This window comes from Pannonibacter sp. Q-1 (assembly GCF_054073275.1).
The window spans coordinates 1-115,343 of record NZ_JBSXNB010000007.1 but is presented as its reverse complement, the minus strand read 5'-3'; the positions used below and the strand labels follow the sequence as shown (position 1 = coordinate 115,343).

At 61.8% G+C, this 115,343-nt stretch carries 98 protein-coding genes and 1 pseudogene (1 of these 99 running past the window's edge); 61 read left to right on the top strand and 38 right to left on the bottom strand.

Going from position 1 to position 115,343, the window contains the following annotated elements; translation table 11 throughout:
- Both ACVNHC_RS19080 and ACVNHC_RS19075 read left to right on the top strand, forming a co-directional pair.
- Positions 1-666, top strand: partial view of a dipeptide ABC transporter ATP-binding protein gene (locus tag ACVNHC_RS19080; RefSeq protein ID WP_457168744.1) — the end only. The gene continues 1,035 nt to the left of window position 1, outside the view; 666 of the gene's 1,701 nt are visible here — the last part of the coding sequence; the start codon falls outside the window, past its left edge; it ends in the stop codon at positions 664-666.
- A 19-nt stretch (positions 667-685) separates the two neighbouring features.
- Complete coding sequence (locus ACVNHC_RS19075) at positions 686-2,200, top strand: ABC transporter substrate-binding protein (protein ID WP_457168742.1); 1,515 nt, start codon at positions 686-688, stop codon at positions 2,198-2,200.
- A gap of 147 nt (positions 2,201-2,347) precedes the next feature.
- Here ACVNHC_RS19075 and ACVNHC_RS19070 read toward each other — a convergent pair whose 3' ends face one another.
- The 4 genes from ACVNHC_RS19070 to fepB all read right to left on the bottom strand — a co-directional run bounded on the left by ACVNHC_RS19070 (position 2,348) and on the right by fepB (position 6,673).
- A complete protein-coding gene (locus ACVNHC_RS19070) occupies positions 2,348-3,523 on the bottom strand; it encodes a trans-sulfuration enzyme family protein (protein WP_457168740.1) in 1,176 nt (391 codons plus the stop codon).
- Positions 3,524-3,598: 75 nt separating this feature from the next.
- Positions 3,599-4,636, bottom strand: coding sequence for a FecCD family ABC transporter permease (locus ACVNHC_RS19065; RefSeq protein ID WP_457168738.1), 1,038 nt, complete (start codon positions 4,634-4,636; stop codon positions 3,599-3,601).
- A gap of 7 nt (positions 4,637-4,643) precedes the next feature.
- Complete coding sequence (locus ACVNHC_RS19060) at positions 4,644-5,603, bottom strand: FecCD family ABC transporter permease (protein ID WP_457168992.1); 960 nt, start codon at positions 5,601-5,603, stop codon at positions 4,644-4,646.
- An 89-nt stretch (positions 5,604-5,692) separates the two neighbouring features.
- The gene (gene fepB, locus ACVNHC_RS19055) at positions 5,693-6,673 is read right to left on the bottom strand and encodes a Fe2+-enterobactin ABC transporter substrate-binding protein (protein ID WP_457168736.1); all 981 of its coding nucleotides are present in this window, start codon (positions 6,671-6,673) and stop codon (positions 5,693-5,695) included.
- Between the two features lie 172 nt (positions 6,674-6,845).
- Between fepB and ACVNHC_RS19050 the strand changes: the two genes are divergently transcribed.
- From ACVNHC_RS19050 to ACVNHC_RS19040, 3 genes are all read left to right on the top strand, one after another.
- Positions 6,846-7,637: an ABC transporter ATP-binding protein gene (locus ACVNHC_RS19050; protein ID WP_186393033.1), complete on the top strand. Its 792-nt coding sequence runs from the start codon at positions 6,846-6,848 to the stop codon at positions 7,635-7,637.
- 26 nt (positions 7,638-7,663) lie between these two features.
- Positions 7,664-8,935, top strand: a complete 1,272-nt coding sequence (locus ACVNHC_RS19045) for an NtaA/DmoA family FMN-dependent monooxygenase (protein ID WP_457168734.1) — start codon at positions 7,664-7,666, stop codon at positions 8,933-8,935.
- Between the two features lie 446 nt (positions 8,936-9,381).
- Positions 9,382-10,509: a hypothetical protein gene (locus ACVNHC_RS19040; RefSeq protein ID WP_457168732.1), complete on the top strand. Its 1,128-nt coding sequence runs from the start codon at positions 9,382-9,384 to the stop codon at positions 10,507-10,509.
- 137 nt (positions 10,510-10,646) lie between these two features.
- Here the strand turns inward: ACVNHC_RS19040 and ACVNHC_RS19035 are convergent, their stop codons facing one another.
- Complete coding sequence (locus tag ACVNHC_RS19035; RefSeq protein WP_457168730.1) at positions 10,647-11,432, bottom strand: IclR family transcriptional regulator; 786 nt, start codon at positions 11,430-11,432, stop codon at positions 10,647-10,649.
- A gap of 341 nt (positions 11,433-11,773) precedes the next feature.
- On the opposite strand from ACVNHC_RS19035, the gene ACVNHC_RS19030 reads away from it, so the two are divergent.
- On the top strand, positions 11,774-13,876 hold the full coding sequence (locus ACVNHC_RS19030) for a TonB-dependent receptor (protein ID WP_457168728.1): 2,103 nt from the start codon (positions 11,774-11,776) through the stop codon (positions 13,874-13,876).
- A gap of 71 nt (positions 13,877-13,947) precedes the next feature.
- Here ACVNHC_RS19030 and ACVNHC_RS19025 read toward each other — a convergent pair whose 3' ends face one another.
- The 4 genes and pseudogenes from ACVNHC_RS19025 to ACVNHC_RS19010 form a co-directional block, all read right to left on the bottom strand.
- Positions 13,948-14,268: an RcnB family protein gene (locus tag ACVNHC_RS19025; protein WP_457168726.1), complete on the bottom strand. Its 321-nt coding sequence runs from the start codon at positions 14,266-14,268 to the stop codon at positions 13,948-13,950.
- A gap of 522 nt (positions 14,269-14,790) precedes the next feature.
- Positions 14,791-14,991: pseudogene (locus tag ACVNHC_RS19020) on the bottom strand (IS3 family transposase); the annotation flags it as partial.
- Positions 14,992-15,636 (bottom strand): TenA family protein, encoded by a 645-nt coding sequence (locus ACVNHC_RS19015; protein WP_457168724.1) that lies wholly within the window; start codon positions 15,634-15,636, stop codon positions 14,992-14,994.
- A 1-nt stretch (position 15,637) separates the two neighbouring features.
- Positions 15,638-16,480 carry a BtpA/SgcQ family protein gene (locus ACVNHC_RS19010; protein ID WP_058900984.1) on the bottom strand — a complete coding sequence of 281 codons (843 nt, stop codon included), beginning with the start codon at positions 16,478-16,480 and terminating at the stop codon, positions 15,638-15,640.
- A 25-nt stretch (positions 16,481-16,505) separates the two neighbouring features.
- On the opposite strand from ACVNHC_RS19010, the gene ACVNHC_RS19005 reads away from it, so the two are divergent.
- Positions 16,506-17,417, top strand: a complete 912-nt coding sequence (locus tag ACVNHC_RS19005) for a ribokinase (protein WP_122521729.1) — start codon at positions 16,506-16,508, stop codon at positions 17,415-17,417.
- 31 nt (positions 17,418-17,448) lie between these two features.
- Here ACVNHC_RS19005 and ACVNHC_RS19000 read toward each other — a convergent pair whose 3' ends face one another.
- The 7 genes from ACVNHC_RS19000 to ACVNHC_RS18970 all read right to left on the bottom strand — a co-directional run bounded on the left by ACVNHC_RS19000 (position 17,449) and on the right by ACVNHC_RS18970 (position 24,044).
- Complete coding sequence (locus tag ACVNHC_RS19000; protein ID WP_058901132.1) at positions 17,449-18,219, bottom strand: glutamine amidotransferase; 771 nt, start codon at positions 18,217-18,219, stop codon at positions 17,449-17,451.
- Positions 18,220-18,248: 29 nt separating this feature from the next.
- A complete protein-coding gene (locus ACVNHC_RS18995; RefSeq protein WP_058900986.1) occupies positions 18,249-19,313 on the bottom strand; it encodes a phosphotriesterase family protein in 1,065 nt (354 codons plus the stop codon).
- A 5-nt stretch (positions 19,314-19,318) separates the two neighbouring features.
- Complete coding sequence (locus tag ACVNHC_RS18990; protein WP_050473774.1) at positions 19,319-20,320, bottom strand: ABC transporter permease; 1,002 nt, start codon at positions 20,318-20,320, stop codon at positions 19,319-19,321.
- On the bottom strand, positions 20,317-21,135 hold the full coding sequence (locus ACVNHC_RS18985; protein WP_050473775.1) for an ATP-binding cassette domain-containing protein: 819 nt from the start codon (positions 21,133-21,135) through the stop codon (positions 20,317-20,319). The genes ACVNHC_RS18990 and ACVNHC_RS18985 overlap by 4 nt, the downstream gene beginning before the upstream one ends.
- Positions 21,132-22,082, bottom strand: a complete 951-nt coding sequence (locus tag ACVNHC_RS18980) for a substrate-binding domain-containing protein (protein WP_058900988.1) — start codon at positions 22,080-22,082, stop codon at positions 21,132-21,134. The genes ACVNHC_RS18985 and ACVNHC_RS18980 overlap by 4 nt, the downstream gene beginning before the upstream one ends.
- A gap of 36 nt (positions 22,083-22,118) precedes the next feature.
- Complete coding sequence (locus ACVNHC_RS18975; RefSeq protein ID WP_050473777.1) at positions 22,119-23,141, bottom strand: LacI family DNA-binding transcriptional regulator; 1,023 nt, start codon at positions 23,139-23,141, stop codon at positions 22,119-22,121.
- 252 nt (positions 23,142-23,393) lie between these two features.
- A complete protein-coding gene (locus ACVNHC_RS18970) occupies positions 23,394-24,044 on the bottom strand; it encodes a TetR/AcrR family transcriptional regulator (RefSeq protein ID WP_457168720.1) in 651 nt (216 codons plus the stop codon).
- Between the two features lie 148 nt (positions 24,045-24,192).
- Between ACVNHC_RS18970 and ACVNHC_RS18965 the strand changes: the two genes are divergently transcribed.
- The 12 genes from ACVNHC_RS18965 to ACVNHC_RS18910 all read left to right on the top strand — a co-directional run bounded on the left by ACVNHC_RS18965 (position 24,193) and on the right by ACVNHC_RS18910 (position 46,966).
- The gene (locus tag ACVNHC_RS18965; protein ID WP_457168718.1) at positions 24,193-25,392 is read left to right on the top strand and encodes an efflux RND transporter periplasmic adaptor subunit; all 1,200 of its coding nucleotides are present in this window, start codon (positions 24,193-24,195) and stop codon (positions 25,390-25,392) included.
- Between the two features lie 23 nt (positions 25,393-25,415).
- Entirely contained in the window at positions 25,416-28,511 is a 3,096-nt protein-coding gene (locus ACVNHC_RS18960; RefSeq protein WP_457168990.1) for an efflux RND transporter permease subunit, read from the top strand.
- 400 nt (positions 28,512-28,911) lie between these two features.
- On the top strand, positions 28,912-30,729 hold the full coding sequence (locus tag ACVNHC_RS18955; RefSeq protein WP_457168716.1) for a ShlB/FhaC/HecB family hemolysin secretion/activation protein: 1,818 nt from the start codon (positions 28,912-28,914) through the stop codon (positions 30,727-30,729).
- 14 nt (positions 30,730-30,743) lie between these two features.
- Positions 30,744-39,887: a two-partner secretion domain-containing protein gene (locus tag ACVNHC_RS18950; RefSeq protein ID WP_457168714.1), complete on the top strand. Its 9,144-nt coding sequence runs from the start codon at positions 30,744-30,746 to the stop codon at positions 39,885-39,887.
- Between the two features lie 7 nt (positions 39,888-39,894).
- Complete coding sequence (locus ACVNHC_RS18945; RefSeq protein WP_457168712.1) at positions 39,895-40,236, top strand: hypothetical protein; 342 nt, start codon at positions 39,895-39,897, stop codon at positions 40,234-40,236.
- Between the two features lie 253 nt (positions 40,237-40,489).
- A complete protein-coding gene (locus ACVNHC_RS18940) occupies positions 40,490-41,602 on the top strand; it encodes a hypothetical protein (RefSeq protein WP_457168710.1) in 1,113 nt (370 codons plus the stop codon).
- Between the two features lie 250 nt (positions 41,603-41,852).
- Positions 41,853-42,323: a DNA/RNA non-specific endonuclease gene (locus ACVNHC_RS18935; protein ID WP_457168708.1), complete on the top strand. Its 471-nt coding sequence runs from the start codon at positions 41,853-41,855 to the stop codon at positions 42,321-42,323.
- A 691-nt stretch (positions 42,324-43,014) separates the two neighbouring features.
- Positions 43,015-45,255 (top strand): polymorphic toxin-type HINT domain-containing protein, encoded by a 2,241-nt coding sequence (locus tag ACVNHC_RS18930; RefSeq protein WP_457168706.1) that lies wholly within the window; start codon positions 43,015-43,017, stop codon positions 45,253-45,255.
- Positions 45,256-45,269: 14 nt separating this feature from the next.
- Positions 45,270-45,656, top strand: coding sequence for a hypothetical protein (locus ACVNHC_RS18925; protein ID WP_457168704.1), 387 nt, complete (start codon positions 45,270-45,272; stop codon positions 45,654-45,656).
- 210 nt (positions 45,657-45,866) lie between these two features.
- A complete protein-coding gene (locus ACVNHC_RS18920; RefSeq protein ID WP_457168702.1) occupies positions 45,867-46,154 on the top strand; it encodes a hemagglutinin repeat-containing protein in 288 nt (95 codons plus the stop codon).
- A 118-nt stretch (positions 46,155-46,272) separates the two neighbouring features.
- Positions 46,273-46,518: a hypothetical protein gene (locus ACVNHC_RS18915; protein WP_457168700.1), complete on the top strand. Its 246-nt coding sequence runs from the start codon at positions 46,273-46,275 to the stop codon at positions 46,516-46,518.
- 130 nt (positions 46,519-46,648) lie between these two features.
- Positions 46,649-46,966, top strand: coding sequence for a contact-dependent growth inhibition system immunity protein (locus tag ACVNHC_RS18910; RefSeq protein ID WP_457168698.1), 318 nt, complete (start codon positions 46,649-46,651; stop codon positions 46,964-46,966).
- 112 nt (positions 46,967-47,078) lie between these two features.
- Here ACVNHC_RS18910 and ACVNHC_RS18905 read toward each other — a convergent pair whose 3' ends face one another.
- The gene (locus tag ACVNHC_RS18905) at positions 47,079-47,333 is read right to left on the bottom strand and encodes a hypothetical protein (protein WP_457168696.1); all 255 of its coding nucleotides are present in this window, start codon (positions 47,331-47,333) and stop codon (positions 47,079-47,081) included.
- 239 nt (positions 47,334-47,572) lie between these two features.
- Between ACVNHC_RS18905 and ACVNHC_RS18900 the strand changes: the two genes are divergently transcribed.
- The 7 genes from ACVNHC_RS18900 to ACVNHC_RS18870 all read left to right on the top strand — a co-directional run bounded on the left by ACVNHC_RS18900 (position 47,573) and on the right by ACVNHC_RS18870 (position 52,645).
- Complete coding sequence (locus ACVNHC_RS18900; protein ID WP_457168694.1) at positions 47,573-48,061, top strand: hypothetical protein; 489 nt, start codon at positions 47,573-47,575, stop codon at positions 48,059-48,061.
- A complete protein-coding gene (locus ACVNHC_RS18895) occupies positions 48,058-48,444 on the top strand; it encodes a hypothetical protein (RefSeq protein ID WP_457168692.1) in 387 nt (128 codons plus the stop codon). Before ACVNHC_RS18900 ends, ACVNHC_RS18895 begins: the two co-directional genes overlap by 4 nt.
- Before the next feature lie 179 nt (positions 48,445-48,623).
- The gene (locus tag ACVNHC_RS18890; RefSeq protein ID WP_457168690.1) at positions 48,624-49,622 is read left to right on the top strand and encodes a hypothetical protein; all 999 of its coding nucleotides are present in this window, start codon (positions 48,624-48,626) and stop codon (positions 49,620-49,622) included.
- A complete protein-coding gene (locus ACVNHC_RS18885; RefSeq protein WP_457168688.1) occupies positions 49,619-49,966 on the top strand; it encodes a hypothetical protein in 348 nt (115 codons plus the stop codon). Before ACVNHC_RS18890 ends, ACVNHC_RS18885 begins: the two co-directional genes overlap by 4 nt.
- 261 nt (positions 49,967-50,227) lie before the next feature.
- Positions 50,228-50,422, top strand: coding sequence for a hypothetical protein (locus ACVNHC_RS18880; RefSeq protein WP_457168686.1), 195 nt, complete (start codon positions 50,228-50,230; stop codon positions 50,420-50,422).
- A gap of 4 nt (positions 50,423-50,426) precedes the next feature.
- Positions 50,427-52,073, top strand: a complete 1,647-nt coding sequence (locus ACVNHC_RS18875; protein WP_457168684.1) for a hypothetical protein — start codon at positions 50,427-50,429, stop codon at positions 52,071-52,073.
- Positions 52,073-52,645: an Imm42 family immunity protein gene (locus ACVNHC_RS18870; RefSeq protein ID WP_457168682.1), complete on the top strand. Its 573-nt coding sequence runs from the start codon at positions 52,073-52,075 to the stop codon at positions 52,643-52,645. Before ACVNHC_RS18875 ends, ACVNHC_RS18870 begins: the two co-directional genes overlap by 1 nt.
- 412 nt (positions 52,646-53,057) lie before the next feature.
- Here the strand turns inward: ACVNHC_RS18870 and ACVNHC_RS18865 are convergent, their stop codons facing one another.
- Positions 53,058-53,195, bottom strand: a complete 138-nt coding sequence (locus ACVNHC_RS18865; RefSeq protein ID WP_457168680.1) for a hypothetical protein — start codon at positions 53,193-53,195, stop codon at positions 53,058-53,060.
- Positions 53,196-53,639: 444 nt separating this feature from the next.
- Here ACVNHC_RS18865 and ACVNHC_RS18860 point away from each other — a divergent pair, with 444 nt between their 5' ends.
- From ACVNHC_RS18860 to ggt, 4 genes are all read left to right on the top strand, one after another.
- On the top strand, positions 53,640-54,314 hold the full coding sequence (locus ACVNHC_RS18860) for a GntR family transcriptional regulator (RefSeq protein WP_457168678.1): 675 nt from the start codon (positions 53,640-53,642) through the stop codon (positions 54,312-54,314).
- A gap of 185 nt (positions 54,315-54,499) precedes the next feature.
- On the top strand, positions 54,500-55,213 hold the full coding sequence (locus ACVNHC_RS18855; protein WP_122521743.1) for an ABC transporter permease: 714 nt from the start codon (positions 54,500-54,502) through the stop codon (positions 55,211-55,213).
- Positions 55,210-55,902, top strand: coding sequence for an ABC transporter permease (locus tag ACVNHC_RS18850; RefSeq protein ID WP_457168676.1), 693 nt, complete (start codon positions 55,210-55,212; stop codon positions 55,900-55,902). Before ACVNHC_RS18855 ends, ACVNHC_RS18850 begins: the two co-directional genes overlap by 4 nt.
- Before the next feature lie 69 nt (positions 55,903-55,971).
- A complete protein-coding gene (ggt, locus tag ACVNHC_RS18845; protein ID WP_457168674.1) occupies positions 55,972-57,567 on the top strand; it encodes a gamma-glutamyltransferase in 1,596 nt (531 codons plus the stop codon).
- A gap of 65 nt (positions 57,568-57,632) precedes the next feature.
- Here the strand turns inward: ggt and ACVNHC_RS18840 are convergent, their stop codons facing one another.
- The 3 genes from ACVNHC_RS18840 to ACVNHC_RS18830 form a co-directional block, all read right to left on the bottom strand.
- On the bottom strand, positions 57,633-58,481 hold the full coding sequence (locus ACVNHC_RS18840; RefSeq protein WP_457168672.1) for a transporter substrate-binding domain-containing protein: 849 nt from the start codon (positions 58,479-58,481) through the stop codon (positions 57,633-57,635).
- 158 nt (positions 58,482-58,639) lie between these two features.
- Entirely contained in the window at positions 58,640-60,310 is a 1,671-nt protein-coding gene (locus tag ACVNHC_RS18835) for an amidohydrolase (RefSeq protein ID WP_457168670.1), read from the bottom strand.
- A gap of 701 nt (positions 60,311-61,011) precedes the next feature.
- Complete coding sequence (locus ACVNHC_RS18830) at positions 61,012-62,118, bottom strand: ABC transporter substrate-binding protein (protein WP_457168668.1); 1,107 nt, start codon at positions 62,116-62,118, stop codon at positions 61,012-61,014.
- Positions 62,119-62,338: 220 nt separating this feature from the next.
- On the opposite strand from ACVNHC_RS18830, the gene ACVNHC_RS18825 reads away from it, so the two are divergent.
- On the top strand, positions 62,339-64,756 hold the full coding sequence (locus ACVNHC_RS18825; protein ID WP_457168666.1) for an aminotransferase class III-fold pyridoxal phosphate-dependent enzyme: 2,418 nt from the start codon (positions 62,339-62,341) through the stop codon (positions 64,754-64,756).
- A gap of 89 nt (positions 64,757-64,845) precedes the next feature.
- On the opposite strand, the gene ACVNHC_RS18820 is transcribed toward ACVNHC_RS18825, so the two are convergent.
- Together ACVNHC_RS18820 and ACVNHC_RS18815 are read right to left on the bottom strand one after the other, a co-directional pair.
- Entirely contained in the window at positions 64,846-65,406 is a 561-nt protein-coding gene (locus ACVNHC_RS18820) for a carboxymuconolactone decarboxylase family protein (protein ID WP_457168664.1), read from the bottom strand.
- 15 nt (positions 65,407-65,421) lie between these two features.
- A complete protein-coding gene (locus ACVNHC_RS18815) occupies positions 65,422-66,630 on the bottom strand; it encodes a cytochrome P450 (RefSeq protein WP_457168662.1) in 1,209 nt (402 codons plus the stop codon).
- A 232-nt stretch (positions 66,631-66,862) separates the two neighbouring features.
- Here ACVNHC_RS18815 and ACVNHC_RS18810 point away from each other — a divergent pair, with 232 nt between their 5' ends.
- The 3 genes from ACVNHC_RS18810 to ACVNHC_RS18800 all read left to right on the top strand — a co-directional run bounded on the left by ACVNHC_RS18810 (position 66,863) and on the right by ACVNHC_RS18800 (position 70,227).
- The gene (locus tag ACVNHC_RS18810) at positions 66,863-67,186 is read left to right on the top strand and encodes a 2Fe-2S iron-sulfur cluster-binding protein (protein ID WP_058901135.1); all 324 of its coding nucleotides are present in this window, start codon (positions 66,863-66,865) and stop codon (positions 67,184-67,186) included.
- On the top strand, positions 67,183-68,421 hold the full coding sequence (locus tag ACVNHC_RS18805; RefSeq protein ID WP_457168659.1) for an NAD(P)/FAD-dependent oxidoreductase: 1,239 nt from the start codon (positions 67,183-67,185) through the stop codon (positions 68,419-68,421). Before ACVNHC_RS18810 ends, ACVNHC_RS18805 begins: the two co-directional genes overlap by 4 nt.
- 132 nt (positions 68,422-68,553) lie before the next feature.
- The gene (locus tag ACVNHC_RS18800) at positions 68,554-70,227 is read left to right on the top strand and encodes a bifunctional 3-(3-hydroxy-phenyl)propionate/3-hydroxycinnamic acid hydroxylase (RefSeq protein ID WP_457168658.1); all 1,674 of its coding nucleotides are present in this window, start codon (positions 68,554-68,556) and stop codon (positions 70,225-70,227) included.
- On the opposite strand, the gene ACVNHC_RS18795 is transcribed toward ACVNHC_RS18800, so the two are convergent.
- Positions 70,131-70,955, bottom strand: a complete 825-nt coding sequence (locus tag ACVNHC_RS18795; RefSeq protein WP_457168656.1) for a helix-turn-helix domain-containing protein — start codon at positions 70,953-70,955, stop codon at positions 70,131-70,133. The genes ACVNHC_RS18800 and ACVNHC_RS18795 overlap by 97 nt on opposite strands.
- A gap of 85 nt (positions 70,956-71,040) precedes the next feature.
- Between ACVNHC_RS18795 and ACVNHC_RS18790 the strand changes: the two genes are divergently transcribed.
- The 5 genes from ACVNHC_RS18790 to ACVNHC_RS18770 all read left to right on the top strand — a co-directional run bounded on the left by ACVNHC_RS18790 (position 71,041) and on the right by ACVNHC_RS18770 (position 76,059).
- Entirely contained in the window at positions 71,041-71,550 is a 510-nt protein-coding gene (locus ACVNHC_RS18790) for a TRAP transporter small permease (protein ID WP_457168654.1), read from the top strand.
- Between the two features lie 63 nt (positions 71,551-71,613).
- On the top strand, positions 71,614-72,915 hold the full coding sequence (locus ACVNHC_RS18785; RefSeq protein WP_457168652.1) for a TRAP transporter large permease: 1,302 nt from the start codon (positions 71,614-71,616) through the stop codon (positions 72,913-72,915).
- Between the two features lie 106 nt (positions 72,916-73,021).
- Entirely contained in the window at positions 73,022-74,026 is a 1,005-nt protein-coding gene (locus ACVNHC_RS18780) for a TRAP transporter substrate-binding protein (RefSeq protein WP_457168650.1), read from the top strand.
- Between the two features lie 58 nt (positions 74,027-74,084).
- A complete protein-coding gene (locus ACVNHC_RS18775) occupies positions 74,085-75,065 on the top strand; it encodes a VOC family protein (RefSeq protein ID WP_457168648.1) in 981 nt (326 codons plus the stop codon).
- Positions 75,066-75,207: 142 nt separating this feature from the next.
- Positions 75,208-76,059 carry a fumarylacetoacetate hydrolase family protein gene (locus tag ACVNHC_RS18770; protein WP_457168646.1) on the top strand — a complete coding sequence of 284 codons (852 nt, stop codon included), beginning with the start codon at positions 75,208-75,210 and terminating at the stop codon, positions 76,057-76,059.
- Between the two features lie 99 nt (positions 76,060-76,158).
- Here ACVNHC_RS18770 and ACVNHC_RS18765 read toward each other — a convergent pair whose 3' ends face one another.
- The 3 genes from ACVNHC_RS18765 to ACVNHC_RS18755 all read right to left on the bottom strand — a co-directional run bounded on the left by ACVNHC_RS18765 (position 76,159) and on the right by ACVNHC_RS18755 (position 78,004).
- On the bottom strand, positions 76,159-76,404 hold the full coding sequence (locus ACVNHC_RS18765) for a hypothetical protein (RefSeq protein WP_457168644.1): 246 nt from the start codon (positions 76,402-76,404) through the stop codon (positions 76,159-76,161).
- Positions 76,405-76,409: 5 nt separating this feature from the next.
- Positions 76,410-77,030, bottom strand: coding sequence for a TetR/AcrR family transcriptional regulator (locus ACVNHC_RS18760; protein ID WP_457168642.1), 621 nt, complete (start codon positions 77,028-77,030; stop codon positions 76,410-76,412).
- A gap of 296 nt (positions 77,031-77,326) precedes the next feature.
- Positions 77,327-78,004 carry a GntR family transcriptional regulator gene (locus ACVNHC_RS18755; protein ID WP_374631366.1) on the bottom strand — a complete coding sequence of 226 codons (678 nt, stop codon included), beginning with the start codon at positions 78,002-78,004 and terminating at the stop codon, positions 77,327-77,329.
- A gap of 188 nt (positions 78,005-78,192) precedes the next feature.
- Between ACVNHC_RS18755 and ACVNHC_RS18750 the strand changes: the two genes are divergently transcribed.
- The 7 genes from ACVNHC_RS18750 to ACVNHC_RS18720 all read left to right on the top strand — a co-directional run bounded on the left by ACVNHC_RS18750 (position 78,193) and on the right by ACVNHC_RS18720 (position 84,472).
- The gene (locus tag ACVNHC_RS18750) at positions 78,193-79,011 is read left to right on the top strand and encodes an ABC transporter substrate-binding protein (protein WP_050473807.1); all 819 of its coding nucleotides are present in this window, start codon (positions 78,193-78,195) and stop codon (positions 79,009-79,011) included.
- Positions 79,012-79,114: 103 nt separating this feature from the next.
- Positions 79,115-79,840 (top strand): amino acid ABC transporter permease, encoded by a 726-nt coding sequence (locus ACVNHC_RS18745; RefSeq protein WP_058901017.1) that lies wholly within the window; start codon positions 79,115-79,117, stop codon positions 79,838-79,840.
- 12 nt (positions 79,841-79,852) lie between these two features.
- Positions 79,853-80,509, top strand: a complete 657-nt coding sequence (locus ACVNHC_RS18740) for an amino acid ABC transporter permease (protein ID WP_457168639.1) — start codon at positions 79,853-79,855, stop codon at positions 80,507-80,509.
- Complete coding sequence (locus tag ACVNHC_RS18735) at positions 80,502-81,224, top strand: amino acid ABC transporter ATP-binding protein (RefSeq protein WP_050473810.1); 723 nt, start codon at positions 80,502-80,504, stop codon at positions 81,222-81,224. Before ACVNHC_RS18740 ends, ACVNHC_RS18735 begins: the two co-directional genes overlap by 8 nt.
- A gap of 23 nt (positions 81,225-81,247) precedes the next feature.
- Positions 81,248-82,159 (top strand): dihydrodipicolinate synthase family protein, encoded by a 912-nt coding sequence (locus ACVNHC_RS18730; RefSeq protein ID WP_457168637.1) that lies wholly within the window; start codon positions 81,248-81,250, stop codon positions 82,157-82,159.
- A gap of 56 nt (positions 82,160-82,215) precedes the next feature.
- On the top strand, positions 82,216-83,469 hold the full coding sequence (locus tag ACVNHC_RS18725; RefSeq protein ID WP_457168635.1) for an NAD(P)/FAD-dependent oxidoreductase: 1,254 nt from the start codon (positions 82,216-82,218) through the stop codon (positions 83,467-83,469).
- 1 nt (position 83,470) lies between these two features.
- Positions 83,471-84,472, top strand: coding sequence for a 4-hydroxyproline epimerase (locus ACVNHC_RS18720; RefSeq protein WP_457168633.1), 1,002 nt, complete (start codon positions 83,471-83,473; stop codon positions 84,470-84,472).
- Positions 84,473-84,513: 41 nt separating this feature from the next.
- On the opposite strand, the gene ACVNHC_RS18715 is transcribed toward ACVNHC_RS18720, so the two are convergent.
- From ACVNHC_RS18715 to ACVNHC_RS18695, 5 genes are all read right to left on the bottom strand, one after another.
- A complete protein-coding gene (locus ACVNHC_RS18715; protein WP_206110687.1) occupies positions 84,514-85,680 on the bottom strand; it encodes a DUF3500 domain-containing protein in 1,167 nt (388 codons plus the stop codon).
- Positions 85,677-86,390, bottom strand: coding sequence for a phosphatase PAP2 family protein (locus tag ACVNHC_RS18710; RefSeq protein ID WP_457168631.1), 714 nt, complete (start codon positions 86,388-86,390; stop codon positions 85,677-85,679). The genes ACVNHC_RS18715 and ACVNHC_RS18710 overlap by 4 nt, the downstream gene beginning before the upstream one ends.
- A 91-nt stretch (positions 86,391-86,481) precedes the next feature.
- On the bottom strand, positions 86,482-88,677 hold the full coding sequence (locus tag ACVNHC_RS18705; RefSeq protein WP_122521785.1) for a xanthine dehydrogenase family protein molybdopterin-binding subunit: 2,196 nt from the start codon (positions 88,675-88,677) through the stop codon (positions 86,482-86,484).
- Positions 88,677-89,693, bottom strand: coding sequence for an FAD binding domain-containing protein (locus ACVNHC_RS18700; protein ID WP_457168629.1), 1,017 nt, complete (start codon positions 89,691-89,693; stop codon positions 88,677-88,679). Before ACVNHC_RS18700 ends, ACVNHC_RS18705 begins: the two co-directional genes overlap by 1 nt.
- Positions 89,693-90,304: a (2Fe-2S)-binding protein gene (locus tag ACVNHC_RS18695; RefSeq protein ID WP_082676214.1), complete on the bottom strand. Its 612-nt coding sequence runs from the start codon at positions 90,302-90,304 to the stop codon at positions 89,693-89,695. Before ACVNHC_RS18695 ends, ACVNHC_RS18700 begins: the two co-directional genes overlap by 1 nt.
- Positions 90,305-90,621: 317 nt before the next feature.
- On the opposite strand from ACVNHC_RS18695, the gene ACVNHC_RS18690 reads away from it, so the two are divergent.
- The 6 genes from ACVNHC_RS18690 (at position 90,622) to ACVNHC_RS18665 (ending at position 97,956) form a co-directional block, all read left to right on the top strand.
- Positions 90,622-91,347, top strand: coding sequence for a response regulator (locus ACVNHC_RS18690; RefSeq protein WP_457168627.1), 726 nt, complete (start codon positions 90,622-90,624; stop codon positions 91,345-91,347).
- On the top strand, positions 91,344-92,705 hold the full coding sequence (locus ACVNHC_RS18685) for a HAMP domain-containing sensor histidine kinase (RefSeq protein WP_050473820.1): 1,362 nt from the start codon (positions 91,344-91,346) through the stop codon (positions 92,703-92,705). The genes ACVNHC_RS18690 and ACVNHC_RS18685 overlap by 4 nt, the downstream gene beginning before the upstream one ends.
- Positions 92,706-93,090: 385 nt before the next feature.
- The gene (locus ACVNHC_RS18680; protein WP_457168625.1) at positions 93,091-94,605 is read left to right on the top strand and encodes an FAD-dependent oxidoreductase; all 1,515 of its coding nucleotides are present in this window, start codon (positions 93,091-93,093) and stop codon (positions 94,603-94,605) included.
- Between the two features lie 69 nt (positions 94,606-94,674).
- Positions 94,675-95,904 carry an MFS transporter gene (locus tag ACVNHC_RS18675; protein WP_122521787.1) on the top strand — a complete coding sequence of 410 codons (1,230 nt, stop codon included), beginning with the start codon at positions 94,675-94,677 and terminating at the stop codon, positions 95,902-95,904.
- Between the two features lie 189 nt (positions 95,905-96,093).
- Positions 96,094-97,314 carry a patatin-like phospholipase family protein gene (locus tag ACVNHC_RS18670; RefSeq protein ID WP_457168622.1) on the top strand — a complete coding sequence of 407 codons (1,221 nt, stop codon included), beginning with the start codon at positions 96,094-96,096 and terminating at the stop codon, positions 97,312-97,314.
- 156 nt (positions 97,315-97,470) lie between these two features.
- A complete protein-coding gene (locus ACVNHC_RS18665) occupies positions 97,471-97,956 on the top strand; it encodes a MarR family winged helix-turn-helix transcriptional regulator (RefSeq protein ID WP_050475300.1) in 486 nt (161 codons plus the stop codon).
- 89 nt (positions 97,957-98,045) lie between these two features.
- Here ACVNHC_RS18665 and ACVNHC_RS18660 read toward each other — a convergent pair whose 3' ends face one another.
- From ACVNHC_RS18660 to ACVNHC_RS18645, 4 genes are all read right to left on the bottom strand, one after another.
- Complete coding sequence (locus ACVNHC_RS18660) at positions 98,046-98,738, bottom strand: glycosyltransferase family 2 protein (RefSeq protein ID WP_050475301.1); 693 nt, start codon at positions 98,736-98,738, stop codon at positions 98,046-98,048.
- Positions 98,735-99,880: a ceramide glucosyltransferase gene (locus tag ACVNHC_RS18655; protein ID WP_457168619.1), complete on the bottom strand. Its 1,146-nt coding sequence runs from the start codon at positions 99,878-99,880 to the stop codon at positions 98,735-98,737. Before ACVNHC_RS18655 ends, ACVNHC_RS18660 begins: the two co-directional genes overlap by 4 nt.
- On the bottom strand, positions 99,877-100,776 hold the full coding sequence (locus ACVNHC_RS18650; RefSeq protein ID WP_152967625.1) for a UDP-2,3-diacylglucosamine diphosphatase: 900 nt from the start codon (positions 100,774-100,776) through the stop codon (positions 99,877-99,879). The genes ACVNHC_RS18655 and ACVNHC_RS18650 overlap by 4 nt, the downstream gene beginning before the upstream one ends.
- 149 nt (positions 100,777-100,925) lie before the next feature.
- The gene (locus tag ACVNHC_RS18645) at positions 100,926-101,822 is read right to left on the bottom strand and encodes an aldose 1-epimerase (RefSeq protein WP_457168617.1); all 897 of its coding nucleotides are present in this window, start codon (positions 101,820-101,822) and stop codon (positions 100,926-100,928) included.
- A gap of 96 nt (positions 101,823-101,918) precedes the next feature.
- Here ACVNHC_RS18645 and ACVNHC_RS18640 point away from each other — a divergent pair, with 96 nt between their 5' ends.
- The 4 genes from ACVNHC_RS18640 to ACVNHC_RS18625 all read left to right on the top strand — a co-directional run bounded on the left by ACVNHC_RS18640 (position 101,919) and on the right by ACVNHC_RS18625 (position 105,890).
- Positions 101,919-102,881, top strand: coding sequence for a mannonate dehydratase (locus ACVNHC_RS18640; protein WP_457168615.1), 963 nt, complete (start codon positions 101,919-101,921; stop codon positions 102,879-102,881).
- A 388-nt stretch (positions 102,882-103,269) separates the two neighbouring features.
- On the top strand, positions 103,270-104,607 hold the full coding sequence (pglB, locus tag ACVNHC_RS18635) for a polygalacturonase PglB (protein ID WP_457168613.1): 1,338 nt from the start codon (positions 103,270-103,272) through the stop codon (positions 104,605-104,607).
- A gap of 218 nt (positions 104,608-104,825) precedes the next feature.
- The gene (locus tag ACVNHC_RS18630) at positions 104,826-105,188 is read left to right on the top strand and encodes a hypothetical protein (protein ID WP_457168611.1); all 363 of its coding nucleotides are present in this window, start codon (positions 104,826-104,828) and stop codon (positions 105,186-105,188) included.
- A 429-nt stretch (positions 105,189-105,617) separates the two neighbouring features.
- A complete protein-coding gene (locus ACVNHC_RS18625) occupies positions 105,618-105,890 on the top strand; it encodes a hypothetical protein (protein WP_457168609.1) in 273 nt (90 codons plus the stop codon).
- Positions 105,891-105,937: 47 nt separating this feature from the next.
- Here ACVNHC_RS18625 and ACVNHC_RS18620 read toward each other — a convergent pair whose 3' ends face one another.
- Complete coding sequence (locus tag ACVNHC_RS18620) at positions 105,938-107,035, bottom strand: helix-turn-helix transcriptional regulator (RefSeq protein WP_457168607.1); 1,098 nt, start codon at positions 107,033-107,035, stop codon at positions 105,938-105,940.
- A gap of 266 nt (positions 107,036-107,301) precedes the next feature.
- Between ACVNHC_RS18620 and ACVNHC_RS18615 the strand changes: the two genes are divergently transcribed.
- On the top strand, positions 107,302-109,938 hold the full coding sequence (locus tag ACVNHC_RS18615; protein WP_457168605.1) for an OmpA family protein: 2,637 nt from the start codon (positions 107,302-107,304) through the stop codon (positions 109,936-109,938).
- Positions 109,925-111,079: a CFI-box-CTERM domain-containing protein gene (locus ACVNHC_RS18610; protein ID WP_457168603.1), complete on the top strand. Its 1,155-nt coding sequence runs from the start codon at positions 109,925-109,927 to the stop codon at positions 111,077-111,079. Before ACVNHC_RS18615 ends, ACVNHC_RS18610 begins: the two co-directional genes overlap by 14 nt.
- 21 nt (positions 111,080-111,100) lie before the next feature.
- Here ACVNHC_RS18610 and ACVNHC_RS18605 read toward each other — a convergent pair whose 3' ends face one another.
- A complete protein-coding gene (locus ACVNHC_RS18605) occupies positions 111,101-111,892 on the bottom strand; it encodes an NAD-dependent epimerase/dehydratase family protein (protein WP_050475313.1) in 792 nt (263 codons plus the stop codon).
- 332 nt (positions 111,893-112,224) lie between these two features.
- Between ACVNHC_RS18605 and ACVNHC_RS18600 the strand changes: the two genes are divergently transcribed.
- From ACVNHC_RS18600 to ACVNHC_RS18590, 3 genes are all read left to right on the top strand, one after another.
- Complete coding sequence (locus tag ACVNHC_RS18600; RefSeq protein ID WP_050475314.1) at positions 112,225-112,971, top strand: FadR/GntR family transcriptional regulator; 747 nt, start codon at positions 112,225-112,227, stop codon at positions 112,969-112,971.
- A 71-nt stretch (positions 112,972-113,042) separates the two neighbouring features.
- Positions 113,043-113,960, top strand: a complete 918-nt coding sequence (kdgD, locus tag ACVNHC_RS18595; RefSeq protein ID WP_457168600.1) for a 5-dehydro-4-deoxyglucarate dehydratase — start codon at positions 113,043-113,045, stop codon at positions 113,958-113,960.
- A 163-nt stretch (positions 113,961-114,123) separates the two neighbouring features.
- The coding region (locus ACVNHC_RS18590; protein ID WP_457168598.1) for an ABC transporter substrate-binding protein at positions 114,124-115,343 on the top strand (1,220 nt) is incomplete at its 3' end.

Below are 115,343 nucleotides of genomic sequence, written 5' to 3'. Positions count from 1 at the left end.
TCCATCCTCGGCCTGGCTCCGGTGTCTTCCGGGCACGTCAGCTTTGATGGCACAGACCTTACCCAGCAGAGAGTTGCCGCGCTTGCAAAGCTGCGGCGCGAGGCGGCGATGGTCTTCCAGGATCCGTTCAATGCCCTCAATCCCCGGCTGACGATCGGTCAGACCCTGGCCGAGGTGCTGTCCGTGCAGGGCAAGGTTCCGAAAGCCGGGATCCCCACGCGGGTGGATGAGTTGCTCGGCCTTGCGGGACTTGACCGGGAATTTGCCAACCGCAAGCCGCGCTCGATGAGCGGCGGCCAATGCCAGCGGGCAGGGATTGCGCGGGCGCTTGCCGTGGATCCGCGCCTGATCATCGCCGATGAATGCGTGGCCGCCCTCGACGTGACCATTCAGGCGCAGATCATCGAGCTCTTCCGCGAGCTGACGGCCCGGATGAACCTGACGCTGCTGTTCATTGCCCATGATCTGGCGATTGTCCGCAACCTCTGCGCCCGCACGGTCGTCATGCACCGGGGACAGGTGGTCGAAGACGGGCCGTCGGAGCAGGTGTTCTCGCGGCCGCAGCACCCTTACACGGCCGCGCTGGTCGCCGCCATCCCGGACATTGATCCGGCCAGACCGCTCTTTGCCAATGCCACGGCTCCCATGGCCAGGTGCATGCCATAACCACGAAGGGAACGATGCCATGATCAGGAATTGGAAATCCATCGGACTGGCGGCCTTTGCCGCTGCCCTCAGCCTCAGCACCAGCCTGGCAGATGCGGCCGGCGTTCTGACGATTGGCCGCCGGGAGGACTCCACCACATTCGATCCGATCAAGTCGGCGCAGAATGTCGACAACTGGGTGTTCTCGAACGTTTTCGACGTGCTCATCCGGGTGGACAGGACCGGCACCAAGCTTGAGCCGGGGCTGGCGGAAAGCTGGACTGTGTCCGGCGATGGCCTGACCTATACGTTCAAGATCCGTGATGCGAAATTCTCGGACGGCTCGCCGGTCACGGCGGAAGACGCGGCATTCAGCCTGCTGCGCATCCGCGACAACGAAGGCTCGCTGTGGAGTGACAGCTACCAGGTCGTTGATACGGCCGAGGCGGCGGACCCGAAGACGCTCATCGTCAAGCTGAAGACGCCGTCAGCGCCTTTCCTCTCGACGCTTGCATTGCCGAATGTCTCGGTCCTGTCGAAGAAAGCGGTCGAGGCCGGCGAGGATGCGTTCGGTGAAATGCCGACGGCGGCCTCCGGTGCCTTCATTGTCAAGGAGTGGCGCCGCGGTGACCGGGTGATCCTTGAAAAGAACCCGTATTTCTGGGAGGCAGACCGGGTGAAGCTCGATGGGGTCGAATGGATTTCCGTTCCGGATGACAATACCCGGATGCTGAATGTGCAGGCCGGTCAGCTCGATACCGCGATCTTCGTGCCCTTTTCGCGGGTCGAGGAGCTGCAGAAGGATCCCAATCTCGATGTTCTGATTGAGACTTCAACCCGGGAAGACCATCTGCTGATCAACCATGAGCATGGGGCTCTCGGCCAGAAGGAAGTGCGTCAGGCGCTCGACATGGCCATCGACAAGCAGGCGATTGTCGATACGGTGACCTTCGGCATCGGCAGTGTGGCCAACTCCTACATCCCCAGGGGGTCACTCTATCACTACGAGGACAATTACCGCTATCCGTATGACCCGGAAAAAGCCCGTGCGATGCTGGCGGAGGCGGGGGCTTCCGGCCTGACGCTGGACTACATCGTCAATGCGGGCAGCGAAGTGGACGAGCAGATCGCCGTTCTGCTGCAACAGCAGCTGGCCAAGGCCGGAGTGACCGTCAACCTGCAGAAAGTCGATCCCAGCCAAAGCTGGGACATGCTGGTTGCCGGTGACTACGACATTTCCGTCATGTACTGGACCAACGATATCCTTGATCCGGACCAGAAGACGACCTTCGTTCTGGGGCATGATGCCAACATGAACTACATGACCCGTTACACCAGCGATCCGGTCAAGGCGCTTGTGGCTGCCGCACGTCTTGAGCTTGACCCGAAGAAGCGCGAAGAGATGTACATCGAGATCCAGAAGATGGCGAAGGACGATGTCCACTGGATCGATCTTTACTATAGCCCCTACATCAATGTTGCGCGGAAGAATATCGAGAACTTCTATCAGAACCCGCTCGGACGGTTCTTCCTCGAGGACACGGTCAAGAACTGACACACGCCATTGACGGGCTTGAGCATCGGGATTTGCTCAAGCCCGTGCGGCGTCCGAGCCGTTCCCCCTCGTGGGGGAAGAGGAGTTGGTGCCTGACTGGCAGCCGGAGAGAAACACCGCCCCACCCCACTTGCGGCAGGGGCGGGTTCACCCACCCGTCTTCTCCCTGATCCTCTCCAGCAGCGCGTCCACGTCGGCCATGAGGTCACGCGGGTCTTCGAGGCCGGTGCTGATGCGCAGGGCGGAGCGGGTGTGCTGCCAGCGGGGACTGGTCCGGTCCTCGCGGATGGGCTGCGGGGCCATCAGACTGCGGCTGCCGCCCCAGGAGGCGCCGATGGCGAAGGTGATGAGGCCGTTGAGAGCAGGGGCCACATGCGCCGCGGCCTCAGGGCGGAACAGCACCGAGAACAGGCCGCTGACCCCGGCAAAGTCCCGCTGCCAGACGTCATGGCCGGGGCACTCCGGCCGCGAGGGCAGCAGCACGGCTTCCACCAGATCGTCGGCGGCAAAGCGGGCGGCCAACTCCTGCGCCACCCGTCCGGCATGGGCAAGGCGCAGGGGCATGGATTCCATGCTGCGCAGGATGTGGCTGGCATCATCGGGCGATACGCCGACGCCATAACGGCCGAACTGGCTGCGCAGCTCCTGCGCCAGCGCCGGTTCGCGCACGCTGATGGAGCCCATGAGAATGTCCGACGTGCCGGAGAAATATTTGGTCAGCGCCTCGGTGACGATATCGGCGCCATGCGCCAGCGGCTTGAACAGAAGCGGCGTTGCCCAGGTGTTGTCACACCCCACCAGCGCGCCGGAGCGGTGGGCGAGCGCGGCAATCGCGGAAATATCCTGCACCTCCATGGTGGTGGAGCCGGGGGATTCGCACCAGACGAGCCCCGTTTCCGGCGTCAGCCGCGCTTCCAGATCCTGCAGGGAAAGCGGATCGAAGAATTCCACGGTGATGGACTGGCGGGCAAGATCCTGCAGGGCGAAGACCCGCACCGGCGGATAGCAGGATTCGGTGATGAGCACCTTCTGCCCCGGCTTCAGCACCGCCAGCATGGCAAAGGCATTGGCCGCCTGTCCGGAGGGGGCGAGGAAGGTGTGGAAGCCGCCCTCCAGCGCGTTGATCCGTGCTTCCAGCGCCCGCGTCGTCGGCGTGCCATGGAGGCCGTAGCTGTAGCCATCCAGCCCCCGCTCGCCGCGGCTTGCAAAGGCTTCCGCGGTGTCAAAGACGATGGTGGCCGCCCGGTGCACCGGCGTGGTGAGGCTTGCAAAGCCCTCCTCGCGCACATCCGGCTTCACCACGCAGCGGGTCATGTCATGCATTGCCAGGTCTCCTGTTCCGGCGGGCAGAAAACCACGGCGCGGTGGCGGCCGTCCAGCTTCCGGTGCGGCGCTGCTTCAAACGGTCCGGCTGCGTGAGAGCAGCCAGAGCAGATAGAAGCCGCCGAGAAGGCCTGCCGTCAGGCCGATGGGCATGTTGATCTGGAAGGGCAGGCGCTGGCTCAGCAGGTCGGCGGCCATCAGCAGAACCATCCCCATGAGTGCGGCAGAGAATACCGGCACTTCCGGTGCACGGGTCAGCCGGCGCACCAGTTGCGGGGCGGCGAGGGCGATAAAGGCGATGGGGCCTGCCGCTGCCGTTGCAATGGCGGTCAGTCCCACGGCAGCCAGAATCATGGTCAGGCGCAGCCGCTCCGTTGAAAGGCCAAGCTGGCTGGCGGTGTCGTCGCCCATTTCAAGCAGGGAGAGCCTCCGGGCATGGATCAGCGCCACCGGGGCGGCGAGGGCAACCCCGGCGGCGGCTGGCAGCACATGCGCCCAGGTGCGGGCGCTGAGGGAGCCGGCGAGCCATAGCTGCGCAGAGGCAGCCTGATCCAGATCCCCCATGACCAGCAGCACGGTGTTGACGCCGGAGAGCATGGCACCGCAGCCGATGCCGGTGAGCACGAGGCGGTAGCTGCCGGTGCTGCGCCCGCGCATCGACAGGACGAAGACCAGCGCCGCCGTTGCCATGCCCGACAGCACGGCGGCAAGGGCTGTTTCAGCCGGCCCGGCGTTGAACAGGATGATCTGGACGATGGCTCCGGTGGCAGCCCCCGTGGTGAAGCCGATGACATCCGGCGAGCCAAGCGCATTGCGCGAGACGGACTGAAAGATGGCGCCCGCCATGCCGAGCGCGGCGCCCACAAGCATGGCGGTGAGCACGCGCGGCAGGCGCAGGCGCAGGATGATCCTGTCCACGGCAGGATCACTGCCGGGTGACAGCAGGCTGGCGGCGATGTCTGCCGTGCTGATCTTCAGCGAGCCGGTGGCCAGCAGTGCCAGCATCAGGACGAGGACGGCGGCTGCCAGCAGGGCGCAGATGGCGGCGGTGCGGGGGCGCAGGCGCAGCGAAAGCGGGCCGGTGCGGAAGGTGATCTGCGTGGATGGTTTCATCAGCGCTTCACATCTGCCGCAGCCGCAGGCGCCGCACGATGGCAACGAAGAATGGCCCGCCGGCCAGGGAGGCGATGATGCCGGCGGCGACTTCGGCAGGCATGGCAATCAGGCGGCCTGCCACATCGGCAGCGAGGAGAAGGATGGCCGCAATCAGCCCCGAGAACGGCAGGATCCAGCGGTAATCCGGCCCGGTGATGCTGCGGGCAATGTGCGGCGCGACGAGCCCGATGAAGCCGATGGGCCCGGCAGCGGCGGTGGCCGCGCCTGTCAGCAGCATGATGGCAAGGCAGGAGGCGGTGAACAGCGCCCTTGTGTTGACCCCGAGCGCCTCGCCCGTGTCGCGGCCAAGCGCCAGCGCATTGAGGCCGGGTGCCAGAACCTGCGCGATCAGCAAACCGCAAAGCGTGGCCAGTGCAAGCACGGTGGCAACGGAGAGGCTGCGGCCTTCAAAGGAGCCTGCGGCCCAGTTGCGGAAGCCGTCCAGCACTTCGGGCGGCGAGTTGATGATGAGGAGCGAGGAGGCAGAGCCAAGCATGACCGAAAGACCCGCACCGGCCAGAACCAGCCGCACGGGATTGGTGCCCGTTTCATGGGCCTGCCCCAGCGCGAACACGGCCAGGCCCGCGAGCCCCGCACCGGCAAAGCCGAACCAGACATATTCCCAGATGCTGACAAACCCGAAGAGGGAGATGCCGGCCATGACGGCAAGGGCAGCGCCCGCATTGATGCCCAGAAGCCCCGGCTCGGCCAGAGGATTGCGCGTCAGCGCCTGCATCAGCGCGCCGGCGGTGCCAAGGGCAAGGCCGGTGAGGAGCGCAACGCACATGCGCGGCAGGCGCAGGGACCAGATGATCAGGTGCGGGTCATTCTGCGCATTGTAGCGCAGCAGGGCTTCCAGAACGGCAGCGGGCGGCATCGGGCGCGAACCGGCAAACAGGCTGGCCACGGCCCCCGGCAGAAGCACGGCAAACAAGGCCGCAAGCCACATCCTGCGCCTTCGCCTGCCTGCGTCCGGCCTTGCTGCGGCTGGCGCTGTCCCCTCTGCCACGAGACTCATGGGGTGGTGAATCTGGGACGGGCGAATCTGGCCGCGATCAGGCTCATGATCTCCTGCCCGGAATAATAGTCGATGCGGTGCGAGGAGGGACCAAGGGGATAGACCTGGCGGCTGCGCACCGCAGGCAGGTTGGCCAGAATGGGATCGGCGAGGAAAGCCTCTACATCCTTGTCCGTTGCGCGCAGCAGGAAGACGGTTTCGCCCTGAATGGCGGCGGGCAGGTTTTCCAGCGAGATCAGGTCAAAGTCGGACGAGCGCGTCACCTGTCCGCGCATGCTGTCCGGCAGGCCCGAAACAGTCATGCCGAGGGAGGAAAGCAGCCGTGCATGGGGACTGTCCGGCTTGCCGATGGAGTAGCTGCCGCCGATGTTGTAGCCCACAATGCTGAGGCTGCCTTCGGGCGGCACGATGGCCTGTGCCGTTTGCGCCGCCATGGCATCGAAGCGCCGGATGGCTGCTTCCGCTTCCCCCTCCAGCCCGGTGGCTTCACCCAGCTGGCGCGCAACCGCCTGCCAGCTCTGATTGGAATAGTTGAGGACGATGATCGGCAGGTCCTGCGCCTGCAGTTCGGCCAGATGGGCCTTCACGCTGTCGGCACCCGTTGCCGAAACCACCACAAGATCCGGCGCGCTGCCAATCACGGCCTCCAGATCGAAGGCCAGATTGCTGTAAAGCACCTCCACCCCGCGTGTGTCTGCTTCCGCTGCCCACTGCGAGAAGAAGCCCTTGCTGTCCGTGAGGGGACCGGGCGAGGTGGCGGCGCTGGCGGCAACCGGGGCATTCATCGCCAGCAGGATGCCGGTGAGGCTGGGCGTGGTGGACACGATCCGCTGCGGGGCCGAAGCCAGCACCAGGTCCCCGCCTTCATGAGCAATGGTGCGCGGCCAGTCACCGGCGCTGCGGGCGGGCTGAAGCGGCAGGGCGAGGGAAATGGCCAGAGCCGCGAGAGCGGCAAACCGGGTGGTAAGACTGGTCATATGGCATCCGGTGTCTGCTGGGTTATACAGCCACCATACAGCCTGCTGGCGCAGGTGGCCCTAATAAAATATGAGGCATATACTCCGTATTTGTATTTGTCCATATTGAAGAACGCATTCCACAATGCAATACGTTCGGCACCCATCCGCGGGGCCGCCAGAAAGGAAAGCCATGACGTCCCGGCTGCATGCCAACTCCCTGACCCTTGCCTATGAAGAGCGCTCCGTATCGAAAGACCTGACGGTTTCGGTGCCGGACGGGTCCTTCACCGTCATTGCCGGCCCGAATGCCTGCGGCAAGTCCACGTTGCTGCGGGCTCTGGCGCGGCTGATGAAGCCGCTGGCCGGGGATGTGGTGCTGGACGGGCGCAGCATCGCCTCGCTGCCGGCAAAGGAAGTGGCCCGCCGCCTTGGCCTGCTGCCGCAGAGCCCGGTGGCTCCGGCGGGGATTACGGTTGCCGATCTTGTGGCGCGGGGCCGCTATCCGCATCAGAGCTTCCTGCGGCAATGGTCGCGGGAGGATGAGGCAGCCGTTGGTGCGGCCATGGAGGCGACACGGGTTTCACCGCTTGCGGACACGCTCGTCGATGAACTCTCCGGCGGCCAGCGCCAGCGCGTCTGGATTGCCATGGTGCTGGCGCAGGAGACACCCATTCTCCTGCTCGATGAGCCGACAACCTTCCTCGACATCGCCCACCAGATCGAATTGATGGACCTTCTGGCCGATCTCAACCACAAGGGCCGGACGGTTCTGGCGGTGCTGCATGACCTCAACCATGCCTGCCGTTATGCCACCCACCTGATCGCCATGCGCGGCGGCAGCATCCGCGCCGAAGGCAGGCCTGCCGATATCATGACGCCCGAGCTGGTCGAGGATGTCTTCGGCCTGCCCTGCGTCATCATTCCCGACCCCATATCAGCCACGCCGCTGATCGTGCCGAAGGGCCGCCACCACGGCGCCTGAAAGCCCTGATTTCCCAAGGAACCTCCATGACCCGCAAGCAGATGCATATCGGACTTTGCCTGACAGGCACCTGGATGAACGGGCAGGAGCCGGAATCCGGTGCCCTTGAACGCCATGTGGCCAATCCGCTGGCGCAGAGCATCGAGCTTGCGCAGGCCGCGGAACGGGCGAAGCTCGATTTCATCTTCAAGCCGGATACGCTGGGGGTGATGCCGCGCAAGGGGCGCAGCCGCCCCATGCCGGGTCTGGACGTGACGCTGGTGATGGCGGCACTGGCGCGGGAGACGAGCCGTGTCGGCCTTGTCACCACCGCCTCCACCACCTTCAACCCGCCCTATGTCATTGCCCGCCAGATGCAGACCCTGCACTGGCTGAGCAATGGCCGGGCGGGGTGGAACATCGTCACCTCCATCGAGGGGGCGGAAAACTTCGGCTCGGACCCGATGCCCTCCCCGGAAGAGCGCTACCGCAAGGCCGCCGAGTGCACGCAGGCGGTGCGGGCGCTGTGGGACAGTTTCCCCTATGAGGCGCTGACCGGGGAAAAACCGATGACACCGGCAGCGCACGAGGGGGAGTTCTTCTCCGTCGCCGGGCCGCTCAATGTGCCCGGCCATCCCGCCGGAAGCCCGCCGCTGTTTCAGGCCGGCGCGTCGGACGCAGGCCGGGCCTTCTCGGCCTCGGTCGCCGATGCCACCTTTGCCGCCGCCCCCGACATGGCCGCCGCGCTGGATCTGCGGGCTGATCTGAGGGCCCGGGCCGAGGCCTGCGGGCGCAGCCCCGATGCCATCAAGGTGCTGCCGGGGCTTTACTTTTTCCTCGCCCCAACGCGGGAGGAGGCCTGGGCCATGCACCGGCGTGCCCATGCGCATCTGACGCATGAGCACAGGATCGAGTCGGTGCGGATGATTCTCGGCGCGGATCTCTCCGGCCATCATCTGCAAACCGTCATCACGCCGGATCTGCTGCCCGAACCGGATCAGCCGGTGCGCAGCCGCACCCATGCGGATCTGCTGCGCCGCTACATCGAGCGCGAGCGACCCACACTGGGCCAGCTGCTCGACCGTCCCGAAGTGGTGGGCTCGGCCCATTGGGTTTCCGCCGGCACGGTGGAGGATGTGATGGCCGACATCATCAGCTGGCACGAGGCCGGGGCGATCGACGGCGTCATCGCGCTTCCCGGCGGCTCACTGGACTCCTGCCGCCTGTTCCTTGAGGAACTGGTCCCGGCCCTCGCGGCAAAGGGCCTGTTCCGCACGGATTATGCCGGCAAGACTCTGCGGGAGCATCTGGCGGCCTGATTGGTGGGGGCTTGCAATCTGGTCATTCCGGCACGGCGTCTCAGCTCCCTGTCCGCCAGGGGTTTACTGGCTGCACATATCGTGCAGGAAGACGCCACAGACGTTGCTTTGAGGCCGGAAAAGATAAGAAGTTTCAGAGTTTTGCTTCTCTGGCTGAGGCCTCTCATTTCCCCTCCCCCTTGAGGTAGGGCTATCGCATATGGAATTTTTGGGTTCGGATCTGTCGCCGCAACGCATTTCCGGTTTCCAAAATTCCCCTTCGCAAGGACTGAGCGTTCGATACTTGCGCAGGCGGAATAGATTTCCGCCATATGCGATAGCTCTGCCCTCAAGGGGAGAGAGACGACACGCTCTATTAACTTCAGGTTGTTTTGTAGTGGCCGAGCGGTTGCAAATATACGGCGACCCAGCATGATGAGTGAGTGCCCAATGCCGAAAGAGAGAATATGACCGTACACATTTTCAAGTCCTCTTCCAGCTCTCCCGAAATCATCAGGATTAACGAAGCTGTAATCCGGGAGAACCACCGGCACCGACGGCTGACAAATGTTCTGGTCGACACCAACATCCTGCTCACGATTGAAATCGCTTATAATGGATCGCAGCGGCACAAGGACTTGAAAGACGCGGGTATTGTAGATCTGGCGAGATTAATCGTGAGGACGTCAAAATATGGCGTTTCCATATCACCTGCTGTTGCCTACCAGGAGCTCCCACCCGGGCGAAGGGCTCCGGTCGAGGCCGCATTCGAAAGATTTTGCAAAGACTACCTTCCCAAGTTCCGGGATGACCCCAACTCAGTCAAGTTACCTTTCGCCAGCGAAAACTTTGAACCAGAAACCTTCAATGCGCTATTACCGGAGCGTCAGAAAATTATCGCCTGCTCTTATGCATCGCTGATGGCTTTGAATATTATTCATCGGCTCGATGGTTTGGACAGTTTTGAAAAATTCACGCTCTACATCGACTACTGCGAGGAAGTACTAAACCTCATCAGTCTGAAGGAGCTGACGATCGCGCGGTACGTGTTCGCTCCTGAAAAGGGTATGACTGACGAAGTCAGGACACGGAAATCTGCCATCGTGAATAACTTCACGAAACTGAAGAAGGGAGGAGCTAAAGGCTTGACCCATGTCCAAGAGCTGCAGCGTATCGCACTGAACGGGGCTAACGATCTAAAACTGATTTCAGTTGCTGATATCGTGAATAACTCTCGCGAGCAGTTCTGGTTTGGAATCGTCGAGCATGATGTATGGATCGCGACCCGTGACGAGAAACTCTACGAGTTTTGCTGCGCATGTCCAGGCTTCGTTGAATCGGAGGTTGGGGGACCACTTGCCCGCTTCGTTGAGACACATGAAGACCTACAAGGAACCCATTATTGGAAGAACACTATCGACTTGCAACGGCAAAGACTTGAAGCGCGTTACGCAACAGTCTATCAAGCTAGGGAAATGGACGACATCGTGTTGGCGGCTTTTAATATTGAAGCCTGCCTGTTCGATGATAAGGCAATTGCGTACTTCTCGAAGAGATCATGGAGATCTCAAGAAGGAAAAGCCCGGGCAGATTAAATGCATGACAGTGCTGTGCTCGATCCAAATTATGATAACTCGGTCAGCGTCTTGGGAAAAATTATGCGTTGCCGATAAATAAATAATCTACCCCTGTACAGAAACACCGTCTCCAGCTGCCGCACCCGGCCCTTCACTCACATCCGGCCCGAGTCCCGCGTGGCGTCCCGGGCGGCGGTGAACAGGGCGTCGCGGTGGTGTTCGGCTTCTGCCCGCTCGACGAAGGAAACGGTGGTGGCAACGCAGGCGATTTCGCCATGCACGTTGAACACGGGCGCGGCCTTGCCGGTGAGGGCGGAGAACAGATGCTCGTCCAGATCGGCGCCGCCTTCCCGGCGGATCTGCTCCAGAATGCCGGGGCGGGGCGGCTTGCCCCGGAAGGAAGCGGGCTGCACCTTGCGCACGGCTTCAATCCGCTCCGGATCCATATAGGCCTGAAACACCAGCCCGCAGGCCGAATTGTCCAGCGGCAGCACATCGCCCAGGGACACGGTGCTGATGGAAAAGGCGGCGCTGCGGTACCACTGGACGATGGTCGGCCCCCTGTCTGTCCAGATGGCGACGCCGCAACTGGCGGCGATGCGCGATGACAGGCTCCGCATGTGGCGGGCGGTAACATCCACCGGGCTGATCCGCCGCAGGGCACTGACGCCGATGTTCAGCGCGGCGGGGCCCAGGTCATAGCAGCCGGTTTCCGCGTCCTGTGACACCAGCCCTTCCAGCACGAGGCTCTGCATGTAGCGGTGGGCCGTCGAGCGGCCCGTGTTGGCGCGGCGTGCCAGCTCGCCAAGGGGCAGGGCGCCATCGGACTGCGCAAGGATCTGCAGAAAACGGGAGGCGATGGATACGGACTGGATCGTGCCCGAACGCTTCGCGCCCGCGCTGCCACCATCCTCATCCAGCAGTTCCATCTCGTCTGTCATGCGGTCCTCCTCCCTCACCGGTCCTTCATGGCTGCGTTCGTGCCGCGCCGCAACCTCTGAAATCTTATACCAGGGCTTTCGATGCTGACGCATCACGCCTTGAAAATGCTCAAGTGCCGCACGGGCTTGGCCAACTCTTGATGAGGCGGGCTCAACGAAAGCTGGTCTTACGCCGGGACAGGGTCCCCGATGCATCCTGCCATGCCTGTTGCAGAAGTGTGACTCTGTTTCAAGAGTCTTTGATATGCCGCACTGTGGAACATATTCCCTATTGCGGAACATTGTCCTTCTGCGCTAATCCAACCTGAGTATCAAACTCAAGAATTGGGCGGGGCCGTTCGATGTCTGGAAGCCGTTTTTATCTCAATGGCGTGAGCCTGCTTGCGCTGACGCTTTTAGTGGCCGCACCGGCTGTTGCGCAGAATGCCGCGCAAGATGCTGCTCAGGATGCTGTTCAGGCCGATGGCGCGGTGACGGAGCTGAAGAAGATCACCATCACCGGCGAGAAGGTCGAGCGTGACCTGAAGAACACGGCCAGCTCTGTGTCGGTCGAGGACAGCGAGAAAATCAACAAGGAGAAGGTGGGCGACGCGACCGTGCCGGAAGTGATCGCCGATGTTCCGAATGTCGTCTTCCCCGACAGCGTCAGCGCGCCGGTGATTCGCGGCCAGGACACGCAGGGGCCGAACACGGGTGCCACGGCCTTCTTCGCCGGCACGGTCCCCCGGGCGACGATCAATGTGGACGGCCACTATCTGACCTACAACGAATTCTATTTCGGCAGCTCTTCGGTCTGGGATGTGAACACGATCGAGGTGTTCCGCGGGCCCCAGACCACGTCGCAGGGCGCCAATGCGATTGCCGGTGCCATTGTCGTCAATACGAAGGACCCGACCTTCACCCCGGAAGGCGCCTATCAGGCCGAGATTGGCAGCTACAACACCCGCCGTGCCTCTGCCGTCCTGTCCGGGCCGCTGATCGCCAATCAGCTCGCCGCGCGCCTTGCCGTGGACTATTCGGGGCGGGATACCTTCATCGACTATGTGAACTCCGGCTTCCAGGGCAACGGCACAAACCAGAACTTCGAGGCCTTCAACACGCGCTTCAAGCTGTTGTGGGAGCCTGAGGAACTGCCGGGGCTGACAGCCAAGTTCACCTATGCCTATACCTTCAGCAACCGGCCGAGCCAGGAAGCCGCGTCAGCGCCTTACAAGGACCTGAACCACGTCACCACGACGATGCCGACCTGGGATCAGTACACCCATTACGGCGTGCTCGACCTTGGCTATGACTTCGGCAACGGCTGGCAGGTGTTCAACAAGGCCCATGTCTCCGACACCTATGCCAACCGCACGACGGGCGTGGTGAACAACGGCGATGCCGGCGTCTGGCAGACCAACGTGTCCGACGAGATGCGCGTGACATATGGCGATCAGGAAGACGTGATCAGCGGCATGGCCGGGATCTACTATTCCCACAGCGATCAGGACGAAATCCTCTATCTGAGCGGCATTTCGACCTTCGATGATACCAAGCAGAACCTCGGCATTTTCGGTGAGACCAGCTACCGCATGACGGACCGGCTGACGCTGACGGGCGGCCTGCGCTTCCAGAACGATATCATCCAGCGTCAGGGCCTTTCCGTCTATGCCCCCACGCGGGTCGATTTCGACAAGACCTTTACGGCCGTTTTGCCCAAGGCGACCCTTGCCTATGCGGTCACGCCGGACTGGACCGTGGGCGGCATGGTCAGCCGGGGCTACAATCCCGGCGGCGTTTCGCTCAACATCAGCGCCCGGAAGTGGATGACCTTCGAGGAGGAAACCTCCTGGAACTACGAGCTGTTCACCCGCGCCAGCCTGCTGGACAACCGGCTGATGCTGAACGGCAACGTGTTCTACTCCGACCTGAAGAACGCCCAGTACAACATCCCGGTTGTGATTTCGTCCGGCGTTACCCAGTCCTACACGATCAACGCCGAAAAGGCCCATTCCTATGGTCTGGAAGTGGGGGCGGATTACAAGGTTCTCGACAACCTGATGCTGCGCGCCAGTGCGGGCCTGCTGAAGACGCGGATCGACGAGATTTCCAGCAACGCATCCTATGAGGGCAACGAGTTTGCCAAGTCACCCGGCTACATGCTGACCTTCGGCCTGAGCTGGGACGTGACGGACAAGCTGAACCTCTCCGGTCAGGTGCGTCATCTCGATGGCTATTTCTCCGACACCGCCAACACGGCGGCCTATGCCATCGACCCCTATACGGTGGCCGACGTGCGGGCAACCTATCAGCTGCGCGAGGCCTTCCAGCTTTATGGCTACGTCAAGAACGTCTTCGACGAGCGCTCACCCACCTACATGCAGCAGAACCGCGGCATCGGCGGCACCGAAGCCAGCATGACCGAGCCGCGTATGTTCGGCATCGGCATCAAGGGAACCTTCTGAGGGGTTTGCACCACCCGGCCTGCTGCCTGCCGCCGCAGGCCGGGTGACATGTTCCTTGCGCGGGCCTGATATTACCTGCGGGCGGGCACGATGGACAGGATCAACCCGGTTTTGGGCGCGATCAGCAGGTACTGGCCGTCATAAAGCACCCAGCGCTGGTCCTTTCTGGGCGCCTTCAGACCCCGCTTCCGGTAGTCCCGCAGCTCGGCATGACGCTCCGGCGAGGCCAGCCTGCCCCCCTTTCTGACTTCAAATTTCGGGGCCTTCTGCTTTTGTCCCTGCACGGACTGGCCCTGCTTCGCTGCGGGCTTTTCCGGCATCTTCCCCTCTTGCAGCAGTGGTTTCTTCTGCTGGGTCGTGTTCTGGGCATGGACGGCCGGAATGCCGGTCACGAGGCTGAGAGCCAGAATAAAGGGGGTAAGTTTTCTCATGCGTGGCAATCCCTTTCAGTTTGTCGATTGCAGAATCTGTCCGGCAAATCTGGCAATGCTGTGAGCATTGAGCAAGAATTGCGATGATCGGTCAGGATGGCATGGAACAGCCCGCCGGATTTTATTTATATAATTGATTTATATATGTTTTTTGAAATTTTCCGCGGCAAAAGCCTTGAGCTTTCTGCCGTGACTCATCTGATTGTCCAGAAGAAATTCGTCCTCAGGCAGGGCGTTTGGCGGCTATAGATACATTCAGAAAACGTGCGGTTCTGCAAAAAAGACCTGCTTCAACACCAGCGTGGGCGGTATTGCGTCGAGCCGGACACTTGATTGCAGGTACTTGCCAACGACGGTTGCGTGCTCAGATTATTTGCCAATGAGGGAGTGCTCAAACCGGAATCCCTGCCTGATGCAGTTGCCCGGTCAACTAACGGCTGTGTTTGGGATCAATGGTCTTCTGCCGGTTTTCCGGACAGGGGGTTAAGCTAACATAGCTTTCTCCTCGAACTCGACGGGGCTCATATAGCCCAGTGTCGAGTGCCGTCGCCGGGGATTGTAGAAGCGCTCGATGTAATCGAACACATCGGCCCCGGCGTCATCCCTCGTCCTGTAGACCTTGCGGGCTGTCCGCTCGGTTTTCAGCGGCGAGAAGAAGCTCTCCATCGAAGCATTATCCCAGACTCATAGATAAGGCGCGTCGTGGAAAGCAATCTCAAGCGACAGGGCCCGGCCGAAGATGGCACTCAGCCGTGTTCGCTCGGCGTCACTCATGTCCCCTCCTGCTCTATCCAACTCAGCTTTCAGCCAGAGTGCCTGAGCCGCAAAATCCGGATGGGCATGCAGGTCCACCCACTCTTTCAGCAAGGCATCGCTGATATGCCGCTCTGCCGCTGCCTTCGACCATGTCCAGTACATCCACTCGGCTGCAAACATCGCCGCCACCGTGTCGAGGTAACCGCCATCTCTCGCGATCGCCAGCATGCCATCCTGAAACGCGGCCACTTCCGGGATCGCATGGTTGAAGTCTCGAAGAACGATGCCACGCGCTTCGAAAGTCTTCTCGAAATAGGCAATCTGCTGGTTGGCGAGCGCATCGAGAACGCTGATTAACCAACGCTTTTGCACCATCGTGTCCGCTTTCGCAGCGGCAAAGGCGAAGATCGAGATTGCGGTGTCGACAAAAGCGCCTTCGAAGACGAGATAGCGATCGAAGACATCGGCCGGAAGCCGGTCAGCCTTGATGTCCTCAACGAAGCGATGGCCAAGCATCGCATCCAGGACTTCAGCGTTTTCACGCAGGATCTGCTCAGAAAGCGTCTCATCCATGTCAGGCTTCCAGACCAGGACGTGCCGCCGCGACAAAAGCCTTGACCCGCGCAGGGTCAACCGGGTTCCACCAGACGCCCCCTTCCTTCAGTGAGGAGGCGACGATCACCCCATTGGTCCGCTTCAGGATCTCCAGGATGTTGTCCTTGGTGACACCGGAACCGACCAACAGAGGCAGATGCGTTGCCGCACCGATGGTCTCGATCTCCTCGACAGTCGCAGAATTTCCTGTCCGCTGACCTGTAGCGATAATGACGTCGGCATCGAAGAAGGCGAGGTCACGGGTCAGTTCCTCAATACTGCGATCGGCGGTAATGGCGTGGGCGCCGTGCTTGACGTGGCTGTCGGCAAAGACTTTCACGTGCTCGGCACGCAAAGCCGAACGATACCGCATCGCTTCGGCCGCACGGCCTTCCATGAACCCTTCATTGGCGACATAGGCATTGGCCCATTGATTAACGCGGATGAAGCGTGCGCCACCGGCCATGGCAATGGCGAAAGCCGGGATCGGGGCGTTGGCAAGCACATTGATGCCCATGGGAACACCTGTCGCGCGCCCGATGCGATCGGCGACGACCGACATGAAGGCGGATGTTTCAGGTCCGATATCCTCAGGCTTCGAGAAGGGAATATCGCCGTGATTTTCGATGATCAGGCCGTGGAAGCCGCCTTCGATCAGCGCTTTGGCATCGCGCATCGCCACATCGTAGATTGCGTCGACTGACGTTCCCCGGTAACGGGGCGCCCCCGGAAAAGGCGCGCAATGGATCATCCCGATCAGCGCCTTGTCAGTGCCGAATATTTCCCTTATGGCGCTTGAATTGTTATCCGAAATCGTCTGCATTTTCATTTCCTTCCGAAGGCCAGTAATGACTGCCAATGTTCGTGCTCATGTGATCGGTAACGTCGCTGTCGACGAGACCATATCCGTTTCGGCCATGCCGGAAGCCGGGGCTTCTATCCTCGGCCGCGAGGAAACGCGTGACCTTGGCGGCAAAGGTGCAAACCAGGCAGTGGTCATGGGCCGCACGGGCTTGCCAACCACCCTGGTCTCAGCCGTGGGCGAGGATTTCCGCGCCCAGACCATTCGCAATCAACTGGCACTGGAGCCAGTCGAGACCAAGCTCATCAGCTTGGCCGGCCGCTCCAGCGATTTTTCCATCATCTTCACGACCCCCGACGGCGAAAACGCCATCGTGACCACCACCGATTCAGCAGGCTCATTGGCTCCAGAAGAAGCCATCGCTGCCCTCAAAGGTGCCAAGGCCGGAGACCTTGTGGTCCTGCAGGGGAACCTCAGCGAGGTGACCACCCTTGGCCTGCTGCAGGAAGCCCGCCGTCGAAAGCTGGTCACCGCCTTCAACCCCTCGCCGCTCAGACCGTATTTCGCGGCATTCTGGCCCTTGATCGACATCGTGTTCTTGAACCGGGGAGAAGCAGAGAACCTCACCGGTTCTTCGAATGGTGCTGCCACCGAATGGCTGCTCCGATCGGGCGTCCGCCACGTTGTATTGACGCTCGGCGGCGATGGCGCGCTCCTTGCGCGCCAGAATGAACCGATTGCGGCCATACCGGCTGTTCCTGCCAAGGCCATCGACACCACCGGTGCTGGCGACACCTTTATGGCGGTAGCCCTCGCATCGGCAGCCCTGCGCGGCGTCGAACTCGACAATCGCGCCATCAGCCATGCTGCAGCGGCTTCGGCGTTAACCGTCAGCCGCCGCGGGACGCGTTCGGCCTTCCCGACCAGTGAAGAAATGCGGGCCATCCTGGCGCACTGAAACCCGCCCGCCTTCACGAGCTGCAGCCTTCTCAACCCTTTTCGGTAAGCCAGCCCAGGATGTTCTTCCACAGCCGGCCATAGCCCTCCCATTCGCAAAATTCGGGTGACAGCCAGTGGGGACCGATATCGGACGTCCAGGCAGCGCTTCTTCCCTTGCCGAACTTGCCCGTGACAAGTAGAGGATGGCTGCCTTGCTCGTCAGGCAGACAAGCGATCACCTCGACATCGGCGCGGTCCCGCACCTCGACCTCGTTGACGCCGAGAAGGAGGGGCCAATCCCCCTCCATCCCGGCAACCGCCGGATGGTCTTTCTTGACGATGATGGCCCCCGTTCCCTCCGGGATCTCGACACGGTCGTCATAGGGCAGGCACGTGACAGGAAGCACGTCTTCGACCGGCGTGCGGCGCCAGCGAGCCTTGCCGTCGATACCCTGGAAGGAAAAATAGCCGCCGGCCATCAACAGGCCTCCGCCTTTTTCAACCCATGCTTTGATCAGCTTCAGCCTGTTCGGCACGGTCTTGGAATGCAGCCATACTGCTGGCGGCAGCAACAAGGAGTTGGCGCCGATGTCCGACAGGATGATCACGTCATAGGCGTCAAGTCCCTCCATCTCGAAGGGAAATTTCTCCACTGCATCATGGGCAGTCATGTAGGTCAGATCGAACTCACTGCCCTCAAGCGCCTTGACCAGCGGCTCTGCGCCGAGATGAAACGTCACGCTGCCAAATTGGTCAAACCCCTTGTAATGGGTGGCCGAACTGACCCAGCTCTCGCCGACGAGTAGAACTTTCTTTGTCATATTTTCTTCCATGGTTTGTCGTCTGTGGATCAGGCCGCCGCCTCGAAGACCGATCGCGGATTGTCACGCATGAGGATATGGAGCTGGTGATCGCTCAGGCCGTGACGTTTGAGCCGCGGCAGGAAATGCTTGAGGATGTATGCGTATCCATTGCCGCCATAGCGGGTGAGCATCATCTTCACGAAGACATCGTGGGAGAGCAGAATACGATCGATGAGCCCCTTCTCGATGAGCTTGACGATCGCGCGAGCAGCTTCCTCGTCGCTCGGGCACTGGACCTGCTGGTCGGCATAAAAGAAATCCATGCCGATCATGTCGTATTCCAGGAAGGCTCCACGGATCGCGAGCTCCTGCTGGTAGGTCAGATCGTCATGCGAGGGGTTCATGTGGCAGAGCACGGTATGACGGAGCTCTGCCCCCTCCTCTTCGACGATATCGAGCACCTTGTGCCCAAGGCGGAACCAGCCAGGAAGATGCACCATCAACGGCAGTCCCGCGCGCCTTTGCGCGCGCGCTGCTGCCCGCAGTGACTTCTCTTCCTGCGCGGTAAAATCCGAGGAAACGCCGATCTCACCGATCAGTCCGATCTTGATATCGGTGCCATAGACGCCGGCAGTTGCCTCATGGACGATCTCATCGGCGATCTGGTCGATCGACATGCCGGCCACCTTGGCCGGATGTGACGAGTCAAGATAGTAGCCAGCACCCATGACGATGTTGAGACCCGACGCCTTGGATATGCGCCGCAGCGCTTGGGGATCCCGCCCAATGCCCTGACATGTCGGCTCGACGACGGTCCGGCCGCCATGTGCGGCAAAGTCCTTCAGTTCAACGATCGCCAGAGGCTCGTCATCAAGTGTGATATTGTGCTTGTTGACGAAGGGGTCCTGCCGCAGTTCGGAAAGGATCTCGATGCAGACAAAGCTGTCGGCCAGATATTGGCGTTCTGGCGTCTTGGGAGCGTGCCACCAGCATCGGCAATCATTGAGGATATGCTCGTGCATCAGGGTGACACCGAGCGTTGAGGCCGGAATGGCGCCAGTCACCGTCATGACCTTCGCCGAGCGGGTATGCGCTTCAGATAATTCGCTCATTGCCGTCACCTCGCTTTTGCACCGAACCGAAAGTTGGTTGTGAAGATCTTGGTGTTGAGCCAGATGGCCACGAGAATGATGGCACCAGTAACAATCTGCGTGAAGAACGGCGAGATATGCATCAGGATCAGGCCGTTCCCGATGACGGCAATGGTCAACGTGCCGAGAACCGTGCCCAGAATGCTCCCGCGTCCACCCATCAAGGATGTGCCACCGAGAACCACGGCTGCGATAACCTGCAATTCGAACCCAACGGCAGCATTGGATGACCCTGAGCCAAGCCGTGCGGCGATCAAAAGCCCCGCCAGAGCGCAAGCGATGCCGGAGACCATGTAGACGGAGGCAACGATCCATTTTGCCGGCATGCCGACACGCCGCGCCGCTTCAAGATTGGAGCCGACAGCGACCACCTGCCGGCCATACTTGGTATAAGCGATGATGATATAGCCGATCACGGCCACAAGCACCGCGATCAGTGCGGGAACCGGGATGCTGAAAAGTTCGCCACGACCAAGCCAGAAGAAGCCTGGCGCGTCCTTGATCGGGATTGAATACCCTTGGGTGAGCCAGAGTGCAAAACCTCGCAGTATAGAGAGACCGGCCAGTGTCACGATGAAGGCCGGGATGCCCTGATAGGCGATGAACCAGCCCTGCGCGATGCCGAGCAGGGCTCCGAAGGCGACCATCCCCGCCAGAACCAACGGCCACGGATAGCCCATGGCAAGCAAGATTGCGGCAACGGCGTTGACCAGGGCCACCTGCGAGCCCACCGACAGATCAATGCCGCCGGTGATGATCACCAGCGTCATGGCAATCGCTACGATCAGAATGGGCGCAGCTTGTCGAACAACATTCAAGATGTTGCCGAATGTCATGAATGTCTCTGACATGGCTGAAAAGAATACGAAGCACGCAACAAAGAATACGGTGATCGACATCACCTGCGCGTGTTCAGATATAAAGTCGGCGATCGGCGATCCTGACGCGCGTTCAGTGTAAGCAGTCAATGTTTCTGCCCTCCGACGATCAGTTGTACGAGGTCCTGGAGGTCCGTGTTGGCGATGTTGCGTTCAGCAACCTTGGTGCCTTCGTACATGACGGCGATCCGGTCACAGACACGGAAGAGATCCTGCAAACGGTGCGTGATCAAAATGACGGAAACACCCTTTGCCTTGACCCGGTTTATGAGATTGAGCACGGCCTCGACCTCAGCCACGGCCAGAGCCGATGTCGGCTCATCCATGATCAAGACCTTGGGGTTGAAAGACGCCGCCCGCGCGATTGCAATTGCCTGGCGCTGGCCGCCCGACAGCTTCTCTACCTTAGCGTTGAGCCTTGGGATCCGAATTTCCAGCGCATCAAGCATCTCTCGAGCCTGGCTCATCATTCTGGCCCGATCGAGGAACAGACCCTTCGTCAGTTCTCGTCCGAGAAACAGGTTGCCGGCGACATCGATATGATCGCAAAGGCTCAGGTCCTGAAACACCATCTCGATGTTCCGATCACGCGCATCGGCAGGTCCACTGAATTGAACCTTTGTGCCGTCGACGGTGATCGTCCCGTCATCCGGGATATAGGTCCCAGAAATCACCTTGGTCAGGGTCGATTTTCCGGCTGCATTGTCACCGACCAGGCCTAAGCACTCGCCGGGATAGATATCGAGATCGACGCCGCGCAAGGCCTGATGCGATCCGAAATTTTTGCGGATGCCCTGCAATGAGATACGGGGCTGGCGAACAGCGCTTTCGCCGGACCGATGGGGGAGGATTTCTCCTCCCCCCGACCCTGCGACAGCGGTTGGGTGCTGTCTGTCAGAGATCATTTGAAGATGGCCCGGTAGGGTTCGACGTTTTCCTTGGTGACGATGGCAATGGGGACGGAGATCGTCTTCTCCACGGTGCCGCCATCCGAGATCGTCTTGAGCGCATCGACCGCTGCGGCCCCCATGGCTGCCGGATCTTGCTGGATGACGGCTGCGACATAACCTGCATCGATGCCGGCGATTGCCTGTGCGGTCAGATCCCAGCCAAAGACCTTCACATCAGCCTGCTTGCCCTGGCTCTCCACAGCAGCGATGGCACCCATCAATGCAGGCTCACCGGTCGCATAGACGGCCGTCATGTCAGGATTTGCGGTGATGAGGTTCTCGGCTGCGGCGAGTGCAGTATCCTGAACGTTCTGGCCGTCGACGACACCAGCAGTCGTAACACCTTCGGCGGCTTTCACCGTGGTCTCGAACCCTTCCTGACGGACATTCTGGATCGCGGAGTTCAAGGCGCCGACGACGCCATACTTCACAGAGCCGCCCATGCTGCTCTTGACGTAATCGAGGAAGAAGTTGCCCATATCGGCACCGGCTTTGGCGTTGTCGACACCGATCTGCGCCATCTGCGGCCCTTCAGGCAGGATAGCATCGATCGCAACCACAGGAATTCCGGCGGCTGCCGCCTGCTGGACGGCCGGCATGATCCCGTTGACATCGATGGCGACGACCGCGAGACCGTCGACCTTCTGCTGGATGTAGGTCTCAATGGCACTGTTTTGTGCCGCAGGGTCATTGTTGGCGTTGAAGATCACGAGCTTCGCGCCGGCGGCTTCGGCAGCCTTTTGCGCACCCTCGTTCATCTGGTTGAAGAACAACGCCTGCTGGTTGATTTGAACGAGCGCGAAGGTCTTTTCGGCCGAATAGGCAGTGGAGCCGAATGAAATGCCGGCAAACGCCGTCGCTGCAAGCGCAGCAGTCACTGCTCTGCGTGTAAGATGTGTCATGTTCCTGTCCTCTGGTTAGGTTCAGCTTCGTTGCTTTTATGGTTTCGCCGGCGGTGCAACGGAATGCCGCACGACGATTTCGACAGGCAGCAATTCTTCGGAAGCCAGGCTTTCTGAAGTCTGCCAATTCGTTTCAAGAAGAAGCGCCAGCGCACGCTCGCCAAGTGCCCTTACGGGCTGGCGTATTGCAGTGAGCGGCGGTGAAAAAAGATGGAGAGGCCCGACATCGTCGAAGCCGATCACCGAGATCTCATCCGGGATAGAGACCCCCTGGGCTCGCAAGACCTCAACAAGCCCGATCGCGATCTCGTCGGAGCTGGCAAAGATCGCGGTCGCCGGCATTCCTTCTTCGATGAAGCGCCAGGCTGCCTCGCGGCCGAATTCGACAGAGAAACTCCCTTCGTGGCGGGTCACGTCGAAAGGCATACCTGTCTCAACGAGCGCCCTCTGAAGCCCACGGTAGCGGCGGCGGGTGCTGATCATGTCCTGCGGGCCACCGATATAGTGAATTCGCCGATGACCATGTTCGGCAAGGTGACGCCCCGCCAGATATCCGCCTTCCTCGTTGTCACAGAAGAGCTTTGGGACCACAGCGTCGGGCACATCTTCGTCGACGATCACGACTTTTCCAGTCTGATTGATCAGACCGGCCAGAACGCCATCGTCGGGGTGATTGGTCACAAAGATCAGTCCGTCAACATGATTGCGGGCGAGTGCCGTCACATAGGAGATCTCGCGCCCGGGACGATTGAGCGTGACATGCAGCGACAGCGACAGCCCGCGCTTGTCGGCTTCCTGCTCCACTGCAGCAACAAGGGTTGCGAAGAATGGGTTGGCGATATCCGGAACGACGAGACCAATTGTATCAGAGCGGCCGCGGCTGAGGCGCCGCGCATGGGGATTGGGTTCGTAGCGCAGTTCGCGGATCGCAGTTTCAATCCGCTCCCTGGTCTCGGGGGGCAGTTGGAGCGTGCCGTTGAGCAGGCGGGAGACTGTTGCCACCGAAACGCCGGCGGCTTCCGCCACATCCTTCAGGCTTGCCGCTCCCGTCTTCGCCATTCCGTTCATCACCCCTTTTGCCGATCAGATAAAGCGGTTTAGTAAAGCGTTTTACTAAACCGCTTTACAGTGCCACCGGCTTTGCGCTTGTCAAGAATAAATTTGAAGGATGCGCTGAGGCGGCGGCTTCTTTTTTGGGCGAATTTTCCCGTTTGCGAGCATGAGCCGTTGTGTTGGCAAGCGCCTGCACTTGAGACAAGCTCCCGGTGAGCTTGAGTACTCGGGAGCTGGTCAAACCCGTGCGGCGGCTGGTTACTTTTCCCCCTCCCGCGGGGCCAAACCGCGGGCGAGCATCCTGAAGCAGCGGCGCAGGTACAGGGCCCGGTCCTGTCTTCCGGGCCAGTGCGGTGCGTCCGGGGCCTTGTGTGCGACTGCGCCGAAGGCCGTGTCCATGATCATCATGGCAGCGGTCCCGGCATCATCGACCTTGGCGAACCCGAGATCGTGCTGGCGCTGCAGCCAGCCGGCCAGAAGCTGGTGCGATTGCTCCGGGCCGTGCGTATGCAGGATGGGCATCAACTCGGGAAACTGGCGGGTGGCATTCAAAAACATGGTCATCAGGGCCTCCCGCTTCCGGTCTGCCCCGGCATCGAGGTTCACATGAAAGATCCGGGCCAGTGCCTCATCCAGAGGCAGGCCGTCATAGTCACCGGGCAGGGCAAGCATGGTTTCCCGGTGGCTGGCCACCACGGCTGCAAAGAGGTCCGCCTTTCCGGGGAAAAAACGATAGATCGTGCTGAGCGACATGCGGGCTTCGGATGCGATGCCCGTCATGGAGGTCTTGCCATATCCCTTGGCGAGAAACAGGGCCGTGGCCGCCTCCACGATGAGGCGCTGCTGTTCCTGATCGTCCGCGACCTTGGGGCGGCCGCGGCGGGGGCGGGGAGAGGCAGGTCCAGTCATGATGTCCTTCCAGATCGGTTCCCGGAGTGTGTGATGGCAGGCGCGCTCCTTGACGCTTACCACGCCGCATATTAATAGTAATAGCAATTACTGTAAATCGGCGTCCAACGGGCCTGACGCTGCACCCTGTTTGAAAGGCAGACTTTTGATGAGATCTTTTCACGCTTTGGGCTGGCTTTGCCTGCTGCTTCCTGCTGCATTGTTATCAGGGTGCAATCCTGGGGAGACCGGACAGCAGCCGCCCGTTCAGGGGGCGGTTGAAGCAGGTTACATCACGCTGCATTCGCAATCCGTTCCCTACAACGTCGAACTGCGCGGCCGCGTTGTGGCGCTGGCAACGGCCGAGGTGAGGCCGCAGGTCGATGGAATTGTCCGCAAGGTGGTGTTTTCCGAAGGCCGGGAAGTCAAGGCTGGCGATGTTCTTTATGAGATCGATGACCGCAAGTTCAAGGCGGCGCTGATGTCGGCCAATGCTGCCGTCAGCAAGGCAGCGGCGGTGACGGCCAGCGCGCAGATGACCTATGACCGGAACAAGACGCTGTTCGACAAGGCAGCAGTCAGTTCCCAGACGCTTGAAGATGCCCAGTCCACCCTGCTGCAGGCCAAGGCCTCCCAGGAGGCCGCTCTGGCAGATGCGGAAGTGGCCAGGATCAATTTCGACAATGCGACGATACGCGCGCCCATCGGCGGACAGACCGGCGTGTCGGCTGTCAGCGCCGGAGCGCTGGTGACCGAGAACCAGACTAGTGCGCTGACCGTGATCCGGCAGGTTGATTCCGTCTATGTGGATCTGGCCGACACCAGCGCAAACCTGCTGCGGATCCGGGGCGAGACGGAAGCTGGCCGGCTGGCACGCCCCACCGGGCAGCCGCTGCCTGTCCGCCTCAGGCTGGAAACGGGCCGCGACTATGACCAGGAGGGCACCGTGTCACTGGCGGACATGGTGGTGGGCGAAACGACCGGGACATTCACCGTCCGGGCTGTTTTCCAGAATCCGCAGCGCGTGCTGGTGCCGGGCATGTTTGTGACGGCTTTCGTCGAAATCGGATCGCTGCCGCAGGCCTTTCTGATCCCGCAGCTTGCGCTGACCCGCAATGCCGACGGCTCGGCGGCCGTCTACATCGTGTCCGAAGGAAAGGCCAAACTGCAACAGGTCACCGCCAGCACCACGTCCGGGCATAGCTGGATCGTCATGGACGGCGTCAAGGATGGTGACATGCTGATCGTTGACGGGTTTCAGAAGATATCCGACGGCACGCAGGTGACGCCTGTCGAGGCTGTGATCGATGAAGACGGGGTCGTCAGGCAGAGCCTCTCCGCCGCTCCTGCCGGGAGCGAGAGCAAATGACACTCCATCCGGCCCGCAACGCACTGGCGAGTTTTTTCATCGGCCGCCCCGTCTTCGCCATCGTGCTGGCAATTGCCACGATGATGGCGGGCGTCATGGGGATCTATTCCCTTTCGATCTCGCAATATCCCAGCATTTCACCCGTTACGATCCGGGTGAACGCAACCTACACCGGCGCAACGGCCGAAGCGGTCGAGAACTCCGTGACGCGGAAGATCGAAAGCGCAATGACGGGTCTGGACGGCCTGCTTTACATGGAATCCACCTCCAGCACCGGCTCCGCCTCGGTTTCGCTGACCTTTGAAAACGGTACAGATCCTGAGATCGCGCAGGTCGAAGTCCAGAACAAGCTGTCGCAGGTCGAGTCACAGCTTCCCGATGACGTGCGGGACAAGGGGGTGCGTGTCAGCCGGGCGCCTTCGGGCATTCTCATGATCGGCAACATCGTGTCACGCGACGGACGCTACACCTCCGACCAGCTGTCCGACATCATGTCGAGCCAGATTGAGGAACGGATAGAGCGTCTGAGCGGCGTTGGGTCCGTTCAGTCCTTTGGCTCGGGCTTTGCCATGCGGATCTGGCTGGATCCGGCAAAGCTGGAAAAATACCAGCTTGTTCCAAGCGACGTCACGTCGGCGATCAGCAGCCAGAACATCCAGGTTGCCGCAGGGTCAATCGGTGCGTCACCGGCCGTCAAGGGGCAGCAGCTCAAGGCAAGTATCGTTGCCCGCACCCAGATGACGTCCGTTGCCGAATTCGAGCGGATCATCCTCAAGACAGACACGCAAGGGGGCGTGGTGCGCCTTGCGGATGTGGCGCGTGTCGAGCTTGGGCTTGAGACCTATGGCCAGAGCTCGACATTCAATGGCATGCCGGCTGCGGGCTTCGGCGTGCAACTGGCTTCGGGAGCCAATGCGATCGACACGGCCAAACTTGTTCACGCGGAACTGGAGAGCCTTGCGCCCTCGCTGCCTGCCGGTGTCGAGATTGCCTATTCCTACGAGACGACGCCCTTTGTGGAGCTTTCGATCGAGAAAGTGGTCCATACGCTGATCGAGGCCATCATTCTGGTCTTCGCGGTGCTGCTGCTGTTCCTGCAGAACTTCAGGGCAACCTTGATTCCGATGATCGCGGTTCCCGTCGTGCTGCTGGGCACATTCGGTGTTCTGGCTGCGCTTGGCTACTCGATCAACATGCTGACCATGTTTGCCATGGTCCTGGCCATCGGCCTGCTGGTTGATGACGCGATCGTGGTGGTCGAAAACGTCGAGCGCATCATGCGGGAGGAAAAACTCACCGCCCGCGAGGCGACGGAAAAGTCCATGGGCGAGATCACCGGCGCGCTGATCGGCATTGCTCTGGTTCTGACGGCGGTCTTCATTCCGATGGCGTTCTTCTCGGGCTCTGTTGGTGTCATCTACCGGCAGTTTTCCGTCACCATCGCCAGCGCCATGCTGTTGTCGGTTCTCGTTGCCATCATCCTCACACCTGCCTTGTGCGCCATGCTGCTGAAACCTTCGCATGGCGGTTTCATAAGCCGCTGGCTGGGCTGGTTTGACAGGGGCTTCGAGCGGTTCACGGGGCGCTACGCCGGGCTCGTGCGCCTGGCGGTTGTCCGTCCCGCCCGGATGATGATGCTTTTTGCGGTTCTGCTTGCATGCGCCTACGGGATTTACCGGGAGCTGCCATCCTCCTTCCTGCCGGAAGAGGATCAGGGGGTTCTGATGACGCAGATCAGCCTGCCGGCAGGTGCGAATGCGGCCAGAACGCAGGCGGTCATCGATATTGTCGAGAAGTACTTCCTCGAAGAGGAAAAGGACGCGGTTCAGAGTGTCTTCATGACGCTTGGCTTCGGCTTCAGCGGCAGCGGTGAGAATGCCGCAATGGCTTTCGTCAGGTTGAAGGATTTTGACCTGCGTTCGGACAGCAGGCTATCAGCCTCTGCGGTCCAGCAGCGGGCATCCGCCGCCTTTCGCAAGATCCGGGATGCGAATGTCTTCGTGCTGCAGCCTCCGGCCATCCAGGGCCTTGGCCAGACGAGCGGCTTTTCCATGTATCTGGAGGATGTGGGCAACAGGGGGCGGGATGCGCTGACGGCTGCAGGCAATGAATTTGCCGGCCTGTCTCAGGGCAATGCCTACCTCATGAATGTGCGCGGGAATGAGCGGACATACGAGGCGCAGCTCAAGATCAACATTGATCAGGAAGAGGCTGCCGCCCTCGGGATCAGCCTTTCCGGCATCAACAGCCTGATCAACACGGTTTTCTCCGGAACGAACGTGAATGATTTCGTCTACAGGGGCGAGATCAAGCCGGTCTATGTTCAGGCCGATGCGCCATTCCGCATGCTGCCTGAGGATGTGGAACGATGGTCCATCCGGAACGAGAGTGGTGCAATGGTGCCTTTTTCCGCCTTTGCCACCACCGGCTGGTCACAGGGAGCGCCAACGCTGGCACGGTTCAATGGCATGGCCGCCATTGCGATCAGTGGTTCGGCTGCGGCCGGGGTAAGTTCCGGTGCGGCGATGAGCGAGGCGGAAAGGCTGGTTGCCTCGCTCGATGACGGGTTCGCGGCCTCCTGGTCCGGACTTTCCTATCAGGAACGGCTGGCCGGTTCGCAGGAGATGCTGCTTTATGCCGTGTCGCTGGTGGTCGTCTTCCTGTGTCTGGCGGCGCTTTATGAAAGCTGGTCCATCCCCTTCGCGGTGATCCTGGCAGTCCCGGTCGGCGTGCTGGGGGCGCTCAGCTTTGCCTGGCTGTTCGATCAGGCCAACGATGTGTATTTCAAGGTCGGGCTGCTGACGACCATCGGCCTGACTGCGAAGAATGCCATCCTGATCGTCGAGTTTGCCAAGAGCCTGCAGGAGCAGGGCAGGAGCGCCGTTGCTGCCGTTACCGAGGCGGCACAATTGCGCCTGCGCCCGATTGTGATGACGTCCCTGGCCTTTGTTCTGGGCGTGCTGCCGCTGGCTTATGCCTCGGGTGCGGGATCTGCTGCGCAGAACTCCATCGGCATCGGAGTCATGGGGGGCATGATCTTTGCGACGGTTCTGGGTGTCTTCTTTGTGCCGGTCCTGTTCGTTCTGATTGCCCGGCTGGTCAGACGAGCTGCGCCCTGAGGCAGCCGCTGCCGAAATGGGTATTGCCGGGGGGAGGGGAGCCGCGGCGGTGCCGGGCCGCCCTTCCCCCTCCCGGCCCCCTCCCGGCCTTGGCCGGTTCAGCAACACCGGCGCGGGCATCCTCCGGGCGGCAGGAAAACTGTCCGGGGGTCTGGTTTTTCCCGGTGGTGGACAGGTTTGAGGACGCTGCGTGAGCTGCGCTGAAACTTGTGTGAAGCTTGCCGCGCCGTCAGATACAACCGGAAAACAATCGATAAGTTGCTTTACAGGCGTGCTTGGCAAAAGTACGAGGGCGTCCAAGTTCCGGTTGTAAGAGACTGACGGCCGGTACACTCAAGACGTGCAGCGGAAGCCTGGGCAGGTGTCTTCCGCTGAGTGGAAATCACAAGGAAGAGACGCCTTGTTTCAGAAGTACCTGCCCGAAGTGCGCGTGGCCACACGTGCGCGGCGAACGCCCTCTTTTTGCTCTGTGAGTGCCTTTCGTGGCCTCTCCCGCCGGCTGGCCGGCGCGGGTCTTGCCCTGATGCTGGCTGCGGTTGCGGTTGCGGGCGGCAGCGTGGCATCTGCGCAGGGCGTGCCCGAGGAGGCCTTGCGGCAGAGCGAGGATCTGCAGCGGCGGCAGCAGGATTTTCTCGATCAGCAGGAGCGTCTGTTCCGGCAGGTGGCCCCGCCGCAGGGTGGGCCCGTGGCTCCGCGCGAGGATGCGGGCATTGTGCCCGAAGGCGGCACCTGCATTCCGGTGAAGCGGGTCATCTTCAGCAAGGCCAGCGTCTTTTCGCACGAGCGGCTGCAGACGCTCGTGCCGGACCGTGATTGTCTCGGCATCGCGCAGATTTCCGCCATCGTCCGCGACGCCACCAATCTTTATGTCGATGCGGGCTACGTGACCTCACGCGCGTATCTGCCGGAGCAGGATCTTTCCACCGGCGAGCTGCGCATCGAGGTGCTGGAAGGGCGGGTCGAGACGGTGGAGATCCGCCAGAACGGCGAGTTGCGCCAGCGCGGTCATGGCGTGCTGCCCGGCGTCACCGGCCAGATCCTCAACATCCGCACCATCGAGCAGGGGCTGGACCAGATCAACGGCCTGTCCTCGAAAGACGCGAAGATCAGCCTCAAGCCCGGCGCGGAGGCAGGCTTCAGCATCGTCGTGGTGGAGATCACCGCCAAGCGCCCCTGGCGGGCGAGCGTTGCCGTGGATAACTCCGGCTCGGAAAGCACGGGCGATGTGCAGTTCGAAGGCACCTTCACCGTCGAGGATCTGTTCGGCCAGTTCGAAACCCTGTCGCTGGTGCACAAGCGCAGCGATCCTTCCCTCGGCGAGCCGAAGGCCAGCGAAAGCACCTCGCTGCAGATTGCCGTGCCGCGCGGCTTCTGGACCTGGCGCTGGTCGTCCTCCTTCTTCCAGTATTCCTCGCAAGTGGAGGGCCAGCTGCAGAGCTTCCGCACCTCCGGCACCAACTGGACGCACAAGGGCGAGATCGAGCGGCTGTTGTGGCGCGATCAGGTGAGCAAGACCCATGCCCGTGTCAGCGTCTCGGTGAAGGATGCGCGCAACTATCTGGAAGATACGAAGCTCGACACCTCCAGCCGCATTCTCAGCGTGCTGCGCGGCGAGGTTTCGCACACCCGCCAGATGCTGGGCGGCAGCCTGACGCTGCAGGCCGGGCTCGATCAGGGCACCACATGGTTCGGCGCAGCGAAGGACAGGCTGGCGGAGACGGGCGCGCCAAGGGCGCAGTTCCTCAAGAGCGACGGTGAAATCAGCTTCCTGCGCGGCTGGCAGATTGGCGGTGTGCAGGTCGTGGCCAGCAGCCGTCTTGCCGCGCAATACAGCCCGGATCTGCTGTGGAGTTCCGAACAGCTGAGCCTTGGCGGCAGCTCCACCGTGCGCGGGTTTGACGGGCAGTCCCTTTCGGCGGTCAACGGGCTTTACAGCCGCAACGAACTGTCGGTGACGCCGCCGCTGATCCCTGAGGATCTCACGAAATATGCCGGTCAGCTCAGCCTCTTTGCCGGGCTCGACAGCGGCTGGCAACTGCCGGGGCCCGGCGCCTTCGAGGGGCAGGAGCATCTGCTGGGCGCCGCCGTTGGCGCGCGTCTGCAGGGCGGCATCGTCTTCGGCGAAATCTCCTACGAGCGGGCGCTTCAGGCCCCGCGTTCCTTCACCAGAGAGCCCGTGCTGCGCCTGCGCGCCGGGCTGACACTCAGCAATTTCTAAGAGGGGCCCAAAGCATGTCTTCTTCCCTGCACAGCCTTTTGAACCGCCGCCTGCGCAAGGCCGCTTCCGCCTCTGTCTCCCTGCTGACGGCCACCAGCCTGCTGCTGCAGACGTCCTATGCGGTCTATGCCCAGGCGGTCGTGGCCGACCCTTCTGCACCCGCAGCCAACCTGCCGCAGGTGACCACGGCGGGCAACGGCGTGCCGCTGGTGAATATCGCCACGCCGAACGGCTCCGGCCTGTCGCACAACAAGTTCAGCGACTTCAATGTCGGCACACAGGGCCTGATCCTGAACAATTCGCGCACCATCGGCCAGTCGCAGCTCGGCGGCATGGTGGTGGCAAACCCCAATCTGGCCGCGAGCCCCGAAGCACGGCTGATCCTCAACGAGGTGACCAGCACCAATCCGTCCCTGCTGCAGGGGGCGACGGAGGTGCATGGCGCGCGCGCGGATTACATCCTCGCCAATCCGAACGGCATCACCTGCAACGGCTGCGGCTTCATCGGCACGCCGCGGGCAACGCTGACGACGGGTGCGCCCGTGCTTGATCCGGCCACCGGCGCCCTCGCGGGCCTTTCCGTGGACCGGGGCATGGTGACCATCGGCGCGATGGGGCTGGATGCGCGGCAGACGGATTACTTCGACATCATCAGCCGCGGCCTTGCCATCAACGGCGTGCTGCACGGGCAGGATGTCAGTGTCATCACCGGGCGCAACGAGGTGGATTACGCCACCCGCGCGGTGAAGGCCGTAAAGGCGGATGACGGCAGCGAAAAGCCGGAGTTCAGCATCGATTCCTCGGCGCTTGGCGGCATGTATGCCGGGCGCATTGCGCTGGAAGGCACGGAGGCGGGCGTCGGCGTGCGCACGCCGGAAAACATGTCGGCCGGTGGCGGCGGCATGGTGCTGACCGCCGATGGCAAGCTGGTGATGCAGAAGACCGTGTCCCAGGGCGCGATCAAGGCCCGCTCCCGCTCGGCGGACGTGACCGTGAAGGGCAATCTCCACGCGGGCACTTCGCTGGAATTGCAGGGCGCAACCGCCATCCGCGTGCTGGAGCATGTGGTGGCAGGGGCGCAGCGCGACGTAACGCTGAAATCCGGCGGAGATGTCAGCCTGAAAGGCGATGTTCTCGCCGCCGGGCTGGCGGGTGATGGCAGCGTCAGCCAGAGCACGGGCAAGCTCGGCATCGAGGCGGGCGGCAATGTGGATGTGGCCGCCTCGCAGACGCTGTCGGCAGGCGAAGCCCTCACGCTCACCGGCGGCGGCAGCCTTGCTTCAGGCGGCACGATCACCGGCGGCAGCCTTTCGATCGGGCTTGGCGGCGGCCAGCCCGGCGCGGGCCGCAATGCTCTCGTCACCACCACGGACAGCCTGCTGCTGGCGCGCAGCGGCCCGCTGGTCCTCTCTGCCGGAGACTGGACCCATGCAGGCACGGCAGGCGCGGTTGGCGATGCCACGATCACTCTCTCCGGTGCGCTGGCCTCTTCCGCCGGAAGCCTGATCCTCGCGCAGGGCGGGGCGCTCGGCCTCAGTGCCGCTGCCATGGACCACGCGGGCAAGCTGGAGGCAGACGGCAGCCTGACGCTGACCCTCGCCGGAGACCTTGCCGCCCGCAGCGGCAGCCTGATGGCCGCCCACTCCGGCGCCATGGGGGTGAATGCCGCAAACTGGACTCATGGCGGCGAAGCGACCGCCGGCAGTGCCCTCAGCGTTGATCTTTCCGGCGCGTTCAACACGCAGGCAGACAGCCTCATCCTTGCGCAGGGCGGCAACCTGACGCTGAATGCCGCCAGCTGGTCCCACGCGGGACAGGCAGCGGCCACGGGGGCCGTCAGCGCCCTGCTTTCGGGTGCCCTTGAGACCCATGCCGCCAGCCTGCTGCAGGCGCAGACCGGCGCGCTCGATCTGCGGGCGGCGAGCTGGGACCATGCGGGCGAGGCAAGCGCCCATACCGCGCTGACGGCTGACATCGGCGGCGCGGTTGAGACCACTTCGGAAAGCCTTCTGTTTGCCGGTGCCGGCGGCCTGATCCTGACTGCAGGCAGCCTGATCCATGGCGGGCAGGCCGGAGCTGACGGTTCCATCGCCGTGATGCTGTCCGGAGACGGAACCGTGCTGTCCGGCGGCCGCCTGACCGCAAATTCCGGTTCTCTGACGTTTGAGGCAGCCAATCTCGCCCATGCCGGCGAACTCGCGGCAGGGGATGCGCTGTCCTTGCGTCTGCGCGGCGCGCTGGACAGTGCTGCGGGCAGCACGGTTCTGGCCGAGGGCGGCAGCCTGCGGCTTGAGGCGGCGCGCTGGACCCATGCCGGGCATGTGGGCGCTGCAGGCGGCGTGACGGCTGTTGTCAGTGGCGCGGTGGAGACGCTTGCGGGTAGCCTTCTGCTTGCCGAGGGCGGCGATCTTGATCTGACGGCAGACGGCTGGACCCATGCCGGGCAGGCCGGTGCGGCAGGGCAGGTGACGGCTGCTGTCAGCGGCGCGGTTGAGACGCTTGCAGGCAGCCTGCTGCTTGCGGAAGGCGGCAACCTCCATCTGACGGCGGGGGCCTGGACCCATGCGGGCCAGGCCAGCGCCCGGGACGCGGTGACCGTGGATCTTGCCGGTGCCCTTGCCACGCAGCAGGACAGCGTGATCCTTGCCTCCGGCGGCCGCCTTGACCTGGCAGCCCGGAGCTGGAGCCATGCGGGGCAGGCTGGCGCTGCAACCGGGCTGAAAGCCACGCTTTCCGGGGATCTGGACACGGACGCAGGCAGCCTCATTCAGATCCGTAGCGGCAGCTTCGATCTTGCAGCCGCAGACTGGCGCCATGCAGCCGAGGTGAGTGCAAGCGGCGGTATTTCGGCGAAACTGTCGGGAAGCCTCGCAACGGCTTCCGGCAGCGTGCTGTCTGCTGCAGGCGGCAATCTGGATGTGGCCGCCACAGGCTGGACCCATCGCGGCGCTGCCGGTGCAGGCGGAAACATTGTTGCGGTTCTGACCGCAGGCCTTGTCACGCTCGCCGGAAGCCTTGTCTCGGCACAGGCAGGCGATCTGTCCCTGACGGCCGCCAGCTGGACCCATGCCGGTGAAGCCGGGGCCTCCGGCAGCATCACGGCCAGCCTGTCCGGCGCGCTGGAAACGTCGGCGGCCAGCCTGATCTCGGCCCAGTCCGGGGCGCTGAACCTGTCCGCAGGCAGCCTGACCCATGCGGGCCGGGCGGCGGGCGGCACGGATCTGCGGCTGGCGCTGACGGGAGCCCTTGATGCGGCGGGCGGCAGCCTGCTGCTGGCCCGGGATGGAACGTTGGATGTTTCGGCCGCAAGCTGGGCGCATTCCGGCCAGGCCGGAGCCGGCGGCAGCCTTGCCGCCCGGCTGACGGGGGATCTTTCCACGGACGCGGGCAGCCTGCTGGTGGCGCAGGGCGGCGGCCTGACGCTCACAGCCCGCAACTGGGCCCATGCCGGTGAGGCGGCGGCCTCCGGCAGCCTGAGTGCCGGCCTCTCCGGCACGCTCTCCACCCTGACTGGCAGCACGGTGACGGCCCATGCCGGTGACCTGCTGCTGTCATCGGGCAACTGGTCCCACGCGGGCACGGTCAGCGCCGGGCGCAACGCCAGCCTTTCGGCCGGTGGCCCGCTTGCAACGCTTGCAGGCAGCCTCGTCACCGTCCGTTCTGGTCTTCTGACGCTGAATGCCGGCACCTGGACCCACACGGGCGAGCTGAAGCTGACGGCGGGCCTTGATGCAACGGTTGCCGGTGCCTTCACCACCGCAGCCGGAAGCCTCCTGGCGTCGCAATCCGGCACCCTCGGGGTGAAGGCGGCCGTCATCCATCATGACGGGCGCATCAGCTCGGGCGAACACATCAGCCTGCAGTCGCAGCAGGAACTGCGGACCACGCAGGCCAGCATGCTGACCACCAGCAGCGGCGACATCAGCCTTGCAGCCGGGGGGACCCTTGTTCATCTGGGCGGACTGGGTGCCGGGCGTGATGCCCTGCTGCGCGCCTCGGGAGATGCCTACAACGAGGGTGTTCTGGCTGCACAGCGGGACATCGAATTTTCGCTGGGCGGGGATTTCACCAACACCGGCACGGTTCTGGCCGCAGAAAACCTGACCATCGGCGGCCTTGCCGCAGGTCAGGCGGCGGGCGCCGTCGTCAATGAGCTTGGCCATATCGAGGCGATTTCCGGCGGGATTTCGATCCGGGCAGGCTCTGTCATCAACCGGGGTACGGAACCCAGCGTCACCACCACGGAGACGGTCAGCTCCGAAGAGATCGACAAGGGCCCGTACAACAGCTTCCACCTCTTCCATGTCATCACGACAAGGCGGATCACCGAAGCTTTTGCCAGTGCCGGATCGCCCGCACAGATGCTTGCCGGTGGCAACCTCTTCATCAGCGCAGACAGCATCCTCAACGAATATTCCACGATCTCGGCCAGCGGCAACATCCGTCTGGAAGGCAACTCGCTGATCAACAGGGGGCGGGAGCTTGTCGAGCAGACAATCGTTACGACGATCCAGGACGTGTACAAGCGCAAGCCCTGGAAATACCGGTATTCGGACGACCTCGGCACTACCGTCTCCTCCACGACCATAGGCTCTGTCCCGGCGATCATCGCCGCTGGTGGAAGCTTCAGCGGCAGCTTCACCGGACAGGTGGACAATGTGGCCATCCGCGAAAACGCCGGGCAGGTGGGCTTGTCCTCCGGCGCCGGGATTCCCTCGGGTTCCGCCACCGACTTCCTGATGCCGGGTCAGCTGCCGGGCTCCAGCCTTGGCAGCGCGGGCACTGTTTCCGGCGTGACGGGTGCCGGCGGCGAGGTAAATGCGTCCGGTACGCTGGCGGGCTCGCCCGCAGGAACCGGCGGCGTTTCGGGCTCCGGCGCGGGTGTCCGCCCGGCAACCTCCGCCAGCACCGGCCTGCCGCTGCCGGTTCTGACCTTGCCGGTGTCGGCGCTGACCGTCGTCAACCAGGACCCGCAGGCGAAGTTCCTCTTTGAGACGCGGCCGGAATTCGTCGATCTCAGCCGCTTCTATGGCTCGGATGCGTTCCTCTCCAGCCTTCCGGCCTTCAATCCGGACATCACCCAGAAGCGCCTGGGCGATGCCTATGTGGAAACCAATTTCATCCGCGAGCAGCTGCTGCGCCAGACGGGCAAGCGCTCGCTGGAAGACACCCATACCGACTACGATACGGTGAAGCAGCTGTATGACAACGCGCTCACCATGCAGGGCGCGCTGCAGCTGACGCCGGGCGTGGCCCTGACGCCGGAACAGATCGCGGCCCTGACCGTGGATGTGGTGTGGCTGGAGGAAGCCGTCGTCAACGGCCAGAAGGTGCTGGTGCCCCGGCTTTACCTTGCCCCCGGCAACCGCCCGGATGTGCAATTGGCCGGCGCGCGCATCACCGGCAACGGCGTGTCGCTGGAGGCCGGATCGCTGACCAACAGCGGCAGCATGATCGCCTCCACCGGGATGAATCTGCGCACCGATGGTGACCTCGTCAACTTCGGCGGCACCCTGTCCGCCGCCACCATGGACCTGACCGCAGGCGCCATGCTGGCCAATCTCTCCGGCCAGATCAGCGGCGGCAGCATCCGGCTGACGGGTCAGGACATCCGCAACGAAACGCTGGCGCGCACCGTGGACGTGCACAGCGGCACCATGCAGACCAACCAGCAGCGCGCCGCCATCACCGCCTCAGGGCCGCTGAGCCTCAACGCCTTGCGGGACCTGACCAGCATGGGCGGCACCCTGTCCTCCGGCGGCGACATGAACCTGTCCGCCGGGCGCGATGTGAAGCTGGAGACGCTGAAAACGGAAACCAGCTTCCAGATCGGCAGGGGCGGCAGCAGCACCCTCGTGGACAGCACCGGCCATCAGGGCTCGTCCGTGGATGCGGGCGGCAACCTGACGGTGACTGCCGGCCGCGATCTCTCGGTCCTTGGCTCCAGCGTGGCCGCGACAGGGGACACGAGCCTTGCCGCAGGCGGCGATGTGACCATTGCCGCGGTCGAGAACAGGCACCGCACGGAGCTGACGACTGGGCGCTACCACTCCGTGCAGGACCGCGGCGAGACCGTTGGCTCCATGGTCGATACGGGCGGCAGCCTGAAGATCACCTCCGGCGGGGACACCGCCATCACCGCCAGCAGCCTGCTGGCCGGGGAGGATCTTGCCGTCGCCGCTGCCGGAAATCTCACCATCGAAGGGGCAAACTCCACACAAGTTGCGCAAGAGAGCAACAAGTCCAGCGGTTTCCTGCGCAGCAAGGAAAGCCGGAGCAATTCCAGCGAGGATGTCTACACCGGCTCCATGCTGCTTTCGGGCGGGGATATCAGCCTCACGTCCGGGCAGGACCTGACGGTCACCGGCTCCTCCATCATCGGCGCCGGCGATGTGGCGCTCTCCGGGGACAGCGTCACGCTCGACACCGGTCAGGCGGCCTTCGACAGCTACACCTTCGAGAAGAAGTCCGGGCTCTTTGCCGGGCGTAGCCCAAGCGGCTCCGGCTTCTCCGTCGGCTACCGCCGCACCAAGGAGGAAAGCTCCGCCTCCGGCGTCACCAACATTATGTCCGCCATCAGCGCCGGGGAAAACCTGACGGTCACCGCCACCAGGGACATCAACGCCACCGGTGCCGCCCTGATGGCGCAGGGCGACCTGACGCTGGCCGCAGGCGGCGACGTCAACCTGATGGCCGCCACCGACAGCTTCGCCAGCAGCCACCACAAGAGCGATCTCTTCATCGGCGCCACCGTCTCCGCCGCCTCCCCCCTCATCGACGCGGGCAACAAGATTGTCTCGGGGGTGCAGACAATTGGCAGCGGCAAGGGCAATCTTGGCTACAAGGCCATCTCCGCCGCTTCCGGTGGCCTGAAAATCCTGGATGCGGTCAACTCTTTTGACGGGATGTTCGGCAAGGAAGTTGTCTCCAAAAAGGACGGCAATGGCGACAACCGCGGTGACAACGGGGAGGAGCCCAAGAAGGACTGGAAGGGCGGCACGATCGCCAGTGTGACGCTTGGCGTTGGTATGTCCAGCTCGAAGAGCGGCAGCAGCCAGTCCGGAGAGGCGGCGCGCGTCACGACCCTTTCGGCGGGGAATGATCTGATCATCAGCGCCGGGCGGGACATCGTCTCGCAAGGCGCGCAGATCAATGCGGGCAATGATGCGGTGATCGCCGCCGGGCGGGACATCGAGCTGAAGTCCGCGGTCAATAGCACCAGCATGGATACGTCCAGTTCGTCGCGCTCGGCCGGTGTCAGCGTGACGGTGGGCGTTGGCATGAAGGGGGAAAGCGTCAGCATCGGTGCCAGCGTTTCGGCGCAGAACAGCACCTCCGCCAATGCGCAGACGGCTCACACCAACACCAACATCACGGTTGGCGGCCATGCGGAGATCTCGGCGGGGCGGGACATTGCGCTGAAGGGCGCGCTTGTTGATGCCGGGTCGGCCGAAGTTGAGGCGGGCCGCAACCTGACGGTGGAAAGCCAGCTGGACACGGGCGCAGGCTCCAGCGCGTCAAAGGGCATGACTGCCGGTGTCAGCTACAACTTCACCACCGGCCAGTTTGGCGCCAATGCAGGGGTCAATGCGGCGCAAGGCTCGCAGAGCCGGGCCTGGGTGGAGACGCCGTCCGGCATTCTCACAGACAGGGACCTGACGGTCACGGCTGGCGGCCACACACAGCTGACGGGCGGCGTCATCGGCTCGCGCTCGGGCGAACTGGCGCTGGAGACGGAGACGCTCGGAACGCAGGATCTCGCGCTGCACGAGAGGAACCGGCATGTCTCCGGCGGGGTGAATGTCTCTGTGGGGGTTTCGCCAGAGGGCAAGGTCTCGCCAGGCGGCTCGCTCGAAGGGGCCTATGCCAACGCAGAAAAGGAAGGCATTGCCCGGGCCACGATCGGCCAGGGCACCATCGTGGTGCGGGACGGGGATGGCAACGGCGTGACGGCCGCAAGGCTGCGTGCCGAGGCCGATGCAGCAGAAGCCTCCGGCGACCCGGCCACCGCCGCCGCCCTGCGCGCGCAGGCCGAGGCAGAGGAAGCCTCCGACAAATCCGCCACGGACACCCAGCTCGCCAGCATCAACCGCGACCTCGACACGGTCATCGAAGTCACCCGCGAGACCGAAGAGGGCTTTGACCTCTATGTCTCGGACACGAGTGTGAGAGCGGCTGTCGATGCCATCGAAGTTGTTGGAAATGCGCTTGGCGAGGCATTCGCGCAGGTTGGAGAGGCTCTGAGCCGCTCTGGAGAACTGACGCCGGAGGAACTGGAGACGGCGAAAAAAGTCGCCGCTGCGATAAAGGACGGACGCTTCGATCTTCAGGCGCTTGTGAATTGTTCCGGCAAACAAGGGTTCAACTTCTGGGACCTGATTGTTTCGCCTGCACATGCTTCATCCGGTTGCGCTCTGGTGGACAAGGATGGCGTCAAGATTGCCGACCTTACTGCAAGGGAAAGGGAAGCCTGCGTCCAGATACTTGCAGCTATTATCGAGAAATATGCTGACAAACATCTGGGCGAACCTGACGGGACAGCTGAACTTCCCGCGTCCATCAGGACGATTGCAGCCTCCCTGCGGGCCCTTCTGCCTGATGAGGACGCCATTCAGTTCCTGAACGCCATGGGCATGGCTTCGGGGCACATGCGGGACCTAGCGTTGCGCCACATAGTGGAGAGCTACGACCCGCAGGCCTACAAGGATATTCAGCAGGCTTTCCAGGAACTTGGTCAACTGGGCGAGTTGAGCGACGAGGCCGTCGCCCTGGCGATCGACGCGATTGCCAGCAAGCACGGTTTTAACGAAGCCGACCGGAAGGACCTCAAGCTCGTCGCAGGCTCTGCCGCCGCTGTCTTGATCGGTCTCGGTGGCCGGCGGTATACGGGAACGGTTGCTGGACGCCCAATTCAATTCGATGGTAAGTTCTATTCCGCTGACGGCTTTAAATTCAGCGCGTCATACTATGATCGGCTATGGTCGAGCGGCGGGCGCCCTGCGCCATTTTTGCAGGCAAGGGCGATTATGGATAGCAACCCGACGATTACGCCTGATCCAAGGGGCGCTGCTGGTTACTTCAGATATCAAGGAGCTGGCATGGAGATGATCTATAATCCGACGACCGGCCAGGTCGGCCACATCCAGCCGTTACGGTAGTTTTTCGATGGATTTATTAGTTATCGATGAGGTTCTTTCGGAGAATATTGAACTCCTTGATCGGGCATTGATGGGTATCCGACAATGCCTGCCAGTCTATGAGAAAAGGTGCTCAGAGCTTATCTTTGAAATTAGTAAGTGCGTCTCGATGTCGGATGCAGAGCAAAATTTTGAATCTTTGCTTGAGATTCAGGGCAGGCTCGCCACTCTGCTTTTTAAGTACCGGTTTGATATTGGGCCGAAGTTGGAAGTACTAACGAGAGAGTTCGACCGGCTTCATGACCCGTACATCAGGGAGTACTGGTTTGGTAAATTCAAGGAAGGAGCAAGTTGGCCCGGGCCAATCTGATCGTTCCGACACCCTTTCCTCCTCGATCCGATACCTTGGCATGCTGACGGCACAGAAAGGATTTCTGCCTGCGTCATGGGCGATGCTTGGCTGAGCGCGGTTGCACCAGAAGGCGCGCGGATGAGCTGAAATCTCCGCTGAAATCGGCCTGAAGGACGGCGACCCCGCCAAGGCCGCCCTGCACGCCGCCGTCGGCGCGGCCGTCGCCGCCGTTGCAGGCACGGACATCGGCGCGGGCGCTGCGGCGGGGCTGGTGAGCGAGCTTGCCAACGGCGTCGTGTCGCAGATGCTGAAGGACCATCCGGAGCTCACCACGGCCCAGACCGACGCCATCCGCCAATGGACCGCCACCGCCCTCGGCGCCGCCATCGGCGGCCAGGCCGGAGCCGCCGCTGCACTGGATAATATCAAGCATAACTTCCTCAATCATCAGCAGATTGACGATCTGATTGCCGAGCTGATCAGCTGCAATGGCTCTGCCAATGTTGAGGATTGTAAGCGTGAGGTTTCAGAGAAATACACCAAGCTTGATTTTGAACAGGAAAAGGCACTCGATAATTGCCGAAGCATACAATGCATAGCAGATGTTCTCGGAGATATCAGTGACGCCCAAGATTTTGATTACCTGAAGCTTCTTTCCGTGCAGACTGCTGGTGCAGATGAAAATCTGGTCCAGCGGCTTCTCGGATATCAAGGGACTGACGTATTCGGGCAGCGTCTTCTGACTGTGATTTCTGGTGCCGCCTACTGTGACCAGACAGGTGGCGCAGAGGGGTGCTTTGGCACGGGAATTCGAAACCAGTTCATAAAGGAAGCCGCAGTTGATCTTCTTGTGGAACTGGGATCTTCCGCATCATTTGGCGCTGTATCCAGAATAATCCGCTTTCTGAAAGAGTCAAAAAAGGGCGGAAATATTGCCCTTCCGGGAAGTTCGGTTGGAGAAGGAATTCCGAATAATGTAATCCCTGACGGGTGGCGGCCTGTCAGCGGCGTTGGCGCGCAGATGAACACACCAAGAGGGTTCACAACGTATCGGACACTGGATGGTGATTTGGTTCATGTTTCGCTGGGCGGTCTACAGTACGGAGCCGATCCGAAGTTTGGAAATCGCGTCGATCACGTCCTTGACCACACGGCTCCCAACCCGAATAAGCCGGTCCATACCGTGTTCAACGTGAAGGGGGATGATGCTCTGAACCTTGTTGATGAAGCATGGGCAAGGCGTGGAGTCCCCGATCCGACTGATCCATATGCGTTTGTTGTCGATATGGGGAGGCCTATCGGAACGAATGGCGAAACAAGTATCAGGATTGTGACGATGACCCCGGGTGGATCAACAGTTAGGACAGCGTACCCATGGCCCTGAGAAAGCACTGGTGCCCAAACTGCAATCAGGGCTGGGTGGTTCCTGTTCGGATACGGAAAACAGGGACAATAATCTTTGTTTGTGATGAATCCGAAGAAACCTGGCTGTCTGAAGAAGACATAGCACCGAACACTTGGTCCGCTGTTCCGGCACGCGGGCACTACTCATACCTCAATCAAGTTATGAAGGAGGCAGGACTAGGCGAAACCGAGTATGAGGGTCTCGAATGGCTGGAGGTTGATCAACAACAGTGACCTTCCGGCTTCACACCTTCCTGATGGGCCTCTTGGCCCTGATCGCGGCGGCGCTTCTGGCGCTCGCGCCCGTGAGCGCAAACCCCACGTCGGAGGGATATGTCGATGAGATCACCTATAAGCCGGTCGATAGCATTGGCGTGCGCGACGCCCGTCAGACCGCTGTAGGGAAGGAGGGGATTGCAGGTGATGTTGGTGGACACATTCAGGCTTGCCGCCATGGTGGTACCTGTGACCGGTTCAACCTGTTTCCGCAGAACTCTAACTTCAACAACAGCGCCTATAAGCGATGGGAGAACGAAATCACCCGCGCTTTGCAAAATGGTGATGACGTTGGAAATGTGACGGTGCGCTTGAATCGGGCCGATCCGTATAATCCAAGGCCGGATAGCATTGAGATCGAGTATCAGATCAATGGGCGAACCTTCACGCGTGATTTTGAAAACCAAGCTGGGGGTGGGCAATAAACCCGATAGAAGAGCAACGGCAAGTCATTGATCAACTGTGCCGTATCGTAAAAGGAAGCTGTCCAGATGGTGCCGAATTAGTAAAATGCAGGTTTGATTACGATCATGGCTATTCTGATGGCAGCATAAGCGTCGGATCAGAGTTCAGTTTTTTCTACAACGGTAAAGCGCATTATCCCGCTCTAGATCGTGATCTTCGGCGTCAAGTAAAGGATTTAGTCAAAGAGCTCCACGCTAAGATGAAAGCGCATACAGGCGGCGACTGGCATGCATTCACATTGTTCATCAATGAAGATGGAACGGTGACCACGAAATTCGAGTATCCGGATCAAGCGCCGTTGGGTTAGGAGATCGTCCACACGGCCACACCCTTAATCTACGGTACAAGGTCGGTATTTCCCTGCCACTCTGAGCCCTGGCGCCATTGGCGGCGGCGGCATCGGGGCGTCCGGGTCTGCGAGCCAGAGCCGCGTCACCGGTGATTTTGCCAGTGTGGGCGAGCAGAGCGGCATTGTTGCCGGGCGGGGCGGCTATGATGTCACCGCTGGCGGCAAGGTGGATCTGACCGGCGGGGTGATCTCTTTTGCCAAGGCTTTCGATGTTGACGCATCACGCCTTGAAGATGCTCAAGCGCCGCACGGGCTTGACCAGCTCCCGATGAGCCGGGCTCATCGGGAGCTGGTATAGGGGCATGACCGCCGGTGTCAGCTACAACTTCACCACCGGCCAGTTTGGCGCCAATGCAGGGGTCAATGCGGCGCAAGGCTCGCAGAGCCGGGCCTGGGTGGAGACGCCGTCCGGCATTCTGACAGACAGGGACCTGACGGTTACGGCTGGCGGTCACACACAGCTGACGGGCGGCGTCATCGGCTCGCGCTCGGGCGGGCTGACGCTGGAGACGGAGACGCTCGGGACGCAGGATCTCGCGCTGCACGAGAGGAACCGGCATGTCTCCGGCGGGGTGAATGTCTCTGTGGGGGTTTCTGCGGAGGGCAAGGTCTCGCCCGGCGGCTCGCTCGAAGGGTCTTATGCCAACGCGGAAAAGGAAGGCATTGCCCGGGCCACGATCGGCCAGGGCACCATCGTGGTGCGGGACGGGGATGGCAACGGCGTGACGGCCGCCAAGCTGCGTGCCGAGGCCGATGCAGCGGAAGCCTCTGGCGACCCGGCCACCGCCGCCGCCCTGCGCGCGCAGGCCGAGGCAGAAGAAGCCTCCGACAAATCCGCCACGGACACCCAGCTCGCCAGCATCAACCGCGACCTTGACACGGTGATCGAAGTCACCCGCGAGACCGAAGAGGGCTTTGACCTCTATGTCTCGGACACGAGTGTGAGAACCCTTGGGAAGGTTCTGTCCGCCCTTGGCGACGCTATCAAGGAGCTGGAAGTTTCTCCCGAACAGAAAAAGGTGCTGGAACGCCTGGCGGCGTGCACCAGCCGGCAAGGCTACAACAGCTTTAATCCGCTCAATTGGCTGATCACACCCGCCTATGCCTCCGATTGCTCGGACACGACCATTCAGGAGCTGATGATTGGTATTGACAGGGAAACACTGGAAAAGCTGGTCGAAGCTTGTGAGGATCTTGATCCATCCGTTGCTGCCTATGCAAAAGCCACTTTGGCCTCACGTATTTATGCAGAACTGCCGTCCTCGGAACTCGCGAAACTGCGGTCGATGTCCAAATGGGACATAGAGGGGGTCAAGAAGCTCGACTATGATACGATAAGAATGCTTGAGCTGGCGAATGACGCAATGCATTGCCAGGATCCTGCCTGTTCACAGAGCCGCCATCCAACATTTATCCAGCTCTACGGCAGTATTGATCATCAGGCGTTACATATAGCTACATTCCTGCGCATGACGCCGCCAAGTGAAAGTTCACTTGGCATCAACACCACAGGGATGTCCTGGTCAACCTACATTGCGATCTTGCAGGCTGAAGAGATTGTATCTCAGGGAGTCGGCACAGCGGTTGGCGCAGGGGCTGGCGTAGCAATCAGCAAGGCAGCCTCCTATTTGTCTGCGCGCGTCGGCCCCAAAATTGCCTCGGTATTTGAGAGTTTTGTGGGTTCACAGAACAAGGGGTCAAAAGGGCTCTGCTCCTTCCATGGTGACACACTGGTTTTGACTGATGGTGGGCTTTTGCCAATCAGTGATGTGAACACAAGCATGACGGTCTGGTCACGCAACCCAGTTAATGGCGACATGACATGGCAACGGGTTCAAGCGCAGTATTCAAATCCATATGATGAGACCGTTTCGGTCACCATACGAGACGTTGAAACTGGCGTCGAACAGACCATCGTTTCGAACCGCATTCATCCGTATTTTGTGCAAACAGAACGTGTTGTGGCGAGTTCGTCGGATGGTCATGTTTATGATGGAGAGCTGGAAAACGGTCATTGGGTGGACGCCGCTGACCTGCAAGCTGGTGATCGTTTGCTAAATGACGACGGCACTTGGGCAGCAGTTGTTGGTGTGGAAATCAAAGCGGAGCCGCTGACAGCATTCAATCTTACTGTTGCTGGGTTCCATACATACTTCGTTGCGGCCAATGCAAATGCTGCGCCGGTGTGGGTGCACAACGACTGTTTTGACCAAGTGTTCTCTTCTAGAAATGGAGCGTTCAGAGGGGCTAAAGAGCAAGCGGGTATACCAAGGTCGGCGCAGCCAACTACTACCTATACGGAGCCGTTGCTTGAAAATGGGATTCCTGTTCGTAACGCTGATGGCTCTCCTGTGATGACTAGAAATTATGTTTACGACCATCCAGTACATGGTCAGGTCGTTATTAAAGAGCATAGTTTGGGTCATCCGCAGTTTACGGGCCAAGCCGCTGCGAACCCTCACTTTAACGTTGGAATTTTCCGTGGGCAAGGTGAGCGGGCGGGCAACATTCCGGGCGTTTCCGGTCACTATGTTTTTGATTAAGAGGAGGCTGAAAAATGCTGATTGAGCATCCTGAGTTACAGGCGAGGCTAAACCAGGTTCTGGGGGGCCCCGGCGTGGGGCGTGTATGTGTTCTAAGCTTGAAACTATACGCGCAATCGGCAGCCGTTGAAGTGAAAATTAGCTTCGAGGAAGGGAATGTTCCGGCCAACTTCCGCAAAAAATCAAAGAATTGTCTTGTGCTTTTTTTGGACATTCCTGACTTCACGCTGGGCATAAGGCTATCAGATGAAGCCGTGTTGGGTGGGGAAGTGCAGTTCATAAGATCAAATGGATTGATGTTTTATATGGGGCGCTACCAATATCAAATCTCCGCCAAGGCAGTTTATATAGGTAGCTTGCAAAGTGTTAACGAAATGGATCTCATTGATCAAGTGTTGTGATATTTATTTTTCCTAATAAATCCATAAAATGCCAAATTTAAGATTTGATTATGAGAAGGATATATATGATCATTGGTGAAGGAGCTTGCGAATTTAGATTCAGGTCTTTTTTGATCTTGCCTGTACCATTGGCCGCGTCATCAGTGCATCCGGCCCTGTGAGCCAAAGCCCCACACCTTTGATCCTGCCAGCCTGACGCTTGGCGTTGGTATGTCCAGCTCGAAGAGCGGCAGCAGCCAGTCCGGAGAGGCGGCGCGCGTTACGGCCCTTTCGGCGGGGAATGATCTGATCATCAGCGCCGGGCGGGACATCGTTTCGCAAGGGACGCAGATCAATGCCGGCAATGATGCGGTGATCGCCGCCGGGCGGGACATCGAGCTGAAGTCCGCGGTCAATACCACCAGCATGGATACGTCCAGCTCGTCGCGCTCGGCCGGTGTCAGCGTGACGGTGGGCGTTGGCATGAAGGGGGAAAGATATTTGACACTACCCTGCTGAGAATAACTGTTCCTAGAGATGATATGAAAATAATATCTGTCGGGCCGATCCGCCAAAATCAGTTGGATGCCCGCATCAAAAATGATCACTTTGAGAAACTGTCGTCGGGATAGCAGATATGGCCTCTATTCACATAAAGGAAATACAAAAGTTATTATTTGACAGGGGTATGAAAGACGCTGTTCCTTATGCTGGGGATGGAGATGGATATTTTTTGGAGATAAGATTTGATGGTGACGCAGGCTTGGTTAAATTTGTTGATGAGGAGCATGCAAATAAAGTAATCACATTAAATTCTTCATATGGTAACGTTGTAATAGTTTGTGACGAGAATGGTCAATTGTTATCTATAGACCTTAGTTGAATTTTATTTGGTTTAGTTCTCGATGTTTATGTGCTCAGACATCGGCGCAATCGTCTAACGTCCGCGTTGTTCTTCAACGCGATCCAGCAATGCCGACCGGCTATCGAATCATCCCAGGGTTTCCAGTTCCATGACAGAGAGGTTCGCTACATTAGAGCAATTACTTGGTGGGTATTTTCATCAAGATTGGGATATTGCGGGAGAGACCGATGTTGAGGTCATTTTAGCTTTTCGTCAGGAGGAGCCTGCGGGTTTAGTGAATGATTTGATATCCGAGATTGATCGAGTATTGCAGTTAAATGCTTCTGATCCATCAAGAATCGATGATATTTTGGCGAGTCTTGGTTGTGAATATTATTATCAATCTGCTGGATTGACCGGATTTTCATGGTTAGATCGAGTTCGATCTTTGCTCGCGGCCCCCGAATCTCAGCCTCCTTCCAGCTGATATTATTCCATTCCGACAGGGCAGAAGTGTCTGCCTGTCGCATCCTGGATTGGTATGACTTCCCCTGCGCACTGAACCTTGATCGGATTCCGCTCTAAGCCCAGGGATGCTTTCATGCCATTGGCGGCGGGGTCATCGGGGCGTCCGGGTCTGCGTGCCAAAGCCCCACGCCGGTGATCCTGCCAGTGTGGGCGAGCAGAGCGGCATTGTTGCCGGGCGGGGTGGCTATGATGTCACCGCCGGCGGCAAGGTGGATCTGACCGGCGGGGTAAATTCTTCTGCCAAGGCTTTCGATGCTGACGTATCCCGCCTTGCCATTGCTCAGGCGCCGCACGGGCTTGACCCGCTCCCGATGAGCCGGGCTCATCAAAAGCGGTTCTTCCACGGCAGATGCCGGGGACAATTACCTCTCCGCCCGTGAACTGGCGTGGCGCGATGTTCAGAACAGCTCCGCCTCCTCCAGCTCCGGCTTTGGCGTGGGCTTCGGCGTCAACTCGGCAGCGCAGAGACAGAGGCCGGGAAGGACGTTGCTGCCCGCTATCCCGGCACGCTGACGCCCATCGTCAACATGCCTGCGCGGGAACGGTTGGCCGTGCGGCTAGCGAGTTGAGCGACGAGGCCGTCGCCCTGGCGATCGATGCGATTGCCAGCAAGCATGGTTTTAACGAAGCCGACCGGAAGGACCTCAAGCTCGTCGCAGGCTCTGCCGCCGCTGTCTTGATCGGTCTCGGTGGCCGGCGGTATACGGGGAGGGGTTCGGCGAATGGAGCGTTAACGCGACGTGCGGACGGTACTTTTAGTGTTTCGGATTGGAGCGGCTATCCGTCGGCTGTGCCGCGGCCGCCTCAAGGCACCACATATAGGTTGTTGTCAGGTTCCGAGTATGCCGACGCCCGGCGACTTGCGGATAACGCAAATGCGCAGTTGCGCCGCCAGGGAGTCGTGCCGACGGGGTATGAGATTCATGAGATTGTTCCTGTAAAATTCGGTGGTAGTCCAACTGATCCGGCTAATAAGATCTATCTTCCTATGGGCACTCACAGGAAGGATGTGACACCGTGGTGGAACCGTTTGCAAAGGGATCTTGAGCGATGAATCTTTTTGAACTTATCCCGAACAAACAACCTTTGGAGGCTCTCAGTACGCAAAAAGACTTGTGGCCAGAACTGGGTCAGAATTTTGAGCTGAATGAATTCTATAGATACTTCTCTAGCGCTGAGGGGGGGATAGGTGATACCTACCTGATAATTTGGAAAATATCTGAGATATTAGAGTTCCGAGAAGCGAGTGTTGATTTTTACCCCGAGAAGTATACTTTTTTCGCATCAAATGGCGGTGGGACTCAGTTTGGTTTTTTTGTGAACGACGGGAAAGTTGACTTTATCTCTGCTCCAGATATTGGCGATGAGAGTGATATTCGAATCCTTGGAGGGTGGTGCAGTTTCCTGAAATCGCTCCAGCTTGGGGATTATATCTGAGCGGAATCCGTGATTTTTTTCGCATTTGAACTCTCACCAGCTCCGTTGGTAACAGAACCACTTGAGCTGCAGCGGTGGCGGCACCAGATCTCTTCCGGCAGGGCATAGCCGGGCTATCTGGTGTTGCCGGGGGGCAGGGCCGGGCGGTTCTGGATAGGCTGAGACTTGCGTCTTCCGGCATGGACAGCTTTGAGAAGGCGCTGTTTGCGCGGGAACTGAATGCCTACGCGAATGCGCATGCGGATCAGGTTGCCGATGCCGTCACGAATGCCCGCCTGATCACCGCTATTTTTCTGGGCGCCGGTGTTGCCGTTCACGCGGCCCCTGCTGCGCTTGCCTGCATGCAAAACCCCCTCTGCCTGACGGAAGCGTCCATTGCCCTAGGTGAGGCTGCGGCTGGGGATGCGCTTGGGGGAGCAAGCCTTGTCCCGGCCATTTCGGTTGCTTCAGGCATGCTGGTGCTGCGCAAGGGCGATGAGGTTCTTGCGGTCATCAATCAGACCACCGGTAAGCCGATCTATCGCTTCACTGGAGAGGCTGGCGATCTCAGCGCAGCCGAACGGGCTGCGCTGGAGGCGCTGGATCTGCCCAAGACGGGGTCAAATGGGGGCGTAAGCCTTGCTACCAGGCAATGGGACAACTGGCAGCCGCCAGCGGGCTACACGCGCAATGCAGATGGCACGGTAACGCACAACGGCAGCGGTCAGATCTACACGCCTGTGCGCGATGCTTCGGGCAATGTGCGCTTTGACAGCCGCGGCAACCCGGTCTTCAACACCCAGAGTGCAGGTTCCACCGCCCAGACAACCCTCACCCAGCCGTCCACCTCCGGGCCGGTGATCAATCTGCCTGGGCCGAGTAGGATATTCGACTTCACCTCAAACGGTGCAGGGAATGATCTAAGGCGCTTCACGAAGTTGGATGGAACAGACATTCGGATTAACAGTGGTCATGCGTATAACCGAACACACGCTGGGGGTGACGTCTCTCGCATCGGAACAATGGACGAGATTGAAAACGCCATCCTTCGAGATATTGCCGAAAATTCTAGACTCGGAAGCCTACAGCCGCGTACGACGCAAACTCATACGGTACAAGTGAATGGTCAAGCTGTGGGCTATTCGCTAGCTGACACACCTGTAGGAGCAAATATCAATTATTACCCGGTGATTGAATGAAAATGAGCAACCTTATTGAGGCAATTGATCAGTTTAGAAGCACGGATGCGTTTGGGAACATTCGCAGAAGTGAGGACATCGATTGGGAGGCTTCTCGGCGACGATTCATCATTGCGCTAGAAAGCGAGAAAAGTTCAGAGCGATTGGAAGAGGCAGTGATTTACAAATGGAGTTGGGACCTGCCAGTTGACCTCACCCTAAAGCTTCTTGAGCGAGCGAAAGACTCGGGGTGTGATTCATTTGAATTTTGGCAGGCTTACTACAAGTACCAGGCTGCATATCTTTCACCAAGTGATCCTGATTTTTCGTTTGCGTTAGAAATGGCGAATGGGAAATATCTTTGATTATTTGATGTGTATACTGATAATATTTGCAGGGTTTCTGCTCGGAATAATTTATAAATAGTGTATTATCTTGGCGGTCTGGTGCCGAATACATCTACAGAGATGATATTCGCCTGACACCCTGACACCCTGACACCCTGACACCCTGACACCCTGACACCCTGACACCCTGACACCCTGAACCTCAGCACCATCTGCGGCGGCGTCATCGGGGCGTTCGGGTCTGCGAGTCAGGGCCGTGTCACCGGTGACTTTGCCAGTGTGGGCGAGCAGAGCGGCATTGTTGCCGGGCGGGGCGGCTATGACGTTACCGCTGGCGGCAAGGTGGATCTGACCGGCGGGGTGATCTCTTTTGCCAAGGCTTTCGATGTTGACGCATCACGCCTTGAAGATGCTCAAGCGCCGCACGGGCTTGACCAGCTCCCGATGAGCCGGGCCCATCGGGAGCTGGTATAGGGGCATGACTGCCGGTGTCAGCTACAACTTCACCACCGGCCAGTTTGGCGCCAATGCAGGGGTCAATGCGGCGCAAGGCTCGCAAAGCCGGGCCTGGGTGGAGACGCCGTCCGGCATTCTGGCAGACAGGGACCTGACGGTCACGGCTGGCGGTCACACACAGCTGACAGGCGGCGTCATCGGCTCGCGCTCGGGCGGGCTGACGCTGGAGACGGAGACGCTCGGGACGCAGGATCTCGCGCTGCACGAGAGGAACCGGCATGTCTCCGGCGGGGTGAATGTCTCTGTGGGGGTTTCTGAAGACGGCAAGGTCTCGCCAGGCGGCTCGCTCGAAGGGTCTTATGCCAACGCAGAAAAGGAAGGCATTGCCCGGGCCACGATCGGCCAGGGCACCATCGTGGTGCGGGACGGGGACGGCAACGGCGTAACGGCCGCCAAGCTGCGTGCCGAGGCCGACGCAGCGGAAGCCTCCGGCGACCCCGCCACCGCCGCCGCCCTGCGCACGCAGGCCGAGGCAGAAGAAGCCAGCGACAAGGCCGCCACGGACACCCAGCTCGCCAACATCAACCGCGACCTCGGCGCGGTGATCGAAGTCACCCGCGAGACCGAAGAGGGCTTTGACCTCTATGTCTCGGACACGAGTGTGAGGGTGGCGCTGGAAGCGGGCAAGACTGTCAAGGAACTCATCGGCGATGTTCTGGACCAGCTGGTTGCCGATAACCGGCTTTCGATCGAAGACGCAAGAGCGGCGAAGCTGATTGCGGCCCATGCCGATGATCCTGAAGTTCTGGCCCAGCTTGCCGCCTGCGGCCAGCGGCGGGGCGATGCCCGGCCCAGCCTGTTCGACTGGCTGATCCCGCCTGCCTACGCGGCGATGAGCTGTGAGATCTCCGTCGGCGGGGATGTGGTGATCATCTCCCCGGATGTGGCGCTGACCTGTCTTCAGATCGTGCAGCGTGTCAGGGATGCGGTCACAGTTGCTGTTGCCGCACCGGCTCTGCTTGCTGCTGGCTTCTGGCTTGCATCGACGAGGGAAACCGGCGGTGCGATTGATGAAACGCAGACGCTTGCGGACGGCACGGTGGTCCGGCTGACGGGCCATGGCTCTGACCGGATCCGCAAGATTACGGCAACCTCCCCGGATGGTGTGGTATCCGTGCTTGAGGTTGAAGCCACGGGCTACGGCTATACGTTGATCGGCGGCGCGGTTGATGGCAAGCCGATGACGCCGGACCAGCTGCGCTCCGCCGCCCGGCAGGCGAGCGGCGGTGAGGTGCAGGTTGTCTACAACGGCACGCCGGGCAAGGGGCAGGGGTCACAGACCGGCGCCGCAGGAAACAGTTCCGCTGGCGCTGCCGCTGGCGGCGCGCCGGGTGGGCCGGAGGATGATGAGAAGCCAAGGCGCATATCGAATCCTAAACATCACAGAAACTCAAATAGCCCGGAGCCGCAGAATGTCGATGAGTTATATGAAAAGTCTATAGTTGATAAGAATGGTGTAAGGTGGTCGAAGGATTCGAACGGTATAATACATAGGTTCTCAAAGCCAAGTAATGGCGAGACGCATTGGAACGGATCGACAGGAGGTGCCGATCCAATCAGGGCGCAAAATATTCCAATAGAGATCCGAAGAATTCTTGGAGTTAAATAATGTATATTATAGTTTCAGGAAATCAAAAAAAATTTGCTATTGAATCTGGTGTAGAAAATTTCCTATCGCGCCCAAGTCAGCGAGCGCTGGGATATTTCATTATATATGTTAAAGATAAAATCTATGGCGTTCGCAAGAGTGACGCAACATTACTTGCTTGCTCTTTCGATGCTATACAGCGTCGGCTTGAACGCCGCGGAACTCACGTCAGTTCATTCGGGTTTGATTTGTCGGCAGGCGAACTTGTCCATCATGTGTATTCTTCTATTTATGAGGATCCGCAGAACTTCGAGAGTGTTAAAAGATTCACTTTGGATCAGATCCGTGATGATTTGATTAGGCGTGAACTAATAATGGCTCCCGACGGAGACGCGGCATTTGATGATGGAAGTCATATCGTTCAATTTGACTGCGATAACCAAGTGCGTTTGGTCGCTTTCAGGAATCCTAATTTAGATTCTAGTGAGGTTCATTCGATTGATGAGTTGTATATAGATTCAGACGAATTTTATAAAATATTAGAGAATTGGAAAGATAGTTTTATTTATTTCTGGGAAAAAGAATTCAAATAATACGCTGGTTCGCGGAATATTTTATCACAAATTTTACAGAGTGTACAGAGACGGTATTCGCCTGACACCCTGCCACTCTGAACCCCGGCGCCATTGGCGGCGTCATCGAGGAGTCCGGGTCTGCGAGCCAGAGCCGCGTTACCGGTGATTTTGCCAGTGTGGGCGAGCAGAGCGGCATTGTTGCCGGGCGGGGCGGCTATGATGTCACCGCCGGCGGCAAGGTGGATCTGACCGGCGGGGATCTCCTCTTCCTTCCAACTGTTGCTGAGCTTGCCTCATCGGGAGTTGGTCAAACCCGTTCGTCGTCTGAGCATCCCAAGGCGTGATGCGTCAGCATCTTAAAGCCTTGGCATTTCATCACAGAGGCTGAGGGCAATTATCTCTCCGCGCGCGAACTGGTGTGGCACGATGTTCAGAACAGCTCCGCTTTTTCCAGCTCCAGCTCCAGCTCCGGCTCCGGCTTTGGCGTGGGCTTCGGCGTCAGCTTTGACAAGGGCAAGGCGGCGTCCGGTGATCCTCTGTCCGGCACGCTGACGCCCATCGTCAACATGCCCGCGCGGGCTGGTGCGGTGGGATCTTCAGAACAGATCCGTCTTTTCCAACTGAAAGCCTGCCCCCCTCAGACGGTGTTGACTGTAGAACTGCGGGGCTGAGGCATGTTGTTCTGCCTCCGACCTTTTTCCGCCGCTGTCCTCCCCGTCTCTGCGCCTCTGCCTCTGCCTTTCTCTTCCCTTCGCTGACCCGGCTGTCCGCCTCTTCTCGGGCGCAACTCCCTTTAGGGGAGGCGGCGGAAGGGGGCAGTAGCACGTTTGGGCTGGCTTGCGTTCTGGCTGCTGGGCTGGATCGGCGAGGGGCTTTGGGACGGCTTTTCTGGCGGGCTGGGTCGCAGGGCCCGGCTCGTGGGAGCCTCATCCGGTTCCCGGCACAAAACCGCTTGACGGACCCGGAAGTGGATGTTTGGATAAGTGGATACAAAAATCCAGAGATCCAGAAAATGCCGGCTTCCTCCGTTTCCCATGCGCCGCTTGCCTCCACGGCAGAGCAGGAGGCTTATCTGCATTTGCAGCAGGCGCTGCGCCTTGGCCGCTACAAGCCGGGCGAGCGGCTGATCCCGGAGGACATCGCGGCCGAAATCGGCATGAGCCGCATGCCGGTGCGGGAGGCGTTCCGCCGTCTTGCGGCGGATGGGCTGGTGAAGCTCCGCCCCAACCGCGGCTGTGTCGTCGCCGGTCTCACCCTCGATGAAATTCACGAGATCTTCGAAATCCGGTCGGTGCTGGAGGGGCTCGCCGTGCGCCTCGCCATGCCGCGCATGGAGGCCGAGACCTTCGAGGAACTGGACCGGATGCTGGAGCGCATGGAGCGGGCCGGGCAGTCCGGCAGCAGTGACTGGGTCCTGCGCCATCAGGAATTTCACGGCTTCATCTACGGCCTGAGCGGCCGCCCGAAGCTGATCCGCCAGATCACCGGGCTGCATGTGATGATCGAGCCCTACATGCGCATCTGGTTCGACTATGCGGTCAAACCCCTTTCGGCGCGCGAGGAGCATCAGCAGCTGATCGAGGCCCTGCGCTCCGGCGATGCACGGCACGCGGAAGCCGTGATGCAGGAACACATCATCGAAACGGCCTCCCTGATTGCCGGATTTGCCAGCCCCGGACAGGGCTGAGGGCTGGCAACCGGGGCGGCCTGACGGCTGTCCGGACGGCAAGCGGCGGTGCTGCAACGGACTGTCTGTTCATACGTAGGGTTCTGCCGGACTGAGGCGCTGCACCCCCCCTCTGTCAGCTTGCGCTGACATCTCCCCCTCAAGGGGGGAGAGGGGGGCTGCGGCAAAAGGGAGGGGGCTTGCGCATGTTTGAAAAGCTGCATCTGCTCGGTTTCGGCGAAGGCGGCTGGGGGCTGGCCCTGCTCGGGGCGGCTGTCATCACGCTGGTGCTGTCGGTGCTGGGCTTTGCGCTTGGCACGGTCTTCGGCGCGCTGAGCGCCAGCGGCGGCCTGTCGTCGCGGCGCCTGCCACGGGTGCTGGCCTCCGCCTATGGCACCGTCTTCCGGGGCGTGCCGGATCTTCTCACCATCTATCTGTTCTATTATGGCGGCAGCGTCGCACTCACCGCGATGGCCCGCAGTTTCGGCTCGGACAGTTTCATCGGCCTGCCCTCGCTGGCCACCGGCGTGATCGCGCTGGGGATCATTTCCGGGGCCTATCAGGGGGAGGTCTTCCGCGGTGCATATCTGGCCATCGAGCGGGGGCAGTTCGATGCGGCAAAGGCGCTGGCGCTGACGCGGCTGCAGATGCTGCGGCTCGTCATCATCCCCCAGCTGCTCAGGCATGCCATTCCGGGCCTGAGCAATGTCTGGCAGCTGGTCCTCAAGGATTCCGCGCTGATTTCCGTCATCGGCCTTGTCGAACTGATGCGTCAGGCGCAGGTCGCGGCGGGCTCCACCCGCGAGCCGTTCCTGTTCTACCTCGCCGCAGCGGGCCTTTATTTCGTGATCGCAGGCATGACCGGACAGCTGTTCCGGGGCGCGGAGACACGCGCGGCACGGGGGATCCTGCACAGATGATCGACTTCGGCTTCTTTCTGGACATCATCCCGCAGCTTCTGTCCGGCGTGCCGCTGACGCTGCAGCTGGCGGGCACGGCCATCCTGCTCGGCTTCGTGCTCGCCCTTGCCCTTGCGCTGGTGCTGCAGGGCTCAAACCCGCTGATCGTCTGGCCTGTCCGCAGCTTTGTGGCGCTCTTCCGGGGCACGCCCCTGCTGGTGCAGATCTTCCTGATCTATTACGGGCTCGGCCAGTTCCGCCCCTCCCTGCAGGCGATGGGGCTGTGGTGGCTGTTCCGCGAGCCCTACTGGTGCGCAATCCTGGCATTGACGCTGAACACGGCCGCCTATGGCAGCGAGATCCTGCGCGGCGCGATCCGCAATGTGCCGCGTGCGCTCAATGAGGCGGCCCAGGCCCTCGGCATGTCCCGTCTGCTGACCCTTCGCCTCGTCATCCTGCCGATCGCGTTCCGCCAGGCGCTGCCCGCCTATGGCAACGAGATCATCCTGATGGTGAAGGGCACTTCGCTCGCCTCGGTCATCACCTTGATGGAGGTGACGGGCATCGCCCAGGGGCTGATCTCGCAAAGCTACCGCGCGATCGAGGTCTTTGCCGCCGCCGGGACCATCTACCTGTCCATGAATTTCCTGATCGTCCGGGCCCTCACGGCTCTGGAAGTCAGGCTGACACCCTATCGGTCCCGCAGCTGAGGACCGGCCGCCGCACGAATTTGTCCGGCCAGAAAACATGTCCGGAAACCAATGAGGAGACCTGAAGGAATGCGCAATTTCGAGAAGCCGTCGCGATCGGCTGCGGTGTCGGCCAAGGCCATGGCGGCAACGTCCCACCCTTATGCCACGCTCGCGGCGCTCGACATCCTGCGGGCCGGCGGCAATGCCATGGATGCGGCCATTGCCGCCTGTGCCGTGCAATGCGTGGTGGAGCCGGGCTCCACCGGCATCGGCGGCGACTGTTTCGTGCTCTATGCCCCGAAGGGCGGCGATGAAGTCATCGCCTATAACGGCTCCGGCCGCACGCCCAAGGCGCTGACGGTGGACTGGTTCGAGGAACGCGGCCTCACCGAAGTGCCGCGCCAGTCCGCCTCTGCCGTCACCATTCCCGGTGCCATCGATGCCTGGACCCGGCTGAACGCCGATCACGGCCGCCTGCCCCTGCCGGACGTGCTGGCCCCGGCCATCCGCTATGCGTCGGAAGGCTATGCGGTGAGCCCCCGTGTTCACCGCGACTGGAAGAAGGAGGAGAAGCTGCTTGCCGCAGACAAGGCGGCTGCGGAGATTTTCCTGCCCGGCGGCCGCGCGCCGCGCATTGGCGAGATGCACCGCCAGCCGCAGCTTGCCGCAACCCTTGCCCGCATCGCCGCCGAAGGGCGCGACGGCTTCTACAAGGGGCCGGTGGCCGAAGACATGGTGGCCCATCTCAATGCCCACGGCGGCCTGCACACGCTGGAGGATTTCGCTGAGGCGGGGGGCGAGTATGTGACCCCGGTGACCACCACCTTCCGGGGCTACACCATCCACGAGTGCCCGCCCAACGGCCAGGGCATCATCGCCCTGCTGATCCTCAACATCCTGTCGTGCTTCGATGCCAGCCTGCCGCCGCAGTCTGCGGACCGGCTGCATCTGGAGATCGAGGCCACGCGCCTTGCCTATGCCGCCCGTGATGCGTGGATCGCCGATCCGGCCAAGGCGGATGTGCCGGTCAGCGAACTGCTTTCGCCGGAGTTCGCACGCGGGCTGGCGGACAGGATCGACCTGACGCGTGCGCTCACCGAATTGCCGGACTTCGAAATGCCGCTGCACCGGGACACGGTCTATATCTCGATCATCGATGAGGACCGCAATGCGGTGAGCTTCATCAACTCGATCTTCGACTGTTTCGGCACCGGCCTTGTGGCGCCCCGGTCGGGCGTCATCCTGCACAACCGCGGCCAGAGCTTCTCGCTGAAGCGGGGCCACCCGAACATGATCGCGCCGCAAAAGCGCCCGCTGCATACGATCATTCCGGGCATGGTGACGCGGGACGGCCGCACCGAAATGTCCTTCGGCGTGATGGGCGGCTATTATCAGGCCATGGGTCACGCCCATCTGATTTCCAAGGTGATCGACTACGGCATGGACATGCAGGAGGCGATGGACCTGCCGCGCCTCATCCCCGTGGGCGGCGCGGAGCCCCGTGTCGAGGCGGAGCATACGGTGGCGCCGGAGACGCTGGCGGAGCTGGCCCGCCGGGGCTTCGAGATCGTTCCTGCCGAAGATCCGATCGGCGGCGCCCAGGCCGTGCGCATCGGCTGGGAGACCGGCACGCTGACGGGGGCGTCGGAGCCGCGCAAGGATGGCATTGCGCTGGGGTATTGATCCGGCGCCAAAATAAAGCGGCCGGGGCAGCGTCTGCCCCGGCCGCACGCGGTCTGGCCCTGCGATTACTTGACGGGCGTCACGTCGGTTCCGACCCACTGTTCGGAGATCCGCTTGATGGTGCCGTCTGCAATGGCCGCGTCAAGCGCGGCATTCATCATTTCCTTGAGCTTGGTGTCCGTCTTGCGCAGGCCGGCGCCCGTGCCCATGCCGAAGATCCCGCCGACGAAGCCCGGTCCCGCCAGGGTGAAGTCGGAGAATTCCGGGCGGTTCAAGGTGGTGGCAAGGGCCGTCTGCTGCGCGAAGATCCCGTCAATGCGGCCGGCGGCCAGATCGAGGTCATGCTGCTCGGTCGTCTTGTACTCGCGGATCTCGACCGTATCGGCGAAATAGGTCTTGAGGAAATCCTGCATGGTCGTTGCCGCCTGCACGCCGATGACCTTGCCTTTCAGCATGGGCTTGAGCCCGTCGATGGCGGCCTGGGACGCGGCCTCGTCCTCAAGCCGGAACTTGTCGTCCGAAAGCCCGAGCTTGCCAAGCTCGCTGTCCTTCGCAACGGCAAAGCTGGCCGGATCCACCGCATAGGGCTGGGTGAAGTCGATGGTTTCCAGGCGCTTGGGCGTGATGAACATGCCCGCCATGATGACGTCGAACTTGCCGACCTGCAGCGAGGGAATGAGGCCATCCCAGTTCTGCATCACGATCGTGCATTTGACCTGCATGCGGGCGCAAAGGTCGTTGGCTAGATCGATCTCGAGGCCCGCTGGCTTGCCGTCCGGAGTGGTGAAGTTCCAGGGTGCGTAAGCGCCTTCCGTTGCGATCGTGATTTCCTTCGGCGGGTCTTGCGCCAGAGCGGCCGAGCCAAGGGTAACCGTGGAGATAAGTGCGAATGCGCTCATACGGATGATGTTCATGGCTTTCCTCTTCAAGTGTGCCGTCCAGGACGGCGTTCCCCTGTTCCGGCCGGATGTTCCCCCCGGCTCGGGACCCTGTGACTGACCGGTGCACAGAACCGGCCAGAACCCGAAAGAAACTCGACTCATAAGGAGGAGCGGCCTTTCAGCCGCCGGCCTTATGCGGCATAGGTGATCCGGCCTCCGCAGATGGTGTAACGCGGTGTCACATCCGCCATCTCTTCGGCCTCGATGGCCACGAGATCGCGGTCCCAGATGACGAGATCGGCCACGAAGCCCGGCTTCAGCATGCCTTTCCAGCCTTCGGCGAACTCGGCATAGGCCGCGCGCACGGTGTAGGCATCCAGAACCTCCATCAGCGTCTGCCGGTTGTCCGGAAGATCATCGCTCCAGGGCTTGCGCGTCATGGCCGAATGCATGGACAGCATGGGAGACACGGGCGAAACCGGCCAGTCCGTGGAGAGGATCAGGTCGATGCCCGCATCGCGCACCGCCCGCCAGGCAAAGGACCGGGCCCAGTTGTCGCGGCCGATGCGAGACAGGGTCGGCTCCAGCGGCAGGCCCATCTGTCCGGGCGGCACGGTCGGCTGCATGGAGGCAATCAGCTTCATGTCGGCCATCCGCTTCAGATCGGAGGCGCGGATGACTTCCAGATGCTCGATCCGGTGGCGGCTGTCGCGGCGGCCGTTGCTGGACACGGCGGCGGCATAGCCATCGATGGTCCTGGCGACGGCGCCGTCGCCGATGGCGTGAACGGCGATCTGAAGCCCCCGCTTGTCCGCTTCCACGCAGACGCGGTCGAAGGTCTCCTGATCGAAGCGGGGTTCGCCCTTCCAGCCCGGACGGTCGGCATAGTCGTCCCACATCAGCGCCGTGTGGGAATCCAGCACGCCGTCCATGAACATCTTGACGGTGCCCGAGTTCAGCCACTCGCCCTGGAAATCCGCATTCATCTGCGCGGCCTTGTCCATCTGCGCGGCAATGTCCCCGCCGGTGTAGTGCAGCGGGATGCGCCCGCGGCAGATGAGGCCGCCCTCGGCCTCGATCTCTGCGAGAAGCTCCAGCTGATAGCGGTTGCCATCCATGTTCTGGAAGCTGGTGATGCCATGGGCGGCCAGATGCTGCAGCCCGCGCTTGAGAAGCTCGCGGTCATAGGCCCGTTCGGCAGGGCCCGGCGCCGGATGGGGTTCGTCCCCGGTGCTGAGGCCCAGCATGTCGCGCCCGCCGATGGCGCCAAGGGCAATCACGTCATCAAAGGCATAATGCTCGCGCAGCTCGCCGGTCGCCAGACCATCGCTGCCCATCACGATCTCGTTGCCGGGGGGCAGTGCCCGCCCTTGCAGAAGCCCGGCCCTGGTGAGGGCGAGGGTGTTGGCCCAGACCGTGTGGTGATCGGGAGAGATCACGGCCAGCGGCCGGTCAGCAATCATCGCGTCCAGCGCATGCCGGTCAACGTTCCGGTCTTCCCTCAGAATGGTGTAGTCGCAGCCATTGGCTAGCAGCAGCGGATCGTCCGGCCGTGCGGCGGCATAGGCCTGAATGGCCTCCTTCACCGCGTCAAAGCCCTTGATGCCGAACAGCGAGAGCTGGTCCAGCTCGCCCGATCCGCCGAAAATGTGGATGTGGCTTTCGTTCATTCCGGGCGTCACGGAAGCGCCGCCCGCGTCGATTACCTGCGTGGCCGGGGTTCTGTAGGCGGCGATCTCGCTGGCGCTGCCGATGGCCAGCACGCGCCCGCCGGCAATGGCAACCGCCTCAGCCTCGGGCTGGTCCGGGTTCATCGACAGGATACGCCCGTTGGTGACGATCATTTCTGCAGAAGCGGTCATGCTGGTCCTCTGAAAGGATGATGAAAAGTGCCCGTCGAGTGACTGGTACAGAGAGTGGGGCCAGAGATGGGGCCAGAGAATGGGCCTGACACCGTTCCGGGGCAGTGTTTGCATTGGACGCAGGCGGGAGGACCAGCCCTTCGGTTGGCCGCAGCGCCCCTCTCCCCCCTTGAGGGGGAGATGTCTGCGTGAGCAGACAGAGGGGGGTGGCAGCGCCTCAAGATGGCAGGATCTCCCGCATAGGCGGACAGGCTGCATACCCCCCTCAAGGGGCTACAGCATGCACACATCGTGTTTGAAGCCAAAGACGGCTTGGGTACAGCCAGCAGTCTGGTTACTCTGGCGCGGCGTTTCAGCTCCCCTCCCCCTCGTGGGGAGGGGTTAGGGGTGGGGGGGTAAGCCTTTCCGGCTGGCAGGGTGTCCATTGATTTCAGACAACAGCTCCTCGTGAGGCCCTTTCAGGTATCTATCTGTCTTTCATATATTTTTCGGCTCAGAGCCCCCCACCCCTCACCCCTCCCCACCAGGGGGAGGGGAGCGGCAGGCGTTCCCCCGAAAAGCAAACGTCTCATTGCGGGCAGTTTCCAGACCTGATGTGTGAATCTGGTAGCTCAAGGGGGGAGAGGAGTTGGAGCCTCACCGGCAGTCCGTTGTAAACACTCCCCCCTCCGGCTGGTGCTTCGCCTTGCCCGTCAGGGCCTTCAGCTCTGCTGCATCTCGGTCCAGATCTGGTTGATGAAGTCGGTCTTGAGAGCCTGCATCTCGTAATGCGGCCGCACCGGATCGATGGTCGAGGAGACGGAGTCGAATTCCTCGCCGGTGAGATCCGTCACGTCCCGTTCCACGACCGGCGCGCTGCCGAGTTTGCGGGCGAGCTTGGACTGGATCGAGGGCTGGGACATGTAATCCATGTAGACATAGGCAAGGTCGAGCGACGAGGCCGCCGCCTTGGTCACGGCCCAGCTGCCGTAGTCATAGATGCCGCCTTCGACCGGCATGGTCGAGCGCACGGGGAAACCGTCCTGCACGGCAAGGCGTGTGACGTCATGGAAATACTGGCCCATCGGGATTTCGCCCGACTTCAGCGCCTGCTCGAACTGGGCTTCGTCGCGGTACCACAGCCGCACGTTGGGCTTCAGCTCGGCCACCTTGGCGCAGGCCTCGCGGATGCCTTCGTCCGTGTCCAGATGGCTGATGCCGCCGAAATAGACCTTGGCCGCCACTTCCAGCAGATAGGAGTTGCCGACATTGGCAAGGAGGCCGAGGCTGTCCTTGTATTTCGGGTCCCACATGTCCGCCCAGGACTTGGGCTCTTCCGGATAGACATCCGTGTTGGTGACCAGCGTGATGTACCAGCCCACGGCGCCGATGGCGGCGATCTGCTCCTTCGCGTCGCGCTGCACCAGCTCCGGCTTGATGTGTTTGAGGTTGGGCATCCTGGCCGGGTCGAGCGGCGCCCACAGGCCGCTGTTGGCGCCGCGGATGACGGGCACGCCCGCCATCATCGAGATGTCCACCGGCGAGCGCCCGGCCCGTGCGGCCTGCTCAAGCTGGATGAGCCACACTTCTCCGGTCGGCTCGCCGACGCTTTCGACCGCGATGCCCGTGTCTGCCGTAAAGTCCGGGAAAATCTCGGCGTCGAACGTGTCCTTGAAATAGCCCCCATAAACGCCGATGCGCAGCTTCTTTTCCTGGGCGCGCAAGATGTTGGGGAAGCCGGTGATCATGGGTGCCAGAGCAAGGCCCGAAAGGCCTTTCAGCAGGGTGCGCCGGCGGAAGGAAAGGCCAGAATTGCTGTCGTTTGTCATGAAGTTCCCCTCTTTTTTAGGCTTGATTGAAGGGGATGCTGGCGGATCGGGCCGGGTCATTACACAAGAATATGGGGAGGGTCACTTCGGCAATTCCCGAACTTCCACCGCCGGGGGGCTCAGTTAAGGTCTTGCCCATCCCCGTCCTCGTCCTTAGGGCGGGGTGTCCGGCCGTGGCGCCCGGGCAAGTCCGCGCAAATCTCGAGGTAGTCCGGTGCATATGCAGACACAGCCCACGCAGACCTCCCTTGATGCTCTGCTCGCCAGCATCGGCGCACCGGAGCTTCCCCTTGATCTTGCCAGCGCGCGGGTGGCGGCGGTCTATGGCCTTACCGGCGAATGGCGGCGGCTGGGCGGCGAGCGGGAGCAGAATTTCCGCCTGACCACCGCGGACGGGGCACAGTTCGTGGTCAAGATTGCCTCTCTGGAGGAGCCGGCCGGGAGCCTTGCGTTCCAGATCGAGGCGCTGGACCATATTGCCCGGATGGACCCGGACCTGCCCGTGCCGCGCGTGGTGCGGACCCTTGCGGGCGCGCCCATGGCCACGATTGCCGGGGCGGGCGGAAAAGACCATGTGCTGCGCGTCCTCACCTTCCTGCCGGGGCAGATCCTGCTCGACGCCATTGCGGCGGAGCAGCGGACGCTTGGCGCGCCGGAGCTGATCGCCCTCGGCGCCCTCAGCGGGCGTCTGGCGCGTGCGTTGCAGGGCTTCCATGGCCGGGGCGCGCCGGACCGCATGCCCTGGGACCTCAGAAGCGCGCCGGCTCTCGCCGCCGGCCTGCTGGACCACATGCCCGCCCGCATCCGCCCCACGGCGGCCGCGCTTCTGCCGGAGCTGGAGGCCAGCCTGAGCGGGGCCCTGCCACGGCTGCGCGGGCAGGTGATCTACAACGACTTTCACGAGTCCAACATTCTGGCCGCGTTTGAACCGGACTTCCGCATTGCGGGCATCATCGACTTCGGAGACATGGTCTACGGGCCTGTGGCCCAGGATCTGGCGGTGACCATTGCCTCGCTGATCCACTGGAGTGCGGACCCGGTGTTCGCCGCAAGCTGCCTTGCGCGCGGCTATCAGCGCCACATGCCGCTGGCCGCCGAAGACCTGGCCCTGCTGCGCGATCTGGTGCTGGCCCGCCTGCTGCTGCAGGTGGGCATCGTCTCCTATCAGTCCGCCGCCAGTGGCTCCGGCTTGCCGCTGGATGATCTGCAGCCGCTCTACATGAGCGCAATCGAGCGCCTGTCAAAGGTAAGCGCGGCGGATTTTGCCGCCGGCATCCTGCCCTCCGTCGTGCCGGTCAGCCTGCCTGCCGCCGCGACCGGCGCAAGCCCGGCGCCCGCCCTGCTGCAACAGCGTGAGGCCGTGCTCGGCAAGACCTACACCTTCTACAACGAGCCACTGGAACTGGTGCGGGGCCGGGGCTCCCGGGTCTATGATGCGGCGGGCAAGGAATATCTCGACTGCTACAACAATGTCGCCAACCTCGGGCACTGCCATCCCTATGTGGTGGAGGCTCTGGCGCGGCAGGCGGCGACGCTCAACACCAACTCGCGCTACCTGCACAAGGAAGTCGTGCGGCTGGGCGAGCGCCTGTCGCAGACCCTGCCGCCGCATCTGGACACGTGGATCTTCGTCTGCACCGGATCGGAGGCGAATGACCTTGCCGTGCGCATGGCACGGGCGGTGACGGGCAGGGAAGGCATCGCCGTCACCGAAGACAGCTATCACGGCAACACCTCCGTCAGCGCGCCGCTGTCGCTGATCGACTATGACGCGGACAGCCGCCCGGCGTGGGTGGAAACCGTGCCGCCGCCAAACCTTTACAGGGGCCTCTACCGGGGCCTCTACCGCCAGGGCGGCAACGATGCCGGGGCGAAATATGCCGCTCATCTCGACGATGCGGCGGACAGGCTGGCGCAGAACGGCAAGGGGCTGGCCGGGCTGATGATCGACTCGATCTTCGATGCGAACGGGGCCCTCGTGCCGCCGGATGGCTACATGCAGCAGGTCTATGCTGCCGCCCGCCGCCATGGCGCGCTGACGATTGCCGACGAGGTGCAGATGGGCTTTGCCCGCTCCGGCACCCACATGTGGGGCTTCCAGGCCTTTGATGTGGAGCCGGACATCGTCACCATGGGCAAGCCCATGGGCAACGGCCACCCGGTCGCAGCCCTTGTCACCCGGCGCGAGATTGCCGAGAAGCTGCAGACGGCAGGGGGCTACTTCAACACCTTCGGCGGCAACACCGTTTCCTCCGTGGTGGCCAATGCCTGTCTCGACGTGCTGTGGGGCGAGGACCTGCAAGGCAACGCAAGGCGGAGCGGGGAGATCCTCAAGGCGGGCCTTGAAGAGATGCAGGCGCGCCATGAACTGATCGGCCACATCCAGGGGCGTGGCCTTTTCCTCGGTGTGGAGCTGGTCACCAGCCGGGAGACGAAGGCGCCCGCAAAGCTGGCGGCGCGCTGGGTGCGCGAGCACATGAAGGCATCCGGCGTTCTGGTGTCCTCGACGGGGCCGCTCGGCAACATCATCAAGATCAGGCCGCCGCTGGTGTTCAGCGCTGCCGATGCCGCGATCTGCCTGCAGGCGCTGGACAGCGCGCTGCAACAGGTGCCCGCCGGACTGCGCAAGGCTGACTGAACTCCTCTCCGGCGCGTGCGCGGTCACAATGCCCGATGATTTCGGGGCGTCCTGAAGCCCGGCCCTTTCACGGGCGGAAGGCGCCAGCCTCACGGCGTTCGGGAGACACCGGCCGGGAGCGGGTTTTTGGCAAGTTCCTCCGTGATTTCGGGTTCAAGCGGGACATTGAAGCTGCCCAGAAGGAAGCCGAGCACCGTGTAGAAACCCACTGTCGCCATCAGGTCCAGAAGGCCGTCTGTTCCGGCCAGCTGGACGACCTCTTCCTGAAGGGCGGGCGGGAGGCGGTGGTGGGCGAAAAGCTCGTCGACGGCGGCGCAAAGGATCCGGTCGCCGGGCTCCATTTCGTCCAATGGGCCCGCGATGGACGCAAGGCGCGCATCTGAGATGCCGCAGGCCCGGCCGCGGCTGACGTGATGCGCCCATTCATAGGAGGAGCCGGTCCTGACGCCCGTGCGCAGGATGACGATCTCACTGCGCTGTTTGCCGAGGGCTCCATTCAGGACGACATGCTCACGCAGCGGCGCCCAGGCCGCAAGCAGCGCGGGATGATGGGCCATGACGCGGTAAACGTTGAGCCGCCCGGCGAAGGTGTCTCTCACCTCTTCCAGCGATGCCGGCCAGTCCTTGTCCTCGATCGGATGCAATTCCAAGATCTTCCTCCCGTTTCAGACCGGCACAAACCGCATCGGCAGCCGCGAGAAGCCCCGTAGAACGTTGTTCATCGCGAGCGTGGGCTCGCCGGTCTCGATACGTGCAACTTTCTTCAGCATCGCCGCCAGGATCGATTTCATTTCGAGGCGTGCCAATTGCATTCCGGCGCAGGCGTGAATGCCGTGTCCAAAGCCGACATGATCCGGCAGGGGCCGTTTCACATCGAAGACCTGCGGGTTGGTCCATCTCCTCTCATCGCGATTGGCCGATGCATAGAGAATGAGAACGCGCGCGTCCTTCTGCAAAGGGATGCCGTCCAGTTCGGTGTCCCGTGACACGATGCGGGTGAAGCCCCGGATTGGCGATTCCAGCCGGACGGCCTCGTTGATGGCGTTTGAAATCAGGGACGGCGTTTCCCGCAGAAGAGCCCATTGCTCCGGGTTCTTGCCAAGCTGATACATCAGATGGCCGGTTGCGAAGATCGTCGTATCCAGACTCGGGCCGAGATAGTCGCGCATCAGCACCTGCACGCGGCTGCTTTCGATCAGCCCGTCCCGGGCGGCATCATACAGCTTTGCGACCCAACTGCCCGGCCGGACCTTGTCCTGCGTGGCGCCTGCGTTCGTATATGCGCGCATTTCGTGGACAATCGGCAGCGCCTTTTCCGCACGCTCGTTATCGCCCCCAAGCATGTCGAAAACCGCAGCGGCCCATTTCAACTGATTTTCGCGGCCGAAGTCGGGCATCCCCACCAGCTCGGTGACGATCGACAGCGGGAGATATTGCGCAAGATCGAGCATTCCGTCGAACGTGTCCCGTGCGATCAGCCTGTCGATCAGGTCCTCGGCAGAGGACGCTATCCTGTCCTTCACCTCCTGCAAGGCCTGCACTGTCAGGGGCGCGCCGACGATCTTGCGCAGCTTGTCATGCAAGGGCGGATCGGAGGCAAGCAGGTTGCCGGGTGCCATCTCATTTGCCCGGCGGTTGGCGGCAACGCCCTTGCCGGACTGAAACACCTCGTGGTCAGCCAGGCATTTGCGGACATCGGCGTGCCGCCCGACCGCCCAGAGATCATTGCGGGGCAACCAGACCGCCGCGCCCAGATCGCGGATGCGCGCGTAATGCGGATAGGGATCGCGCAAGACGTCCCCGTCATAGAGGTCCACGTCATACTCGGGTCTAACGTCTTCAGCTCTCACGCGTTTTCTCCCGGTTTCGCTCAAGGTGCCCTCCTCAGCTAGGGCCTAAACCCGGTCAGGAACAACGGCCATTCCGGCTGTGTCCAAGGAGTGGACACTCCGCGCGGCGCAATTGTCCACTGGGTGGACGCATCGCTGAATGAGGATGGGCGCAGTCCTGAAGAATTATATCAGGGCTTGATCAGGGCCGGACAGCGCCCTGCGCCGCCCGCAGGCCGGCAACCTCCTTCAAGCCGAACAGCCAAAGATGGACCCAATGACAAAGATCCATTTCATATCCGCAACTGGCATTGAAACCGTCATCGACGCCCGCGACGGGGACAGCGTCATGCATGCGGCGATCCTCAACGATGTGGAGGGAATCCTGGCCGAGTGCGGCGGTTCGATGATGTGCGCAACCTGTCACTGCTACGTCGATCCGGCCTGGCAGGACAGGGTCACGCCGCCATCGGAGCCGGAGGCCGGTATGCTTGCCTCTGCCGCAAGCGCGGTCAGGGCAACAAGCAGGCTCTCCTGCCAGATTACCGTGGGGCCGGAACTGGAGGGGCTCGTCATTCACCTGCCTGAGGCCCAGCTATGAGCGCCGGCCGGCGGGTGGTCATTGTTGGAGCGGGGCAGGGAGGGTTCCAGACCGCCGCCTGTCTGAGGCAGGAGGGGTTCGCAGGATCGATCCTGATGATCGGAGACGAGCCCGGCCTGCCCTATCAGCGGCCGCCCCTTTCCAAGGCCTATCTCAAGGAAGGGGATGCGGCCCGGCTGGAATTGCGCCCCCGCGCCTTCTACGAGCGGCTTGGCATTGAACTCGGCATGCCGAATGCGGCGCTGGAGATCGACCGGCAAAACCAGACCCTGCACACGGCAGATGGCGCGCGTCATCCATATGACAGCCTTGTTCTGGCGACAGGCAGCGCCTGCTTCCGGCCGCCGGTCCCCGGCGCCGGACTGCCGGGCATCTGCGAATTGCGATCGCTGAAAGACGCGGACAGACTGCGCGAGGCGCTGAAGACAGCCAGACGCATCGTGGTGATCGGCGGCGGTTTCATCGGCCTCGAATTTGCGTCGGTGGCGCTGCAGGCCGGGCACGCGGTCACCCTGGTTGAAGCGCTGCCGCGGCTGATGGCGCGCGCGGTGTCCGCCAGCCTGTCCAGCGCATTTGCACGCTTCCATCAGGCTTCCGGTCTGACGCTGAGGTTGTCGGAGAGCGTCAGGGAGATCACGGCCGGAGCGCAAGGCGGTTACTGCGTTGCGCTCGGCAGCGATCAGATCGAATGCGACCTGGTGCTGATGGCGACCGGGGTGCGCCCCAATGTTTCATTGGCCGCATCGGCTGGACTGGTGATTGAAAACGGTGTCAGCGCCGGCGGGACGCTGCAAACCTCCGATCCGCAGATTTTTGCGCTTGGCGACTGCGCTTCGTTTCCAGATCCCTTCACCGGACAGCGTGTCCGGCTGGAGTCCGTTCAGGCGGCGGTGGATCATGCGCGGCTGATCGCGAAAAACATCGCGAAGCAGGAGGCGTCGGTCTATGGCGCGCTGCCCTGGTTCTGGAGCGACCAGGGCGGATGGAAACTGCAAATTGCAGGTCTTTCGCTGCCCGGTGACGATGAGGTTCTGATCGAACGGGCCGGCCGGCCGCTCTCTGTTTTCCGCTTCAGGTCCGGCAGGTTCGTGGCGCTTGAGACCGTGAACGGGCCTTCGGAGCACATGGCCGCACGGAAGATCCTGCAGGCACCGGTCTCCCTGTCGCGCAAGGACCTCGAAGAGCGGGACTTTGACCTGAAGGGGCTTGCCCAGACCCTCGCGAAGGAGGGCTGAGCGGATGGCCCGCAACGTCCTGAGCGCGCATTTGTCCATACTGCGAACGCAGCTGCTCTTCGGCTGGCCCCAGGGTGAGGCCGCGCATACCAAGGGTTTATCCAATCGCTTTGACAGTTGCCGAGGTTTGAAATGACACAATATCCTCACATGGTCCCGGTGGTCATCATCGGCGCTGGCCCGACCGGTTTGACGCTCGCCAATCTTCTTGCGGCATATGGTGTCGATTTCATCATCGTGGACAGAGAGCCCGGCCCCCTCGATCTGCCGCGCGCCATTGTTCTCGACGACGAGGGCGCGAGAACGATGCAGGTTTTCGGCCTTGACGACAGCTACCTCCAGTCGACTGTCGCAGCCGCCGGCTCGCGCTACTTCACCGACAAGGGGGAGTGTTTTGCGGAAACGGGGCCGGGTCCGATGACATACGGCTTCGCCAAGCGGCAATATATCTACCAGCCCGAACTTGAGGCGGCGCTGCGCGAAAGGCTGGAGCAGCAGCGGCCAGGCACCCTGTTCTATTCCTCGGATGTGGTGGACATCGCCTGCGGGGACGGGGAGGCGGCCGTTACGGTCAAGGCGCCCGGCGGCAGCCAGCATACGATTTCCGCCAGCTGGGTTGCAGCCTGTGACGGCGGCCGCAGTCCGATGCGGGAAAGGCTGGGCATCGCCATGTCCGGCAACACCTACAAGCAGGATTGGATCGTTCTCGACATGACGGATGATCCCGACCGCTCCCTTTTGTCCAAATTCTTCTGCAGCAACGTACGTCCGGCTGTCAGCGTGCCCGCACCCAACGGAGGGCGCCGCTACGAATTCATGCTTCTTCCGGGCGAAACGCGCGAGGAGGTCCTGGAAACCGGCTTCCTGACTGACCTGCTGAAGCCCTTCCGCAGTTATGACGAGGCGCATGTCCTGCGCAAGACCGTCTATACGTTCCACGCGCGCATTGCGGACAGGTTCCGCGACAAGCGGATCCTGCTGATGGGAGACGCCGCCCATCTGACCCCGCCCTTTGCGGGGCAGGGCATGAATGCGGGCCTGCGCGATGCTCACAACGTTGCGTGGAAGCTGGCAGCCAGCCTTCTTGGCGGCGCCAGCCCGTCGATCCTCGACACCTACGATTCAGAACGCCGCAAACCGGCCTGGGACATGATCCTGCTCGCGGTTTCCATGGGCAATTTCGTCATGCCGCTGGGTGAAGAGGATATCCGTTTCCGGGATCACCTCCTGAAGGCGCTCGGGCCGTTTCCGGCGGTCAAGGATTACCTCATGACAATGCGGTTCAAGCCGAAGCCGCGGCATGAGGCGGGGCTTTATCTCGACCTTGGCGCGCAGATGCTCGAAGCCTCTCTGGTGGGGGAAATGATCCCGCAGCCCACCGTTCACCGTGACGGGCGGTCCGTCAGGCTCGACAGGCTCCTGGGTGCCGGTTTTGCGCTTCTGGCCCAAAGCGATGCGGGTGCCGGAGCCTTGCTGCAGCTGGAGCGGACGGAACTGCTCGGCCTGCCCCTGTCGAAGGTCATCCTTTCTTCGGGGTTCCTGAACGCTTCGGCCGGGGCGTGGCAAACCGGGGCGTGGCAGGCCGGGCCGGAGGCCGCCGCCATTGCCCGGCCGCTCCTCACCCATCGCGATCAGGTCATGCTGATCCGGCCCGACCGCTACTGTGCCGCCGTCTTCCCGCCCGCGGAGCTGCAGGCGGGACTGGAGCGCTATCTCTCGCTCATGGCCGCTGCGGACGAGGACAGTTCCCCCGCAATGGCCTGCGCGCAGCTCAGCAGTTCCTCGCGGCAGGTCTCCACCGCCTGATCGAAACTCATGGCGGAGGCGATCCAGATCAGCGTGAGACAGGCAATCGGCCGCCCGTCCTTCAGGACCGGCGCGGAAATGCTCATCGTCTTGTCGTTGAAGCCCTTGGTCCGGTAGCCGAGCCCCAGACGGCGGCACTGCTCGATGATATGGTCGAGCGGTCCGTCCTGCAGGTAGTAGGGCTTGGAAATGCCGGTCTCGGCTTCGAGCCCGGACAGGATGTGAAGGCGCTCTTCGTCCGGGCAAAAGGCGATATGGGCGCGTCCTCCGGACGTGTCCAGCACGGGAAGACACCGCCCCACCATGCCGTGATCCACCGAGAACGGGCTCAGGAAATGGGTGGACTCCCGGATCTCCATCTTGAAATCGCGGAACACGACGAGATCGAGCGGCCAAAGCACGCGCCGCGCCGTCTTCATCATCTGCGGAACGGCAATCTGCGACACCCAGTAGTCATCACGGAAACCGGAGCTCAGCGTGCGGGTTGTCAGGGTCGGGCGCCATGTGTCGTCAGAAGAGCCCCGGACGACGAAGCCAAGCGATTCCAGGGTTTCGAGCAGCCGGTAAGCTGTCGGCCGCGGGATGCCGGCCGCCTTGGCGACGTCTGCCGCCTTCATGCCATTGCGATGATTGACGGCCTGGAGAACAGCCAGGCCCCGCTCCAGCGAGCGGACGCTGCTAAAGGTTGAAATGGCCTGCCCCTCCTCGTCCGTCCACGCAGTGGACACTCCCGGCAGAGAAATTGCACCTGATTTGACCCATGTCAATGCTGCGGGTGGCGAAGCGCGAGGAGGCGCCGCCACGGAGGAGCAGATGATCCGATTGCGCAATTTTTCGGAGACCCTATCGCGGATGCTGGCGCTGGTGGGTTTCTTCGGCCTCTTCATTCTGGCCAGCATGACGTCCCTGGACATCCTGATGCGCTGGGTCCTGGCGATGCCGCTGCAGGGGGTCAATGACGTCAGCGCCGTCGTCATGGCCGTCGTCATCTCCTCCTGTGTCCCGGCCAATCTGGCATTCAAGCAGAATATCCGCGTGGAAATGCTCGGGGCGGCGGCCGGCCCTTTCGTCGAACGGATCCTCGAGGCCTTTGCCAGCGTTCTCACGCTCGTCTTCATCGGCCTGATCGCCTGGCAGTTCATTCCCTACACCGGGGGTCTGAAGGAGGCGGGCAATACCACGTGGGTGCTGTATTGGCCGCTCTGGCCCTGGTGGCTCGCCGCAACGGGCATGCTGAGCTTTGCAGCGCTCGTTCAGGCCGTCGTCACCGTTGACGACCTGCTTTCCGTCTTCAAGGCCCGGCCCCGGTCCGCCAGCCAGTGAGCGTGGAACGGACATGCCGGACTTTCAAAAGAAAACCCACGCGACTTGTGACGGAGCATCCATATGGATCCGCTAATTCTTGCCCTGGCCGGGTTCTGCATCATGCTTGCCCTGATTGCGCTCAAGGTGCCGATCGGCGTCTCCATGGCCCTTTGCGGTGTCACCGGATTTGCCCAGATTGCCGGCTGGGGCGCGGCCGTCTCCCTCATTGCCAGCGAGCCGGCATCGGCCATGTCCAATCTGGATCTCTCGGTCATTCCCCTGTTCATGCTGATGGGCAGCCTGGCGGTGGCGGGCGGGCTTGCAACCGACATCTACGATGTGGCGGAAGCCCTGATCGGTCACAGGCGGGGCGGGCTGGCGACGACGACCATCGTGGCCAGCGCAGGTTTCGGCTCGGTCTGCGGCTCGGCGGTCGCCACCACGGCAACCTTCGGGCGGGTCGCGATGCCTGAAATGCTTGCGCGCGGATACAAGCCGGGGCTTGTGGCCGGTGCGGTCGCTGCGGGGGGGGCGCTCGGGATCATCGTGCCGCCTTCGGGCATCGCGATCCTCTATTCCGTTCTCAGCGAGCAGTCGATCCTGCAGCTCTTTGCCGCCTGCGTCATCCCCGCGATGCTTGCGGTCCTCTCCTATCTCATCGCGATCCAGATCTCCGTGAGGCGCGATCCGGACGCCGCACCTCCCGGCGAGATGCTGCCGCTGCCTGCAAGACTGCGGGCAGCAAGAAAGGCCTGGAGCGTCATCGTGCTCGCAACCGCGGTGCTGGGCGGCATCTATTCGGGCATCTTCACAGTGAACGAGGCCGCTTCGGTCGGCGTCTTCATCGCCTTCCTCTTCCTCGTGATGCGCGGCAAACTCACGCGCAAGACGTTTGTGCGCATTCTGGCCGATGCCAGCTCTGCTTCGGCGATGATCTACATCATGGTGTTCGGCGCGAACATCTTCTCCTATTTCATCTCGATCACGGGCGCCGCCGCTTTCATCATCAACGCCATCGCCGTGCTGCCCGTGCCCCCGGTCGTGATCATCTTCGGCCTGGTCGGCGTCTACATCTTCCTGGGGGCATTCTTCGACGAGGTCGCCGCGCTGGTGATCACCCTGCCGTTCGTGATCCCGCTGATGCAGCATCTCGGATACGACCTGATCTGGTGGGGCGTCATCAACATCATCCTGATCGGCCTTGGCATGCTGACGCCGCCGATCGGCATCAACGTGATGCTCCTGAACACGATGTACCGGGAGATCCCGATAGGCGTGATCATACGGGGTGTCGTGCCCTTCATCTGCGCCGGCATCTTCATGCTCGTCATTCTCATCGCCTTTCCCCAGCTCAGCCTCTGGCTTCCGTCCGTCCTGCAATAGCGGGCCGGCTGTCCGCAGCGCGGACAGTTGCAACAGGCTGCGGGCCTGGGGGTGCAGGCGCTCCTAAAATCGAAACTCAAGGCAAACAAACACAGAGGGAGGAATCATGAAACTCAATGTCATTCTCGCCGCCGGATGCGCGGCAATCCTGAACCTTGCCCCGGCGCAGGCGGAGACGCTCCGGTTTTCCAGCTTCGAGCCGCCCAACGCCTTCATCACCGCGGAAGTGCTGACGCCCTGGGCAAAGGACGTGAGCGAGGCGTCCGGCGGTGAAATAACCATTCAGATGTTCCCCGGCGGAACGATGGGCCGTGATCCGGCTCAGCAGATCCAGATGGTCGAGCAGGGCGTTGCCGATATTGCCTGGGTCATCCCCGGCTACACCCCCGGCCGTTTCGCCGAGGGCACCGTGGGCGAGCTGCCCTTCCTTGTCAGAAGCTCCAGGGCCGGTTCCGCCGCCATGTGGAAGATGTATGAGGAGGGGCTGTTCAAGGGCGATTACGACAAGTTCAAGATGCTCTGCATCTGCTCTTCGCCGGCAAACTTCATCGGCGCGACACGGCCGGTCCGGGAGCCGGGCGGCATGAAGGGCCTGAAGATGCGGGCGCCCGGACCGACCATGCTGTCGGCCATCAGTGCCCTTGGCGCTGTGCCCGTGGGCGGGATTACGGCGCCCGCGCTTGCCGAGTCGCTGAGCCGCGACCTGATCCAGGGCACGTTCCTGCAATGGGGCGTGGTCGAAAGCTTCCGGCTTGGCGAAGTGCTGCCCTTCTACAACGAGGTGCCGCTGGGGGCGACGCCGATGCTGGTCATCATGAACAAGCAGAAATACGAGAGCCTGCCGCCAAAGGCCAAAGCTGCGATCGACCAGTTTGCAGGCGAGGCCTTTTCGGAAAGGTTCGGCACGTCCTTTGACGCCTACATGACCGAGGCGAGGGCCCGCATCGCCGCAAAGAACAAGCCCGAGATCTTTACGCCGGACGAGGCGCAGGCAGCCGTCTGGCAGCAGACGGTCGAGATCGCAACCACCGACTGGCTCGCCAGGACCCCGGACGGACAGAAGATCTATGACGCCTTCACCGCCGCCCTGAAGGCCGCAGGCACCAACTGAACCGCAACCGGGCCGGCCGGCGTCCTGCCGGACGGCTCCACCCCGGAAGGCAATCGGCATGACGCTCATAGGGTTGGGCTATATCGGTATCGGCTCGCGCCAGACCGAAGCCTGGGATCACTTTTCGACACAGCTTCTGGGCATGCAGAAGATCGACGCAGCAGCCTCGGTCCGGGCCTATCGCATGGACGACCGCAAGCAGCGGCTCATCGTTTCGGGCGAAGCGCCGGAAGGACTGGATTTCCTTGGCTGGGAAACAGCTACGCTTGAAGACCTGGATGCGCTAGCCGGCCGTCTCGACAATGCAGGCGTTGCAGTCAAGCGCGAACCTGCGGCCCTGGCCGCTCAGCGCCACGTGCACGCGCTGATCTCGTTTCACGATCCGGAAGGCAACAGGATCGAAGTCTTCTGCGGCCCGGAGATTGCCACCGATCCTTTCCGGCCCGGCCGGCCCATCTCCGGGTTCAAGACCGGCGCCCTCGGCATGGGGCATGCGGTGCTGCATGCGCAGAATACCGATATTCTGCTGCCCTTCTATCGCGACCTGCTGGGTTTCAGCGTCACCGACTACGGCGTCACGCCCTACAAGCTTTATTTCTTCCATGTGAACGGGCGCCATCACAGCTTTGCCATGGTGGGTTCCGGGCGCCAGGGCCTGCATCATTTCATGGTCGAGCTGCTTTCGCTCGACGATGTGGGGCAGGGCTATGATCTGGCGCAGGCGGAGCAGGACCGCCTTGCCTATACGCTCGGGCGCCATTCCAACGACCATATGCTGAGCTTTTACGCGCACTCGCCCTCCGGCTTCTTCGTGGAATACGGCTGGGGCGCCACTGTCATCGAACCGGAAAGCTGGACACCGCACGAGACCTTCGACGGGCCGAGTTTCTGGGGCCATGAGCGCCTGTACATGCCCGAAGGATCCGCAGACCGCACACGCCTGCGCGACATGCGCCTGGCCGCGGCGGAAAAAGGCCTGCGCGCGCCCAATCCCGGCAGCAACTGCGCCTGGCTGGACGGCATCATCCGCCAGGAATGATGCCAGCGCCCGGACGGCCTCCTCAAGTACTGGCCAAACCCCTGCGGCGGCTGAGCCGGTACGGGGCTGAATGCGCCCGCATCGCAAGACCGGGCATGAGCCGTTTCGTCACCCATACCCTACCGACTGGAGAGAATGACACATGCGAGTTTGTTCCTATGAGACCGCTGGCGGGCAGCCGTCATACGGCTTGATCAAGGACGGCCGGATCTTTGACGCTGGCGCCCCCTTCCGGGCACGCTATCCCGATCTGCGGGCCGTTCTGGAGGCTGGCGCGATTCAGTCCCTGGAAACAGCGGCTGCGGCGTCTTCGCCGCTCGATCCGGCCAGCGTCACCTTGCTGCCGCCGGTTCCGCGGCCGGACAAGATCCTCTGCATCGGCCTGAACTACATGACGCATATTCAGGAAACGGGCCGCGAGCGCCCGGCCAAGCCTTCGATCTTCACGCGCTATCCGTCCTCGCTCGTCGGGCACGGGGTGCCACTGATCCGCCCCAGGGTTTCCGACTGGTTTGACTTCGAAGGCGAGCTTGCCGTGGTGATCGGCAAAGCGGGGCGGGCGATCAGCGCCGCAGATGCGGCCGGTCACATCGCCGGATACACCTGCTTCAACGACGGGTCGATCCGTGACTTCCAGCGTCATACGACCCAGTTCTGGGCCGGGAAGAACTTCGACCGCAGCGGCTCCATGGGGCCGTGGCTTGTGACCGCTGACGAGCTTGCCGACCCTGAAGCGCAGCATATGACGACACGCCTCAATGGCGAGGTTGTCCAGTCGACGCCCATCTCCGATCTGGCTTTCAGCATACCGGCGCTGATCGAATATCTGTCCACCGTCACGGAACTGCTGCCGGGCGACGTGATCGCGACGGGAACGCCGAGCGGGGTTGGCCTGTTCCGCGAGCCGAAGCTCTTCATGAAGCCCGGCGACCGGATCGAAGTCGAGATCACCGGCATCGGCACGCTGGCCAACATGATCCAGGCGGAAGACTGAGAAGCGGGCGGCCCGCTGGTGCTTGCCGTCCGGCAGGCACCAGAGCCGGGCTGTGCTGCCGGGATGGTGCTGCCCGGGAGACGGTTGCCCGGGCGCCCGTCACCCGCCGGTGCTGATGCGCACCGTGGTGGGCACCTTGTGCTCGTGCACTTCCAGAATGCAGTCGAAGGCCGCGTTCTGGCGCAGGGCGGCGCTGAGCGCGGGCAGGTTCAGGCCCTTCTGCGTGAGCGCGCGCACCGCAGGGGCGGGCATCAGGCGCGTGGCCAGCAGGGCGAGGCGGCCGGGGATGCGGATGTGCCGGTCCGGCCCGGCCTCCGTGTGCTTGGTGATGTGAACGGGGTTCATGGTCTTCATCCTTCCGGTGAGAGGTGGGGGGAGCGGGGTGCATCAGGGGCCTTGCCATACTGGCTCAGCACCAGCCGGATGATGCCGTGCATGGCCTCCAGATCCGGCAGGCTGCCGAGGGCGGCTTCCGACACGAGGCCCTGATAGAAGGCGAGGACGAAACCGGCGAGCGTTGCGGTCTTTTGCGGCGAGAGATCCGGCCTTGTGCGGGCGAGCTGTGCGCGCAGCGCATCGCGGATCCGGCTGCGCCCCTCCTGAAACACCTTCAGCAGATCCGGCCGCACGGCCACTTCGGCATGGATCATCGGTGTCGCCCGGGCGCGGCCATCGCTGGCGGCAGCCTTCAGATCGGCAAGGAACTGGCCGATGACCTCATCAAGGCTCAACACCGCAGCGGCGGCCGTGATCGCATCCGCGCTTTCCGCCGTGCTGGCGGTGATGCCATCGGCGATCAGCTCATCCTTGGTCCTGTAGTAATTGTAGACCGCCCCGGCGCTGAGGCCCGCTTCGGCAAAAATTTCGCGCATGGTGGTGGCCTGAATGCCCTTGCGCGCAAAACACCGCGCCGCCGCCGCACGGATCTGCTGACGGCGCTCCTCAAGTTTTTCCGGGCTGATGCGGGGCATGGCTCACTCATATAAAACGGACAAACGTTTTATATTGTTGGACAGAGCCGACTGCAAGCGGCTTTCCGCCTTGCCAGTGAAGGCCGTTGCGGGCCGGTCAGGACCGGTTATGGGAAAGGCCGTGGGTGGTCCCTTGCGTTGAAGCCCCGGGCCGGATCCGCCGGCGGCGCCCCGGATGGCAGGGCGAGCCCGCCCGGACGCAGCAGGGATTTGCTCAACTCCCGGCACGGCAAGTCATCGGGTAACGGGCTTGAGCATTTTCAAGGCGTGATGCGTCAGCATCGAAAGCCTTGGTCTTACGGCTTCTGGCTCTTCAGATAGGCCACCAGCTTTTCGCCCGCGATTTCGATGTGCTTGCGGGTGAGCTGGCCTGCGGTTGCGGCGTCGCGGGCCTTGCAGGCGTCCAGAATGGCCTGATGCTCGTCAATCGCGTGGCGCATGCCTTGCACGAAATACAGAACGAGACGGACGTAGCGCTCAACCAGATCATTGGTCTTGTCGATGACCGACAGAAAATAGGGTTTGTCGGAATCCTTGTAGAGCGCGCGGTGAAAGGCGCGGTTCAGGTCGCCCCAGCGCAAGGGGTCGGTTTCCGCGGCAAAGGCATCGCAATGGCGCTGTGCTTCGGCGAGGGTTTCGTCGGTCATCAGGGGCACCGCCAGTTCGATGACGATGGGTTCGATCAGGGCGCGGAACTGGAAGATCTCGGTGATCTGTTCGACGGACAGCGACGCGACCACGGCGCCCTTGTGCCTTTCCGAAACAACCAGACCCTGGGCTTCCAGCCGCTGCATGGCTTCGCGCACGGGAATGCGTGACACCCGGAACATCTGCGCAATCGTGTCCTGGCGCAGCGCCTCGCCCTCTCCGACCTCGCCCCGGATGATCGCATCACGCAGGGCGTCATAAATCACATCGGCAGACGAGGCCTGCTTGCTGAGGTCTGACGCCCGTAATTTCAAGCCGCTGGTCACGACCGAATCCTCTCAACCCATGAATTGACGTCACTGATAGCCCTAATCCGAAGCCAGGAAAACAGCCATCGCCCCGAAGTGCAGATGGGATATTGTAGATTGGATCCAATTATGCAAATCTGACCGGGTTCCGGCTTTGGAGAGGGCCGGTGGAATGACTGGAGCCAATAATTCAGAAGGGGATCATCATGAAACTGCCCGTCATGACCGGCGTTGCGGCACTTGCGGCATGCCTGTTCGTCACACCGGTGCTTGCTGACAAGCTCGACGATATCATCGCCTCCGGCGTGCTGCGCTGCGCGGTCACGCTCGACTTTCCGCCCATGGGATTGCGCGATGCGGACAACAAGCCTGCAGGCTTTGATGTGGACACCTGCGCTGATCTTGCCGCGGCCCTTGGCGTCAAATACGAGATTGTCGAGACACCGTTTCCCGACCGCATTCCTGCCCTCGTCTCGGGCCGTGCCGATGTTGGCGTCGCCTCGACCTCCGACACCCTTGAGCGCGCCAAGACCATCGGCTTCTCGATCCCCTATTTTGCCTTCAACAATGTCGTGCTGACCCGCGCCGATACAGGGATCGAAAGCTACCAGGACCTTGCCGGCAAGAACCTCGGCTCGGTCGCGGGTGTCTTTGAGGCCATCGCGCTTGAGGAAGATTTCAACACATGGAAGGCGGGCGGCTCCTTCCGCACGTTCCAGAGCCAGGCCGATGTGTTTCTGGCGCTCAACCAGGGCCAGATCGACGCAACGGTCGTGACCGGCACCGTTGCTGCGGCCACCATTGCATCCGGCAATTTCAACGGGTTCAAGATCGCGGGCGAAGCGCCCTATCTGGTTGATTATGTGTCGCTGATCGCGCCGCGCCAGGAGTTTGGCCTGCTGAACTACCTCAACCTCTTCGTGCACCAGCAGTACCGCACGGGCCGGTATCAGGAACTGTTCGAAAAGTGGGTTGGCGCCGGGGCCGAGCCGCCTGCGCTTGCGCTGGGTAGCATCTACTACTGACCGTCCGGTTTGCGGGGGCGAGGCTCGTCTTCGGGCCCCCGCAGTTCGCCAGCAGCGGCAGGCGCAATCCGCCTGCCGCGGTTCGAAAACCGGGACATGCGCAATGTTCAACGTCAATTACACCTTTCACTGGAACCAGGCCTTCCGGGCCCTGCCGCAGATGCTGGACGGGGCGCTGGTCACGCTGCAGATCGCCGTTCTGTCGATGATCATCGGGACTGTGGCGGGGGTGCTGCTTGCGCTTGCCAAGGAGGCCCGCACGGCGCCGCTGCGCTGGTTCGCGGTCTGCTGGATCGAGGCTGCACGCAACACGCCGGCGCTGTTTCAGGTCTACATGATCTATTTCGGCATTCCGGCCGTTCTGCAGCTGGCGGGCCGCCAGTTCGGGATCGATTTCCGCGCCATGGGGATCAATGTGTTCTATCTCGACTCCTATTGGGCGGTCCTGACAGGCATTGCCTTCAACAATGCGGGCTATCTGGCCGAAACCTTCCGCGGCGGGCTGAGGGCGGTGCCGGGCACGCAGATGCGGGCGGCCCGGTCCCTGGGCTTCAATGCGGCCGGGGCCTTCCGGCTGATCGTGCTGCCGCAGATGTTCCGTGCCGTGTTCCATCCGATGACCAACCAGATGGTCTGGGCAATCCTGATGACGTCTGTCGGCATCTTTGTCGGGCTCAACACCGATCTCACCGGGGTGACGCAGCAGCTCAATGCCCGCACCTTCAGGACGTTCGAGTTCTTCGCCCTGGCTGCGGTTCTCTACTACGTCCTCGCCAAGATCGTGACCGGCGGCGCGAGGCTGATCGCCTGGCGGCTGTTCAGATACTAGGGGGAACGGAACATGTTCGGAACCTCTGTCACCTGGGGCGATGTCTCCTTCATGGCGAGCGGTGCGGGCCTGACGCTGGCGATCACCTTCTGGGCGATGCTCGGGGGCACGCTGGCGGGCCTGGTCTTCGGGCTCATCCGCACGCAATCGCCCTGGTACGTCAACTATCCCCTGGGCACTCTGCTCGATGTCTTGCGCTCGGTGCCGCTGCTCATCCAGTTCATCCTGTTCAACTCCTTTCAGTCGATCCTGGGCTGGGGAATGAACCCTTTCGTGACCGGATGCCTGGTGCTGGCGGCCTACACCGCGGCCTTCTGTACGGAGATCGTGCGCGGCGGCATCGAGGCCGTGCCGGTCACGGTCCGCAAGGCGGCGCGGTCGCTTGGCATGACCTACTGGCAGGACATGCGCCACATCGTGCTGCCGCTCGGCACGCGGGTGATGCTGCCCTCCTGGATCGGGCTGTCCCTGGGCGTCATGAAGGATACCGCGCTCGTCTATGCGATCGGGGTCATCGAGCTCCTGCGCTCATCGCAGATCATCATCACCCGCAAACCTCATGAGGCACTGGCCGTTCTGGCCATTGCGGGTCTCATCTACTTCCTTGTGAGCCTGCCCGTTTCACGCCTGGGCGCTCGCCTTGAAAAGAAGTGGCGCGAACATGATTGAGATCGAAAACGTCAGGAAATCCTTCGGCGACCTTGAAGTGCTCAAGGGCATTTCAATGACGGTGGACCGGGGCGAGGTGGTGTCGGTGATCGGCGGTTCCGGCTCCGGCAAGTCCACCATGCTCATGTGTATCAACGGGCTGGAGACGATTGCGTCCGGCCGGATTCTCGTTGATGGCGTGGAGGTTCACAGCAAGGACACCGACCTCAACAGGCTCCGGCGCAACATTGGCATCGTCTTCCAGCAGTGGAATGCCTTTCCGCATCTGACCGTGCTGGAAAACACGACGATTGCCCTGCGCAAGGTGCTGGGAAAGCCCCGCAAGGAAGCCGAGGCGATTGCCGTCAGGCAGCTTGAGCACGTGGGCCTCGGCGGCAAGCTCGATGTCTATCCGTCCCGGCTTTCCGGCGGCCAGCAGCAGCGCATGGCGATTGCCCGGGCACTGGCGATGGAGCCCAGATACATGCTGTTCGACGAGGTGACTTCGGCGCTTGATCCCCAGCTGGTGGGAGAGGTGCTCGACACCATGCGGCTGCTGGCCGCCGAGGGCATGACCATGATCGTGGTCACTCACGAAATGTCGTTTGCGCGCGAAGTATCCAATCGCGTCGCCTTCTTCAAGGATGGGCTGATCCACGAAATGGGCAGCCCGAAACAGATCTTTGAATCGCCGGAACGCCCGGAAACTGCGGCGTTCCTCAAATCCGTGCTCTAATCTGACCAAGCAGGAGAAAACCAATGTGGCAGGGCATCATTCCGGCCGTTACAACCAAGTTCACCGAAGATGACAAGCTCGATTTCAAGGAAATGGAGCGCTGCTTCGCCATTCAGATGGACGCCGGATGCGATGGGCTCATTGCCTGCGGCTCGCTGGGCGAAGGCCCCTTCCTGTCGCATGATGAGCGCATCGATGTGCTGAAGGCCGTCCAGCAGTCGGTCAAGGGCAAGCCGGCGCTGCTGACCATTGCCGAGGCGGCGACCCGCGATGCCTGCCGTCTGGCCGAGCGCGCGGCCCGCGAGGGTGCGTCGGGTCTGATGGTCGTGCCTTCGACGATCTATCACACCAACCGCGATGAAACGGTGTCCAACCTCAAGACCATTGCGGAAGCCGCAGGGCTGCCGGTGATGGTCTATTCCAACCGCGTCGCCTACCGTGTCGATGTCACCAACGACATGCTGCTGGAACTTGCCGAAACCGGCAAGGGCTTCGTTGCGGTCAAGGAAAGCTCGGACGACATCCGCCGCACCACCGATGCCGTCAGGCTGCTGGCGGGCAAGATGGATGTCTTCACCGGCGTCGACAATCTGGGCTACGAGGCCCTTTGCGTCGGGGCGGCGGGCTGGGTTGCCGGTCTCGTTGTGGCCTTCCCCGCAGAGACGGTGGCGATCTACCGGCTGGTGAAGGCCGGGCGGCACGAAGAGGCCCTGCAGATCTACCAGTGGTTCCGGCCGCTGCTGGATCTCGATGTCTCCACCTATCTGGTCCAGAACATCAAGCTGGCCGAGGCTCTCGCCATCGGATCGAACGAACGGGTCCGGCTGCCGCGCAAGCCCCTGTCCGGTGCCTGGCGGGCCGAGGCCGAGCAGATCATCAGGACGGCCATTGCGACACGTCCGGCCCTGCCGGATCTGTCCCGGTGTGCTGCCTGATGGCCGTTTCAGGACGGGGAGCCTTCCCCGTCCTTTTCCGCTCGTCGAGGAGTTACATGGTGCGCCATTCCCAATACGACGTCTGCATCGCCGGTGCCGGTATCATCGGCCTGTCCATTGCCTTCCGCCTGGCCGAGGCGGGCAAGAGGGTGCTGATCCTCGACCGCAAGGGGATGGCGGCGGAGGCCAGTGCCGGCAATGCCGGTGCACTGGCCTTTGCCGATATCGAGCCGCTGGCCTCGCCGGGCATCATTCTCAGGGCGCCGAAATGGCTGTTCGACCCGCTGGGGCCGCTGTCGCTGCCCGTCGGGTATTTGCCGAGGATTCTGCCCTGGCTCCTCCGCTTCTTCCGGGCCTCGATGCCGGACAGGGTTGCCGGAAGCACACGGGCACAGACCGCTCTTATGGACCTTGCCAGGGTTGAGACCGAAAGCCTCTTCGAGGCTGCGGGCGTGGCGGGCCTGTTGCGGCGTGATGGCGCCCTGTTTCTCTATGAGGGCGAACGGGCCTGGAAAGCCTCCATTGCCATGTGGAAAACGCGCGGGGCGCACGGCATAGAATTCGAGCATGTGACGGGCAGCCGACTGGCAGCCCTGCAGCCCGGCCTTGGCCCCACGGTCACGCATGCAACCTTCGTCCCGCAGTGGCTTACGGTGTCCGATCCTTTGGATGTGACCACATGTATCGGAAAAGCGGCAATTGACCGTGGCGCCGTCTTCCAGACCGCCGAGGTGACGGATATCGAGCAGGATGAATACGGTGTCGTCCTGATGCTGTCGGACGGGACTGCTGTGCGCTCCGGTGAGGCGGTCATTGCCTCCGGGGCCTGGTCGCACCGGCTGGCGGCCACCCTTGGCGACAGCATTCCGCTCGAAACCGAGCGCGGCTACAATACGACGCTTCCCGCCGGTGCGTTTGATCTCAAGCGCCAGCTTGTCATTCCGGAGGAAGGCTTCGTCCTCACCCGGCTGGACACCGGGGTGCGGATCGGCGGGGCCGTGGAACTGGGCGGGCTTGAACGCGCTCCGGATTTCCGGCGTTCCGAAATCATGGTCGAAAAGGCAAGGCGCATCGTGCCGGGCCTCAAGACGGACAACGGCAGGCAATGGATGGGTTTCCGCCCCTCATTGCCGGACAGTCTGCCGGTGATCGGCCGCTCCCCGCGGGCTCACCGTGTCATCTACGCTTTTGGCCACGGCCACCTGGGCCTGACCCAGTCCGCGGCAACTGCACGGCTGGTGCGTGACCTTGTTCTGGGTGCCGCCCCTGCCATCGACCTTTCCCCCTATCGTCCCCAGAGGTTCTCCTGACATGGCACGCCATTCGTTCTTTTGCATTGACGGTCACACCTGCGGCAATCCGGTCCGGCTCGTTGCGGGGGGCGGGCCGCGTCTGGAGGGGGCGACGATGATCGAGAAACGCGCCCATTTCCTCGCCGAATATGACTGGATCCGCCGCGGACTGATGTTCGAGCCGCGCGGCCATGACATGATGTCCGGTTCGATCCTCTATCCGCCAACGCGCGCGGATTGTGATACCGCGATCCTTTTCATCGAAACCTCCGGCTGCCTGCCCATGTGCGGGCACGGCACGATCGGCACGGTCACCTTCATGATCGAGCATGGTCTGGTGACGCCGAAAACACCCGGTGTGGTGCGGCTGGACACGCCGGCGGGGCTGGTGGTTGCCGAATACAGGCAGGAAGGCCAGTATGTCGAGGAAGTGCGGCTGACCAATGTTCCGGCCTTCCTTCATTCCGAGGGGCTGACGGCGCCTGTGGAAGGGCTCGGCGAGGTGACGGTGGATGTTGCCTATGGCGGCAACTTCTACGCCATTGTCGATCCGCAGGAGGTGTTCCGCGATATCGCTGATGTGACCGCCTCCGATCTGCTGCGCTGGAGCCCGCTGCTGCGGGCGGCGCTCAACAGCAAATACAGCTTCGTCCATCCCGAAAACCCCGCCATCAAGGGGCTGTCGCATGTTCTGTGGACCGGCAAGCCGCAGCATCCCGAGGCCACGGCGCGCAATGCCGTGTTCTATGGGGACAAGGCGATCGACCGTTCCCCCTGCGGCACGGGCACATCTGCGCGCATGGCCCAGTGGCACGCCAAGGGCTTGCTCGGCAAGGGCGGCAGCTTCGTGCATGAATCGATCATCGGCTCCCTGTTCAAGGGCCGTGTCGAGGACGTGACGGAGGTTGCCGGCAGGCCGGCCATCATTCCGTCGATTGCCGGATGGGCCAGGGTCACCGGTCTCAACACACTCTTCATCGACAGCCGGGACCCCTTCGCGGGCGGCTTTACGGTCGCATGACGTCAGGCATGGCGCTGAGGCCAAGTGTGGCGGAAAGCGTCTCACCGGGGGCGAGTGCCGCCATAATCTGAAATTTTGTCGCGCCATACCCCGTGTGGATGCGGCTCCGGAAAGTTGTACGGAGCGTCCATCACGAATTCGATCCATACAGATGGCCCATCGATGCGGACATAGTCGCCTTGGTTCGACAGGGAGGTGGAGCCGGAATAGCTGATGTGCGTTGCACCCAACTCACGCTCGTAGCGCGCCAGAATCAACTCTGCATTGGCATCGTCGATATCATTGACATATGTCGCGATCACGGCGAGCAGGAGTGCACGCTGCTGGCTGTTCAATGATGATGCGGGGATACCCTCAGTCCGTCTGGGGAAGGACCAGTCTTTTCCAGGCCGCATCACAACATCCGAAAACCTGCTTGAAAGCCTGGCTTGCGCAAGTTGGCCCTCGTCGAGTGAGGCGAGAAGCGCCCGGAATGCGTCCATCTCCTGACGTTGCGGCGCGTGTGTGACGCCGTTGTATTCGAACGGAAACGCTGGCTCTATGCCCCGGAAGGATGGTGTCGCGCCGATCAAAGCGCCGTCTCGATAGGTGTTCGTCAGGGCGAGGTGGTGTCCTCCGAACTGTAGTTGCCACAAGCCCGATTCCGAAGGAGTGCCGAGGAAGGCGACGTAGAAGTCACCCCTGCCGTAGCCATCCCCTTTGCCAATTTGTCTGAGATAGTCGTCGGCATTCAAGTGCTGCTGAATCTCATCGTAGCCCTCGTCTTTGCCTGTCCCTGTGGCGGCGGCGAGCAAGGCGTTCAGAGCGCGCCATTGCGTCTCAGAGAGCGTCTCCAGACGCAGTCCAATGCGGCCGCGCCGGCCGAGGTACCACTTGCCGAGATACCATTGCGGATAGGTGTGCCAACGCGACGCATTGGCGAAAGTGTATTCCTGGAGAAGGTCCGCACGCTGCGCGTCGCTCAGCGTGGCGATGAATGCATGCGCCCGATCAAGTACAGTTCGAAAGGACTCTCGCGCAGCTTCGGAGGGGGCTGACAATCTGGACATTGGTGTTTCTCTTTCGGCGGAACTGGCAAGCGGCATGCAACCCATCAGTGATGCGCTCGCAAGTACAATGGCGATCGGCATCTGCCATCGCGCTGCCCTAAAATATCCGGGAAATCGTTTGATGCGTGCGCGTTGCAGGTGGAGCAGTTTGGTATTCATTGCACGCCCCCTTCATATGAGGTCGAAGTGGTGGGGCGCTTGAAGGGCAGTTTTCCCGGTTCAACGGGGGTGCCGATGTTCTTCTTCTGCCTTTCATAAATTGAAAGATGCGCATATGCGATTGCTGCACCTATTGCCGCTCCGGATAGTGAGTCCGATAGCCAATGGACGCCACCGCGATCACCGAAAACCGTAGCAAGCACCACCCAAACTGCCCACAGCGCCCCGGCGATCCTGATTTTCGAGCTAAACCCGGACACAGCTGTGATGACCATTGCCACATTGGTGGCTGCATGCCCTGACGGCCATCCTTCAACGACAGATGCCAAGCCATTCTTGAACAGGCCGATTTCGAAGGAATTACTTCTCGAATAGGCGTCGAGAATATGAAGTCCTTCTGGATCGACCCTCGAAGTAAGAGCCTTGAGGATCGTGACTGTCAACATGGTGAATATGAGTGATTGCAACATCAAAGTTGATCTATTCCTGTCCTTTAGAGACATGAATAGAGGAGCCAGAACAGGGGCTGCACTACCTGCATGAAGTGGCAATTCACTCCAGAGAGCACTGAGGTATTCACTTTGCAGCTGTGCAAATCGATACACCGCCGCATCGAGCCCCATCAGAGCGCTGAGGGCTGACAATCCAAACAACAGCGGGATCAGGAAAACAAAATAAGACCCTTTAAAAACAGCGAGAATGTATCTCATCCGGTTTTCTCCATGAAAAATGCACCACCAGCACTTTCGAACCAGGACGGCGTGGCCCCACATCGGGATCTGCCCCTTTCCGCCGGTATCGTCAGAGCAGGTCCTCGACCCGAAACGGCATCGAGCGCAGGCGCTTCCCGGTCGCATGGAAGATGGCGTTCGCGATCGCTGCCGATGCCCCTGCCATCACAACTTCTCCAAGGCTCTTGAGGCCGGCGGAATTAGCCAATGGGTCCGGCTTGTCCACGAAGCCGACCTCGATCTCACCGATATCCGCGTTGACAGGCACGACATACTCGGCGAGATCGCAGTTGAGGTATCCGCCATAGCGGGGATCAATTTCAGTCGCTTCCCGCAGTGCCGCGCTGAAGGCCCAGACCACTCCGCCGTGGACCTGGCTTCGCGCCGTCCGGGGACTGATGACACGGCCGCAGTCGGCGATGCTGACACAACGGGGCATGCGGATGCGGCGGGTGGTCGGCTCGACACGGACCTCGACGAAATGAGCGATCCAGCTCATGGAGGTGAAGTCCGGGTATTCTGGCCCCGTTGCTCCATCGCCGCTCACACGCAAGTATTCTATGGCTTCTGCGCCTTGTCCTGGGGCGACTTCCGACACCTCGACCTGCAGATAGGGCCGCCGGACGGTGGCCAGTTGCCTGTGGATGTTGCCCGGCACGGATCGGCCGTCCAGAAGATCCCGCAGGGCAGCCTGCATGCGCATGACTGCCTTGAGGGTCGCCGGCACGCATCCGGCCGTGCCGCATGACGCCCCCGTCTGATGCTGCGGCGCGGCGCTCGTGTCGCCAACAATCACTTCGAGCCCATCGGGATCAATGTCCAGCCCTTGAAGCAGGACATTGGCGATCGTCGTTTTGATGCCCTGGCCCATTTCGTGGCCGGAGATGGCAATGCGGGTCCTGCCATTGGCGCTTATGCGCAAAGTGGCGATGGCAGGTGACATCGGGGACGGATAGTTGCCGAGCGCCATACCCCAGCCGATCTGCGTCCCGTCGGGCATCGTCATCGAAGCGGGGGCGTGCGATCGCCGCGACCAGCCGAAACGGCGCGCGCCCTCGGTGATGCATTCGGCCACGAAGCGGGAGGAGTACGGCTTACCGGACAACGGATCGGTCTGGCCATCGTTATTCAGACGCAAAGCGACGGGATCCATCCCGAGCTTGTAGGCGAGCTCGTCGACCGCGCTCTCGAAGGCGAAACAGGCCTGATGCGGGAACGGGCATCGCATGAACCCGGCATCCGGCCGGTCAAGGCGAACCTGGATGCCGCCGCCATGATAGTTCGCGATGTTGTAGAGCCTGGGTGTGCCTTCATGATATTCGGCCGGCGACAGCCCGCCTTCGAGCGAGTTCTCGTGCTCTGCGATGTAATGGGCCGCGATCATCTTTCCGCTGGAATCAGCGCCGAGACGAATGCGGTGCAGACTGCGCGGGCGGTAGGACGCAATGTGGAAGATGTGACCGCGCGGGATGACGATCCTGACCGGTCTGCCGGTCAGGATGGCGGCATGCGCCGCGATCACGGAATATCCGTGCGGCGCCGCCTTTTGCCCAAAGCCGCCGCCAACCGATGTGCTCTTCACATCGATTCTGGCCGGATCGATCCACAGCGAGGCGGCGACCGCGTTCTTGATGCCCATCGTATGCTGGGTCGTATCGTAAATGATCAGCCGGCCGTCCTCGAACACCGCCGTTGCGCCCAGCAATTCGAGCGGGTTGTGATGCTGGGTGGGTGAAACGTAGATCTCGTCCACGATCACCGAGGCACGTTCCAGGGCTTCCGCCGCATCACCCACGACGATCTCATGATCGTCAGGTTCCCGGTGAGCATCGCTGCTCTCCATCACGACCGTGAACGGTTCTTCCTCGAATTCACCTGTGACCTTCTCCGCCCCTTCGATCGCCGCCTCGAGCGTTTCGGCAATGACCACTGCGATCGGCTGGCCGCGATAGGCAATCGTATCGACCACGGTCGGAGGGACGGAATAACCCTCTTCGCCCTCTTCCTCCTCATCCTCGGCGGTCGGGGCTTCGAAGTCCGGATTGGGCTTCGGGAAATCCTCCAGAGTAAGCACGCGCAGCACTCCGGGTACGGCCAGCGCCCCGGCAGTATCAACATGCACCACCTTTCCCTTGGCGATGCGGGAGGGAACGAGAACGGCGTGGAGGAGACCTGGAAACTGGAAGTCTGCCGCATAGAGCGTCATGCCACGCACCTTGTCGCGGGCGTCGACCCGCGCGCGGTCGGGGAGTTGGTCAAGGGCCATCAGGCGCTCCTTTCCGATGCGATCATCACCGCATCCGCGAGCGTGCGGATGCCGAGTTCGATTTTGAAACCATTGTGCCGGCCGGGTTGCGCGTCGGCGAAAGCCAGTCGTGCAGCCTCCAGGGCGGTCTCGCGCCCTATGGTCTTGCCGGTCAGGAAGTTTTCGGTAGCGGGTGCACGCCATGGCTTGGTCGCCACGCCTCCGAGCGCCACGTGAGCACGCTCGACCGTGCGGCCATCGAATTGGAGCGCCACCGCCGCAGACGCGAGCGCGAAGGCGTAGGATTCGCGATCCCGTACCTTGTGATAGGTGGAGCGGCGGCCTGCGTCCGTCTTCGGGATGACGATCTCGGTGATCAGTTCGCCAGGCTGGAGTTCGAATTCGAGGTGCGGCGTGTCTCCAGGCAGACGGTAGAGCGCCGAGACGGGAAGGCTGCGCTGGCCACTCGGCCCGAGGATATTGATGTGCGCATCAAGCGCCGTCAGCGCGACCGGCCAATCGCCCGGCGACACCGCCGTGCAAGCATCGCTGACGCCGAAAATGGCCTGGGCGCGATCGAGGCCGCCGATGGCGGCGCAACCGCTGCCGGGGTTGAGCTTGTTGCATGGATAGACTGCACCTGCCGAGGCGATCGCGCCCGCTCCGTGCCGGAAATACGAGCACCGTGTCCGCTGGAGGAGGTTCGCTCCGACAGTCGCCATGTTGCGCAACTGTTGCGAGGCCCCCTTCAGCAGGGCCTCGGAGAGGACCGGATAGTCGCGCGCAATCGCGGGATCGGCAGCGACATCGCTCATCGTCGCATTCGTGCCGATGCGCAGTTCGCTACCTGACGTCGAGATCGTGTCGTGGCCGATCCGCGTTACGTCGATCAGCCTGCCAGGACGCTCCACCCTGAGCTTCATGAGATCGAAAAGCGTCGTTCCACCGGCGACGTAGTATGCGCCGCCTCCGGCGCTTATGAACTCGCTCACCGCCTGCTCGGCACTGGTGGGGATGCTGTATGTAACCGGTTCCATCAGCCCCTCCGCATCCTTGTGGCTGCGTCACTGATCGCCGCGACAATCCCTGGATAGGCGCCGCACCGGCAGATGTTTCCGCTCATGAATTCGCGTATCTCATCAGGGCTGTTCGTATGCCCCTCGTTGACGCAAGCAATCGCCGCCATGATCTGGCCGGGCGTGCAGTATCCGCATTGGAGAGCGTCGTGGTCGATGAAAGCCTGCTGCATCACATGCAGCTCGCCATCACTGCCAATCCCCTCGATCGTGGTGACTTCGCGGCCATCCACCTTCGCGGCGAATGTCAGGCAAGAGGCCACCCTGAGGCCGTCGACATGGACGGTACAGGCGCCGCATTGACCATGATCGCAACCCTTTTTTGCTCCGGTGAGATCCAACTCCTCGCGCAGAACGTCCAGAAGCGACGCGCGCGCGTCGATTGTCAGATGGAAAGGCTGGCCGTTGATGGTCGTTCTGACGACAGCCCTGTTCGGTTCGGGAACGACCGGGTGGAGGGGCGCTCCGATGCTTCGCGCGTGGGCGTGATCACCAAGAAGTATTCCAACTGCCGTCACAGCGGCCGCACCCTTCAGAGTTGTCCGGCGATCAATTGCGAACTCCGTTGCAATGCTCTGTAGCGGGTTGCCGGCTGCTCGGTCGTCCAGCACCGTGTTGTCAGGTGCCGGTGAGCGCAAACCGCGCTGCTTGAGACCTGGAGGAAATTGCTTCGACGGTCTGCGTGCCACTGGCCTGTTCTCCAAGGTTGTTTGCTGCGCAACACATTCGACTGCGCGTTATGACAACTTGAAGGTAGGAGACGAGCGTCGCACCAATGTGCCGAACGAGAAGCCGAAATGTAATCGAACGTCGTAAGGTTCTGGCGGGAGACAGAGGATTACAAAAACTTGGCTAAGTCTGAAGCGTACTTTGAGGTAAAGTTTGGGTCATGACCACGACACCGAACATTCTGATAGTTGATGATCATCGCGAGATCCGGGACGCGCTGAAGCGTTATCTCGAGCGGAACGGCTTTCGGGCCAGCGCTGTCGAGAACACAAGGGCCATGGACAAGGCGATGGCCGAAGGCCGCTTTGACCTGATCGTGCTGGACATTATGATGCCTGGTGAGGACGGTCTTTCCGCCTGCCGGCGTCTTCGTGCCGAGAGTGACGCCGCCGTATTGATGCTTACTGCGCTTGGTGAGGACACAGACAGGATCGTGGGCCTTGAACTGGGGGCTGATGATTATCTCGCCAAACCATTCAACCCCAGGGAGGTTCTCGCGCGCATCAAAGCGATCCTGCGCCGGACGGAACGTCCGCCGGTGGCGCTGGGTGGGCAGTATGGAGGCAAGCATTTGCGTTTTGACCGGTGGACGCTCGATGTTGATCGCCGCGTTCTGGTCGATCAGGAGAATGAAGAGGTGGTGCTGACCATGGGTGACTACCAGCTTCTTGTCGCCTTTCTCGAACGTCCCCGAATGGTGTTGTCACGCGACCGGCTGCTTGATCTGACCAGCGGCCGCGAGGCGACGTTGTTCGACCGGGCAATCGATAATCAGGTGAGCCGCTTGCGGCGAAAGATCGAACGGGATGCTGCAAGTCCTCAACTCATCGCGACGGTCCGCGGCGGCGGATATTGTTTCATGGCCGATGTCACGGAGAGTACGTGATTATCCGCTTTGGCAAACCCCGCTCCATGCGTGGCCAGCTCGCCATCCTGCTGCTCATGGCGCTGGCCGTTGTGCAGTGCATCAGCGTTTGGCTGTTCATCGAGGAACGAAGCAACTCGATTCTCGCAACATTGGCCAAAGACGGAACGAGCCGTGTCCTGACGGTCGCCAATGTGCTCGAAAACGCGCCGGGCGACATGCACTCCACCATTATGGATGCTGCTGGGTCTCTCGATTTCCAGCTTAATGTGGACGACAGAGCACTTGCGGACAGTCCTGGTGCTGATCCGCTGCCGTTCCTGGCTGAACATCTCCGGAGTGTTCTCGCAACTTCGCCGCAGCGGCCGGTCCGGCTGGCGCTGGTTGAAGGCGAAGCAACAATGCCACTGCCGGCAGGCTTGAGGCAGGACGAGGATGGCGACCCCAATCAATTGGCTGTTTCGGTTGCCTTGCCAGACGGGCGGTGGCTGAATGCGCGCATCGATACCGGTGGGCCACCCCTGCAATGGGCGTGGCCGACCCTTGCCTCGATGCTTCTGACGGGGGCGGTTGTCATCGTCGTGGTGTGGATGATGGTCGGACGGATCTCGCGTCCCCTGCAACGGCTTGCTGAAAATGCGGATCGCCTTGGGCGAGGTAGTGCGGTTCATCCGGTGAAGGCTTCGGGGCCCGACGAGGTGCGCCGCCTGACGACGACGTTCGACGACATGGCGGATCGGATCATACGGCTGCTCGCGGAGCGTGCCACGATGCTTGCAGCGCTCGGTCATGACCTTCGTTCTCCGATAACGGCCATGCGGCTGAGGCTCGAAATGGTCGATGACGAAGAGACGCGGGAGCGAATGGGAAACTGTCTGGATGAGATGCAGACCCTCGTCGAATCCGCTCTCGCGCTTGCGCGTGGGGCCGGAACGGCTGAGCCAGTAGTGCGTGTAGATCTCGGGTGGATGCTCGGGCAACTGGTCGACGAATTGCGGGAGGCGGGTGGCGATGCAAGCCTCTCTATAGCCAGAGACTTCATCATACACGGCCGGCAGGCAAGTCTGAAGCGGGCCCTGAGAAATATCGCGGACAACGCCATACGCTACGGTGGTGAGGCGCGTATTACCCTCCTGGGCACAGACGACATGGCCCAAATCCTTATCGAAGACGCTGGGCCGGGCGTTCCGGCGCACGAGCGAGAGCGTATTTTCGAGCCATTCGTGCGGCTTGAAGGATCCCGCAGCCGCGACACCGGAGGGTCGGGACTGGGCCTCGCCATCGCCAAGATGGTTATTGAGTCACATGGTGGCTCGCTGATGGTTGAAGACCAGAACAATAGCGGGGCCCGCTTCGCGGTCGGACTCCCAACTTCCTAAAGAGCCAGCGTAACGCCTGTCTATATGGCCAGATACAGTGCAGTACGCTGGTTGTCGATCGTGATGAGCATTTGGAGCCGTGAAGGAGGCTCCGTTCCCTTAAGCGATCTGATCTTTGTAATTTGCGAGACCATCCAATGCAGTGTCGATGGTTGGGTGGCGCAAAGCTGCGCATGAAAACCGTAGCGGGATTACGACGAAGCTTGCTCCTTGCTCGCGAGCGAAGTCCTGCATTCTTTCCGGTCGAGCCGCATGTCTGGCTGATCATAATGCGGATCGTACGGCAAGGTGTGCCGGCCGGGCTCAATAACGTGTATTTTACACATTATTGTTGACAGTCTGTCATGACTCCAATTATGTGCAAAACACACATATGGAGACGGGCATGACAAACCATTTTGCAGCAGATGTGCTCATCTGTGGTGCGGGAGCAGCAGGCCTTACGCTGGCGATCGAATTGGCGCGGCGCGGCGTATCCTTTCGGCTTATCGAGAAGAGGAGAGAACCCTTCCACGGCTCACGCGGAAAGGGCATCCAAGCCCGGACGCAAGAGGTGTTCGAGGATCTCGGCATTCTTGACAGGGTCGTTGCCGCTGGAGGCGTTTATCCGCCCATGCGCGTCTATTGCCCTGACGGAAAATTCGTTGAGAAGGACTTCGATGAAAGACCCCAGCCGACGCCGGCCGAGCCGTACCATATTCCATTGATGGTCCCGCAGTTCATGACGGAGTGCATCATGCGGGAGAGGCTCGCCGAACTGGGCGGTCATGTCCGGTTCGGCTGCGAACTGAGCGGATTCGAGCAGGATGAGGACGGAGTTACGGCGAAGCTGTCCGGGCCGGACGGCGAGGAGACGTTTTCCGTCCGCTATCTCGTCGGAGCCGATGGGGCGCGCAGCTTCGTGCGCGGCGCGCTTGGGGTGGACTTCCCCGGGAAGACACTGGGCGTGCGCGCCGTGGTCGCCGATGTGGCGCTGACCGGCCTCGATCGTGGCTGGTGGCACCAGTTCAACGATGGTGACATGCAGAGAATGCTCTCGATCTGCCCGTTGGGTGGAACCGACCTGTTCCAGCTTCAGGGCCCGGTGCCGCCGGAAGGCGACATCAATCTCTCTGCCGCGGGGCTGGAGCATATGATTGCGGAGCGAACCCGCCGCAGCGGCATCCGGGTCCATTCGGTGAGTTGGGCGTCGGCCTATGCCATGAATGCCAGGCTGGCGGAGCGTTACCGCGCCGGCCGTGTCTTTCTGGTAGGCGACGCCGCACATATCCATCCGCCCACTGGCGGCCAAGGCCTGAACACCAGTGTGCAGGACGCCTGCAATCTCGGCTGGAAGCTCGCAGCGGTGCTGCGCGGCGCGCGGGACGATCTGCTCGACAGCTACGAGATAGAGCGGCGTCCGGTGGCTGAGGCCATGCTCGGCCTTTCGACCCGGCTGCTTGATGCCGGGAAGCGGGGCGATATCAGGCGCGGCCGCGAAGTACGTCAGCTTGACATCTGCTACCCCGACTCGCCGGTCAGCGTGGAATTTCCTCCGCGCAGGGATGGGCTCCGCGCCGGAGATCGGGCGCCCGATGCACCCGTCAGAGGCGCGGCTGGCCAGCCGGCCCGGCTTTTTCAGCTGTTCAAGGGGCCGCACTGGACGCTGCTCGTTCACGGGCAGGGTCAAGTTGCACCCCGGCCCGGGTTGCATATCCATCGTCTCGGCGAACGCGGCGACATCATCGATACCGGGAACCATGTCCATGACGCCTACACATTGGCGGAGGGCGAATGCGTTCTGGTCCGCCCTGACGGCTATGTTGCCGCTATCTCGACCATGGACACGGAAGGAACCAGGCAACTCGAAGCCTATCTCGACCGGATGGCCCTGTCTGCGCATGAGGAGCACCCGCTATGAGGGGCTCGACGAGCTCCCAACGGCCGCCACTCGGCACCGTTTTTGTCATGAACGAAGGAGGGGCATGATATGTCTTTCCGATCTCCGTCCGACGGCATCACAACAGGCCGGTCACTGGACTGGCGGCACATCCTGCCGGTTTTCGTGATCGTCTGCACCTATGCCGCAGGCACCGCTGCGGTTCTGCCGGTTCTGCCCTTTCACATCCGGGCGATGGGCGGCTCGCCCCTTGTCCTTGGCATTGTCATCGCGGCAGAAGCTGTGGGTCAGTTTGTCTCTGCCCCCACACTCGGTCAGCTTTCCGATCGCTTCGGCCGCAAGCGCATCCTCATGGCCAGCCAGCTGGTCTCGGCGGCAAGCCTTCTATTGCTGGCGTTCGCGCCTAATGTTGCCGTCATCCTGATCGCCCGCGCCATGTTCGGCCTAACTGTCGGGAACATCTCGGTTACCGCAGCCTATGTCGCCGACCATACAGACACCGGAAACCGGCGGCGGGCGATGGGCATCCTGATGGGTGGCGCCGGTGTAGGCGGGATCATCGGCGCCGGGCTTTCTGGCTTTTTGTCCGGCAGATCGTTGACCGCGCCAATCCTTGCAGCGGTCGGGTTGGTGGCGCTGTCGATCGTGGCAACGCTCCTGCGGCTGGAGAACAGACAGGCCCCCAAGCAGACTGACGGCAAGCCGCTGGCCAAAAGAGTCTCGTTCCAGGCGATTCTGGCGTCCCCGGGAATCCGGATCCTCGTTCTGGTGATGCTCTTCCACTTCTTCGCATACGGCACGTACATTTCGCAGTTGCCAGTCTTTCTCGGCGATACCTTCATTTGGAATGGCCATCCCTTCAGCGCGAAGGAACTGAGCTACCTCATCATGGCCGATGGCGTGATCAACGTCTTTGCTCAGCTCTTTCTGCTGGGCTGGCTGAGCAGATATCTGACCGAGCGTCACCTGATCCTTCTAATATTCGCGCTCATCGCGACAGGCTTTCTCATGGCTGGCCTTGCAACCACCATTCCAGTGCTTCTTATCGCGGTTTTCTGTGTCAGCACCGGCGATGCATTGGCAAAGCCGACTTACATGGCGGCATTGTCAACCCGTGTTCCGGCAGAGAGGCAGGGTATCATCATGGGGGCCGCGCAATCCCTGGTCGCCGCGACGGATGTCGCGTCACCGGTACTGGCGGGGTTCATACTAGGCTATGCGCTCTACGGCGTCTGGATAGGTGTCGCAGTGGCGATGGCCGCCATTGGAGCGCTTATTGCAGTGGCGCGACTTCCCAGACCGGCCGGCCTCGAGGTCTGATACCGACGCTCGATGATCTTGACTAATCGAGCGTTGGTTAAGCCCGTGCGGCGCTTGAGCATTTTCAAGGCGTGATGCGTCAGCATCTCAGAGCCTTGGTCTGACAGCACCTGCGTGCAATGCACCCCAATCACAGAAGTTCGAGCCTCGACTGGCCGCTTCCCTCGCTGCGCCAAAGGAAACATTTGGATGATAGGGCTGATTCGGGAATGGTTTGATCCCAAGCAGGAAACACCTCTAACCGCAAAAGCCATTGCGAGCATTTGCGTGGCCGCACTCATCATTCTGAGCGGGTGCACTACTTCCGGCCGCCCCGTGTACAACGCCGACGAGGCTGAGCGTGCGCAGATCGCTGGATTTGAAAACATCAGAGTTCACGTCGACGACCCGCGCCCTCCGGAACCGGCATACGATCTATGGCGGCCGGAAACCAATCAAGCCAAACCGACTATGCTTGCCATGTCGGGCGGCGGCGCGGGCGGGGCTTTCTCCGTCGGAGTCTTGTCGGCCTGGACCGAGCTCGGAACCCGCCCCCGCTTTGACGTCATAACCGGGGTCAGTACAGGGGCGCTGATAGCACCGTTTGCATTTCTCGGCCCGGAATACGATGAGCTTCTGCGAAGGCTATATCTGTCTGATCAAGCTGGAAGTCTCGTAGATATCAATTGGAGAGGGCTTGGCATTCTTTCCTCCAGCCTGCTGCGGGGCGACGAACTGCGGCGCATGGTTGAGGAGAGCATCACACCCACGGTTTTGAGTCGCATTGCCCGCGAACATCGCGCCGGACGGCGGCTGCTGGTGATGACGACAAACCTGGATACCCAACGCGCCGTGATTTGGAACATTGGCGAAATCGCCAGCAGCGGCAGGGCAGAAGCACTGCCATTGGTGCGTCAGATACTGATCGCATCCGCGAGTGTCCCCGGCGTTTTTCCACCAGTCTCGATCACGGCGATGGTCGACGGGAAGCAGATCGAGGAGCTCCACTCGGACGGAGGCAGCTCTGCACAATTCTTCACCTTGCCAGAAAGCCTGATAACCGCCCCCAACTATTCCGGGAAAACAAACCTGCACATATATGTAATCGTTAACAATACGCTCATGCCGGAATTTTCAATGTCAGGAAGGAAGGCGCTTCCTATATTGGGTAGATCATATACTATTTTGATGAAGACGCAGGCCAAGCTGGGCTTGATTGCCCTCTATAACTTTGCGCAGCGGTCAGGCGCGGACCTGGATATTGCCTCAATCGACGTGGAGGCGCCGTATTCCATGACCGATCCACTTAATCCCCAGTACATGAGAACAGTTTACCGGAATGGCTATCAGCGATGCCTTAGCCAGGATCTCTGGATTAAGCGCCCTGTGTTTCCAGTTGATCGCAGCCAGTTTGCCCGGAATGAGCTCTGAGGAGACCGAAGGCTGGTGCGAAGGGCTCGGCCGGTGTCCCCCGCCACGTCCTGCCTGCGGGCAACGCGAGTGCAACTGGCTTGGACTCTTAATCTTTTTCGTTTTCCATAGTAGGAGTGAAATGCGTATAATACACTGAAAACAGCAAGGTAGACCATGCCCACGACAAAGATGCAGACTACGCATATCAGGAAGTCACTTCCCGAGCTGCATCGTGCTCTCATCGATATCGCCATGCTCATGAACAGTCCGGAACGCGACGCCCAGTTGCTGGAAATGGCTGGCCTCGGACTGGAGCGTGCTCTTTTTCCACTCCTGGTGGGAATTGAAAGGCACGGACCGATCGGTGTTGTTGAAATGGCCGAGAGTGTGGGGCGGGATTACACTACCGTCAGCCGCCAGGTTGCGCGTCTCGAAGAACTAGGACTTGTGGAGCGCCGCCAGAGCGCCAACGACAAGCGCGTCCGTGAGGCCGCCATTACGCCGCGCGGCAAACAAGCCACAGATGCTCTCGATGCAGCGCGTGAGAAGATGGCCTTGGCGCTGTTCCGGAACTGGAGCCGCGAAGATTTCGATGAACTGATCAGGCTGATGAGAATGCTCGCCGATGGCATGAACGCCAGTTCGCCTCAGGACGGATAATCAGTACCCGCCTGGTGATGACTGGCGGCCTGCTGCGGAGGTTTCATTCCATGGCGGTTTGGCATTTGCCTGACCGGCTGGGGGTCAGGTCAGCAGGTTACGACCCTATTTGCTAGCCCATGTAATTGCCTGATGCAGCGTCTTGCACCCACTGTTCGATAGATGTCAGCTATCATTCTAACATCATCTGTCAGACCGGTCAGAGTACCCCGCTTCGTCACTTTTGCTGGACTTACCACTCCGGGCCACCGCACACTCGCGATCTTCTCACCGTTGGCAAGGATCAACTCGTTGAGATACACCTCGAGACCAAACCGGGGGAGGTTCTCTATTTCCGGCAGCTTCTTGGCTACCAGATCATAGGGGAATGCCCGTTCCCCCGAAATATAATCGAAGCCGAGCAGTCTCCACGCCAATGGAGCGTTGCCTCTAAGCGAAATCGAGGCGATTGCTGTACCGGTTACAACCGGCCTCAGCAGGTGGTCTATGTCTGCCGTTGTCAGGCCAACTAGATCGGCGTCCAGAAGGAGGACGTGGCTGGTGTGAACGAGTTCCAGCCCGCGCGCTACGGCTGTGGCTTTGCCCATGTTCCTGGGGAGCACCAGGGTTCTGAGTCCTCGCGTGCGAGCGAGGTCTGCTGAACCGTCGTTGGATCCGTCATCCACGACGACAACTTCCCGGACAAGCGGATGCCGGCTTGCAATGTCCAGCACCCGGCCGATACGTGCAGCTTCATTATAAGTTGGAACGATGCAGGTGAACTGCTCTATTGCCGTTTTCATTGGGGCTTGTTTTCCGGCAAGTTCGAAAGGAGATTTTGGTCTTGCTGTGACAGAAGGGTGCCTCGCCACCGGAGCTCCCGGTTTGTGAAAGAAGCGATCCAGAGTGCCGGAAGCAAGAGGTCCCGCAGAACGAGGCCTAGCAGATCGCGTCGGCTGGATATCCATCCGACGCAGGATGCGAACAAGATCTCCGGTGCGTACCATAGAACGACGTATGGCAGGCCCCACCATAGGCTTAGATGGAGCAGGCCGAGAGCACCAAAGAGAGCCAGGAATGGCAAGACGGGGCCGTTCAGAATTTCGCAAAGGAAGAGTAGTGGAAAACCGTCGCGGCGCACGCGGCTCCAGCGTAATTGCCTATGCCACACGTCTTTCAGCTGGCGCCGTCCAACCGGTTGTGCGAACGGCTTAATCGGGAGGGTCACCTTCCGGCCAAGCGAGCGCACGAGCTTCGTCGCCGCGACGTCTTCGGCAAGGTTTCTTCCGAGGATGGAAATGCCACCGTTTTGATCGAGCATCTGCCGTTGCCAGAACAGGGTCTTGCCCTGAGCGAAGCCTGAGCCCAGCGTGTCGGCCACAAGCTGGAGACGGGCCTGGTTACTGTTGAGGAATGCACATTCGAGCGATGCAGCGACACCGTCGGGTTGAATACCTATAGCCGGTGAGGAGACGAGCCCTGTGTTTTCGTCCCAACTTCCCACCACGCGTCTCAAGTAATCAGAAGGCAGCAGGAGATTGCTGTCTGTCATGCAGATCCAGTCATTTCTCGCGGCATCCCAGCCCTTCAGCAGATTGTCGAGCTTTGGGTTGCCCGTGACATGGGCGCCTCCCACCAGTACTCGCGCATTCGCATTGGGAAATTCCATCAGCAGGGAATGGAGCAACGGAAGACTTTCGTCTTCGGTGTCGCGAACGCAGAAGATAACTTCGAAGTCCGGATAGTCCTGTAAGAACGAGCTGGAAAGCGTTTCCCGGGCGAAATTATCGATCCCGCAGACAGGACGGAGCAATGTCACTGCGGGCGAGCCGATTGTACCAGCCCGGTCGATGTCGCGTGAGAGCCGCACCCAGCAAAGAGCAATCGACAGCAGATGGAAGCCAACGAGGAGTGACGAAAAAAGCAGAAACAACGCGGCCATCATACGGTGTCTCCGGTCGCAGCCAGATCAGAAGAAGAGCGGTTTCTTCGTTGATTTTTTTGGCTGAGCAGGTGGAGCTGACCATCTTCAGCTTCCGCCAATGCGGTGAAACTCTGGAGCCAGTCGCCGCAGTTGGCAAATGTTACATGACCAAACTTCCTTAGGTCGGGTTGATGGAAATGACCACATATGACGCCGTCGAGGCCGCGCTGCTCAGCCTCAACAACGAGCCGTTCCTGATAGGTCAGCTTAGGATGCAGGATTCGGTAGAACGACGAAACGGCATAGTCAGCCAAAGTGCCATGCCTACGCAAACGCAGGCCCATTGTCTTTCGGATGCAGGCTTCAGCTGCTGCAAGCGCTTGTGAGAACTTATGACCGAGAAGATTACCGGCGTGGAAGTTAAGTGGCGAATGATCGTAGGCATCGCCATGCACCACCCAATATCTCTTGCCGTCGGCAGCTTGGTGAACTGCACAGTCGACCGCCTCAACCGGAATGCTTGCCGACGGTGGGGCGCAATCGGGACGAGGATCATGGTTGCCGCGAATATATATTAACCGTGCGCCCTCGGCATGTCTCCGCCTCAAGTGGTCAAGGACCGCGGTTGCCGTGGAAGACCATACGGGTGTTTTGGGAATCCAAAGGTCCAGGATGTCGCCGACGAGATAGTAATTATCAGCGCGATGATTCTTCAGGAAGCGGATAATACGATCGGTACGCGACCCGAAATGCCCCAGATGAAGATCGGACAGAAAGAGGCTCCGGTAGCACGTCCCGTATCGGGGGTGCCGTGTTGCTTCCAGCCTGTGCACGGGAAGTTGCGTGGCGGGTATCGGCAGGCACGTGACACCTCTACCGAGCGAGCGGGATTGCAGGCCGAAGTGGGAAAGCGACATAAGAGGGATACCCAATATATGTGTATAATGCACTTATATTGGATCCGGCAGTCTGGATGTCAAGGTGTATAATACACCTTTCTTCCGCCCGGTGGTCGGTTGGCGTTCAGGGAAGCCAGCTGGTGAAACCATGGAACGGCCCGCTTGCATCACGCCCCGCAGGCGCTGAGGCTGAAACTCGCGGAAAGCGTCTCACCGGGGGCGAGGGTGGTCATGCCAAGGCCGGGCTGTCCATCTGCGCCCAGTTCCGGCCGGTTCAGAATGTCCGGCGCGTGGCTGACCGGCTCGATGCAGAAGACATCCCGGCCCTGCGGCACGAAAACATGCAGGTGCCGGAAGGCGCCGCCGCCTGTCAGGCGGATGCGGGTGCGGCTGGCGGGTTGCAGGATTTCCGCTTCCGCCGGGGTCCAGCCGGCAAAGAACTGGTCCAGCCCCTCGAAGGCAGACAGAAGGGCGGGCTGGCCCGCGCCCATGCCGGCGAGCGGCTGCAGCGGGGGAACAGGCAGGCCCCTGTCACCGGCTGCAAATGTGCCTGCGGCCGTGAAGCAGACGGCCGTGTCCGGCTTGCGCGGAAAATAGGGGTGCAACCCGAAACCGAAGGGCAGGGGGCCTTCCGCCTCGCTGGTGAGGGAGAGGCTGAGGGCGATGCCGTCTGCCGAAAGCCTTGCCGCCAGTTCTGCCCGGTAGCGCCAGGGATGCTGCGGCGAAGCCTCCCTGTGCTGCAGCGTGATGCTCGCCGCATCGCGGCTCATCACCTGCCAGGCCCGGTTGCGGGCAAAGCCATGAATGGCCACCCGCGCTTCCGGCCGGTTCATGGGCAGGGTGAGCACTTCGCCGCCCCACGGGAAACGCCCGTCCGCGATGCGGTTGGCGAAGGGCGCCATGATGAAGCAGCCCGTGCTGAAACCGGCAGCGGGATCCGCCAGCGGCGCCAGCAGCGGCACCTCGAACCCCTCCGGATGCTGCCAGCTGGCCGCCAGCAGCGTGGCGCCATGGGCGGGGGAAAGCCGCAGGTGATAGCCCTCTGCGTGAAGATCCAGGGTCATGACAGGCCTTTCGGGCGGGGCAGCAGAGATGCCGGTTGACGGTTGTCATACGATCTATATGATACTCATATTATAACTTCCAGGACTCAGCCCGCGATGTATCTCGGAACACAGCTTCCCGCCCGCCATGATGACGACTACCGTGTCATGGCGCAGCTTGGTGTCAAGAATGTCTCTGCCAACCCGGATGGCGGCTGGCGCACATGGAACCGGGAGGTGCTGGAGCGCTTCCGGGAGAAGGTCGAGGGTTTCGGCCTGACGCTCGACATGCTGCAGCTGCCGATGCACTCGGCGCCGGTGGACACCCAGTCCTGCAAGGACATCCTGCTGGCCGGGCCGGACCGGGAGGCGCAGCTTGACGGCATCTGCCGCCTGATCGAGAACTGCGGCGCGGCCGGCATCCCCTCCGTGCGCTACAATTTCAACTATATCGGCATTCCGCGCACGCCGATGGAGCCGGGCCGGGGCGGCTACATGGCCGAAGCCTTCCGCTGGGATCTGGTGGACCAGAACGAGCCGGGGCCGGCCGGTGTGCTGGACGAGGACACCATCTGGGAGCGGATCGACTATTTCCTCGCCCGCGTGGTGCCGGTGGCGGAAGCGGCCAATGTGCGCCTTGCCTGCCATCCGCATGATCCGGCAACGCCTCCCGGCTACAAGGGCGTGACGCGGGTTCTGGGCTCCGTCGAGGGCATGAAGCGCTTCGTGCAGACGCGCGAGAGCCCGGTGCATGGCCTCAACTTCTGCATCGGCACGCTGGGCGAGATGCTGGAGGATGTGAGCGAGGCGGCCGAGGTGACCCGCTGGTTCGGCGCGCGCGGCAAGCTGATGAACATCCACTTCCGCAACATCGTTGGCAAGCGCTACTCCTTCCGCGAAAGCTTCCCCGACGATGGCGACATGGACATGCCGGCCATCATCGATGTGCTGCGCGACACCGGCTACAAATACATGGTGATGCCCGACCACGCACCGACCCTTGCCGGTGACAACCAGCAGCAGGTCGCCTTCGCCTATTGCTACGGCTACATCGCGGCGCTGTTGCAGACGCGGAGCTGACAGATTCTGACAGGTGCCCGCAGTCATCCACTGGCATCGCGGGAGAACGCAGTAAGGCATCTGGTTGAGGCAAGGCGTCTTCAGCCCTCCTCCCCACGAGATGCAGAGTTTCCTCCAGACGGTCAGTCAGGCACCAGTTCCTCTCCCCCCTTGAGGGGGAGATGTCTGCGTCAGCAGACAGAGGGGGGTATCAGCGCCTCAATACGGCAGGATCTCTCTTTCAAGCGGACAGTCCGTTACCCCCCTCTGCCCCCTGGCGGGGGCATCTCCCCCTCAAGGGGGGAGAGGGATGCTGCGGCAAAAGGAGAGTGCCCCTCTTAAGGGGAAACAAGAGACCTCACCTCCCGGAAAACTCCACCAACCCCCACAACCTGAAACGGAAACACCCATGTCCTCACCCCGGCGCGTTCATGTCGAGGCCAAGCCCGGCGACCGGAGCCCGTTCCTTCAGTCCGTGATCGACGCAGATGCAGCGCCCCTGCATCTGGTGCTGGAGCCCGGCATTCACCGCTGCGGCGGGCTGCGGTTGCGCTCCAATGTCACGCTGGAGCTGGCGAAGGGCGCGGAGCTGCATTTCATCCCCGATTACGAGGCCTATGCCGGCAACAGCGTGTCGGTGGTGGCGGAGGAGAGCGACCGGGGCATGCTGGTGGCCAGCGGCGCCAGCAACATTGCCATAACCGGCGCCGGGCGGATCTTCGGCGATGGCGCGGGTGCCTTCATCGTGGGTGAGGATGCGGACATGGGCACGCTCCGGGCGCAGAAGCTCAGGCCGCGGGTCATCGTGCTGGAAGACTGCAGGGATGTGCGCATCGAGGGCATTTCGATTGAAGATGCACCGCTGTGGACCATGCATCTGGTTGGCTGCGAGAACGTGCATGTGGAGGGGGTGTTCGTGGACAACAACCGCCGCATGCCCAACACCGACGGCATCGTCATCGACGGCTGCCGCAACGTGCTGATCGTCCGCTCCGAATTCCGCACCGCCGATGACGGCATCGTGCTGAAGACGACCCGCCGTCCGGATGGCAGCCTGAAGGGAGCTTGCGAGAACATCACCGCGCGGGACTGCCTGATCGAAAGCCATTCCTGCGCGCTGAAAATCGGCACGGAAAGCTTCGCCCCCTTCCGCAACATCAGCTTCGAGGACATCCGCATCGAGAAGTCCAACCGTGGCCTTGGCATTTTTTCCCGCGATGGCGGGCTGGTGGATGGGGTGCGCTTTGCCCGCATCACGCTGGACTGCCACGAGACTCCCGCAGGCTTCTGGGGTTCGGGCGAGGCGGTGACCATCAACACCATCGAGCGCCGCCCCGAGGAAGGCCCGGCTGGCCGGGTCACCAACATCACCATCGAGGATGTGACCGGTTCCATGGAAGGGGCCATCAATCTGGTGGCGGAAAACCCGGGCGAAATCAGCAGCGTGGTGCTGCGCCGCGTGGCCCTGCGCCAGCTGCCGGGCCGTTTCGGCACCGGCCTTGCCTATGACATCCGCCCGACGCCCGCCGACCGGTTTGACCGCTTCGAGGAGGAAAACGCCACCGGCCGCGTCAACGCCTGGCGCTTCGGCCCCGATGGCAAGATCATCGGCCTCATCGACTATCCTGGCGGCATGCCGGCCGTCTTCGCCAAGGACATCGAGGGGCTGGTGATGGAGGACGTCACCGTCGACCGGCCCGAAGCGCTGCCCGAAGGCTGGAACGCGCAGGCGGTGGTGGTGGTCTGATACCAGCTCTCGATGGGCTCGCCTCATCGAGCGTTGGTCAGGCTCGTGCGGCGTCCGAGCAATTTCAAGGCGTGATGCGTCAGCATCGAAAGCCTTGGGATGAGAGGGAAGGGCAGACTGCCCCGCATCCTGCTTCTGCCTTTCTGTCCATCCCCCGGGCGGGGGATGCCGGATGTCTTCCTGCTGAAATAATGATGTTTCCAAGTTGGAGGCTCAGCATGAAGACCGCATCACATCTTTTTATCCGCGCCCTGCAGAAGACATTGCTGGCAAGCGCCATATTGCTTGCTCCCGGCGCTGCGGCAGAAGCCGGAATCGTTGTTCACGACACCGCCTGGGGTCAGAGTTGCAACAACTCGAAGAGCTTTTCGGTGAAGATGCGCAACACCGGAAGCTCGCCGAAGGACTTCCGCCTTTGCCTGCAGAAGTCCCATGGCGGCTGGGGATGCTACACCAATCTCAACACCGGCCCGGGCGAGGTCTATCCCACAAGCTGGGGCTTCATGGTGTGTGACGGGACCGGCCGCTACAAGTTCTGGGAGCGCGACACCGGCAGCAAGACCCCCTTCGGCAACCCGTAAGACCAAGGCTTTCGATGCTGACGCATCACGCCTTGAAATTGCTCAGGCGCCGCACGGGCTGGGATAAATCCAACCTCCGGACAGAACGAAGCCGTGGGCAGTGCCGGGCTAGCACGGCGCTCACGGCCTCAACGCCCCGGTGCGCAAGCATTTTAAGCGCATCGGGGCGGCTTTTCCTGCGGGACGGCAGCGCTTTGTACCAAGGCTCTGAGATGCTGACGCATCACGCCTTGAAAAGGCTCAAGCGCCGCACGGGCTTAACCGGCACTCGATGAGTCAGGATTATCGAGCGCCGGTATTACCCCTTTTCCATGGCAGAACGGAACCGGTCACATGGCAGCAACACGGCAGACCCGGACAATCGCCCTCCGTGACGCGGTTCCGCAAGAACGGCTGCCATACCCGTTCATGACACCGGGGAGGAATGAGATGCCCTCATCACGCGTGATGCTGTGTCTGCTGCTGCTGCTGCTGCCCGGATGCAACAGGACAGGCGAGCTGTTCGGCGGTGCGCTTGCCCAGGCCAGTGCGAACATCAACGAGACAAATCATCATCTCAACGTCCGCTACGGCTCTTGCGCCGCGGGCTACATCATGACGTCCAGAGGCTGCGAATTCGCCAGCCTGCGCCACAACAGCAAGGGAGAGGCCTTTGTCCTGGGCCGGTCCGGACGCTGGCACAGAACTGCGGCCTACGACTGATGCCGAACCGCCCGGCCCCTTCCTCCCGGCAGCGCCGCTTCCGGCCCTCACGGTTTCAGGGAAAGTCCTGCCACGAGCCGGATGATGTCCATCTGGCTGGACGTGCCGGTCTTGCTGAAAACCGACTTGAGCTGCGACCGCACGGTCTCCCGCGTCACCGCTGCCTGATCGGCGATTTCCGACAGGTTCAGCCCCTTGAGGATGCCTGCGCAGACCCTGGCTTCTCCCGGCGACAGGCGGTAGCGGGCAGCAAGGCGGTCAAGCCGCGCCTGATTGCTGTCCTCACCGATCAGAATGGCGGCCACGGGTCCTGCGAAGAATTCGGCCGCAGGGCTGCGCCCGATCCGGATGATCTGGACGCTGGCATCCCGGCTGCTGAAGACCTCCGTTTCCCCCGGCGCCTTCCGCCGGAGCAGGAGCGCGCGCAGCACCGCCTGTGTCCCGGGATCGGCAAGCCGGATGCGGCCGGAGGGATCGAGGCCGGCCACCCGTCCGGATGCAAGCGCCTGTTCTGCAGCCGGGGACGCCTTGATGACCTTGAGATCCTCGTTGACCAGAATGAAGGCCAGCCCCGTGGCCATTCCGATGCCTTTTCCGGCATCCAGCACATCCGCGTGGAACTCTTCGGACCGGTAGTAGCGGAACACCCGCTGCAAATGCGGGGCGATACGGGTCAGGACTTCTGCACGCTCGAGGTTCCGGTCAGTGTCCACATCGTCCGTCAGCATGCTGAGCAGGAAATAGAAGCTCTGGCTCTTGAACAGCGTGAGGCCGATGCCCGTTTCGAGGCCATTCTTGCGCACATAGTCGGAATAGTACTCGCTTCTGTTGAAGTCGTTCCGGGATATGATCTCCTCGCCGATGACGCCCCGTCCGAGCGGCGTCGCTGCAACGCGCCGCATCCATGGATTGATGTTGCTGTAATAGCGCTCATAGTCAGCAAGGGCATCCTGCCGCCCTTCGGCCCCGGCCACATAGGCGACACCACCCGTGCCGGCCGTGAAGTTGTGGAAGAAAAGCGTCGAAAGGCTGCCGGGCGTGCCGCCGGTCAGCTCGTCCAGAAAGCCCTGCCAGCTGCTCTCGCCAAGCAAGGCCGCGTAGATCGCAGCGGTCAGTTCGCTTGTCTTCTGCTCAATGGTCTGCACGGCCCAGCTTTCCGCATTCATGTTCTGCGGGGCGGCAAGAACATCTCCCCCGGCAGGAAAGCCCGGGGCACGCCATCAGGCCCCACCCCGTCAGCTCCGTATAAGCTGCAGGAAACTGCGGCGAGGTTCAAGAGGCGGCGGCCGGTCCGGCGTCTGCGCCAGGGCTGCGCCCGCGATCACCCGGCCTGCCCGTTCCACCCGAGCCCCTGCATCAGCGCCCGCAGTGCCGCTGATGGCCTTTTCTTCTGACCACAGCAGGAAACACCATGCCCCTTCGCCTCCTTCTGTCTCTTGTCCTGGTGCTCGGCAGTCTCGTGCAGCCGCTTGCAGCCCAGCACGCCATTCATGACGGTCAGAACCGCTTCGATCTGTTCGAGCGCAGCCTGAAGACATCCAGCCCTTCGGAACGGGCAATGATCCGCGGATATCTTGCGCAAAGCCACGCGGACACGCCGGAGGGCCTGTTCTCTGCCGCCTGGATCGCGGGCAGGGATGGACGGGCGCGTGACGAAATCCGGCTCTACGAGGCTGCAATCGAAGCCGATCCCGAGCTGACCACCGCCTATATCAATCTCGCTCTGGCGCATGAACAGGCCGCACGTCCGGAGGCTGCGCGTGACCTCTACGACAAGGCGCTTGCCACCGCCCCCTTTGATCCGGATCTGGTGAGGAACGGCTTCTTTCTGCGAAAGGCGCATTTCGGCGGCAGGCCGGCAGCGATGGATTTTCTTGCGAAGTGGGAGGCAGAGGTTGGCAGCCTGGACTACGCCTTCGACTTCGTGCGGGCGCTCGATGCCGAAGCCGGGGGGCAGCATGAGGAGGCTGAAAAGCTGTACCAAAGCGCAATCGCCAAGGACGGCTCTTTTGAAGTCTATGAAAGGCTCGCCAGACTGCAGCTGAAGAAATACACGGCAGACACCACCCCGGCAGCCGAAAGGCTGGCCCATGTAACGCGTGTTCTGGCGCCGCTGCTGGAACCCGATGGCAATGCCGCCGCTTACTATCTCATTGGCAGAATGATCAGCGATGATCTGGGTTCCAGCCGCACGGCCATCACGTTTTTGAAGGCCGGCTTCGACCTTGATCCGTCAGCAGAGACCGCCGAGGAGATCTTTCTCGCAATGTCCCTGCATGATGCCGCTGCGGCGGTTGCCTTCCTGCAGGACGCAGAGCGCAAACTGCCGGAAAGTTACTCCCTGAAACTTTCGATGGCCTGGATGAACTCCAGCTTTCTGGCACATCCGGACGAGGCAACTGGCCTTGCTCATCAGGCCTATGCTCTGGCCCCGCATGATGACGGACGGCTTCAAGCCCTGCTCATGCTTGGCAACATTGCGCAGTCCTACGCCAACTTTGACGCTGCCTATGAGATTTTCCGCGAGAAACTGGCCCTTCCCTGGGCGCCTCAACGGCGGCGCCAGCTGCTGAGGGCGATGGTGGACAACAGGATTGGTGCGCAGAAGTTCAGCCAGGCCAATGCGCATCTCGAGGAACTGAAGGCCCTGGGCGGCGAGGCGGAGAAATGGCTCTCTTGGAAGTCCTCGGTGACCGCCAATGCCCTGCGCCTGCAAAGGCAAATGCAGGAGCCGCGGATTGTTGAGCGGCCGCTGGCAATCGGCTCCCGCGAGAAGGTTAGTGTTGGATTTGCCTTTGGCTCCGATGGCCTGTCCCGCAAGGGCCTTGCGCGGCTGGATGAGGTTGCGGCGTTTCTGAAGTCAGCGCGCGGCGCCGGCCTCTCCCTCTCCATCGAGGGGCATACCGATGCGGCGGGAAGCGCGGCGGTCAACGACAGCCTGTCCCTTCGCCGCGCCCGGTCCGTCCTGACCTATCTGACGCTCACGCATGGCATCGAGGCCGGAAGGCTTCAGGTGTCAGGCTTCGGCTCCCGTTTTCCGGCCGCCAGCAACAGCAGCCGGAAGGGCCGCAGCGTCAACCGGCGCGCGGAATTCCGCCCGCTGCCTGCGGACAGTCCATCGTCTGCGTCCCTTGCGCTAGCGGACAGGGGCAGTGCGTTTGATCCGGGAGCCTACCGGGCGGTGCTGGGGTCTGAGCCGCCGCAGATCCATGATCTGCGGACCATGGTGCCGCTGGTCCGTCTCTATCGCGGCCGGGATCACCGCTTTTCCCCCGATGGCCGTTACGTTGCCTCCATTTCGAGCTATCGGGAGGAGAGCGGGCACGCCACTGAAGCGGCCTATGTCTACGATGCTTCGACGGGGCATGCCGTTGCGCAGTTGCATGAGGCGTTGGAGATTGTGGATCTCGTCTGGCGGCCGGATGGCGGGGCCATCGCCTATGCGACAGCTGACGGCTTCCTGAAACTCTACGACATCAAGGCCGCTGCATTCACGGCCGTGACCCGGATGGGGCCGACCCGCATCGGCGGTCCGCTGGCATGGTTCCCGGACGGGAGCGCGCTTGCGAGCGGTCAGCACCGCCTGCAGGAAATCACCATCCATGATCCCCGGACCCTTGCCGAACGCCGCCGGCTGCAGGGTGTGCAGTGGCCCCATGCATTGGGGGTCAGCCCGGACGGCCGGTTCCTCCTTGCCTTCGACAACCGCCTCGATATGAGCGTCTGGGAGACAGGCTCATGGTCAGGACCGCAGCAGGTGCGCGCTCCGATGATCCCGTACCGGCTTGTGTTCCACCCAGACCAGCCGCTTGTGGCCTTTAACGCCCGGTTCGAGGCAAACGGCACAGCGTTTGCCGTCATGAACTTCGAACAGCTGCGGACAACCGCCACCTGGCCGGGCCGTGGCAGCCATGCGATCGGTCTTTCCGCTGCCGGTGACAGCGTGCTGGCCGCCAGCGGCAGTGATCACCTCGTCTTCAGCCTTCCCTCTCTCAAGCTGCTTCGCGGCTTCCGCGCACAGGAGACCACAACCGATGCCCAAGACTGACAAACCTTCATGGCTTCTGAGCCGCCGCGCCCTGCTTGCCGGTGGCCCTGCCGCTGCCCTGTCGCCCCTTCTGGGCGGTGCTGCATCTGCTGCGGTCAGATGCGACGTCCGCAAAGACGAAGGGGACTGGAGCGTTGAACTGGATCCGCTGTTCGACGGCGATCCGGCGGGCGCTGACATTGCAAAGCTGGAGGTGACGCATTCTTTCTTTTACGGATCGCCTTACGGAGCTTCGGCAGGAACTCTTGTTACGGAGCCAGAGCTCGGGTTCTCGATCAGCCTGTATGTTGCGGCAGGAAAGATCATCGAAGGCACCGTACAGGTTTCTCCGCTCGCCTATGGCTCCAGGAGCTATGCCGGGTTCACCTCCGGGGAGCCCGCCATCCAGTACTGGCCGCGCCTTGATCAGCAGGATCACGGCATTCGTGTCCACGAGGAGCACAGGGCGGGAATGGGCGTCTATTTTCTTCTGACTGCGGCCAACGGGCAGGCGGTGCGGCTGGAAGGGAAAATCTCACGCGGAAGACGCAGCCCGATCCCGGGCATGAACAGCGGTCTTTCCGATTCAGAGGACCCTGTCGAAGTCAAGTTCACCCTCCAGGGTGAGACCGTTGCAAATCAGCTGGTCCATTTTTTGCGCAAGCAAATGCCGGTGACGGCTGAAACCGGGATTTTGTTCCCGGACGGCCGCCGGGCTGCCGTGTTCAGGCAGACGCTGGCTGGCGAGGGGCCTGACAGGATCTACAGGGAGGCACTCGCGGAGCTGAGCCACAAGCTGCAGGCCGTTTGGGATTGTGAAGCTGTCGACAATCCCTGCTTCCTGACGACGGCCTGCTGCCTCGCCTTTGGCCGTCCCGATGATTGCTTCGAACTGCAGACCCTGCGCCGTTTCCGGGATGGCTGGCTTCTGCGCCAGCCCTTCGGCCCGGACGTTGTCTCGCATTACTATGCAGTGTCGCCGCCGATCCTGTCCCGGCTGGCTGCAAGCCCGGAAGGGAAGCGGAAGCTGCGGGTCCTTTACTGGACACGGATACTCCCCTGTGTGGCACTGATCCGCATTGGCGCCTACAGGCGTGCCTATGCGCTTTACCGTGAGATGACGGGGCGGCTTGAGAGGGAGTTCCTGTCCGGGCGCCTTTGACTGTTTGCCCGCCCCCCAGCCTCACCCCCGCACCGGCTTCTCCACAAACGGCCCGCCCTGGTAGAGGGCGCTGGGGGAGGTGGGGGCTGGTTTGGGGACTTCGGCCATGATGCGGGCGCGGTGAGCGGCGGCGTTGTCCTTCGGGCGCCAGCCGAGGAAGCTGGCGGCGCGGTTGTCCCACCAGCAGGCGTCATTGTCCGATACGCCCCAGACGACCGGGCAGCCGAGACGCGGCACGGCGAAGACGTGATCGATCAGCGAGGCAAAGTCGTCATAGGAGAACCAGGTGGACAGCATGCGCTGGTCACGCGGGGCCTCGAAGCACGAGCCGATGCGCACCACGGCGGTTTCCTGGCCGAACTTGTCGAAATACATCTGCGCCATCAGTTCCATGAAGCACTTGGACAGGCCGTAGAGCCCGTCGGGCCGCATGGGGGCGCGGGCATCGAGATATTCATCCTGCCGGTAAAACCCGACCGTATGCAGGGAGCTGGCCAGCATGATGCGCGGCATGCCATGGGCGCGGGCGGCCTCGAACAGGTTGAAGGTGCCGGTGATGTTGCCATGAACCACGGTGGCAAAGGGCTCTTCGCCCGACACGCCGCCGAGATGAACGATGCCGTCGCAGCCTTCCACCAGCGCCATCACGCTGTCCCGGTCGCCCAGATCACAGGTCACCAGCTCCTCGTGGCTGGCGGCCTCGCCCATGCTGACGATATCGGACAGGCGCAGCTTGCCGGCGAGCGGGGCAAGCTTCTGCCGCATCACGCTGCCAATTCCGCCTGCGGCGCCGGTGATGAGAAGACGTTCCACGGAAATCTCCGGAAGATGAGGCGCGGAGCGCAAAGCCTGGCATGAGGGCGGCAAAGCCTGTCAAACCGGCCCGGACCTTGCGCCTGCGCGAAGGAAAGACGGCGGATCCCGGAGCGTGCTGCTGGCCATGATCCTGCTGAAGTCATACATGAAGCGCCATGAGGCGGCAACCTGTCATATGAGTTTGCCGGCCCGGCTTGAAGCGAAACGCCGGCTGTGAGATGGTTCCGGACGAAATACAGGGCTGATGCGGCACGCCTCGAGTCGTGGCGCGCTGCTCCTGCCGGGGCGCACTGCCACGGGCGGGGGCAGATCAAGGACAGGGTCTGGATGTGGCAATAGAGGCGAAACAGCCGCGTGCTGGGGCAAAAGGCAAGGGAACGCTGGTCACGCAGCTGGTCGAAAAGCTGCGGGATGCGATCCTGGCGGGCGATTTCAAGCCCGGCGAGCGGCTGCCCAGCGAAGCGCAGATGACGCAGGACTACAACGTCAGCCGCACGGTGATCCGCGAGGCTGTGGCGGCGCTGAAATCCGACGGGCTGGTGGAGCCCCGGCAGGGGGCGGGCGTCTTCGTGCTGGATGTGCCTGAGCCGGTTTCCCTGCCTTTCCAGAATGTTGACCGGGACCGGGTGTCCTCCGTCATCGAGCTGCTGGAGCTGCGTATTGCGGTGGAGGTGGAATCGGCCGGCCTTGCCGCCTTGCGCCGCTCGCCGCAGCAGGAAGAGGCAATCCTTGCCCGGCATGACGATTTTTACGAGCGCGTTCAGGCAGGCGAGCCCGCAGTCGCTGCCGATTTCGCGCTGCATCTGGCCATTGCCGAGGCGACGAACAACCCGCGGTTCTCAGAGTTCCTGACCATGATCGGCCAGGCCATCATTCCACGTTCGGCGCTCAGCGAAGGCAAGGAGCCTGCCCCGCAGCATGATTACATGCTGCAGATCCACCGGGAACACGCGGATATTGTCGAGGCCATTTCCAATGGGGATGAAGCGGCCGCACGGGCAGCCATGAAGCTGCATCTGCGTGGCAGCCTGTCCCGCTACCGGGCGGCTTATCATACTGGTTTGCGAAATAGATAATATGACTTCTTGACAGCTTCCCCGGACCTGAATAACGTGGCTCGAAATCATGGAATTGGATGGAGAGCTGCATGCGTCCGCAGGAAATCAAGAGTGCTCTCGGGTCCGGGCTGCTGTCCTTCCCGGTCACCCATTTTGATGCATCGGGCGCCTTTGCCCGCGCCAGCTATCAGGCGCATGTGGAGTGGCTGTCCGGCTTCGATGCGCCGGTGCTGTTTGCCGCCGGCGGCACGGGTGAGTTCTTTTCGCTGAAGCCCGGTGAAGTGCCGGAAATCGTGCGGGCTGCCAAGGACGTTGCCGGGGATACGGCGATCGTGTCCGGCTGCGGCTATGGCACGGAGGTGGCGGTGGAGATTGCGCAGGGCGCGCAGGCCGCCGGTGCCGATGGCATCCTGCTGCTGCCGCACTATCTGATCGATGCGCCGCAGGAAGGGCTCCATGCCCATGTGAAGCGCGTGTGCCAGTCGGTCGATATCGGCGTCATGGTCTATAACCGAGACAATTCGGTGATCCTGCCGGATACGCTTGCCCGCCTGTGTGATGAGTGCCCCAACCTGATCGGCTTCAAGGATGGTACCGGCGACATAGGCCTCGTCCGTCAGGTGACGGCGAAGATGGGTGACCGGCTGATGTATCTGGGCGGCATGCCCACGGCAGAGCTTTTCGCCGAAGCCTATCTGGGCGCGGGCTTCACCACCTATTCCTCGGCGGTGTTCAACTTCGTGCCGGGGCTGGCGGTGGAGTTCTACCGCGCGCTGCGGGCTGGCGACCGGCAGGCCTGCGAGCGCATGCTCAACGAGTTCTTCTATCCCTTCATGGCCATCCGCAACCGCGGCAAGGGCTATGCGGTGGCCGCGATCAAGGCGGGTGTCCGGTTGCAGGGCTTTGCGGCCGGCAAGGTGCGCGCGCCGCTGTGTGACCTCAGCCGCGAAGAGGAAGAGATGCTGGACAAGCTGATCGCCCCGTACCGGCGCGAAAAGGCGGCCTGAGGCCCGGCGAGCTTGTCTCATTGAGAGCGGGGCAAGCCCGTAGGGGGGGAGCCTGCAAGTTATGCCGGCCGGATTCCTCCGGCAGGAGGAACTGGCCCATGGCCGGATGATTTTACAGGCGGAACCTGAGGGGGGTAGCCGCCAGGACTGGGAGGAGTGGAAAATGCGTTCTGGAATCATGGTGGCCCTGATGGGCAGTGTTGCATTCATGGCGGCAGCCTCCGGCGTTTCTGCCGAGGCGCTCAAGGTCTGGTCGCGCCAGACGGATGAGTCTGCCGTCATCCTGAAGAACCTCACCAAGGCTTTCTCCGAGAAGACCGGCATCGAGGTCGAAACCTACAACACCGGCATGGACTTCGAGCAGCGCCTTGCCCGCGCCGCCGCTGGCCGTGATCTGCCGGATGTGGTGATCAACGACGATTCTGCTCTGGGCCAGATGCTGAAGATGGGCATCATCCAGGAGATCGATCCGGAGAAGATCGAGGGCAGCAGCCAGATCGCCGAAAACGCCTGGAACAGCGCCAGGGGCGCCGATGGCAAATATTATTCCGTGCCCATCTCGGCGCAGGCCTTTGCCTATTTCATCCGCAAGGACTGGCGCGAAAAGGTCGGCCTGCCGCAGCCCAAGACCTGGGAGGACCTGCACAAGCTGGCGGTTGCCTTCACGAAGGAAGATCCGGACGGCAACGGCAAGGATGACACCTTCGGCATGACCATCCCGGGCTCCACGACCCGCGGCTACACCAGCTGGTTCATGAGCAACTTCATCTGGGGCGCGGGCGGCGACTTCGTGAAGCAGGAGAACGGCGGCTTCAAACCGAACCTCAACAACGAGGCGGGGGCTGCGGCGCTCGGCTTCGTGCGCGGCCTGTTCTGCGAGGGCCTGGTGCAGCCGGGTGCGATCAACGCCACCACTGGCGATGCGCTGCCCACCTTCCGCTCCGGCCAGACCGGCATTTTCCTCTCCGGCCCCTACCACATTGCCCAGATCAGCGAGCAGCCGGGCGCGGATGTGGTCGAGGTCATCGCGCCTCCGGCCGGTCCCGGCGGCGTGGCCGCGCTTGCCGAAGGCACCAGCGCCTACATCATGGCAGGCTCCAGGAACCGCGAGGCGGCCGAGAAGTTCATCGCCTTCGCCATCTCGCCCGAGGGCCAGGAAATCGGCATCGCACACGACACCGGCCACACGCCGCTGGTGCGCCTGCCGGTGAACCAGCAGGTGGATGTGAATGCGGTGCGCCAGGATCCCCGCTGGGCGACGTTCAAGGAGGTGTTCGACACCAGCGGCCACTATGTCCCGCCGGTTCCGAACTGTTGGGTTGGACGGCCCCTACGGCATCGATGTGCCAGAATGAGGTTGTTAGCGATCTCAAACGATGGAGC

Bases quoted from the DNA above. Each gene is read 5' to 3' on its own strand.
- fepB (WP_457168736.1), bottom strand. From the start codon at position 6,673: ATGACCAGTCTTACCACCCGGTTTGCCGCTCTCGCGGCTCTGGCCATT.
- ACVNHC_RS18800 (WP_457168658.1), top strand. From the start codon at position 68,554: ATGACACAATATCCTCACATGGTCCCGGTGGTCATCATCGGCGCTGGC.
- ACVNHC_RS19015 (WP_457168724.1), bottom strand. From the start codon at position 15,636: ATGGATGAGACGCTTTCTGAGCAGATCCTGCGTGAAAACGCTGAAGTC.
- ACVNHC_RS18690 (WP_457168627.1), top strand. From the start codon at position 90,622: ATGACCACGACACCGAACATTCTGATAGTTGATGATCATCGCGAGATC.
- ACVNHC_RS18665 (WP_050475300.1), top strand. From the start codon at position 97,471: ATGCCCACGACAAAGATGCAGACTACGCATATCAGGAAGTCACTTCCC.
- ACVNHC_RS18610 (WP_457168603.1), top strand. From the start codon at position 109,925: ATGCCCAAGACTGACAAACCTTCATGGCTTCTGAGCCGCCGCGCCCTG.
- ACVNHC_RS18715 (WP_206110687.1), bottom strand. From the start codon at position 85,680: ATGAATACCAAACTGCTCCACCTGCAACGCGCACGCATCAAACGATTT.
- ACVNHC_RS18970 (WP_457168720.1), bottom strand. From the start codon at position 24,044: ATGACTGGACCTGCCTCTCCCCGCCCCCGCCGCGGCCGCCCCAAGGTC.
- ACVNHC_RS18870 (WP_457168682.1), top strand. From the start codon at position 52,073: ATGTATATTATAGTTTCAGGAAATCAAAAAAAATTTGCTATTGAATCT.
- ACVNHC_RS18810 (WP_058901135.1), top strand. From the start codon at position 66,863: ATGACAAAGATCCATTTCATATCCGCAACTGGCATTGAAACCGTCATC.
- ACVNHC_RS18655 (WP_457168619.1), bottom strand. From the start codon at position 99,880: ATGATGGCCGCGTTGTTTCTGCTTTTTTCGTCACTCCTCGTTGGCTTC.
- ACVNHC_RS18965 (WP_457168718.1), top strand. From the start codon at position 24,193: ATGAGATCTTTTCACGCTTTGGGCTGGCTTTGCCTGCTGCTTCCTGCT.
- ACVNHC_RS18945 (WP_457168712.1), top strand. From the start codon at position 39,895: ATGGATTTATTAGTTATCGATGAGGTTCTTTCGGAGAATATTGAACTC.
- ACVNHC_RS18675 (WP_122521787.1), top strand. From the start codon at position 94,675: ATGTCTTTCCGATCTCCGTCCGACGGCATCACAACAGGCCGGTCACTG.
- kdgD (WP_457168600.1), top strand. From the start codon at position 113,043: ATGCGTCCGCAGGAAATCAAGAGTGCTCTCGGGTCCGGGCTGCTGTCC.
- ACVNHC_RS18920 (WP_457168702.1), top strand. From the start codon at position 45,867: ATGTCCAGCTCGAAGAGCGGCAGCAGCCAGTCCGGAGAGGCGGCGCGC.
- ACVNHC_RS18975 (WP_050473777.1), bottom strand. From the start codon at position 23,141: ATGGCGAAGACGGGAGCGGCAAGCCTGAAGGATGTGGCGGAAGCCGCC.
- ACVNHC_RS18735 (WP_050473810.1), top strand. From the start codon at position 80,502: ATGATTGAGATCGAAAACGTCAGGAAATCCTTCGGCGACCTTGAAGTG.
- ACVNHC_RS18630 (WP_457168611.1), top strand. From the start codon at position 104,826: ATGAAGACCGCATCACATCTTTTTATCCGCGCCCTGCAGAAGACATTG.
- ACVNHC_RS18710 (WP_457168631.1), bottom strand. From the start codon at position 86,390: ATGAGATACATTCTCGCTGTTTTTAAAGGGTCTTATTTTGTTTTCCTG.
- ACVNHC_RS19005 (WP_122521729.1), top strand. From the start codon at position 16,506: ATGACTGCCAATGTTCGTGCTCATGTGATCGGTAACGTCGCTGTCGAC.
- ACVNHC_RS18950 (WP_457168714.1), top strand. From the start codon at position 30,744: ATGTCTTCTTCCCTGCACAGCCTTTTGAACCGCCGCCTGCGCAAGGCC.
- ACVNHC_RS18835 (WP_457168670.1), bottom strand. From the start codon at position 60,310: ATGACCGCTTCTGCAGAAATGATCGTCACCAACGGGCGTATCCTGTCG.
- ACVNHC_RS18850 (WP_457168676.1), top strand. From the start codon at position 55,210: ATGATCGACTTCGGCTTCTTTCTGGACATCATCCCGCAGCTTCTGTCC.
- ACVNHC_RS18895 (WP_457168692.1), top strand. From the start codon at position 48,058: ATGAATCTTTTTGAACTTATCCCGAACAAACAACCTTTGGAGGCTCTC.
- ACVNHC_RS18750 (WP_050473807.1), top strand. From the start codon at position 78,193: ATGAAACTGCCCGTCATGACCGGCGTTGCGGCACTTGCGGCATGCCTG.
- ACVNHC_RS19050 (WP_186393033.1), top strand. From the start codon at position 6,846: ATGACGTCCCGGCTGCATGCCAACTCCCTGACCCTTGCCTATGAAGAG.
- ACVNHC_RS19075 (WP_457168742.1), top strand. From the start codon at position 686: ATGATCAGGAATTGGAAATCCATCGGACTGGCGGCCTTTGCCGCTGCC.
- ACVNHC_RS18765 (WP_457168644.1), bottom strand. From the start codon at position 76,404: ATGAACCCCGTTCACATCACCAAGCACACGGAGGCCGGGCCGGACCGG.
- ACVNHC_RS18985 (WP_050473775.1), bottom strand. From the start codon at position 21,135: ATGATCTCTGACAGACAGCACCCAACCGCTGTCGCAGGGTCGGGGGGA.
- ACVNHC_RS19030 (WP_457168728.1), top strand. From the start codon at position 11,774: ATGTCTGGAAGCCGTTTTTATCTCAATGGCGTGAGCCTGCTTGCGCTG.
- ACVNHC_RS18645 (WP_457168617.1), bottom strand. From the start codon at position 101,822: ATGACCCTGGATCTTCACGCAGAGGGCTATCACCTGCGGCTTTCCCCC.
- ACVNHC_RS18925 (WP_457168704.1), top strand. From the start codon at position 45,270: ATGCTGATTGAGCATCCTGAGTTACAGGCGAGGCTAAACCAGGTTCTG.
- ACVNHC_RS18790 (WP_457168654.1), top strand. From the start codon at position 71,041: ATGATCCGATTGCGCAATTTTTCGGAGACCCTATCGCGGATGCTGGCG.
- ACVNHC_RS18720 (WP_457168633.1), top strand. From the start codon at position 83,471: ATGGCACGCCATTCGTTCTTTTGCATTGACGGTCACACCTGCGGCAAT.
- ACVNHC_RS18705 (WP_122521785.1), bottom strand. From the start codon at position 88,677: ATGGCCCTTGACCAACTCCCCGACCGCGCGCGGGTCGACGCCCGCGAC.
- ACVNHC_RS18915 (WP_457168700.1), top strand. From the start codon at position 46,273: ATGGCCTCTATTCACATAAAGGAAATACAAAAGTTATTATTTGACAGG.
- ACVNHC_RS18680 (WP_457168625.1), top strand. From the start codon at position 93,091: ATGACAAACCATTTTGCAGCAGATGTGCTCATCTGTGGTGCGGGAGCA.
- ACVNHC_RS18760 (WP_457168642.1), bottom strand. From the start codon at position 77,030: ATGCCCCGCATCAGCCCGGAAAAACTTGAGGAGCGCCGTCAGCAGATC.
- ACVNHC_RS18805 (WP_457168659.1), top strand. From the start codon at position 67,183: ATGAGCGCCGGCCGGCGGGTGGTCATTGTTGGAGCGGGGCAGGGAGGG.
- ACVNHC_RS19070 (WP_457168740.1), bottom strand. From the start codon at position 3,523: ATGCATGACATGACCCGCTGCGTGGTGAAGCCGGATGTGCGCGAGGAG.
- ACVNHC_RS18825 (WP_457168666.1), top strand. From the start codon at position 62,339: ATGCAGACACAGCCCACGCAGACCTCCCTTGATGCTCTGCTCGCCAGC.
- ACVNHC_RS18830 (WP_457168668.1), bottom strand. From the start codon at position 62,118: ATGACAAACGACAGCAATTCTGGCCTTTCCTTCCGCCGGCGCACCCTG.
- ACVNHC_RS18875 (WP_457168684.1), top strand. From the start codon at position 50,427: ATGACTGCCGGTGTCAGCTACAACTTCACCACCGGCCAGTTTGGCGCC.
- ACVNHC_RS18930 (WP_457168706.1), top strand. From the start codon at position 43,015: ATGACCGCCGGTGTCAGCTACAACTTCACCACCGGCCAGTTTGGCGCC.
- ACVNHC_RS18640 (WP_457168615.1), top strand. From the start codon at position 101,919: ATGTATCTCGGAACACAGCTTCCCGCCCGCCATGATGACGACTACCGT.
- ACVNHC_RS18700 (WP_457168629.1), bottom strand. From the start codon at position 89,693: ATGGAACCGGTTACATACAGCATCCCCACCAGTGCCGAGCAGGCGGTG.
- ACVNHC_RS18865 (WP_457168680.1), bottom strand. From the start codon at position 53,195: ATGTTGACGATGGGCGTCAGCGTGCCGGACAGAGGATCACCGGACGCC.
- ACVNHC_RS18855 (WP_122521743.1), top strand. From the start codon at position 54,500: ATGTTTGAAAAGCTGCATCTGCTCGGTTTCGGCGAAGGCGGCTGGGGG.
- ACVNHC_RS18660 (WP_050475301.1), bottom strand. From the start codon at position 98,738: ATGAAAACGGCAATAGAGCAGTTCACCTGCATCGTTCCAACTTATAAT.
- ACVNHC_RS19010 (WP_058900984.1), bottom strand. From the start codon at position 16,480: ATGCAGACGATTTCGGATAACAATTCAAGCGCCATAAGGGAAATATTC.
- ACVNHC_RS19045 (WP_457168734.1), top strand. From the start codon at position 7,664: ATGACCCGCAAGCAGATGCATATCGGACTTTGCCTGACAGGCACCTGG.
- ACVNHC_RS18995 (WP_058900986.1), bottom strand. From the start codon at position 19,313: ATGAGCGAATTATCTGAAGCGCATACCCGCTCGGCGAAGGTCATGACG.
- ACVNHC_RS18745 (WP_058901017.1), top strand. From the start codon at position 79,115: ATGTTCAACGTCAATTACACCTTTCACTGGAACCAGGCCTTCCGGGCC.
- ACVNHC_RS18860 (WP_457168678.1), top strand. From the start codon at position 53,640: ATGCCGGCTTCCTCCGTTTCCCATGCGCCGCTTGCCTCCACGGCAGAG.
- ACVNHC_RS18725 (WP_457168635.1), top strand. From the start codon at position 82,216: ATGGTGCGCCATTCCCAATACGACGTCTGCATCGCCGGTGCCGGTATC.
- ACVNHC_RS18625 (WP_457168609.1), top strand. From the start codon at position 105,618: ATGCCCTCATCACGCGTGATGCTGTGTCTGCTGCTGCTGCTGCTGCCC.
- ACVNHC_RS18785 (WP_457168652.1), top strand. From the start codon at position 71,614: ATGGATCCGCTAATTCTTGCCCTGGCCGGGTTCTGCATCATGCTTGCC.
- ACVNHC_RS19040 (WP_457168732.1), top strand. From the start codon at position 9,382: ATGACCGTACACATTTTCAAGTCCTCTTCCAGCTCTCCCGAAATCATC.
- ACVNHC_RS18770 (WP_457168646.1), top strand. From the start codon at position 75,208: ATGCGAGTTTGTTCCTATGAGACCGCTGGCGGGCAGCCGTCATACGGC.
- ACVNHC_RS18775 (WP_457168648.1), top strand. From the start codon at position 74,085: ATGACGCTCATAGGGTTGGGCTATATCGGTATCGGCTCGCGCCAGACC.
- ACVNHC_RS18740 (WP_457168639.1), top strand. From the start codon at position 79,853: ATGTTCGGAACCTCTGTCACCTGGGGCGATGTCTCCTTCATGGCGAGC.
- ACVNHC_RS18780 (WP_457168650.1), top strand. From the start codon at position 73,022: ATGAAACTCAATGTCATTCTCGCCGCCGGATGCGCGGCAATCCTGAAC.
- ACVNHC_RS18885 (WP_457168688.1), top strand. From the start codon at position 49,619: ATGAAAATGAGCAACCTTATTGAGGCAATTGATCAGTTTAGAAGCACG.
- ACVNHC_RS18910 (WP_457168698.1), top strand. From the start codon at position 46,649: ATGACAGAGAGGTTCGCTACATTAGAGCAATTACTTGGTGGGTATTTT.
- ACVNHC_RS18840 (WP_457168672.1), bottom strand. From the start codon at position 58,481: ATGAACATCATCCGTATGAGCGCATTCGCACTTATCTCCACGGTTACC.
- ACVNHC_RS19000 (WP_058901132.1), bottom strand. From the start codon at position 18,219: ATGACAAAGAAAGTTCTACTCGTCGGCGAGAGCTGGGTCAGTTCGGCC.
- ACVNHC_RS19065 (WP_457168738.1), bottom strand. From the start codon at position 4,636: ATGAAACCATCCACGCAGATCACCTTCCGCACCGGCCCGCTTTCGCTG.
- pglB (WP_457168613.1), top strand. From the start codon at position 103,270: ATGTCCTCACCCCGGCGCGTTCATGTCGAGGCCAAGCCCGGCGACCGG.
- ACVNHC_RS18890 (WP_457168690.1), top strand. From the start codon at position 48,624: ATGGACAGCTTTGAGAAGGCGCTGTTTGCGCGGGAACTGAATGCCTAC.
- ACVNHC_RS18615 (WP_457168605.1), top strand. From the start codon at position 107,302: ATGCCCCTTCGCCTCCTTCTGTCTCTTGTCCTGGTGCTCGGCAGTCTC.
- ACVNHC_RS18905 (WP_457168696.1), bottom strand. From the start codon at position 47,333: ATGAGCCCGGCTCATCGGGAGCGGGTCAAGCCCGTGCGGCGCCTGAGC.
- ACVNHC_RS18730 (WP_457168637.1), top strand. From the start codon at position 81,248: ATGTGGCAGGGCATCATTCCGGCCGTTACAACCAAGTTCACCGAAGAT.
- ACVNHC_RS18670 (WP_457168622.1), top strand. From the start codon at position 96,094: ATGATAGGGCTGATTCGGGAATGGTTTGATCCCAAGCAGGAAACACCT.
- ACVNHC_RS18980 (WP_058900988.1), bottom strand. From the start codon at position 22,082: ATGACACATCTTACACGCAGAGCAGTGACTGCTGCGCTTGCAGCGACG.
- ACVNHC_RS18650 (WP_152967625.1), bottom strand. From the start codon at position 100,776: ATGTCGCTTTCCCACTTCGGCCTGCAATCCCGCTCGCTCGGTAGAGGT.
- ggt (WP_457168674.1), top strand. From the start codon at position 55,972: ATGCGCAATTTCGAGAAGCCGTCGCGATCGGCTGCGGTGTCGGCCAAG.
- ACVNHC_RS19035 (WP_457168730.1), bottom strand. From the start codon at position 11,432: ATGACAGACGAGATGGAACTGCTGGATGAGGATGGTGGCAGCGCGGGC.